This is a genomic window from Mucilaginibacter endophyticus (assembly GCF_003351025.1).
In the GTDB taxonomy this organism is placed as follows: Bacteria; Bacteroidota; Bacteroidia; order Sphingobacteriales; family Sphingobacteriaceae; genus Mucilaginibacter; species Mucilaginibacter endophyticus.
On record NZ_QPCG01000002.1, the window covers coordinates 1038090 to 1153432 of the forward strand.

The 115343-nt window shown below is 42.1% G+C and carries 102 protein-coding genes (2 of these 102 cut by a window edge); 46 read left to right on the forward strand and 56 right to left on the reverse strand.

The features are described 5' to 3' along the window. Positions 1–826, forward strand: the 3' portion of a protein-coding gene (gene accD / locus DUL71_RS11775) for an acetyl-CoA carboxylase, carboxyltransferase subunit beta (RefSeq protein ID WP_112571738.1). Its footprint begins 20 nt before the window's first position; the window shows 826 of its 846 coding nt (coding positions 21–846); its start codon lies off the left edge, out of view; it ends in the stop codon at positions 824–826. Positions 827–1121: 295 nt separating this feature from the next. Next, complete coding sequence (htpG, locus tag DUL71_RS11780; protein WP_114938255.1) at positions 1122–3005, forward strand: molecular chaperone HtpG; 1884 nt, start codon at positions 1122–1124, stop codon at positions 3003–3005. 66 nt (positions 3006–3071) lie between these two features. Here htpG and DUL71_RS11785 read toward each other — a convergent pair whose 3' ends face one another. Beyond that, positions 3072–3719 carry a hypothetical protein gene (locus tag DUL71_RS11785; protein WP_114938256.1) on the reverse strand — a complete coding sequence of 216 codons (648 nt, stop codon included), beginning with the start codon at positions 3717–3719 and terminating at the stop codon, positions 3072–3074. Positions 3720–3851: 132 nt separating this feature from the next. On the opposite strand from DUL71_RS11785, the gene DUL71_RS11790 reads away from it, so the two are divergent. Next, complete coding sequence (locus DUL71_RS11790; protein ID WP_114938257.1) at positions 3852–4370, forward strand: DUF4251 domain-containing protein; 519 nt, start codon at positions 3852–3854, stop codon at positions 4368–4370. 124 nt (positions 4371–4494) lie between these two features. Here the strand turns inward: DUL71_RS11790 and eutC are convergent, their stop codons facing one another. The 15 genes from eutC to DUL71_RS11865 all read right to left on the reverse strand — a co-directional run bounded on the left by eutC (position 4495) and on the right by DUL71_RS11865 (position 22856). Beyond that, positions 4495–5250 carry an ethanolamine ammonia-lyase subunit EutC gene (gene eutC / locus DUL71_RS11795; protein ID WP_114938258.1) on the reverse strand — a complete coding sequence of 252 codons (756 nt, stop codon included), beginning with the start codon at positions 5248–5250 and terminating at the stop codon, positions 4495–4497. Positions 5251–5395: 145 nt separating this feature from the next. Beyond that, complete coding sequence (locus tag DUL71_RS11800) at positions 5396–6763, reverse strand: ethanolamine ammonia-lyase subunit EutB (RefSeq protein WP_114938259.1); 1368 nt, start codon at positions 6761–6763, stop codon at positions 5396–5398. Between the two features lie 108 nt (positions 6764–6871). Next, the gene (eat, locus tag DUL71_RS11805) at positions 6872–8221 is read right to left on the reverse strand and encodes an ethanolamine permease (RefSeq protein ID WP_114938260.1); all 1350 of its coding nucleotides are present in this window, start codon (positions 8219–8221) and stop codon (positions 6872–6874) included. Positions 8222–8502: 281 nt separating this feature from the next. Beyond that, complete coding sequence (locus tag DUL71_RS11810) at positions 8503–9432, reverse strand: sugar phosphate isomerase/epimerase family protein (protein WP_112571752.1); 930 nt, start codon at positions 9430–9432, stop codon at positions 8503–8505. Positions 9433–9908: 476 nt separating this feature from the next. Further along, positions 9909–10511: a Pycsar system effector family protein gene (locus DUL71_RS11815; protein ID WP_114938261.1), complete on the reverse strand. Its 603-nt coding sequence runs from the start codon at positions 10509–10511 to the stop codon at positions 9909–9911. A gap of 73 nt (positions 10512–10584) precedes the next feature. Beyond that, entirely contained in the window at positions 10585–13185 is a 2601-nt protein-coding gene (locus DUL71_RS11820) for an MGH1-like glycoside hydrolase domain-containing protein (RefSeq protein WP_114938262.1), read from the reverse strand. A gap of 248 nt (positions 13186–13433) precedes the next feature. Beyond that, positions 13434–14504, reverse strand: a complete 1071-nt coding sequence (locus tag DUL71_RS11825) for a dipeptidase (RefSeq protein ID WP_114938263.1) — start codon at positions 14502–14504, stop codon at positions 13434–13436. 15 nt (positions 14505–14519) lie between these two features. Next, on the reverse strand, positions 14520–15632 hold the full coding sequence (locus DUL71_RS11830) for a D-TA family PLP-dependent enzyme (protein WP_114938264.1): 1113 nt from the start codon (positions 15630–15632) through the stop codon (positions 14520–14522). 94 nt (positions 15633–15726) lie between these two features. Beyond that, complete coding sequence (locus DUL71_RS11835) at positions 15727–16191, reverse strand: RidA family protein (protein ID WP_112572265.1); 465 nt, start codon at positions 16189–16191, stop codon at positions 15727–15729. A gap of 106 nt (positions 16192–16297) precedes the next feature. Then, a complete protein-coding gene (locus DUL71_RS11840; protein WP_114938265.1) occupies positions 16298–17374 on the reverse strand; it encodes a hypothetical protein in 1077 nt (358 codons plus the stop codon). Positions 17375–17462: 88 nt separating this feature from the next. Beyond that, a complete protein-coding gene (locus DUL71_RS11845) occupies positions 17463–18569 on the reverse strand; it encodes a hypothetical protein (protein ID WP_208645526.1) in 1107 nt (368 codons plus the stop codon). Positions 18570–18676: 107 nt separating this feature from the next. After that, positions 18677–19492 carry a hypothetical protein gene (locus DUL71_RS11850; protein ID WP_114938266.1) on the reverse strand — a complete coding sequence of 272 codons (816 nt, stop codon included), beginning with the start codon at positions 19490–19492 and terminating at the stop codon, positions 18677–18679. Positions 19493–19521: 29 nt separating this feature from the next. After that, a complete protein-coding gene (locus tag DUL71_RS11855; protein ID WP_114938547.1) occupies positions 19522–21078 on the reverse strand; it encodes a vanadium-dependent haloperoxidase in 1557 nt (518 codons plus the stop codon). Between the two features lie 30 nt (positions 21079–21108). Next, entirely contained in the window at positions 21109–22032 is a 924-nt protein-coding gene (locus DUL71_RS11860; RefSeq protein WP_154402366.1) for a hypothetical protein, read from the reverse strand. 269 nt (positions 22033–22301) lie between these two features. After that, positions 22302–22856: a hypothetical protein gene (locus tag DUL71_RS11865; protein WP_114938268.1), complete on the reverse strand. Its 555-nt coding sequence runs from the start codon at positions 22854–22856 to the stop codon at positions 22302–22304. A 165-nt stretch (positions 22857–23021) separates the two neighbouring features. Here DUL71_RS11865 and DUL71_RS11870 point away from each other — a divergent pair, with 165 nt between their 5' ends. From DUL71_RS11870 to DUL71_RS11885, 4 genes are all read left to right on the forward strand, one after another. Then, entirely contained in the window at positions 23022–23582 is a 561-nt protein-coding gene (locus DUL71_RS11870) for a YeeE/YedE family protein (protein WP_244228739.1), read from the forward strand. 1 nt (position 23583) lies between these two features. Further along, positions 23584–23994, forward strand: a complete 411-nt coding sequence (locus DUL71_RS11875; RefSeq protein ID WP_114938270.1) for a DUF6691 family protein — start codon at positions 23584–23586, stop codon at positions 23992–23994. Between the two features lie 36 nt (positions 23995–24030). Continuing rightward, positions 24031–24615 carry a TlpA family protein disulfide reductase gene (locus tag DUL71_RS11880; RefSeq protein ID WP_114938271.1) on the forward strand — a complete coding sequence of 195 codons (585 nt, stop codon included), beginning with the start codon at positions 24031–24033 and terminating at the stop codon, positions 24613–24615. A 322-nt stretch (positions 24616–24937) separates the two neighbouring features. Next, on the forward strand, positions 24938–26488 hold the full coding sequence (locus DUL71_RS11885; protein ID WP_114938272.1) for an alpha-N-arabinofuranosidase: 1551 nt from the start codon (positions 24938–24940) through the stop codon (positions 26486–26488). 77 nt (positions 26489–26565) lie between these two features. Here the strand turns inward: DUL71_RS11885 and DUL71_RS11890 are convergent, their stop codons facing one another. Next, positions 26566–27210 carry a redoxin domain-containing protein gene (locus DUL71_RS11890; RefSeq protein WP_114938273.1) on the reverse strand — a complete coding sequence of 215 codons (645 nt, stop codon included), beginning with the start codon at positions 27208–27210 and terminating at the stop codon, positions 26566–26568. A 482-nt stretch (positions 27211–27692) separates the two neighbouring features. On the opposite strand from DUL71_RS11890, the gene DUL71_RS11895 reads away from it, so the two are divergent. The 7 genes from DUL71_RS11895 (at position 27693) to DUL71_RS11925 (ending at position 42169) form a co-directional block, all read left to right on the forward strand. Next, positions 27693–29351: a L,D-transpeptidase family protein gene (locus DUL71_RS11895; RefSeq protein ID WP_114938274.1), complete on the forward strand. Its 1659-nt coding sequence runs from the start codon at positions 27693–27695 to the stop codon at positions 29349–29351. Positions 29352–29713: 362 nt separating this feature from the next. Continuing rightward, positions 29714–32887, forward strand: coding sequence for a SusC/RagA family TonB-linked outer membrane protein (locus DUL71_RS11900; RefSeq protein ID WP_208645527.1), 3174 nt, complete (start codon positions 29714–29716; stop codon positions 32885–32887). Positions 32888–32892: 5 nt separating this feature from the next. Then, positions 32893–34515 (forward strand): SusD/RagB family nutrient-binding outer membrane lipoprotein, encoded by a 1623-nt coding sequence (locus tag DUL71_RS11905; RefSeq protein WP_114938275.1) that lies wholly within the window; start codon positions 32893–32895, stop codon positions 34513–34515. Positions 34516–34761: 246 nt separating this feature from the next. Beyond that, complete coding sequence (locus tag DUL71_RS11910; RefSeq protein WP_114938276.1) at positions 34762–37989, forward strand: VCBS repeat-containing protein; 3228 nt, start codon at positions 34762–34764, stop codon at positions 37987–37989. 104 nt (positions 37990–38093) lie between these two features. After that, positions 38094–39431 carry a vanadium-dependent haloperoxidase gene (locus DUL71_RS11915; protein WP_208645528.1) on the forward strand — a complete coding sequence of 446 codons (1338 nt, stop codon included), beginning with the start codon at positions 38094–38096 and terminating at the stop codon, positions 39429–39431. Between the two features lie 29 nt (positions 39432–39460). Then, positions 39461–41014, forward strand: coding sequence for an FG-GAP repeat domain-containing protein (locus DUL71_RS11920; protein WP_114938277.1), 1554 nt, complete (start codon positions 39461–39463; stop codon positions 41012–41014). Positions 41015–41149: 135 nt separating this feature from the next. Then, positions 41150–42169 (forward strand): aldo/keto reductase, encoded by a 1020-nt coding sequence (locus DUL71_RS11925; RefSeq protein ID WP_114938278.1) that lies wholly within the window; start codon positions 41150–41152, stop codon positions 42167–42169. 128 nt (positions 42170–42297) lie between these two features. Here the strand turns inward: DUL71_RS11925 and DUL71_RS11930 are convergent, their stop codons facing one another. Beyond that, positions 42298–43308 carry a threonine aldolase family protein gene (locus tag DUL71_RS11930; protein ID WP_114938550.1) on the reverse strand — a complete coding sequence of 337 codons (1011 nt, stop codon included), beginning with the start codon at positions 43306–43308 and terminating at the stop codon, positions 42298–42300. A gap of 82 nt (positions 43309–43390) precedes the next feature. Here DUL71_RS11930 and DUL71_RS11935 point away from each other — a divergent pair, with 82 nt between their 5' ends. Then, positions 43391–44041: a hypothetical protein gene (locus tag DUL71_RS11935; RefSeq protein ID WP_154402367.1), complete on the forward strand. Its 651-nt coding sequence runs from the start codon at positions 43391–43393 to the stop codon at positions 44039–44041. 322 nt (positions 44042–44363) lie between these two features. Next, a complete protein-coding gene (locus DUL71_RS11940) occupies positions 44364–44948 on the forward strand; it encodes a fasciclin domain-containing protein (protein WP_161964421.1) in 585 nt (194 codons plus the stop codon). 66 nt (positions 44949–45014) lie between these two features. Here DUL71_RS11940 and DUL71_RS11945 read toward each other — a convergent pair whose 3' ends face one another. The 7 genes from DUL71_RS11945 to DUL71_RS11975 all read right to left on the reverse strand — a co-directional run bounded on the left by DUL71_RS11945 (position 45015) and on the right by DUL71_RS11975 (position 49177). Then, positions 45015–45563 (reverse strand): GNAT family N-acetyltransferase, encoded by a 549-nt coding sequence (locus DUL71_RS11945; protein ID WP_114938281.1) that lies wholly within the window; start codon positions 45561–45563, stop codon positions 45015–45017. A 2-nt stretch (positions 45564–45565) separates the two neighbouring features. Beyond that, positions 45566–46051, reverse strand: coding sequence for a hypothetical protein (locus DUL71_RS11950; protein WP_114938282.1), 486 nt, complete (start codon positions 46049–46051; stop codon positions 45566–45568). Between the two features lie 102 nt (positions 46052–46153). Next, positions 46154–47062: an alpha/beta hydrolase gene (locus DUL71_RS11955; protein WP_114938283.1), complete on the reverse strand. Its 909-nt coding sequence runs from the start codon at positions 47060–47062 to the stop codon at positions 46154–46156. A 37-nt stretch (positions 47063–47099) separates the two neighbouring features. Then, on the reverse strand, positions 47100–47552 hold the full coding sequence (locus DUL71_RS11960) for a DoxX family protein (protein ID WP_114938284.1): 453 nt from the start codon (positions 47550–47552) through the stop codon (positions 47100–47102). 6 nt (positions 47553–47558) lie between these two features. Next, complete coding sequence (locus DUL71_RS11965) at positions 47559–48080, reverse strand: hypothetical protein (protein ID WP_112571804.1); 522 nt, start codon at positions 48078–48080, stop codon at positions 47559–47561. 4 nt (positions 48081–48084) lie between these two features. Then, the gene (locus tag DUL71_RS11970) at positions 48085–48567 is read right to left on the reverse strand and encodes an NADH-quinone oxidoreductase subunit B (RefSeq protein WP_091167978.1); all 483 of its coding nucleotides are present in this window, start codon (positions 48565–48567) and stop codon (positions 48085–48087) included. Further along, positions 48560–49177, reverse strand: coding sequence for an NADH-quinone oxidoreductase subunit A (locus DUL71_RS11975; RefSeq protein ID WP_114938285.1), 618 nt, complete (start codon positions 49175–49177; stop codon positions 48560–48562). Before DUL71_RS11975 ends, DUL71_RS11970 begins: the two co-directional genes overlap by 8 nt. On the opposite strand from DUL71_RS11975, the gene DUL71_RS11980 reads away from it, so the two are divergent. Next, positions 49176–50390 carry a BaiN/RdsA family NAD(P)/FAD-dependent oxidoreductase gene (locus DUL71_RS11980; protein WP_114938286.1) on the forward strand — a complete coding sequence of 405 codons (1215 nt, stop codon included), beginning with the start codon at positions 49176–49178 and terminating at the stop codon, positions 50388–50390. The genes DUL71_RS11975 and DUL71_RS11980 overlap by 2 nt on opposite strands. A 176-nt stretch (positions 50391–50566) precedes the next feature. On the opposite strand, the gene DUL71_RS11985 is transcribed toward DUL71_RS11980, so the two are convergent. Next, positions 50567–51448 (reverse strand): glycosyltransferase family protein, encoded by an 882-nt coding sequence (locus DUL71_RS11985; RefSeq protein WP_114938287.1) that lies wholly within the window; start codon positions 51446–51448, stop codon positions 50567–50569. 176 nt (positions 51449–51624) lie between these two features. On the opposite strand from DUL71_RS11985, the gene DUL71_RS11990 reads away from it, so the two are divergent. From DUL71_RS11990 to purE, 3 genes are all read left to right on the forward strand, one after another. Further along, complete coding sequence (locus tag DUL71_RS11990; protein ID WP_114938288.1) at positions 51625–52014, forward strand: hypothetical protein; 390 nt, start codon at positions 51625–51627, stop codon at positions 52012–52014. Between the two features lie 66 nt (positions 52015–52080). Beyond that, positions 52081–53220, forward strand: coding sequence for a 5-(carboxyamino)imidazole ribonucleotide synthase (locus tag DUL71_RS11995; protein WP_114938289.1), 1140 nt, complete (start codon positions 52081–52083; stop codon positions 53218–53220). Between the two features lie 110 nt (positions 53221–53330). Next, the gene (gene purE / locus DUL71_RS12000) at positions 53331–53831 is read left to right on the forward strand and encodes a 5-(carboxyamino)imidazole ribonucleotide mutase (RefSeq protein WP_114938290.1); all 501 of its coding nucleotides are present in this window, start codon (positions 53331–53333) and stop codon (positions 53829–53831) included. A 151-nt stretch (positions 53832–53982) separates the two neighbouring features. Here the strand turns inward: purE and DUL71_RS12005 are convergent, their stop codons facing one another. Further along, positions 53983–54546 (reverse strand): YqgE/AlgH family protein, encoded by a 564-nt coding sequence (locus DUL71_RS12005; protein WP_112571819.1) that lies wholly within the window; start codon positions 54544–54546, stop codon positions 53983–53985. Between the two features lie 108 nt (positions 54547–54654). On the opposite strand from DUL71_RS12005, the gene pdxH reads away from it, so the two are divergent. The 4 genes from pdxH (at position 54655) to DUL71_RS12025 (ending at position 58119) form a co-directional block, all read left to right on the forward strand. Then, positions 54655–55302, forward strand: coding sequence for a pyridoxamine 5'-phosphate oxidase (gene pdxH, locus DUL71_RS12010; RefSeq protein ID WP_114938291.1), 648 nt, complete (start codon positions 54655–54657; stop codon positions 55300–55302). Next, entirely contained in the window at positions 55299–55796 is a 498-nt protein-coding gene (locus DUL71_RS12015) for an NADH-quinone oxidoreductase subunit C (protein WP_114938292.1), read from the forward strand. The genes pdxH and DUL71_RS12015 overlap by 4 nt, the downstream gene beginning before the upstream one ends. Positions 55797–55940: 144 nt before the next feature. Continuing rightward, entirely contained in the window at positions 55941–56789 is an 849-nt protein-coding gene (locus tag DUL71_RS12020; protein WP_114938293.1) for a cupin-like domain-containing protein, read from the forward strand. A 133-nt stretch (positions 56790–56922) separates the two neighbouring features. Beyond that, complete coding sequence (locus DUL71_RS12025; protein WP_425270976.1) at positions 56923–58119, forward strand: NADH-quinone oxidoreductase subunit D; 1197 nt, start codon at positions 56923–56925, stop codon at positions 58117–58119. 182 nt (positions 58120–58301) lie between these two features. Here DUL71_RS12025 and DUL71_RS12030 read toward each other — a convergent pair whose 3' ends face one another. Together DUL71_RS12030 and DUL71_RS12035 are read right to left on the reverse strand one after the other, a co-directional pair. Further along, positions 58302–59393, reverse strand: a complete 1092-nt coding sequence (locus tag DUL71_RS12030; protein WP_114938294.1) for a S1C family serine protease — start codon at positions 59391–59393, stop codon at positions 58302–58304. 12 nt (positions 59394–59405) lie between these two features. Continuing rightward, complete coding sequence (locus DUL71_RS12035) at positions 59406–59975, reverse strand: RNA polymerase sigma factor (protein WP_114938295.1); 570 nt, start codon at positions 59973–59975, stop codon at positions 59406–59408. A gap of 333 nt (positions 59976–60308) precedes the next feature. On the opposite strand from DUL71_RS12035, the gene DUL71_RS12040 reads away from it, so the two are divergent. The 3 genes from DUL71_RS12040 to DUL71_RS12050 all read left to right on the forward strand — a co-directional run bounded on the left by DUL71_RS12040 (position 60309) and on the right by DUL71_RS12050 (position 61469). Further along, complete coding sequence (locus tag DUL71_RS12040; RefSeq protein WP_112571831.1) at positions 60309–60518, forward strand: hypothetical protein; 210 nt, start codon at positions 60309–60311, stop codon at positions 60516–60518. 179 nt (positions 60519–60697) lie between these two features. Next, on the forward strand, positions 60698–60904 hold the full coding sequence (locus DUL71_RS12045) for a hypothetical protein (protein ID WP_114938296.1): 207 nt from the start codon (positions 60698–60700) through the stop codon (positions 60902–60904). 112 nt (positions 60905–61016) lie between these two features. Continuing rightward, the gene (locus DUL71_RS12050) at positions 61017–61469 is read left to right on the forward strand and encodes a hypothetical protein (RefSeq protein WP_114938297.1); all 453 of its coding nucleotides are present in this window, start codon (positions 61017–61019) and stop codon (positions 61467–61469) included. A gap of 78 nt (positions 61470–61547) precedes the next feature. Here DUL71_RS12050 and DUL71_RS12055 read toward each other — a convergent pair whose 3' ends face one another. Continuing rightward, positions 61548–62003 carry a PA2169 family four-helix-bundle protein gene (locus DUL71_RS12055; RefSeq protein ID WP_114938298.1) on the reverse strand — a complete coding sequence of 152 codons (456 nt, stop codon included), beginning with the start codon at positions 62001–62003 and terminating at the stop codon, positions 61548–61550. A gap of 941 nt (positions 62004–62944) precedes the next feature. Here DUL71_RS12055 and DUL71_RS12065 point away from each other — a divergent pair. From DUL71_RS12065 to DUL71_RS12085, 5 genes are all read left to right on the forward strand, one after another. Beyond that, positions 62945–64447, forward strand: a complete 1503-nt coding sequence (locus DUL71_RS12065) for an ATP-binding cassette domain-containing protein (protein ID WP_114938299.1) — start codon at positions 62945–62947, stop codon at positions 64445–64447. 224 nt (positions 64448–64671) lie between these two features. Then, positions 64672–65796 carry a cyclic dehypoxanthinyl futalosine synthase gene (gene mqnC / locus DUL71_RS12070; protein WP_114938300.1) on the forward strand — a complete coding sequence of 375 codons (1125 nt, stop codon included), beginning with the start codon at positions 64672–64674 and terminating at the stop codon, positions 65794–65796. An 81-nt stretch (positions 65797–65877) separates the two neighbouring features. Then, positions 65878–66429, forward strand: coding sequence for an SMC-Scp complex subunit ScpB (gene scpB / locus DUL71_RS12075; RefSeq protein WP_114938301.1), 552 nt, complete (start codon positions 65878–65880; stop codon positions 66427–66429). A 143-nt stretch (positions 66430–66572) separates the two neighbouring features. Next, the gene (locus DUL71_RS12080; protein WP_114938302.1) at positions 66573–66767 is read left to right on the forward strand and encodes a hypothetical protein; all 195 of its coding nucleotides are present in this window, start codon (positions 66573–66575) and stop codon (positions 66765–66767) included. 81 nt (positions 66768–66848) lie between these two features. After that, positions 66849–67970, forward strand: coding sequence for a GNAT family N-acetyltransferase (locus DUL71_RS12085; RefSeq protein ID WP_114938303.1), 1122 nt, complete (start codon positions 66849–66851; stop codon positions 67968–67970). 25 nt (positions 67971–67995) lie between these two features. Here DUL71_RS12085 and DUL71_RS12090 read toward each other — a convergent pair whose 3' ends face one another. Continuing rightward, on the reverse strand, positions 67996–68337 hold the full coding sequence (locus tag DUL71_RS12090) for a helix-turn-helix domain-containing protein (RefSeq protein WP_090524822.1): 342 nt from the start codon (positions 68335–68337) through the stop codon (positions 67996–67998). A 309-nt stretch (positions 68338–68646) separates the two neighbouring features. Between DUL71_RS12090 and DUL71_RS12095 the strand changes: the two genes are divergently transcribed. Further along, positions 68647–69054 (forward strand): Rrf2 family transcriptional regulator, encoded by a 408-nt coding sequence (locus DUL71_RS12095; RefSeq protein ID WP_114938304.1) that lies wholly within the window; start codon positions 68647–68649, stop codon positions 69052–69054. Between the two features lie 54 nt (positions 69055–69108). Beyond that, a complete protein-coding gene (locus tag DUL71_RS12100) occupies positions 69109–69750 on the forward strand; it encodes an NAD(P)-dependent oxidoreductase (RefSeq protein ID WP_114938305.1) in 642 nt (213 codons plus the stop codon). A gap of 115 nt (positions 69751–69865) precedes the next feature. Here DUL71_RS12100 and prmA read toward each other — a convergent pair whose 3' ends face one another. The 6 genes from prmA to DUL71_RS12130 form a co-directional block, all read right to left on the reverse strand. After that, a complete protein-coding gene (gene prmA, locus DUL71_RS12105; protein ID WP_114938551.1) occupies positions 69866–70702 on the reverse strand; it encodes a 50S ribosomal protein L11 methyltransferase in 837 nt (278 codons plus the stop codon). Between the two features lie 54 nt (positions 70703–70756). Further along, entirely contained in the window at positions 70757–71233 is a 477-nt protein-coding gene (locus DUL71_RS12110; protein ID WP_154402368.1) for a hypothetical protein, read from the reverse strand. 138 nt (positions 71234–71371) lie between these two features. Further along, positions 71372–72136, reverse strand: a complete 765-nt coding sequence (gene tpiA / locus DUL71_RS12115) for a triose-phosphate isomerase (RefSeq protein ID WP_112571859.1) — start codon at positions 72134–72136, stop codon at positions 71372–71374. Between the two features lie 110 nt (positions 72137–72246). After that, the gene (locus DUL71_RS12120) at positions 72247–73437 is read right to left on the reverse strand and encodes a GlmU family protein (RefSeq protein WP_114938307.1); all 1191 of its coding nucleotides are present in this window, start codon (positions 73435–73437) and stop codon (positions 72247–72249) included. A gap of 64 nt (positions 73438–73501) precedes the next feature. Next, positions 73502–73750 (reverse strand): type B 50S ribosomal protein L31, encoded by a 249-nt coding sequence (locus tag DUL71_RS12125; protein ID WP_090524811.1) that lies wholly within the window; start codon positions 73748–73750, stop codon positions 73502–73504. A 273-nt stretch (positions 73751–74023) separates the two neighbouring features. Then, positions 74024–74434 carry an SMI1/KNR4 family protein gene (locus tag DUL71_RS12130; RefSeq protein ID WP_112571863.1) on the reverse strand — a complete coding sequence of 137 codons (411 nt, stop codon included), beginning with the start codon at positions 74432–74434 and terminating at the stop codon, positions 74024–74026. 216 nt (positions 74435–74650) lie between these two features. On the opposite strand from DUL71_RS12130, the gene DUL71_RS12135 reads away from it, so the two are divergent. The 3 genes from DUL71_RS12135 (at position 74651) to DUL71_RS12145 (ending at position 76800) form a co-directional block, all read left to right on the forward strand. Next, a complete protein-coding gene (locus tag DUL71_RS12135) occupies positions 74651–75862 on the forward strand; it encodes an IscS subfamily cysteine desulfurase (RefSeq protein ID WP_114938308.1) in 1212 nt (403 codons plus the stop codon). 109 nt (positions 75863–75971) lie between these two features. After that, complete coding sequence (gene iscU, locus DUL71_RS12140) at positions 75972–76385, forward strand: Fe-S cluster assembly scaffold IscU (RefSeq protein ID WP_076378185.1); 414 nt, start codon at positions 75972–75974, stop codon at positions 76383–76385. 88 nt (positions 76386–76473) lie between these two features. Further along, a complete protein-coding gene (locus DUL71_RS12145; RefSeq protein ID WP_090526181.1) occupies positions 76474–76800 on the forward strand; it encodes a HesB/IscA family protein in 327 nt (108 codons plus the stop codon). Between the two features lie 140 nt (positions 76801–76940). On the opposite strand, the gene DUL71_RS12150 is transcribed toward DUL71_RS12145, so the two are convergent. Continuing rightward, positions 76941–77771 (reverse strand): nuclear transport factor 2 family protein, encoded by an 831-nt coding sequence (locus DUL71_RS12150; RefSeq protein WP_114938309.1) that lies wholly within the window; start codon positions 77769–77771, stop codon positions 76941–76943. A gap of 211 nt (positions 77772–77982) precedes the next feature. Continuing rightward, positions 77983–78579 (reverse strand): short chain dehydrogenase, encoded by a 597-nt coding sequence (locus DUL71_RS12155; RefSeq protein WP_114938552.1) that lies wholly within the window; start codon positions 78577–78579, stop codon positions 77983–77985. A 187-nt stretch (positions 78580–78766) separates the two neighbouring features. On the opposite strand from DUL71_RS12155, the gene DUL71_RS12160 reads away from it, so the two are divergent. The 3 genes from DUL71_RS12160 to DUL71_RS12170 all read left to right on the forward strand — a co-directional run bounded on the left by DUL71_RS12160 (position 78767) and on the right by DUL71_RS12170 (position 82812). Then, on the forward strand, positions 78767–79435 hold the full coding sequence (locus tag DUL71_RS12160; protein ID WP_114938310.1) for a DUF2625 domain-containing protein: 669 nt from the start codon (positions 78767–78769) through the stop codon (positions 79433–79435). A gap of 59 nt (positions 79436–79494) precedes the next feature. Then, positions 79495–81405, forward strand: a complete 1911-nt coding sequence (locus tag DUL71_RS12165) for an AMP-dependent synthetase/ligase (protein WP_114938311.1) — start codon at positions 79495–79497, stop codon at positions 81403–81405. A 204-nt stretch (positions 81406–81609) separates the two neighbouring features. Next, a complete protein-coding gene (locus tag DUL71_RS12170; RefSeq protein ID WP_114938312.1) occupies positions 81610–82812 on the forward strand; it encodes a DUF763 domain-containing protein in 1203 nt (400 codons plus the stop codon). Here the strand turns inward: DUL71_RS12170 and DUL71_RS12175 are convergent. Next, complete coding sequence (locus DUL71_RS12175; RefSeq protein WP_114938313.1) at positions 82804–83337, reverse strand: DUF4142 domain-containing protein; 534 nt, start codon at positions 83335–83337, stop codon at positions 82804–82806. The genes DUL71_RS12170 and DUL71_RS12175 overlap by 9 nt on opposite strands. A gap of 347 nt (positions 83338–83684) precedes the next feature. On the opposite strand from DUL71_RS12175, the gene DUL71_RS12180 reads away from it, so the two are divergent. The 4 genes from DUL71_RS12180 (at position 83685) to DUL71_RS12195 (ending at position 89814) form a co-directional block, all read left to right on the forward strand. After that, a complete protein-coding gene (locus tag DUL71_RS12180; RefSeq protein WP_112571877.1) occupies positions 83685–84350 on the forward strand; it encodes a response regulator in 666 nt (221 codons plus the stop codon). A gap of 95 nt (positions 84351–84445) precedes the next feature. Continuing rightward, positions 84446–86356 carry an AAA domain-containing protein gene (locus DUL71_RS12185; protein WP_114938553.1) on the forward strand — a complete coding sequence of 637 codons (1911 nt, stop codon included), beginning with the start codon at positions 84446–84448 and terminating at the stop codon, positions 86354–86356. A gap of 89 nt (positions 86357–86445) precedes the next feature. Next, positions 86446–88773, forward strand: a complete 2328-nt coding sequence (locus DUL71_RS12190) for a family 20 glycosylhydrolase (protein ID WP_161964422.1) — start codon at positions 86446–86448, stop codon at positions 88771–88773. A gap of 3 nt (positions 88774–88776) precedes the next feature. Continuing rightward, positions 88777–89814, forward strand: coding sequence for an Atu2307/SP_0267 family LLM class monooxygenase (locus tag DUL71_RS12195; RefSeq protein WP_114938314.1), 1038 nt, complete (start codon positions 88777–88779; stop codon positions 89812–89814). Here DUL71_RS12195 and DUL71_RS12200 read toward each other — a convergent pair. From DUL71_RS12200 to DUL71_RS12210, 3 genes are all read right to left on the reverse strand, one after another. Further along, positions 89811–90596 carry an alpha/beta fold hydrolase gene (locus tag DUL71_RS12200; RefSeq protein WP_114938315.1) on the reverse strand — a complete coding sequence of 262 codons (786 nt, stop codon included), beginning with the start codon at positions 90594–90596 and terminating at the stop codon, positions 89811–89813. The two genes, DUL71_RS12195 and DUL71_RS12200, sit on opposite strands and share 4 nt — an antisense overlap. A 101-nt stretch (positions 90597–90697) precedes the next feature. Beyond that, complete coding sequence (locus DUL71_RS12205; RefSeq protein ID WP_114938316.1) at positions 90698–92467, reverse strand: glycoside hydrolase family 9 protein; 1770 nt, start codon at positions 92465–92467, stop codon at positions 90698–90700. A 161-nt stretch (positions 92468–92628) separates the two neighbouring features. Continuing rightward, entirely contained in the window at positions 92629–94434 is a 1806-nt protein-coding gene (locus DUL71_RS12210) for a beta-N-acetylhexosaminidase (protein ID WP_114938317.1), read from the reverse strand. A gap of 826 nt (positions 94435–95260) precedes the next feature. Between DUL71_RS12210 and DUL71_RS12215 the strand changes: the two genes are divergently transcribed. Further along, the gene (locus DUL71_RS12215; protein ID WP_154402369.1) at positions 95261–96352 is read left to right on the forward strand and encodes a hypothetical protein; all 1092 of its coding nucleotides are present in this window, start codon (positions 95261–95263) and stop codon (positions 96350–96352) included. 89 nt (positions 96353–96441) lie between these two features. Here DUL71_RS12215 and DUL71_RS12220 read toward each other — a convergent pair whose 3' ends face one another. The 7 genes from DUL71_RS12220 to DUL71_RS31940 form a co-directional block, all read right to left on the reverse strand. Then, a complete protein-coding gene (locus DUL71_RS12220) occupies positions 96442–97854 on the reverse strand; it encodes an efflux transporter outer membrane subunit (protein WP_112571896.1) in 1413 nt (470 codons plus the stop codon). A gap of 66 nt (positions 97855–97920) precedes the next feature. Further along, positions 97921–101124, reverse strand: a complete 3204-nt coding sequence (locus tag DUL71_RS12225; RefSeq protein WP_167443293.1) for an efflux RND transporter permease subunit — start codon at positions 101122–101124, stop codon at positions 97921–97923. Between the two features lie 24 nt (positions 101125–101148). Next, positions 101149–102378 carry an efflux RND transporter periplasmic adaptor subunit gene (locus DUL71_RS12230; RefSeq protein ID WP_341867741.1) on the reverse strand — a complete coding sequence of 410 codons (1230 nt, stop codon included), beginning with the start codon at positions 102376–102378 and terminating at the stop codon, positions 101149–101151. Between the two features lie 323 nt (positions 102379–102701). Further along, entirely contained in the window at positions 102702–103316 is a 615-nt protein-coding gene (locus tag DUL71_RS12235) for a TetR/AcrR family transcriptional regulator (RefSeq protein ID WP_112571898.1), read from the reverse strand. 141 nt (positions 103317–103457) lie between these two features. After that, positions 103458–103973: a DinB family protein gene (locus DUL71_RS12240; RefSeq protein WP_114938555.1), complete on the reverse strand. Its 516-nt coding sequence runs from the start codon at positions 103971–103973 to the stop codon at positions 103458–103460. A 94-nt stretch (positions 103974–104067) separates the two neighbouring features. Beyond that, entirely contained in the window at positions 104068–105228 is a 1161-nt protein-coding gene (locus tag DUL71_RS12245; RefSeq protein WP_114938319.1) for an MFS transporter, read from the reverse strand. A gap of 71 nt (positions 105229–105299) precedes the next feature. After that, positions 105300–105461 carry a hypothetical protein gene (locus DUL71_RS31940; RefSeq protein WP_154402370.1) on the reverse strand — a complete coding sequence of 54 codons (162 nt, stop codon included), beginning with the start codon at positions 105459–105461 and terminating at the stop codon, positions 105300–105302. A 238-nt stretch (positions 105462–105699) separates the two neighbouring features. On the opposite strand from DUL71_RS31940, the gene DUL71_RS12250 reads away from it, so the two are divergent. Next, positions 105700–106866: a putative sensor domain DACNV-containing protein gene (locus DUL71_RS12250; protein ID WP_114938320.1), complete on the forward strand. Its 1167-nt coding sequence runs from the start codon at positions 105700–105702 to the stop codon at positions 106864–106866. Between the two features lie 127 nt (positions 106867–106993). On the opposite strand, the gene DUL71_RS12255 is transcribed toward DUL71_RS12250, so the two are convergent. The 6 genes from DUL71_RS12255 to DUL71_RS12280 form a co-directional block, all read right to left on the reverse strand. Then, on the reverse strand, positions 106994–107269 hold the full coding sequence (locus DUL71_RS12255; protein WP_091210495.1) for a hypothetical protein: 276 nt from the start codon (positions 107267–107269) through the stop codon (positions 106994–106996). Between the two features lie 155 nt (positions 107270–107424). After that, a complete protein-coding gene (pnp, locus tag DUL71_RS12260) occupies positions 107425–109557 on the reverse strand; it encodes a polyribonucleotide nucleotidyltransferase (RefSeq protein WP_114938321.1) in 2133 nt (710 codons plus the stop codon). 127 nt (positions 109558–109684) lie between these two features. Next, positions 109685–109963, reverse strand: coding sequence for a 30S ribosomal protein S15 (gene rpsO / locus DUL71_RS12265; protein ID WP_112571906.1), 279 nt, complete (start codon positions 109961–109963; stop codon positions 109685–109687). A 533-nt stretch (positions 109964–110496) separates the two neighbouring features. After that, entirely contained in the window at positions 110497–112299 is a 1803-nt protein-coding gene (locus tag DUL71_RS12270; RefSeq protein WP_114938322.1) for a M61 family metallopeptidase, read from the reverse strand. A gap of 281 nt (positions 112300–112580) precedes the next feature. Beyond that, entirely contained in the window at positions 112581–114725 is a 2145-nt protein-coding gene (locus tag DUL71_RS12275; protein ID WP_114938323.1) for a S9 family peptidase, read from the reverse strand. A gap of 172 nt (positions 114726–114897) precedes the next feature. Beyond that, positions 114898–115343: the final stretch of a phosphoenolpyruvate carboxylase gene (locus tag DUL71_RS12280; protein WP_114938324.1), read on the reverse strand. Its footprint extends 2131 nt past the window's final position; the window shows 446 of its 2577 coding nt (coding positions 2132–2577); its start codon lies beyond the right edge, outside the window — the gene reads right to left on this strand; the stop codon is at positions 114898–114900.

Consider the following 115343-nt stretch of genomic DNA (forward strand, 5'->3'; position numbering starts at 1 on the left):
GTTGAAAGGGATAATTACGACTACTGAGGAAAAGAAAGAAGCCCCCGATGGCATCTGGAATAAATGCCCTAATTGTAAGAAACCTTTACACTATTCAGAACAGGTAGAAAATCAATATGTGTGCCATTACTGTGGCTTCCACCTGCGCATAGGTTCAAAAGAATATTTTTCGGTACTATTTGATAATAACGAGTTTACAGAACTTTTCCCTAATCTTACTTCCGGCGATCCGCTACATTTTGAGGATACCAAAAAGTACACCGACAGGCTTAAAGAAACTCAAAAGAAAACAGGTTTAAACGACGCGATAAGAGCTGCCGCCGGCAAAATAGACGGTCAGGACATTGTTATTGCATGTATGGACTTTAACTTCATTGGCGGTTCAATGGGGTCGGTTGTTGGTGAAAAGATAGCCCGTTCTATCGATTATAGTATCGAACATAAAGTTCCTTTCCTGATGATCTCAAAATCAGGTGGTGCACGTATGATGGAAGCCGCGTTTTCATTAATGCAGATGGCTAAAACATCGGCCAAACTGGCGTTGCTTGCACAGGCAAAAATCCCTTACATATCATTACTTACCGACCCTACTACGGGAGGTGTAACAGCATCATATGCTATGTTAGGTGATATCAATATTGCAGAACCGGGTGCGCTGATTGGTTTTGCCGGTCCGAGGGTAATCAAAGAAACAATCAAAAAAGATCTTCCTAAAGGTTTCCAGACTGCAGAGTTTGTTCAGGAGCATGGTTTCCTTGATTTTATTGTAGACAGAAGAGAAATGAAAGAGAAGTTAGCGTCATTTATCAAGATGATGGCTAATTAACGATATGTATCAACCTTGATGCGGTAAGGGATAAACTTAAATGTTTATCCCTTATTTTTTGCACTTACTTCAATAATCGTCATTGCGAGAAGCAATCGCAAACTGTGCAGTGGCTCTTGTACAGCCGCGCTGTAAAGCTGGGGATTGCTTCGTACCTCGCAATGACGTGGAGAGTTACGCTTCAAAAATCTGTTTGGCTGAGTCCCCTGCCATTTTGACAATACAATAACAATTGGAACACACATTGATGTTGCAATTGCGACAAACATTAAATCAATCCTATTAAAATATAGTTATGCAAGAAAAAGGCAGCATTTCGATCCACACCGAGAACATTTTCCCGATTATCAAAAAGTTCTTATACTCTGATAATGAGATATTTTTGCGCGAGCTGGTATCAAACGCGGTAGATGCTACCCAAAAAATTAAACGTTTAGCTTCATTAGGCCAATACACCGGCGAACTTGGCGACCTGCGTGTTGAAGTTGCTTTTGATGCCGACAAAAAGACCATCACCATTAGCGATAATGGTATCGGTATGACCGCCGAAGAGATCAAAAAGTATATTAACCAAATTGCTTTTTCAGGTGCTACCGAATTCATGGAGAAATTCAAGGAAGCTAAAGATGCCAACGAGATCATCGGCCGCTTTGGTTTAGGTTTTTATTCGGCTTTCATGGTAGCTGATAAAGTAGAGATCCAAACCTTATCCTACCAGGACGGTGCAGAACCTGCTTTCTGGGTATGCGATGGCAGCACTGAGTTTGAAATTGGCGATGGTATTTTAGAAGAACGCGGTACCGAGATCACCTTGTTCATTAACGATGAATCGGCAGAATTTTTAAGCCAGTACAAACTGCAGGAGATCCTTGATAAATACTGCAAGTTTTTACCTGTGCCTATTAAATTCGGTACAAAAACCGAATCTGTTGAAGACGGTGTTGACGAAGAAGGCAAACCAAAATATACTTCAGTTGAAGTTGATAACATCATCAACACTACCAACCCTATCTGGACAAAAGCACCATCTGAATTAAAAGACGAAGATTACCTTGACTTTTACAAACAGCTTTATCCATTTAGCGAAGATCCTTTATTCTGGATCCACCTTAATGTTGATTATCCTTTCAACCTCACCGGTGTGTTATACTTCCCTAAGCTGAAAAATGATTTCGAGTTTCAGAAAAACAAGATCAAATTATTCAGCCGCCAGGTATTTATTACCGACGAGGTAAAAGACATTGTTCCTGAATTTTTAATGCTGCTACACGGTGTTATTGATTCACCGGACATTCCGCTTAACGTGTCAAGGAGCTTTTTACAGGCTGATAGCAATGTTAAAAAGATCAACAGCTATATTACTAAAAAAGTAGCTGATAAATTGGCAGACCTCTTCAAAGCTGATCGTAAAGCTTACGAAGAAAAATGGACTGATATCGGCCTGTTTGTTAAATACGGCATGGTGAGCGAAGACAAGTTTTATGAAAAAGCCAAAGATTTTGTTTTAGTTACCAATACCGATAAACAAAACTTTACCCTGCCGGAGTACAAAGATAAAGTTGAAGCTAATCAAACCGACAAAGATGGTCAACTGATTTATATTTATACTAACGATCCGGCAAAACAGGATTCATTTATCCAGTCGGCCAATAAAAAAGGATACGATGTATTGGTGATGAACTCGCCTATCGATAACCATTTCATTAGTCAGTTAGAGCAGAAGTTAGAAAAAACATCGCTAAAACGTGTTGATGCTGACGTAGCCGACAAGCTGATCAAAAAAGATGACGCGCTTGAAACCGTGCTTACCGAAGAGCAAAGTACCCAGGTAAAAAGCATTTTTGATAAAGCTATCAACAGACCAGCTTACAATGTTCAAATTGAAAGTCTTAACCCGGATGAGTTACCGGTTACCGTAACTATGGATGAGTTCATGCGCCGTATGAAAGACATGGCTGCTATGGGCGGCGGCATGAGTTTCTACGGTAATATGCCAGACAACTACAAAGTTATTGTAAATGGCAACCACAAACTGGTAAGCCGCATCTTACAGGAAGAAGATGAAACCGTTCAAGCCCAGCTTTCAAAACAAGCATTTGACTTAGCGCTGTTATCGCAAGGTTTATTGACCGGTGCCGATTTAACTGAATTTGTTAAACGCAGTGTTAGCTTGATATAATACTTTGTTTTATAAATAGCAATTCCAATATTGTTAAGGCCATCTGAAAAACAGATGGCCTTTCTTTTATCTTGAAAGTATTTCCGCCAAACTTTCTTTTAGCGGAATAATTTCAAAAGGGTCATGTGTTATTTTACAGATCTGACCATTGCTTTCAATTCCTATAAAATCGCCATCTTCCAGGTCACGGACATGATAAAAAGTCCTTTCCTTTAGATTAACCTCGTAAATTTCATCCGGATCTATTAGCTTAATTTCATCCTCATCTAATATTTCCTTAAGATTTTGATAATCTCTTCGATAATCATCAGGATCATGTCGCCTGATGTAAGAAGCTACATCGGCACTGGTTACATCAATAATATTGTCGGCCAATCCTTTTATACTATAACCTGTAATAACCTCTTCGCTAACAAATATGGTATAATCAAACCAGTTGTCCCCATTTATATCCTGTACCTTTATATTTGAGATTTCATAATCTCTTTCGCCCCTACGCCTAAATTCATTGTACTCATCTGAATAAGGAAAAGCAATGAAATCAGGATAAGAATCACTATAGCTAACAAGCGCCGAGGTAAATAGATCTGCCTCTATCTGATCATTAAGTTTCCCAAAGTCTGCGGGTAGTTTTTCAATCGTTTTATACATAAGCACTAATTCCCAATCCTGCACCGGCCGCCTGGTTCGTTTTTTATTGAATAGTCTGAACATGATTTTCCGATATCTCTTTAGTGCTTAAATCTACAGAATTGCCCATGGGCTTTTGTTTAAAAGATTGTTTAAATTTGAGTGTGCTTAAACCTAAATAACGCTTTATCGTCTAACCACTTAAACATTTATATTATGAAAATATTAAACAAAATAGCCCTTTTGGCTGCATTCATATTTATTGGGGTTAACGTATCCCACGCTCAAACAAAGGCCGAAAAAAAAGCAGCCAAACAAGCTGAGATCAAAAAGATGATAGAAGATCAAAATTTTGTATTCAAAGCAAATTATGCTTTGCCAATGCGGGGTGGAACCAGGCCGCTTACCTCTGATTACGATATCACGATAAGCAAAGATACCATTGTATCATTCTTGCCTTATTTTGGCAGGGCTTATGTAGCCCCACCTCCGGGAACAACAGATGGCGGTATTAAAGTAAACACTACAAAGTTTACATACTCGTCGACCCCAAAAGGTAAAGGCTGGAATATCACTATTAAACCCAAAGAAAAAAACATAGCCGACTGGCGCGATGTGCAAACATTTAACCTGAGCATTTCGCAGGATGGCTATGGCTCATTACAAGTGATCAGCAGCAACCGCGACCCAATATCATTTAACGGTTACGTTGAAGCGAGGAGAAATAAGTCGTAAGTACGAAGTTTTAAGTAATAAGTCATGAATTTCAAATTTAAAGCTCGAAAGTATCCAAAAGCCTACTTTCGAGCTTTTTAGCATGTACCTTCTGACCTAAAACTTCTGACTCAGAACTTAAGAATTAAGACTCTATCAACCCGGCATTATCTTTCAATTCCACTCCGGATAGCTTTCGTTTAAACGCTTCATTAATTAAATAGAAGATCTTTTTTGCAGCTTTTTTATAGGTCAAACCTTTATGGCGAATATTGGAAACGCAGTTACGTGATTCATCGGTTAAACCGGGCTTGGGATTGTAGGTAAGATACGCCCCAAGGCTATCAGCAGCGCTCAGGCCGGGGCGTTCACCAATCAGAATCAATGAAAGTTTGGCATTAAGGCCGTAACCGATATCATCGCCAATAGCCACCCTGCCCTGCTCAACCAGGCTTATAGGAGCAAGTTTTAACCCGTTTGCAAGTAACAATGGAATAAGCGCATCCAGCAAGCCCACAGCGTTCTCTTTCACCGCTGTGGCCGAAAGTCCGTCAACAACAATGATAGCCACGTCACTTTCAAGGCGGTAACCGTTCAACTCATTTAATGAAGGCTCATTAAGCCTGCGCCCAAGATCGGGCCGTTGCAGATATTGCCGCCGGTCGGTTACTTTACTTTGCAGATGCAAAACGGGCAGCCCGAAATGTTTAAGGGTATCGGTTAGCATACCTAAATCCAACTCGGAATATACGGCATCCCGCGCGTGGGCATGAGCCAGCTTAAATTCAAGCGACTGCTTTAGCGGGATACTCGTTCCCACCCGACCAATAGCAATTCTCGCCGAAGTAAACTCCTGCAAGGCCTTCAATGGCTCAATTTCCTGTGGGATGTTTCGTTTCATTTATGTTTATTAATCATGTCATTGCGAGCGAAGCGTTGCAACCGCACGTAAGCATAGCGGCCCTGTATAGCAAGCGATTGCTTCGTACCCCGCAATGACATATTTTTTTTCCTTATTCTTTCTGCCTTTTATCTTTCGCCTTTAATCAAAATCCTCCCAACAAGCCATGCTCGCTCACAGGCAGCATATTCCCCCTTTCATCAACAATTCCCTGCTTTATCAACCAATGCTCAAACTCAGGTGCTGGCTTCAAGCTCAAAACTTTGCGCAGGTATAAAGCATCATGAAATGAAGTTGACTGGTAATTAAGCATAATATCATCCGAGCCGGGAATGCCCATAACAAAGTTGCAGCCCGCCACTCCTAACAGGGTAAGCAGATTATCCATATCATCCTGATCAGCTTCAGCATGGTTGGTATAACACACGTCAACGCCCATGGGCAAGCCTAAAAGCTTGCCGCAAAAATGATCTTCAAGTGCAGCACGGATAATCTGTTTGCCATCATATAAATACTCCGGCCCAATAAAGCCTACCACTGTATTTACCAGTAAAGGTTTAAACTTACGGGCAACAGCATAAGCCCGCACCTCGCAAGTTTGCTGATCAACACCAAAATTGGCATTGGCAGATAAGGCGCTGCCCTGCCCTGTTTCAAAATACATAACGTTATTACCCACTGTGCCCCGCTTCAATGACAACGTCGCCTGGTATGCTTCCTCAATCAAACTTAAATTAACTCCAAAGCTGGCGTTAGCTTTCTGGGTACCTGCTATGGACTGAAAGCAAAGATCAACCGGTGCACCTTCATTAACCAGTTGTAATGTGGTGGTAATATGGCTCAGCACACAGGTTTGCGTCGGGATCTCAAACCTATTCCGTAACTCATCCATAAGCGTCAACAGATTGCTTACCGCCGCCGGACTGTCAGTTGCCGGGTTAATGCCGATAACGGCATCACCGCTGCCAAATAACAAACCATCGATAATACTGGCGGCCACTCCCCGTGGATCATCCGTAGGGTGGTTAGGTTGCAAACGGGTACTGAAATGCCCTTTTAAACCTATGGTATTCCGGAAACGGGTAACTACCTGGCACTTATTGGCCATGGCAATCAGATCCTGATTGCGCATCAGTTTGGATACTGCAGCCACCATCTCCGGTGTTAATCCTGGAGCTATGGTTGTTAAAGTAGCACAATCTGTTTCATCACTTAATAACCAATCGCGCAATTCACCAACGGTTAAATGGCTGATATGACTAAAGGCAACTTCGTCATGTTCATCAATAATGAGCCGGGTAATTTCATCATCTTCGTAAGAGACCACCGCCTCGTTCAAAAAGTTTTTGAGCGGCACATCAGCCAGGGTAATTTGAGCGGCCACACGTTCTTCATATCCACCGGCGCAAAGCCCGGCCAACTCATCGCCCGAGCGATAAGGAGAGGCCTTCCCCAGCAATGCTTTAAGATCAGGGAACTTATAAACCCGGTGATGTATATTGTGGCGGTACATTCTCTTGTATCATTATGTCATTTGGTCATTAAGTCATTTTATATAACGACTATTCACATTATATAATTAGTCGTCGGTCATTATTCACAAAGCGGATAAGCAAATGACTTAATGATTAATGACTTCTTCTATTGGTGCACTCATCATATCTTCGGTTAGTGCAACTTTATGTTTGCCCATCGCTATAAAAATCAACAGCACAATTGCCAGCCCACCTGCAAAAATGAGGCTCATATCAGGGTTGAAGTATATGGTTGCTATCAAACAACCCACACAAATTACTAATGCAATTGCCGGAAAAACCGGGTATGCAGGGGCCAAAAATGGCCTGCTTAAACGGGGCTCCTTTTTGCGCAGTATAAACAGGCTCAGCATGCTCATAATGTACATCACTACCGCGCCAAGTACCGACAACATGATGATCTGATCTGTTTTAAATTTATAAATAAAGATAGAGCTTACTAATCCACTCACTACAAGCGCCCAATGCGGGGTTTGGAACCTGTGGTTAATATCTGACAGCATACGCGGCAAATAACCGCTGCGTGCCATCGCGAAAACCTGCCTTGACGACGCAAGGATGATCCCGTGCAGCGAAGCTATCAGGCCAAACAAACCTATGCTGGCAAATATTTTGGTTAAGCCGTTACCCTTTCCCAATACTATGCCGATGGCTTCGGGTAGCGGATAATCTAAATGACTTAGTTTGCGCCAATCGGTAAGTCCGCCGGTAATAATCATTACACCTAAGGCCAATACTACAAGGGTTATTATAGCCGAAATATATCCACGTGGAATGTTCCTTTTAGGGTTTTCAACTTCTTCGGCAACCATGGCAACACCCTCAATGGCCAAATAAAACCAGACAGCAAAGGGCAGCGCAGCAAATACGCCCGCCCAGCCAAAAGGCATAGGGTTAGTAAGGTAATTATCCATTTTAAAATGAGGCGAAACAATGCCCAGGTAAAGTGCCAGCTCCACTACGGCAAGTATGGTGATGAACACAGAAAAGGTCGCCGATTCCTTTACCCCCAGCATATTCAAAAGAATGAAAAACACATTAAACCCCATGGCGGCCTCAGTTATGGGAATGGCCGGGTATAAAAAATGAAGATAGCTTCCTAAAGAAACCGCTACTGCGGGCGTAGCAACCAGGAAATCAACAAGGGTAGCGTAACCGGCAATTAGGCTTCCAAATGGCCCCATTGCCCTGTATGCATACGCAAAAGCACCGCCGGCGTGAGGAATAGAGGCAGTGAGTTCGGTGTAACTAAAAATAAATGTGATGTACATCAATGTGATAACCAGCGTGGCTATCAACAGGCCTATTGTACCCGATACGGCCCATCCTAAATTCCAACCAAAATATTCGCCCGAGATAACCAAACCTACGGCAATGGCCCATAAATGGATAGGTTTTAAAACCCTTTTTAAATGTTCTGTAGAAGTTTCCGCCATACACCGCCGCTATAAACAATAATTTATTGCCTTAAATTACTCATATGGCAGGTTAAATCAAAATTACGGTACGTTATGGAATTGTTAAGCAGTTCTTTTTCATAAAACACAGTAATTTATAACAATATCTCATCACAAATAATTCAAAAATCAAAAACAGCACAAAAACACAAATCATAAACATCCTCACATAATAAAAACAGCCGATAAATCTCGTTTACCGGCTGCCGTTCTAATATAAAAACAATCAATAGTTAGCTAATTCAAATACACCAATTCATTTATACCATCAGCTTATCCTTCAAATAGCCCATACTGGCAGTTATACTGGCAAAAGCATCTTTAGGCATATCATGCTCTACAAAAAAGTGTTTCATCCCTGCTGATTTTGCCGCCGCGAAAATTGGTTTAAAATCAATGGTGCCGCCACCTACAGGTTGTATATTTTGCCTGGCGGCATCCAGATCCTTCACATGCCAAAGTGGGAAACGGCCCGGATGTTGTTTAAACATCTCTACCGGATTCTTACCTGCCTTAACAGCCCAGGCCAAATCAAGCTCCATTTTTACATTATTCGCGTCGGTTTCACTCAAAAGCAGGTCATATGGTACCTTACCATCAACAGCATGAAACTCCATATCATGGTTATGATAGGCAAACTGGATACCAGCTTTTTTAGCCGCTTCTCCTGTTTTGTTCAGTACCTCAATAGTTGATTTTATTTCATCAAGCGTAGCCGTTGGCGAATTGGCGCAAACCAGGTATTTAACGCCACCTTCCGCAACTTCGTCCACTACCTGTTGCATATTATCACGCAGGTTCAACACAGGTGGCAGCACCATCGGTTTGCCGTCGGCACCAACAGGCATTTTTGCTCCCGGAGGCAGCTTAAACGGCGCACCCAACACGTGATGCGAAACCCAATTCATCCCTAAATCGTTCGCCGTAGCTTTAAACTCTTTAGGTTTCATACCGTAATAGCCACCTTTTTTACTAAAGGCCGATTCCAATTCTTTATAGCCTATAGCCGCAATTTTGTTTAGCGTGCCCTTAACATCTTCATCAATAATGCCGAAAAAGGTAAATAGCTGTAATCCTACGGGATGGTGCTCCATATTACTTAACAAACTTGCCGCTTTACCCGATAAGGCCATGCCGCCAAGCACCAACGCACCGGTGCCTTTAATAAAATTTCTTCTGCTGTAATTCATGCTTTGATACTGGTTAATAATTAACTGGTACAGTAAAGCTAATTAATTAAAAATGAGCAAAGAAATTTTATTGTGTCTTTTTTACACAATAATTTATTATAAAAGCTAAAAGCAGAATGACGAAAGCTTAAGGTCGGTAATGAATAAATTCACGTCGTTATATTGCATCCAAACTACAATAGCTGATTTTCGGCACATATGTTATGGTTGGTAAATTAGTAGTTAGCACCAGAGGTGCCAAAGGTTTGTAGCATTAAGATATGACAGATTTTTCGTGTGCCAGAGGTACACAACACAGATAGATTGCTAAGAATATAACCTTTATTACAATTATATACACGGGCGTTGCCTCCGGCCCGGGCTATTCGCTGCAAGTCCTCACTTTACCAGTGCACAAACCCAACGCACGCTGCGGGTTTTACGCTTCTATCCCTAACGCAGAAATGGGTTTAAATAACAGTTTTGCGTATCCTAAATCAAACAATCTCGGGCAGGCTGTTGTGTACCATTGATGATATAATGAAAGTAATAATGGCTATAATAAGCCCGAACATGAAAACATTATAGGCGGCCCTGAGCAAGCGGTATTTACGGCCCAGCACCACACCTTGGGTATGAATATCTTTGATCAGGCTATCGTATAGATATTCTTTATCATGGAGTACATTCTTCATACCGGCTGCAAAGTCATCAAGCTTCATCCGGTAAAAATTGCCAAAAAACAGCAGATTGGCTTTTTTGTCATCAATATCTTTGGTACTGAACTTCCCCCTTGGTATAGATGGCCGGGTAGACAAAATAGCGAGGATCATAGTAGCCAAACTAACCGTAAGCAGCAGATACGACGGCAATACCAGGAAAGAGTTATCTTTCAATTTCCGCAGAACCAAACTGATAATGGCCGAAATAATGATAGAATTAACGGTGATCAGGATCTGGGCCTTGTTGTCGGCCATATCGCTCAGGCGTTGATCGGTACTGGCTGTAACCTTTAGCAGGGTTTCAATGCCTAAATCTATATCTGCTATCTCCGCAGCCTTTTGCGGCAATGTTTCCGGGCCGTCTGCCATCGCTTTCATTTTATCCCCATAAATTTAGGTTATTTCGTATCAATATTTCAAAGTCAATATGACGTATACAAGAGCAATATCTTTACTCCAGGTACAAACAATTAGCAATCAAACCTGTCCAGCCGGTCTGGTGGGCAGCGCCTAAACCCAGACCGGTATCACCGTCAAAAAACTCGTAAAACAGGATATGATCTTTAAAATGCGGATCATTCTGCAGCTTCTGATTTTTACCGTAAACCGGTCGCTCACCGTTTTCGTTTTTCATAAACAGTTTAGAAACGCGGGCATAAAGTTCATTTGCCACTTCTTTCAGGTTCATAAAATTCCCGGATCCTGTTGGACATTCTATTTTAAACTCATCGCCATAAAACATATAGAAACGGTGCAGACTATCAATAATGAGGTAATTAATAGGCATCCAGATAGGTCCACGCCAATTGCTGTTGCCGCCAAAAAGGCCACTATCACTCTCTCCGGGCACATACGATATGCCAAACTCAACCCCATTTACGGAAACATGATAAGGATGTTTCTGGTGATATTTGGACAATGAACGAATGCCGTAATCGCTCAAAAACTCATTCTCATCAAGCATATACCTCAGCAGCGATTTCATCCTGTAACCACGCAACAAACTAATCAGGTGTTTACCATCGGTCCCTTTCTCGTTCCAGCGTGAAACCAGCGACGCGAGATCGGGCCGGTTCTCGGCAAACCATTTCATACGGTCTTTAAATACCGGGCTCTCCATGATATCCTTTTCGTCCAATACTTCGGTAGCAAACAGTGGGATCAAGCCAACTATGCTCCGAACCCGCATTTTTACCGAGCCATCATCCGGAAAACGGATCTGATCGTAAAAAAAGCCATCTTCATCATCCCATAGCCCTTCGTTATTCTCGCCCAGGTTTGACATCGCCCCAACGATATAAATGAAGTGCTCAAAAAACTTGGAAGCGATATCGGCATAAGCGTTATCGTTTTCGGTAAGCTCGGTAGCAATGCGCAGCAAGTTAAGCGAATACATGGCCATCCAGCTGGTGCCATCGGCTTGTTCCAGGTGTTGCCCCGAAGGCAAATGCATATTACGGTCAAAAACACCAATGTTATCCATCCCAAGGAAGCCGCCTTCAAATATATTATTACCTGATTGGTCCTTACGGTTAACCCACCAGGTAAAATTGAGCATCAGTTTATGAAAAACACGTTCCAGGAAATAGGTATCGCCTTTGCCGTTGTTATTTTCTTTATCCGTTTTATAAACATTCCATACAGCCATGGCATGTACGGGAGGGTTCACATCGCCAAAGTCCCATTCATAGGCCGGCAACTGGCCATTAGGGTGCATATACCAATCGCGCGTGAGTAAGATCAACTGATTTTTAGCAAAAGCCATATCAATGGTTGCCAGCGGCAGGCAATGAAAGGCAAGGTCCCAGGCGGCAAACCAAGGGTATTCCCATTTATCGGGCATCGAAACAATATCCCTTGTATTAAGATGGGTCCATTTGCTGTTACGGGCATTTAATCGTTGAGCAGGCGGGCGCGGCATCCCCTTATCACCACTTAGCCAATGGCGTACATCGGTATAAAAAAATTGCTTGTTCCACAACATTCCGGAGAAAGCCTGCCGTTGGATCAGCCTACGATCTGGGTTCATGGTAGCGCCGTGAACATCATTGTAAAATTGATCGGCTTCCGTTTTGCGTACATCAAAAATTTCGTCAAAATCCTCGAAGCTATAATTAGCATCTTCAGACAAACGAAGACGAAGGCTTACACTTTTACCAGCAGGGATATTCAGATCATAGTTTACCGCTGCCTTGGTACCCATGTTTTTGGGATTGACCGTATCGGCACCGTGAACAATATAATCGTTTATACCATCCTTATAATATCTACGGCCATCATCATAATTATAAAGCCTGCGCGAATTGGTTTCATTATCACAAAACAAAAGCCGGCCATCACCTTCGGTGTGTAACCACATCTGGCCAAGGTCTTTATGAAAAACACTGATCACCTTATCAGATGAACCCACAAGATCTGGCTTCCGCGAATCATACCCCCATCCCCAGGTATTGCGAAACCACAAGGTAGGCATCACGTTCAGCGGTGCATCTTGATCACTCCGGTTATAAATGGTTATTTTAATGAGGATATCTTCCTGCGCGTTTTTGGCATATTCGGTAAAAACGTCAAAGTATTCGTTATGGTCAAATATACCGGTGTCCATGATCTCAAACTCCGGGTTCTGACGGCCGCGACGCTTGTTTTCATCCACCAGCCAGCTGTACGGGAACTCATTTTGCGGGTATTTGTACAAGGTTTTCATGTACGAGTGCGTAGGCGTACTATCCAGATAATAATACATTTCCTTTACATCCTCACCATGATTGCCTTCCGGGTTACTTAAACCAAAGTACCGTTCTTTAATGATTGGGTCTTTTTTATTCCAAAGCGCTATAGCGAAGCAAAGGTATTGTTGCCTGTCGCAGATCCCAGCTATTCCCTCCTCGCCCCAGCGGTAAGCTTTACTGCGGGCCATATCATGGGTGATATAGTTCCAGGCATCACCATTGGCGCTATAATCCTCGCGTACGGTTCCCCATTGGCGATCACTTACGTAGGGTCCCCATTTTTTCCAGCCTGTGTCCTTTAGCCTTGATTGTTCTGCATTCATACGGGTAGTGTTAGGCACAACGCCTAATTTAAAGCATGTGTTTTGCAAAGTATGCTTAGTTGGGTAAAAATACAGTAACGCGCGATTTGTTTTACTGTATTATGAAGAATAAGAGGAATAAAGGCTCAGATTGTTACCACGGAAGCAGGATGCTTCCATGGTATTAGGACGAAGTTACGCTAACGCTAAACTTCGACCAGAGTATCGTATATATTACTGCCCACCGCAAACTAAGAACTGCCAACTGATCAAGCCCAGGCTTTTCTTAGGAAACGCAGCCAGTTACCGTGCATCATATTTTGAATATCCTCATCAGTATAACCGCGTTTTTTTAGCAGATCAGGCACTTTTTGCAGATCGGCAATGGTTTCCAGATCATAAGGGCATTGCTCGCGACCAAAGGCTCCGTCAAGGTCGGTACCCATGCCTACGTGCAGGGCGTTGCCGGCTACCTGGCAAATATGATCAATATGATCAACCATCACCTCCATATTGCAGTTCATGCCTTTAGGTGTGGACACTCCCCTCACCCAACCGGGTACCATCATCCATGCATCAAGCGCCGCGCCAATCACGGCTCCGCGATCAATCAACACTTTAATCATTTCGTCGCTAAACTGGCGGTTATGATTTACCAATGCACGACAGTTATTATGACTTGCCCAAACATGACCGTTAAAATGGTCAAGTGCCTCCCAAAAACTGTCGTCACATAAATGGGTGGCATCCAAAATAATATTCAGGCGCTCCATTTCCTTTAATAACTCATGCCCTTTTGGCCCCATGTAGCCGGTAGCATCTGTACCTTGTGCATACCTGCCTGGGCCATAATGCGCCGGACCTACAGCCCTTAGACCGTAGTTATAAGCCCGTTCCAGGTGTTTAACTGTCACAATCGAATCGGCCCCTTCCAAACTTAAAATATAGCCCACAGGTTTCTTTTCAGTTGGTGAGCCATCGCCCCAAAGCGCCAGGTGCTTTTCAAGGGACTCAAGATCGTTCACCTGTACCATTTCCCCGGCATCTTCCATGGCTTTGTACCAGGCTACCTGCCCCTGGGTTTGTGCCCAGGCCTGCTCAGGCGAATGCCAGCCCGGCAAAGGATTATCAGGAGCTACATAACGCCCTATTTGTGTGGCTACTACCAGGCCGATATTGCCTTTGCGTAATTCGGGCAGTGTAACAACAGCTTTGGCACGATCTGGCTTATCGGTTAAGCCTTCTTCGCGTTGATTTACCTCAGCAAGCGGGCGCGTAAGGTCGCGGTTCCACTCCAGGGCGTTCATGCTTAAATCCAAATGGGCATCTATAACAAACATGGTTTCGGGGGAGATTTAAATGGTGATCTTGCGGTCGCGGGCTTTATTCAGCCACTCGCCGCTAATATTTTCGTTCTCAATAGTATAAACGCGCTCATAAAGTGCAACGGTAGGGCAAACATGGTGCGGAATGCCATAAAGTACATCGCCCACCTTGTATTGATGATTGGCGCCGGCTTCAACTACCAAATGCTCTTCGCTTTGACTTACAGGGTAAAGCGCAGGCGCGTTTAAAAAGTAAATGCGTTTGCTCAATTCGTTCTCGGCAGATATCGACTTATGTCCAACATCCAAACAAAGCTTGCCTGGGCTGGGTAACGAAATCACCCTTGTAACAACCAGCGCGGCAGGTAAAAAATCCTGCTCGGGCATTTCCAGTTGGTACCCTTTGTCCCAGTAAACAAATGTGCCAGGGCTGCATTCAACATATTTTCGTTTGGCATGGATAGGAAAAGTAGGTGATCCACCCGCAACTATAACCGGCTCAGGGTAACCCTTGCTTTTTATGGTTTGCTGTAATTTAAGCACAGGATCAAACGCGAAGTTGCACCTATCCGCCCGTTTCTGTAAATCCACATCATGAATATGGCCATCATAAGCATGCAAACCCACAGGGTTAATTCCTGGCAATACTCCGCAATCCATATAAAGCTGTAAGGCTTCAAAGCCAGGAACTATACCGGTGCGGTTCATGCCCACGTTCATGTCCAGGTATACATCGATATTAGTTTTAAACCTAACCGCCGCGTCGGAAATCTCCTTAGCCGATGATGAATTATCAACTAAACAAGAAAAATGAGTTTGTGGGTAAGCGTGAATCAACCGGATAAAACGGTGCAGTTTTGGCCCTTCGGGCTGGTAAGCCAGCAAAACATCAGGAGCATTGCTCATGGCCAATAACTCGGCCTCGGCAATAGTGGCACATTTAAACTTGCGGATACCGGCGTTTAACAGCAACCCGGTAACCTCGGCATTTTTATAGGTTTTAACATGCGGTCGCAAACGGGCAACATCATCAATCATACCCGTCAGTGTGGTTATATTTGTTTTAACCCTATCGGGATAAACAACCAGTGCCGGGGTATCCAGCTTATCAATATCCTGTATAGTATACCAGTTAGGGGTCATGGTTTTAAGTCGGAAGTATTAAGTAGTAAATCGTAAGCCAGACAAATTTTGTAGAGAAGCAAATATGCATCTCTACAAAATCGTATCGAATTATTTATTCCAATTCAAACAGCGCTTCAATCTCAACAGGGATATTATCAGGTAATGATCCCATGCCTACCGCGCTGCGTACGCCGATACCATTCTCTTCGCCCCAGATTTTGGCAAAAAGTTCGCTGGCGCCGTTAATGATAAAAGGATGCTTTTCAAATTCGGGAGTACAGTTAACCATACCCAACACTTTGATAACACGCTTTATTTTATTAAAACTGCCGATGTTGGCTTTGATGGTAGCCAACATGGTTAAACCAACCTGCTGTGCAGCAAGCTTGCCATCTTCCTGGCTCACGGTATCACCAACGCGACCGATAATCAATGAGGCATCGTCCTGCACAGGGCCGTGGCCAGACAGGTAAAGGTATTTGCCATCAACTAAACATGGTTTATAAACGCCAAGTGGCTTTGGTGCAGGCGGCAGGTTTAAACCCAGCGCTGCAAAGTTTTCTTCGGGAGTGTTCATGGGCATAAAACTATTGTTTTTAAATAAAAAAGTATCATAAAAAACAAAAAAGCCGGGGATCTCACTCCCGGCTTTATCCAAAATCAACTAAGTAGAATATATAATCTCAAAATTTAAACGACACACCAAAATTGATAGCATAATCGGCAAATGCCGCGTCGCCGATAACATAAGTACCGGTAGCTATCGAGTTCTCCTTGTCAGTAACGCTCTGTGTGCGGTCGCGTTTTAGCGCGATTGGTACGCTGGCGAAAATATTCACCCTTTTAAACGCGTAGCTCAGTGAAGGCTCGGCAGAAATAATATACCCCGGGCGACGGAAGCCATCACTTTTGCCAATCAAATCATGAACCGGGATACCTTCAATCCGGCCACCTGCCGAAATAGTAAATACATGAGCGATAGTGTAGTTAACACCCACACGTGCCAGGTACTGATCCGGTACGCTTGAAATAGCTTCATTAGCCAGCGTTGCGCTTAATGTTTCGCGGTAAGTGCGTGTGCCATTCATATTGCGCGGGTTGCTCATGTAGTACAAATTACTGTAGCCACTAAATCCGCTGCCAAAACCTAAATAGCCGTTTGCCTCAGCAATGATACCCAAACCACCATCGCCTAACTGGATTGACTGATCAACAGGGCGCTCAGACGGAATAACATTGTAAAAATGTGATTTGTAGTTAAAATCGCCTGTAGGAAGCTTAATACCTAAACCAACCTGGATATTACCGTTGGTTTTACGACTATCGAACAACCAGCGGTTAACAATGATCCTGGAATCGCCAATACCATCAGAATATGATTTATGACGCTCTTTACCGCCATGCTCATATAATGACGAACGGGTGTTTACCAGGTAAGGTATACCTACCGAAACCGACCAGTATTGGTTAAAGTTACGGGTAAGGTTGATATCGATGGTATGCTGATGATTGATTACCTCGTTACCTATAACCTGACGTTGCTTTTGCTCATCGGTACCCTTAAAGTGGCGAAAAGATTTAAAATAACGCCATGAAGCGGTAAGTTCCCAGCCTTTGTATGAGGTATCCTGAGTAGTGTGCTCCATATTGGTAAAGGGACCATCACCTTTTATAGCAACGCAACCCTGGGCATGGGCGCTGGTATAGGTAAACAGGCCACATATAGCTGTGCAAAAAAGAATTTGTAAAGTATGTTTCATAATATATTGTTTATATGTAATTGCAATTTGTAAACGAAGGTTAAATAAAGCCGGAGATCTCACCCCCGGCTTAAACAAAACCAATTCACTATTTAATTCTAAAAGTTACTCCTACGTTAATGGCATAATCCGCAAATGCGGCGTCGCCCTGGGTATAAACACCGGTTAAACTGGTCGAAATTTTATCCGGTACACTTTGCGTACGGTCGCGTTTTAACGCTACAGGTACAAAGGCATAAATTGAAAATGATTTAACACGGTAAGTAACACCGGGCTCGGCCGAAATGATATATCCCGGCCTGCGGAACCCATTGCTCCCGCCCACAAGGTCATGAACCGGCAAACACTCATAACGTACCCCTGCCGAAAAATCAAATTTGCTGATACCATAGCTGGCGCCTCCGCGGATCATTACCTGATCCGGCACGCTCATTACATCGCTTCCGTTAGCAACGGCTTTAGCACTTGGTACACTGCCGCGGGCCGATGATACACCGTTTTGCTCCCTTGGGCTAATCAAATAGTAAAAACCGCCGTATAAGCCAAAACGCTGCGTAAAATTGTAGTATGTATTGATCTCGGTAGTGATACCTGTACCACCATCACCCAACTGGATAGACTGATCAACAGGGCCAAGCGTTTTACCATCGTTGGCCGCTGTGTGGTAAAAATAATCCTGGTAATTGTAGTTTCCGGTTGGCAGCTTTAGCCCTAAACCAACCTGAATGTTACCGCGACGGGCTTTTGCCGGGTTTAACAACCATGCATAAGCAGTTAAACGCACATCGCCCAAACCAAATGAGTGTGTTTGCAGGCGCTCTTTACCACCATGCTCATACAATGATGAGCGGCTGTTGTCCAGTATAGGCAAATCCACCGCAAACGACCAGCGGTTATTAAAAATGCGTGTCAGGGTTAAATCCTGGGTATAAGAATGATTGATAACATTTGTTCCCTGTTCAATACGTTGTTTTTGCTCTTTGGTACCAACAAAATGTTTATATGAGCGGAAGTAGCGGTTATTACTGTTCAATAGCCAGCTGCCGCTGCTGGTAATACTATCCGGATGCTCATCCATGGTACATAAGCCGCCCGTGCTCCGGATAGCAACGCAGCCTTGCGCATTTACTTTTGCAAAGGCTGCAAATATGATGATCGTAGTAACGTAAGTAAGTTTCAGTATAAATTTTTTCATAGAGTTAGAGCAGTATCAGTATGCATTTGCGATTGTTCAGATAATAGATTTACAAGGCAGGGTAATTTTTCACCCTGCGCCTTAAGAATTTGATATGTTTTGTTGACTTAGCTAGCTTTTAAATGTGATGTTTGTTTAAAAGGCCAAAGTATATATCCAGCCGGTGCTTTTTTAACCGCAAACCACAAAGCCAGCAGCACACCATAGCTCCCGCCGCGCTCTATCCACTCAAACATTTCGTATTTGGGATAGAAGAGCTCGCTGGATATTTTCCATATGATAAAAACGAGTAGGATATTTTTAAAAGGACGAATAAGCACCATTGCAGCGGCCAACACCTCAAACAAGCCAACCACCTGTGCCGTTTTAGCCGGATCGGCAAAACCAAGTGCATGGTATTGGTTCAGCAAACCCTGTTTCTGAATCAGGTTAAGCCAGCCATGACCTATCAGCAGCATAAAGGCAAATACCCTTAAACTGGTGATAACTTTTGCTAAAGTATCAGCATTGATGCTTACATGATCATCCATATGGGCAAACCATTGCTTTTTCCCGATTTTGAACCCGCCCTGCAACAACAGCAATACAAATGGTGCTCCGTAGTTGCCGGCGCGTTCAATAAACTCGGCAAAAGGTTCTCCCGATAAAGGACGCATTGACGCTGTGGCCAATCCCCAAACTACCAGCCATGCGGCTATAGCACGGGTAGGATAAACCAGCATAGATATGCCCATCAATATATCAACAGTTCCTACATAGGGCATCAGGGTATAGGCCATCTCTTTACCTATCCCAAATACGCCGAAATAGTTACACCAGATCTGTTTAGTGATTATTCCAAAAGCCCCATGTCCGATAAAGCACATGGCAACCGCCAGGCGAAGTGTGTAATATATTTTTTGATCGTTTGTTAAGCTGCGCATTGTTTATTCGTCCTCAATTCAACATCCTTTTATTTTGCGTCGGCACCATCTGCCTTACCCCTGTTAACCGCGTATTGGCCAACTTTATTTCCGGTTGTTAAACCAACCTCGCAATCACTGCGGTAGTGGATACCACCATATAACCTTGACATAGCAGCCGCGTGTGCCATATCGGTAAACTTGCTACCCCTATCAGGCAATAAATAGGTTAACACAGTTGAAGCCGCACCACTAAAGTTAGAGTGCCCTGATGTATAGGCAGGGAAGTTTGGCACGCCCGTTAAGGTTTTAATATTAGGATTAGCTTGCGACGGGCGCTGGTTAAAATAAAAATATTTAGTATCCCAGCATACGATAGCGGCATCCATCTCGGCCATATTCAACAAGGCAAAGTTACGTGCCCAGCGCACTTCGCTGTAGTTTTGTTTCACAAATTCATCTGCAGCAATGGCATTCCAGTGTCCGGTTGGTGTATAAGTTCCAACACCATCAGCCCAAAAAGCAACCAGTTCTTCATGATCGCGGCTGTGGTCTTTACTAAATGAAAGCACCTCTTCTGTTTCCTTTTTAAACTCAGGTGAGTTTGTTGCATACGGAGCCGGTGGCCTGATAGCAACTACAGTAAGCGTATCAAACAGGAAAGGAAGAACTTTGGAAAACAACGGCAACATCGGCGGCCTTTTGGGGGTTTCCAGGCTCACCCAAAATTGTTCGCCTTTTGCTGCTGTAACTGTTTCAAAGTTCTTCCAGATATCTGGTGTACCAATAGCTTTGCCTGCACGGTCGTTACGTGCACGGGTAGCAAATACTGCTGCCACCTGTCTGCCTAATGATTCGCCAGCGGTAAACTCGCCTCGGGTATTAGCACCTGAAGAGATCCTGTACAGCCTTTCTTCATCAACTTTGCTTTGTATGTAAGCGATCTCGGTTGGGAAAAGCAGTTTCATGATCTCAGATGTAGCACCTGATATAACAGCATCTTCACATGGATATGAAGGCAGTTCAGAAGCCGGAATCAGCGCTTTAACGCCTGAATCATTTTTATAAGGGGCGGTACGTTTGTAAACGTTTTTGAAGTGCCATGCTGCAACCAAAGCATCATACTGCGCTGCGCTTACATAAGCATAAGCACGTGCTGCATAAGGCGGGTTTGAGAATGGAAACTCAGGATAATTAAATGGATTTGCCGAGTTTGGCGCCGGATAAGTACCGTCAGGGTTTTGGTATGGCGGTACGTTATGTTTAGCTACCAATTCGCGCAAAATTTCGTTCCATCTTAATACCGAGCCGGCACTCCAGTATTGTATTTTTGCCTGTTGATCACTGCTCAGGTTTTTCTGCAATGCCTTGATCTCATTCAAATCGGCCACATAAGCAGGCGATGTTAATGCATCCGGCGTAGCCACGGTTAAAGTACTAAAATCTTTTAGTAACACCGGGTTCCAGGTATCGGCGGTAAGATCCAGATTTGAGGGCTTAAGCGCGGGGTATAATGCAGTGCGGTCTAAAATATCCTTTCGGCATGAGCTAAAAGTTACCGCTGCCAGTGCCGTGATTGTAAATATATTAAGTATAGTTTTTTTCATTTCATTGATCATTGATTGTTCAACCTCTTATTACTTCTCCTTTTTTGTACTAAACACGTAATACACACCGGCATAGCCCGAACGGGTTTGCCCTACGTTACGTCCATCCAAAACATAGTTGCCGCCCGCGGTAAATTCAAGTCCGCTTACCGACTGGAGGCTATACTTAAGTATTAACCCAACAGCAGAGCTATTCATGCGGTTACTTGGAAAGGGCATATCGTTTTTACGGATATCAAAGCCACTTGTGCTTGTAATTTTGGTAAATGTAGCCTCGGCATTAAACTTAAGACTGCGGTAGCCGCTGCTAAACATAAAGTTGGTAGCATTTGGTAACTGCACTTCATTGGTGTAATGCATCTCGGTAGTGTAATATGAAGTTCTGTCGATAGTAATATTGTCGCGGCGGATGTACTGTCCGGAACCGGCTACGAAAAACCTGCCTGTTTGATAGTTAAGCAAGGCGCGCAAAGCAACGCTTTTGCTGTGCAAGCCTACAGACAGCGGTAAAAAATCAGCCTGATAATTAGCCAATGGCAAAACGCCTGTAGCAATAGCATGAACACTGAATAAGCCACGGCCTATCTCCTCTTTTACTGCCATCCATTTAAATGAAACCGAAAGGTCTTGAAACGACTTTTCGCCACGTAAAGTACCTGCAGAAGCGTTTGTGGTTATATACGGAACCATAAACAAAAGGTTTATCCGATTTGAAAGACCATAGTTACCGCCCAGGCTGTAAACATTGGTGCTCACGGTGCCTAAGTTTTGATTATCCCTTTTAAATGTGCCTTCCCAGTAATGGTCCCAACTCCCATGGGTGTATACTGCGGCAGCACAAAAATAATTTTTAGGGATCATCAACGCGTCAGCGTCGGTTTGAGCTTTGGCACATTGTGTTACAGCTAATAAAAAACATACTACAATAAAACATCTGTAAAAATACAGCGACATAAATTTCATTACGTTTAAATAATAAGGGTAATAACTAATTGTAAAATGGTTGAACAAGCCGGTTAGGTGCTATCAATCTTGATTACCAAGTAATTGACAATACATCAGCATTAAGGAACATGATCAAAGCCGTAAAAATGGAACTGTTACAACAGCAATCGGCCATGCATGGCGATGCGCCGGTTAAAACAGCTGAATGATAAAAAACGGTTTGTATCCTTAAAACACAGGTACACAAATCAATTTAACTCATAATTTACAGGCAATAATCAGCAGGCAGAGTTAGGCGGTTTGCCGGGTGACTCGATGAAGGGTGAATTTACATGGTAGGCTATAGGGCGTGGTTTTACCTTTAACATCCTTCCATAGGATAAAAATTGATAGTGCATAACCTGGAAGCTGTACTCGCCGCCAGCGTTTATTTTCTTTTGTGATGAATCATGCGCACCTTTTTTGCTCAGGGGCACGTCACTTATTTCTTTGGCAATAATGAGGTTTGCATTAACCAAACGGGTTTTAACGCTGTTGGCTATACAAATAAATGACATAGTATCCTGCGTAACCTTATAACGCAGGTAGTTGTAATAAACACCTTTTAACTGGAGTTGTCCCTGGTCATGCACATAACCATTCCAGCTGTGGATCTTGGGAAGATGTACCGGAATCTTGATCTCAACAAGCTTGGTAGCATCAACCTTGTTTTCATAAATCTCTTTTACAATTTGCACTTCAGATCGATGAATAAAATACTGAAATACCAAATTGTATCCGCCCAAATTGAACAGATGCACATTTAATAACAGTATCGCTATAAGCTTTTTCACCAAAAGAAATTATTGTTCGGGTATATAATCAACAGTAAATATATGTAACAATATTGTTAAAACAAATAAAATGTAAAATTGTATAAATCACAATTACACCGGGACGCAATTAATATTTTGCCAATTTACATCAGCTATATTTGCAGGATAAGTAATCTGTAAATTATGGATCTGATAACCCAACCCTGGCCATGGTACGTGGCCGGACCGCTGATTGGCCTTGTTGTACCTGCCCTGCTCATCATCGGCAATAAAACTTTTGGAATATCCTCTTCATTAAGGCACATCTGTGCGGCCTGCATTCCGGCTAATATTTCTTTTTTTAAGTACGACTGGAAAAAAGAAAGCTGGAACTTGTTTTTTGTTGCCGGTATTGTTTTAGGAGGCTTCATTGCGGCACAATTTCTATCTGCCAATCACCAGGTTAAAATCAATCCGCAAACGCATGCGCTATTGCAGCAACAGGGTGTTAAGGATTTTAACGGTTTACTGCCGAAGGATATTTTCAGTTTCGATGAACTGCTTACTTTAAGAGGTTTTGTTTTTATGGTGATAGGCGGATTTTTGGTTGGCTTCGGTACCCGTTACGCCGGTGGCTGCACGTCGGGTCATGCTATTATGGGTATTTCAAACCTGCAATGGCCATCGCTGGTGGCTACCTGCTGCTTTATGGCGGGTGGTTTTATTATGACCTGGTTTATTTTACCTTACCTTTTACACCTATAATATGCGTAACATCAAATACCTTTTTGCGGGCCTGCTTTTTGGCATAGTACTGGTAAAATCAGAAGTGATTTCCTGGTTCAGGATCCAGGAGATGTTCAGGCTGCAATCATTTCATATGTACGGCATTATAGGTAGCGCTATTATTGTTGGGATAATTTCTGTCATCATTATTAAACGCTTCAATATCAAAACCATTTCCGGCGAGGCCATTGCTATCCCCGACAAGAAATTTAACTGGGGCAACGTGTACGGCGGGCTGATATTTGGTTTAGGCTGGGCAATTACCGGCGCATGCCCCGGTCCGTTGTTTGCGCAAATCGGAAGCGGCTTTTTGGTTACTTTGGTTACATTATTGAGTGCTATCTTAGGAACCTGGATTTATGGGCTGTTAAGGGAAAGGTTGCCGCATTAAATTACTCTTGCCTAAACAACTAAGCTTTTAGATACTATGATCCCATCAAAAAAGATATCGGTTTCAAACATTTTCAGCATCCTGATCATGGCGCTGGCGCTATTGGTGATCTTTAACCCCAATGCCAAAGGTTACCTGATCAGGGGGCTAATGTCGTTAGGACTTTTTCAGCCCGACCCGGAAGGCTATGCAAAACGTGGCGAAACGCCTGCCAATGTCCCCGACATACAGTTTAAGGACGCCAGCGGCAATATTATATCGTTAAGCTCCTTAAAATCTAAAGTGGTATTCATAAATTACTGGGCTACCTGGTGCCCACCCTGCATAGCCGAAATGCCCAGGGTAAATGAGCTCTATAAAAAATTCAAAAACGATCCTAAAGTAGCCTTCCTGTTAGTGGATGTAGATAACGACTTCCCCAAAGCCCAGGCATTTATGCTCAAAAACGGTTACGATATGCCTTTATACAACCAGGTCAGCAATGTACCCGAATCATTGCTCGATGGCACTATCCCTACTACATTGGTTTTTAATAAAGACGGCAAGCTTGTTTATAAACACTCTGGTGCCGCGGATTACAGTAGCGAGAGGTTTGAAGAGTTTATTAAGAACCTTGATTAGCCTGATTAAAGGATTTCCTGATGATACTCATCTTGCGGGATAATCACCTATTCTATTTCCTACAAACTTATAAATTAAAGAAAGTGGTTAGTTCCTTTATTACTGAATGTCTTTAACAAAAAGCAATGATTAGCTTGATTTAAGGATTTCCTGATAACTCGAATCTGACAGATTAGCCACCGGCTTGATTTCCAACATGCTTATAATTCAAGAAATCCTTAAATCAAGCTAATCATGGTTTAGATATTTTTATTGTTATTTTAACACTTATTAACAATTTTTTCTTTTCTTTACTGCACAATCAGTTAAATCCTAAGTTTCAATGAAAAAGAACCCGTTTTTACAACTCGGCGTTATCGCTTTGTCTTTATTGAGCTCGGCATCCTACGGGCAAACAGGTACACTTAATATCAGTACCGATTCAAAAACAACCATCAGCAAACACATTTACGGTCAGTTTGCCGAGCACCTTGGCCACGGCATTTACGGCGGTTTTTGGGTTGATAAAACCCTGCCCGTAAAAAAACAAGACCGCATCAGGCTTGATATTGTTGATGCCCTCAAAAAGATAAAGATCCCTAACCTGCGCTGGCCAGGTGGCTGTTTTGCCGATGAGTATCACTGGCGCGATGGTATTGGCCCTGCGGCCGAACGCCCGCGTATGGTAAATACCAACTGGGGCGGCATTACCGAGGATAACAGCTTTGGTACACACGAGTTCCTTGAATTGTGCGATTTATTGGGTTGTGAGCCTTACATTGCCGGTAACGTAGGCAGTGGCACGGTTGATGAAATGTCGAAATGGATTGAATACTTAAACTCAAACAGTACCAGTACTGTAGTACAGTTACGTAAAAAGAACGGGCACCCTGCTCCTTATAAAGTAACATTTTGGGGCGTAGGTAACGAGAGCTGGGGTTGCGGTGGTAACATGACACCCGAATATTACACCGACTTATTTAAACGCTATGCCTCATTCGCTAAAGATTACCCGGGCGCCAGGCTTAAAAAAATAGCCAGCGGACCAAACTCCGATGATTACCACTGGACAGAAGTATGCATGAAAAACATCCCCAACTGGATGATGTCGGGTTTATCATTACATTATTATACTATACCAACCGGCAACTGGGGCAAAAAAGGTTCGGCGACTGACTTTAACGAGAAAGAATATTTTGGCACCATGGTTAATTGCCTTAAAATGGAAGAGCTGGTTACCAAGCACTCGGCCATTATGGACAAATACGATCCTGAAAAAAAGGTAGCACTTGTTGTTGACGAATGGGGTGTTTGGACAGATCCTGAACCAGGCACCAATCCGGGCTTTCTTTATCAGCAAAACAGCTTACGCGATGCTTTGATAGCCGGTACAACGCTTAATATATTCAATAATCACAGCGATCGTGTTAGAATGGCCGCACTTGCACAAACCATCAACGTATTGCAGGCATTAATATTAACCGATAAAGAAAAAATGGTGCTTACACCCACTTACCATGTGTTTGACATGTATAAGGTGCACCAGGATGCCAAATACCTGCCTATTAAACTAAGTGTACCTGATTATGAAGTTGACGGCAAAAAGATTGAAGCGGTAAACGCGTCTGCTTCGCAGGATGCATCAGGCAAAGTACATATCTCATTAGTAAACCTTGATCCTCACAATACAATCACCATTACAACCGGCCTTAGCGATGTAAAATGGCAAACTGTTAGCGGCCAGGTATTAACTTCGGCTAATTTAACTGATGTGAATACATTTAAAGATGCTAACAAGATTCACCTGAGCACTTTCAGCGGCGCTAAAAAAGACGGCGACAAACTGGTGGTAAGTCTGCCTGCAAAATCTGTAGTAACACTTGAACTAAAATAAACACCCTTTTCCCTAAAAAGCAAACGGCCGGGCAAATTGCCTGGCCGTTTTTATGATAAGATCTTTATACATTTTTCTTATGCCGATCTACGGCTATTGCTGATCAGTGCCGATTCATATACTGCACTAATAATATCCTCAGCAGAAAAAGTTCCCAGGAAATCCCAGTCGATGTGGCTGTAAATAACCTGTTTTGATGGCTCGATAATATAAGTAGCCAATAAGGGCGCGTTTTCATCAATGCCCGAAAAGCGGTCCCATACAGGGTAATCATCAGAATATACCCTAAATTGTTTTGCTATTTCATTATTGGCATCGTGATAAAAATTAAGCGTTAGACTTTGCTCCCAGGCCCATTTTTCAAGCTCTTCGGCCTGACCATCGGTGATGATAAGCAGGTTGCCCCCGCTTGCCTTAACTTCATGCTGAAGAGCATTCAATTGCTTAAGCTGCGCCAGACCTTGCTGCCCCCAATGACGCGAGAAAAAAGAGATAACCAGCGGTTTGCTCAATAAATTCCTTTGAGAGATAGCCCCGTGAGTTTCGGCCCCATTGTAAAATTGCTGCCAGCGGCTGTAATCATTGCTCAGCTTAAATTCCGGCACAAAATTGCCTGCCTTAACAGGGTGTAAAGATTTTATTTTACGAAAGTTAAGATCAGGTTCGGCAACAACTTCAAGCAGATCGAAAAAAGGATATTTATTGTGATTTGTAGTTTGCATTTTAAATAGTTTTATGATGTTATGGATAATGTTTTAAGGTATTTGTAGCTGAGTTTTAATCAATCAACAACAGCGGCATAATCCATAAATTACCCTGTAACGTATCAGCAAGGCCGGCGGAGCACTATTGCTTATTTGTTTGTTGCGGGATGGGTTCATAAAATTCTATTAATTATATAATGAGGTCAGTAATTTTAAAATGAGCTTGAGTAACGCGGAGAGAATCTCAACAACAGCAACACATGGGCATATACACCCCGCCCCTATCTTGAGCCAATATATACTTGTTGCCGATGATTAAATTATTGCCCGTCATGTATTTTTGAATGTTACGCAACAAATATACTATAATATCTATAAACTTAGTAGAATTTATTTAAAATATTATTTACTCCCTTTTTAGCGGGCTGATATTTGCCGCTCTCATGCGTATTAAAAACAAAACCTTGTAATTTGCGTTCCGTATAACCAATAAATTAACTATGCAAAACAGGCTAAAACCACAATATATCATCCTCCTTATTTTAAGCGTTTTAACCCTGTCCAACTGTAAAAACAACAGCAAAAAACATCATACCTCAAAAGCCGACTCCCTTAAAAAGAAAATGGTTAAGGAGTGGACCAAAACCATTCCGGGTAACTTTAGTAATCAAACAGAGTTGGTATTTGACAGTGCACAGATTGTTACCTTTCTGCAAAAACATCCTGATTTGACCCCATATGAGCAGGATCTCCGGAATTTTTACCGCAAGCGTAAATTTGCTTATGCCTGGTACGAAAAAGGGACACTCATTGAGCAGGCAGGTAACCTGAATGACAGGTTAATGAACCTACAAAATGAGGGTATATATAAAGGTATCCCCTACCAAAAAGATTTAGACTCGCTGATATTTGACAGTCACTCCAAAACCAAAATTAAAAAGCCCGATGTTGGAACCGAATTAATGCTCACGGCGCAATACTTCGCGTTTTCAAAAGTGGCTTTCCGGGGTATGAGCGATTCTGTTAGTCGCGCGGTAAACTGGTTTCTGCCACGCAAAAAAATAGCTTATGATGATTACCTGGATACATTACTTAAAAAACCGTCAAAAGAATCAACTAATATAAATGAGCCGGTGTATCGCCAATACGACCTGCTGAAAAACTTTCTGGCCAAATACCGTGCGCTTGATGCTCATGAAAGCTGGGAACCAATCAAGATCAGCAAAAAACTTAAACCCGGTGACTCGTCTGATGTAGTTTCACAAATAAAAACACGCCTGTATAAACTGGAAGATTTTAAGGGCGATACGCTCAGCAATATCTTTGATGATGAACTTAAAACCGCGATAACCCAATTTCAACAAAGGCACGGCCTTAGCGCCGATGGCTTACCAGGGCCCGGGACAGTATCCGAAATGAATGTTCCGCTCAAATCAAGGATCAAACAGATCATTGTAAATATGGAGCGTTGCCGCTGGCTGCCGGTTAATTTAAACAGCGAATATCTTGCGGTTAATATCCCCGAGTTTAAGCTGCACGTTTACCGGGGCGACAGCCTTTTATGGAGTTGTAAGGTAGTTGTTGGCCAAAAGGTACATCAAACAGTGATTTTTTATGGCGAGATGCAATATGTGGTATTCAGCCCTTATTGGAATGTGCCCGAAAGCATTGTACGTAACGAAGTACTTCCGGCTATAAAAAGTAACCGTAATTATCTGAGTGAGCATAATATGGTTATTACCGGTAAAGAAAACGGACTTCCAGCTATCAAACAAAAACCGGGACCTTCCAATTCATTAGGACTGGTTAAATTCCTGTTCCCTAACAGCTATAGCATTTATTTACATGATACGCCTTCACGCTCCTTATTTGGCGAATCATCACGAGCATTCAGTCATGGCTGTATCCGTGTAGGCGAACCGGCCAAACTCGCATCATTTCTCTTAAAATACGATAGTACCTGGACTGCGTCGCGCATTAATAAAGCCATGCATCTCGGTAAAGAACAGCAGGTTACACTCAAACAAAAAATGCCTGTGTTTATAGCGTATTTCACCGCCTTTACCGATAGGAGTAATCTTCTTAATTTCCGTAAAGATATTTATGACCGTGATGACCAGCTTGCATCTATGATTATGTCGGGCACAGGGCAATATTAAAGCTCATTTTCTTCTTATTACTTCTCGCAGCAGTTTAAAATACTGGTAATTAATAATTGTAAAATATTTTTTACGGGTTTGTAGGCAATCGCTAAAATTTAATTGTCCTCACTTTAAATCACCCTTGTGCTCCCTACAAAGGAACTTTTTTTCTTTTGGCACGGTGATCATTAACCAAACTATATGACATTATTAATAAACCCAGGAAAACTGATGCCTATGTAAAAAAAGCTTACTCTCCCCACTAAAGGCAATAATTACCCGGAGGGAATTTACTGCCCCGAAAAAAATTTTGAATGTTTATAACTGCGCAGTGCTTTCCAGGGCGCTTCGCTATTAACTCCCTTTAAATTCAATAAAATATGAAATTTTTCAAACACCCGGTGGGTGTACACAGGCCATGGGTATCACAATCCCTCAACCTGTGTAAGTTTGCCCTTGCAGGTATGGTGCTCTTGAACATGCAGGCTTCGGCTGCAGAAATGCCAAAAGCAAATACCAAATCAAACTATAACTTTAATTTAAACTTCGCTAAGCTTACCGGTAAGGTAGTTGACGAAAAAGGCGAAGCTCTTGTAGGCGTAAGTATCAGGATCAAAGGCACCACTACAGGTACTCAAACCGATGCTAATGGTAACTTTACACTTGACGTACAACCCAATGCCGTTTTAACCGTAAGCTATATTGGCTATGCTACTAAAGATGTAGCAGTGGGAGGTAAATCAACAATAACTATTACATTAAGCTCTAACACAGCCCTTAACGAGGTTGTGGTAACAGCCTTAGGTATTAAAAAAGAAGAAAAAAAATTAGGTTATGCCGTAACAACCGTTAAAGGCGACCTGCTTGATAAAGCAAAAGAAACCAACGTTGCTTATTCATTAGAAGGCCGTGTTGCCGGTGTGAGCATTTCAGGTGTTAGTGGCGGCCCTGGTTCATCTGCCCGTATTTTGTTACGTGGTGTTACCAGCGGTACTGCAAGTTCACCGCTATTTGTAATTAACGGTGTGCCAATGGATAATACCCAGCGTGGTTCATCCGGCGAATGGGGCGGTGCTGATTATGGTGACGGTATCAGCAACATCAACCCTGATGACGTTGAAACAATAACTGTATTGAAAGGCCAATCGGCTTCTGCTCTTTACGGTAGCCGCGCATCAAACGGTGTAATTTTAATCACTACTAAAGGTGGTAAAAAGAATTCAGGCTTTGGCGTTGAGTTCAATACAAACTACCAGGCTGATAAAGTTAACAACACTACTGATTTCCAAACTACTTATGGACAGGGACAACATGGTGTAAAACCAGCTTCTGTAGATGGTGCTCAGCAATCAACCCGTTTAGCCTGGGGTTCAAAATTGGATGGATCTTCAACTATACAGTTTGACGGTAAATCTTATCCATACTCTGCTGCAGGTACCAATAACCTTCAAAACTTTTATCGTACGGGCAATACTTATACCAACACGGTATCATTTGATGGCGGTGGTGAAAACGGTGCTTTCCGTTTATCAGTTTCTGATCTGAATGCAGGTTCAATTGTACGCAACAGTAATTTAGACAGAAAAACCTTCAACTTGAACGTAAACCAAAATGTTACGCCAAAGCTGAACATTGCTGTAGTTGCCAATTATTTGATCGAAAACTCAAAAAACAGACCAAGCTTGAGCGATGGTCCGGGTAACCCTAACAACATCTGGTTCCTGGCTCCAAACATCAATCAATCTATATTAAGCCCAGGCACAGCTGCTAACGGCTATGAGCAAACCTGGACTGATGACCCGTATGTAACCAACCCTTACTTTGCGGCCAACAAGTTCATTAACAATACAGGCCGTAAGCGCTTAATTTCGGCATTAACCGCACGATACAATTTTACCGATTGGATTTATGCACAAGCACGTTTAGGTTATGACAACATTAACGATAGCCGCTTTAAAGTAACCCCTACCGGTACAGCTTATTACACTGGCTTAATGGGTGGTTTGGATGAACAATCAACAGCGCAAAGCTACGAGTTAAATGCCGACGGTTTGATTGGCGTAAAACACGATATCGTTAAAGATCTGTTAGCTTTTGATTTTACTGCTGGTGCCAACATCCGCAAGAATCAATACGAGTACACAAGCCTTAGCGGCGGACCGTTTACACTGCCTTTCTTCTACAGTTTCTCGAACGTTAGCGTTAAAAGCACTCCGAATTATCAGTTCAACAAATCAGAAGTTCATTCAGCATATTATACAGCTGATTTCAACATCAAAAACTTCCTGACTTTGAGCACAACAGGAAGGTACGATGCTTATTCAAAACTGCCTGCAAGCAACATAGGTATCTTTACGCCATCGGTTTCTGCAAGTTTCCTTTTTGCAGATATGCTAAAAATGCCGTCGCTTGATTTTGGTAAACTACGCGTATCGTATGCTAAAACCAGCGGCGAGCCGGATAAAGCCTACAGTACTTCAGCTTACTATAACTTAGGTAACCAGATAAACGGTATTACAATTGGTAACTACTCTGGCGACCTTTACAACCTTAACTTAAAACCATATACGCTTGATGAGTTGGAAATTGGTACTGAGTTAAAGTTCTTTAACGGTCGCTTAAGTGCTGATGTTGACTACTTTAGCCGCAAAACGCACAACGAGTTACTTCGTAGTGCACTTGATAATGCTTCAGGCTTCAACACCCGCCTTATAGGTACACAATCATTCCAAAACCGTGGTGTTGAGGTTGAGATCAAAGGTACACCGGTACAAACCTCAACTTTCCAATGGACCCCGTCAGTTAACTTCACTTATGTTAAAAATAAAGTGTTAAAAACAGATGATTTTGGTACTACACAAACTTTAGGTACTTACAGGCCATTAAACGCCAACCTTGCTTATGTTGTAGGCTTACCTGGTCCGCAAATTATGGCAAACGATTACAAACGTGATGGATCTGGCAACATTATTTTTGATGCCAACGGTTATCCTGAAACTACGGCCCGTATCCCAATGGGTTCAACTGTGCCAAAAATCTATGGTGGTTTAAACAACGATTTCAGCTACAAACACTTTAACCTTTCATTCCTTGTTGACTACCGTTTCGGCAACAAGATACTGTCTGCAACCAATGCCTACAGTGTATTCCGCGGTTTAAATAAATTAACGCTTGTTGGCCGTGAAGGTGGTGTAGTTGGCAAGGGTGTTACTGAGGCGGGTACTCCGAATACTACAAGTGTTGACGCACAAGATTACTACCAAAAAGGTTTATATAACGTTTCGGCGATTAACGTGTTGAACGGCGACTTTATCAAATTACGTCAGGTAACTTTTGGTTATACCTTTACCAGCAGCATACTAAACGGTTCGCCGTTTAACGCTATCAACGTATCGTTGGTTGGTCGTAACCTTTGGACTATCATGAAACATTCTGATAACATCGATCCTGAATCAGGCTTCTCAAACAATATCAACTATGCAGGCATTGAAGGTACCAGCTTACCGGCCACCCGCACATTTGGTATTAATGTTAACTTTAAATTTAGAAAATAAGAGCAATGAAAAAGAGACTTATATATAGTGGTTTTTGCCTGGCAGCAACGTTGTTTACAACAGGTTGTACCAAGGACTTCACTAAGATAAATACCGACCCCAATGCTACTACGGCCGATCAGTTTAATCCAAACTTTTTGCTGGCACAGGCACAATTGAATTATTCACAAACGGGCTACTCACAACTGTTGTTTCAGAGCATGTGGACGCAATCACTGGCTTCAACATTCAGTTATTATGGTAACGGTGATAAGTACCAACAAAGCGGATCATTTAATGATTACATAGGCCGTGTTTATAGCGAAGGTTATGGCGCTGAAACTTATGCACAGGAAATGAAAAACCTTACCGATGGTAAAACCGGATACGAAAACCTGAATAAGATAGCCACTATCATGAAGGTTTTGATCATACAACGCGTAACCGATACCTATGGTGATGTGCCTTATTCAGAAGCAGGTATGGCTAAACAAGGTATTTTCTTCCCTAAGTTTGATAAACAGCAAGCTATTTATACCTCAATGTTAAGCGATCTGGATGCAGCCTTAACCGGTTTAGACGCGTCAAAAGACGTACCATCATCTGATTTATTTTATGGCGGCAATATCGCCCAGTGGAAAAAATTTGGTTACTCGCTAATGGTGCGTTTAGCTATGAGGTTAACCAAAGTTGACGCTGCTACCGCTCAAAAGTACGTTGAAAAGGCTTATGCAGCCGGCACTATGACCAGTGTTGCAGATAACGCCAGGGTGAAAACCAATAATGCTAACGGCTATTCAAATGCAATTGTCAATGCATTATTAACTGTTGACGATTTCCGTGAAGTACGTTGGTCAAATACCCTGATCAGTTTCATGAAATCAACAACCGACCCACGTGTAAGCGCTATTGCCGAAATTGCAAGCGGTAACGGTAAGGCAGCCAATGAAACTGAAACAGTTGCCGGCGACAATACTTACGCAAATCAAATTGGCTTACCTAACGGTTATGATTTAAACGGCGGTGCTACCGACGTATCAAAAGCTCCGGGCTACCCGGGTGCAACACCAGCCAATCCAGCAGTTGATAAAGATGCTGCGGCACCGCTTGGTAAATATTCACGCCCACGTTTACAGGTTTACTATACAGCAACAGCTACTATTAACCCTGTTGATAAAAGCACTATCAATATGCTTTTAACTTATGGCGAAACAGAATTGTTATTAGCCGAAGCAGCAACAAGAGGATGGAACACAGGTGTAGCCGCTACACATTATGCTAGAGCTTTAGCTGCAGATATGGAGTCGATATCACAAATCAATGCAGCGGCTGCCGTTAGCACTGCAGACATTGTTTCTTACGTGGCAGCACACCCGCTTGGCGCATCGGCTTTGCAGCAGATCAATAACGAATACTGGGTTGAAACTTCAACATTGTTCATGTTTAACGAAAACTGGACTAACTGGAGAAGATCAGGTTTCCCTGCTTTAACCGCTGTTAAATATCCTTCTCAGTTTGATACTGAAATTCCACGCCGTGTATTATATCCTATTACACTGCAATCAACCAATCCTTCTGGTTTGGCAAGTGGGGTGGCTTCATTATCAGGTGGCGATAAATTCTCGTCACGCGTATGGTGGGATAAATAATACCCCTATATAAATTCCTTAAAAAAACAAGGCTATGGCTTCATAGCCTTGTTTTTTAGTTTTACAACAAAAAGGATTAATAATCCGGTGGCAATTATCAATACAAATAATTAAATTTAAATCCCCTGCAACCCGGAAAAATAAAATCTGTTGATGATGTGTTGTTCTTCTCCCTTCTTTAATTTTAAACTTAAAAGATTAAAAACTTTTACATTTTGCACCGCTGCCCTGCTTACTTTACAAAGCATGCGCGGCAACGCCCAGCAGTCGCTTTTTAAGCTGCGCTCCCCGGAAGAAACCGGCATCAGGTTTCGTAATGATCTGGTTGAGGACGAAAAGCTCAATGTACTCTCCTATGAATATCTGTACAACGGTGGTGGTGTTGCTGTTGGCGATATCAACAATGATGGCCTCGAAGATTTGTTTTTTACCAGCAATCTTGGTCAAAATAAGCTCTACCTTAACTTAGGCAATCTAAAATTTAAGGACATTACCCAGCAGGCAGGTACAGGCCTTGCAGGCAGGCCCGGCGACTGGAAAACAGGCGTTACCATGGCCGATGTTAATGGCGATGGCCTTCTGGATATTTATGTATGTTACTCCGGCCTTGGCGATAATGCCAAACGCCGCAACCAGCTGTTCATTAATAAAGGCAACAATAAATTTGTTGAAATGGCCAAACAGTACGGCCTTGATGATCCGGGCTACAGTACTCAGGCTGTATTTTTTGATTATAATAACGATGGCAAGCTGGATATGTTCCTGCTTAACCACAACGTAAAAAAGATCAGCAATCTTGAATTTGCCCAGGCTAAAGCAGAAACCGACGAACTGGCCAGCAATAAATTATTTGAAAACCAGGGCGGGCATTTTGTCGATGTATCTAAAAAAGCGGGCATCATTCAAAATCCCCTCACCTTCGGCCTTGGTGTTGCCATTGCCGATATCAATAAAGATGGCTTACAGGATATTTATGTAACTAATGACTACAACGAACCCGACTACCTATACATAAACAACGGAAACGGAACTTTTACCGAGGATAGTAAAAAGTGCTTCAAACACCTGTCGCAATTTTCGATGGGGGTCGATATTGCCGATATCAATAACGACGGCCTGCCTGATATGATGACCCTTGATATGCTTCCGCCTGACAATCGTCGTCAAAAGCTGTTGCAATTGCAGGAAAATTACGAATCATTTGAGCTGATGCTGAACCAGAACCTGTATAAGCAATACATGCGTAATATGCTGCAGGTTAATAACGGAGATGGCACATTCAGCGAAATTGGCCAGCTGGCGGGTGTTTCCAATACCGACTGGAGCTGGTGCCCTCTCATTGCCGATTTTGACAATGATGGCTACAAAGACATTTTTATATCCAACGGTTACTTCCGCGATTATACCAATAAAGACTTTTTACGCTACTGGGGCGATTACAAGCTTAAAAAGGCCATGGACCGCGAGCCATTCCTGCTTATGGATCTGGTTAAAGCAATGCCCTCTACCACCCTGTCAAACTATATTTTTCAAAACAACCATAACCTCACTTTCACCGATAAGAAGCAGGATTGGGGAATCAATCAAGGCGGTATTTCCAGCGGATCGGTTTATGCTGATCTTGACAATGACGGCGACCTTGACCTCATTACCAATAATATCAACAATGAGGCTTCGATACTGCAGAACATGACTATGGAAACCGGTAAAAAGAATTATCTCGCGATAAATCTTAAACAACCGGAAGGTAATACAAATGCTATTGGCTCAAAAGTATTTGTGTATAACAATAAGCAGGTGCAATACCAGGAAGTTAATCCAAACAGAGGCTATCTGTCATGCGTATCAACCGTTTTGAATTTTGGTCTGGGCGATCAACAACAGGTAGATTCCGTGCGGATCATCTGGCCCGATCAAACCTCACAATTGCTAACCGGTGTTAAAGCTAACCAACGTTTAAATATAACTTATAAAACAGGAAACCCGGTATTTAAAACCGATAGCAAAACAAATACTAAATCAATTTTCAGTTTAGCGAAACCTGCTATTGATTATACCAATACAGAAAATACTATAAACGACTTTAAACGCCAGCCTTTGATGCTGTTCATGAGTTCAAAAACAGGACCTGTAATAGCTAAAGCTGATGTAAACAAAGATGGTCTTGAAGATCTTTTCATAGCAGGCGATCAAAATACAGCGAGTAAGTTATTCATTCAGAAAGCAGGCGGCACTTATACGGTTCAGGAAATATCTGATCTTAACAAGGAGAATACTTCTGCTGCCGCATTCTTTGATGCCAATGGCGATGGTTTTCCGGATCTGTACATAGCCAAAGGCGGATATTCATTGTTGGAGCCCGGTGCAAACGAATTGCAGGACAAACTATACCTGAATGATGGTAAAGGCAACTTTAGCTTTTCAAGTACTTCCTTACCTGTATTAACAGGCAGCAGCAAATCATGTGTGCGCCCATGCGACTACAATGGCGATGGCAAGATAGACCTTTTTGTAGGCTCGAACGTTACCCCGGGCTACTATCCATCGGCACCCAAAAGTTATCTGCTTACCAACACGGGCGGTGGTCATTTTGAAATTACAGATGCTCCATTTACCGGCATTGGCATGATTAAAGATGCCCAATGGGTAGATTTGAATGGCGATGGCCGCAAGGACCTGATCATATGTGGCGAGTTTATGCCTATCATGGTATTTACCAATACAAAAACAGGCTTTGTTGACGAAACTGCTAAATACTTTGATCATCCGGTAAGCGGTTTTTGGAATACCCTTACGGTTACCGATGTTGATGGTGACGGCAAACCAGATATTATTGCAGGCAACCTTGGCGAAAACACCCAGATCCATGCCAGCCAAACAGAACCTGCTGAAATGTACTTTGCCGATTTTGATGGCAATGGCTCAATTGATCCGTTCTTTAATTTTTATATACAGGGTGTAAGCTATCCCTTTGTAAGCCGCGATGAACTGAACGACCAGATTTACCCAATGCGTAAACGCTTCACTTCGTACAAAGCTTATTGCGACGCGACGATGAAGGATATTTTCACGCCAGAAGAACTTGCCAAAGCCGCTAAACTTACAGCTAACGAGGTTGAAACATGCATGTTCCTGAACCGGGGTGGTAAGTTTGTAAAATCGGCTTTGCCTTTACAGGTTCAATATTCATCGGTATCGGACATCCTCACCGGCGATTTTAACCATGACGGCAAAATTGATCTGCTCCTACTGGGCAATCATTCAGATAATCGCCTTAAACTGGGCAGTTTTGATGCAAACTACGGCTGCCTGCTTACCGGCGATGGCAAGGGCAACTTCAGCTATCAAAACCAACCCGCAGCGGGATTATCAGTAAATGGTGATGTAAAATCGGCTACTGAAATAAAAATTAATGGCGCAAACTATGTGCTGATTGGCGCATCAGGACAGGCGCTGCAGTTTTATAAATATTAAGTCTTAAGTCCAAAGCCTCAAATCAAATAGCAGAATAGTTTAGTAAAACAACTGACGTCCGACTCAATACATTAGACTTAAGACTTGTAAGCAAGATTAAAAAAATGATCAAACGAATATCCATATTGTTTTTGGCGTTGATAGGCACTACAGCCTATGCCCAAAAGAATAAAAAACCCATCCTTCCATACCTGCATATTGACAAGGCTGTAAATGCGATTTCGGCAGTTATGATCCATGATGTGGTAAATCCTCCCGCCGCTTCGCGTTATTATACTTATGTAACTCTGGGTGCTTATAATTTGGTTAGCCTCAATAATAAAGATGTAGTGCCTGCGGGTAATTTCATCAAAAGTTACACACAGGATAACCAGATCAGTATCACCGCAGATAAATATGATTACCGTATAGCAGCGATGTATTGCATCCTGGAAACAGGCAAACAAATGTTGCCATCGGGCTTTATGCTACAGGATGATGAAGATAAATATGTAGCCTTACTGAAAGAGAATGGCATCAGCGAAGATGTGATCAAACAATCTATAGCCGCCGCTACAGAAATGGCTGCTAAAGTTATCAAATATTCCAAATCAGATAACTATAACAAGTTGAGCGGCAGGCTCAGGTATTCGCCTATAAAAGGTGGTAAAAACTGGTTCCCTACCCCGCCAATGTACATGGAGGCTGTTGAACCCAACTGGAAAACCATTCGTCCTATGTTTATCGACTCCTCCAGCCAGTTTGTACCCGTAAGACCTGCGGCTTTCAGTACCGACAGCACAAGTGAGTTTTATAAGGAGGCCTATGCGGTGTACAAAGTATCTAAAAACATGTCGGCCGAGCAAATTATGATAGCTAATTTTTGGGATTGTAACCCCTTCGCGGTTACCACATCGGGCCACATGATGATAGGTTTTAAAAAGATCAGCCCCGGAGGGCACTGGATGAACATTACCGGTATTGCCGTAAAAAAAGCCGGGCTTAGTTTTGATAAATCCATACAGGTAACAACATTGGTGGCCATGACAGAAATGGACGCTTTTATTAGCTGCTGGGACGAGAAATATCGCAGCAACGGCATCCGCCCCGAAACTTATATCAACAAATACATTGATATTAAATGGGTACCCATGCTGCAAACCCCACCATTCCCGGAATACCCAAGCGGTCATGCGGTATTGTCAAATTCGTCGGCGGGGGTACTGAGTTATTTATTGGGCGATAAGTTTAGTTATACCGATGATTCGGAAATCCCATACGGTGTTGGGCCGCGCGATTTTAAATCATTCAAACAAGCTGCCGAAGAAGCATCATTATCCCGTTTTTACGGAGGAATCCATTTTATGGATGCTATTGTAAACGGCAATCAGCAAGGGCGGGATGTGGCATCAACTGTTATAAAAAAATTAAAAGCAGCGGGAGTAAACTATTTGGGTAATTAGAACGTAGTTAAAAGCAAACAGCTTTTACTATGTGGATCAGGGGGACGGTTTTACTATTATTTTTTGTTATTACCGGGCTCCTGAGCCTTAATTCGTTCACTGTAAAACCAAGCGCCACAATAGTGGATGAAGAAGGCCGTATTTTGTTTTTGCGGCATTGTACAGTTTGTCATTTAGCACCCGATCCGGCGGGACTCACTAAAAATATCTGGGCTACCCATGTGCTACCGGTGATGGCCGCCAGGATGGGGATTATTTATCCAAATTATGATCCGCTCAGGGGATTATCTGATGAAGAGCGCGCCATTGTAAAAAAACATAATATCATCCCGGAAGAGCCCATTTGTACGGAGGCCGATTGGGCTAAGATCAAGGATTACATCATCAGCAATGCCCCCGACAGCATTACTCTTGACGAAAAACGCCTCACCCGAAATAGCCCGCTTACCCGGTTTGTAAGACAGGACGTACAAATAGACGATAAAACTCCATCGCTTATTACCGGGCTTAAATACAATAACACAACCAAAACTCTTTGGATAGGCAATTACTATAACAAGGTATTAAACTGGCAATATGGCAAGGGAGTTATTAAAACAGCTAATACCGCCAGTCCGGTTGTCGATTTTAATTTCTACCAAAACAATATTTATTTAACCGAAATAGGTAAGCTATACCCTACCGAACTAAGCACGGGCATGTACGCGCAACTTAATGATACCACCAGCACACCGATCATCACCTCCTTACATAGGCCTGTAAATACACGAATTGCCGATCTGAATAACGATGGTGTGCCGGAAATTGTGGTATGCAACTTTGGCAATAAAACCGGTGGATTGTCATTGTTTAAAAAGAACAAGGCGGGTAAATATATTGAGGATGTACTACTGCCTATACCCGGCGCTATCAAGTGCTTTATAAAAGACATGGATGGCGACGGGAAAAAAGATATAGTGGCCATGTTTTCGCAGGGCGACGAAAGTGTTTACATTTTTTACCAAAAGGATAACCTTAAGTTTAAAGCCAAACGTGTACTACGGTTCCCGCCCGACTATGGCACAACAGACTTGCTTTTAGTTGATTATAATAATGACGGGCTAACTGATATTGTAACTGTACATGGTGATAATGCGGATTACTCCAATATCCTGAAAGCGTATCATGGCATCAGGATACAAATAAACCAGGGCGCTGATGTTTTTAAGGAGAAGTTTTTTTACCCGATATACGGCGTAACCAGGGTTTTGGCCGAGGATTTTGACAAAGACGGTGATATTGATTTTGTAGCCACTTCATTCTTCCCGGAATTTGGCAAATTGGTTGATGAATCTTTCATCTACCTTGAAAACATTAATAAAGACCAGTTTATATTTAAATCATACATTCAAAAAAGTGATGTACCAATAAAAACCCTCACCCTTGAAAAAGCTGATATTGACGGTGATGGTGATATGGATATCATTACGGGTAATTTTGCCCAAAGCCCCGGCCCTGCCCCCGCGGCGCTTGATGAAAAATGGAAATCGGCTAAGTATGGTTTGAGTATTTTTTACAACCAATTATACCAACCAAAGAAATGACCTGGCAATAATTTCAATCAACTAACACTACCGTAACACCCTTGTTACCAAGATCAACTTTACCTTTTACTGACTTTTCCCGGTTGACATTCGGCAATAGTACGCCTAATTTCACATCACAAAATCCATCTACTTATGAAATACAACTTTTTAGGAGGTACCGGCCTGCTGGTATCTGAAATTTGCTTTGGCACTATGACCTTTGGCGGCGGACAAGGCATTTGGTCGGCCATAGGCCAACTCAAACAAGACGGAGTTAATGAACTTATGAAAACCGTTGTTGACTCGGGCATTAACTTCATTGATACCGCCAACGTTTACTCTCAGGGCGAATCCGAAATTTTACTGGGCCAATCCATTATCGACCTTGGTTTTAACCGCGAGGAACTGGTTATTGCTACCAAAGTACGCGGTAAAATGGGCGATGGCATAAACAGCATAGGTCTTTCACGTTTCCATATTTTCAACTCGGTTGATGCCAGCCTTAAACGTTTGCAACTTAACCATATCGACGTACTTTATGTGCACGGCGTAGATAAACGCACGCCTATTGAGGAAACCATGCGTGCGCTAAACGATATTGTACTAAGCGGAAAAGTACGTTACATAGCCTGCTGTAACTGGCCTGCCTGGATGGTAATGAAAGCCGCGGGCATAGCCGAAAAAAATGGCTGGAATAAGTTCGTAGGCTTACAGTATTACTATTCGCTGGCTGGCCGTGATATTGAACGTGAAGTATTGCCGGTTGCCGAAGATTTAAACCTGGGCGTAATGCCATGGAGCCCTCTGGCCGGAGGATTCTTATCGGGCAAATATACCCGCGATACCGAAAAAGCAGGGGACTCACGTCGTGATACATTTGATTTTCCACCTGTAAATAAAGACAAGGCTTATGACATCATAGATGTAATAAGCGAGATTGGCAAACAACATAATGTATCTGCCGCACAGGTGGCTTTAGCCTGGGTTCGTTTACAGAAAGGTGTAACCAGCACCATCATCGGAGCAAAAAACATCAATCAATTAAACGACAACCTGAAATCTATCGAACTTGAGCTATCGGCAAATGAGCTTCAAAAAATTGATGAGGTAAGCGCCCTCACAAAAGAATATCCCGGCTGGATGGTTGAAAGGCAGGCAGCGGACAGAGGGTAAATATAAAGTCTCAATAAGTTATGTCATTGCGAGCGAAGCGTGGCAATCTCGTAGTCAATGCTTGTCCAACATGCATAGCTACGAGATTGCTTCGTCGTTCCTCCTCGCAATGACATGATTTTGGTGTTTTACAACGACTTCAACACCTCTATCGTGTACTCAACCTGCTCTGCGTGAACATCCAAATGTGTTACAAAACGAATTCGGTGTTTATCCGTTTCACTGGCTCTAATGCCTTTTCCAGCAAGCTTAGCAAGTATGGCAGCGGCCGGTTCAATGGTATCAAACAACACAATGTTGGTTTCAACCGGGATCACATTGCTCACCCATGGCAGGCGGCTCAGTTCCTCACCTAAAATGCGGGCATGGGAGTGATCTATTTTCAGGCGTTCCACATGATGGTCGAGCGCGTAGATACCTGCTGCTGCTAAAAAACCGGCCTGACGCATGCCGCCGCCCAATACTTTACGAATGCGACGGGCATATTTGATCGTCTCCTTATCAGCCAATAAAACCGAACCTACAGGAGCCCCTAAGCCCTTCGATAGGCAAACCGAAATACCGTCAAAGTATTTTCCATAATCAACTGCGGCATCTCCGGTATGGGTTAACGCGTTAAAAATCCTGGCGCCATCAAGGTGAAGCTTCAGGCCTTTCTCCTGGCATAGCTCGGCAATAGGCCTAATCTGCTCAAGTGTGTAACAGCTACCTCCACCTTTGTTAACAGTATTTTCAAGCACAACCAAACTGGTATGCGGGTAATGAATATTCTCCGCGTTGATCTCAGGTTCTATCATTTCAGGAGTAAGAATCCCCCTGTAACCATTCAGTAATCGGGTTGATACCGCCGAATTAAAGGCTATCCCCCCACCCTCATAACGGTAAACGTGTGCGGTTTGGTCGGCAATAAGTTCATCAAGCGGTTGGGTAAAACATTTAATGGCTATCTGGTTGGTCATGGTACCCGACGGGCAAAATATAGCGGCCTCCATGCCAAACATAGCAGCTGCTTTGGCCTCAAGGGCATTTATAGTTTCGTCCTCGCCAAAAACATCATCGCCTACTTTGGCGCTCCACATGGCTTCAAGCATACCGGGAGTTGGTTTGGTTACCGTATCGCTTCGTAAATCAACAGTGATCATATTAAATTTATATTTTTTGCGTTCTTTGTATCAATACTCTGAACTTCTTATGCGCTCAATTTTAATCATTTTATTTTTCATGCTGTGTTTTGTATCAGCAAAATCGCAAAAATGGCAACCAGGTAGCTTTACCGATGTAAAAGGCAACCGCGAAACGGGGCTTATCCGTACTAATCCACCAGGAAAAAGCCCTATCAAAGACGAAGGCTTTATCGAGTTTAGAGAAAACGAAAAAAACAATCCATATAAATTAAGTGCCAGCGACCTCAGGTCATTTGTTGCCGGCCAGGATAGTTTTGTGGTAGCCCACGCCCCAGCCAACGAATCATGGACTAAAGAAGAAACCGACTTTGTTAAAGTAGTACTTGACGAACCGGTAAAGTTGTACATGGCTAAAGGAGGTAAAGGCGGTGGCGGCAGCGGTTTTGGCATTACGCCGGGCGTTTCCGCAGGCTACGGTACAGGCGGCTATGGAGGCGGTGTTGGCGGCGGCATTGGCATTAATCTTGGTGGTGGCGGTGGCCGTGGCAGTTCAAAAACCACTTACTATTACGGCGAATCTACAGCCGGGATGAAACGCCTTACTGACGAAAATTTTGAAGATATCATGAGCGATATTATGGGCGATGAACCCGACCTGGTTGATCAGGTCCATGAGCATAAATTCAATATAAAGAGCATTGATAAACTCATTGCTAAGTTTAACGAGATGCAAAAAGCAAGGCAATAGCCCGTTTAAAAAACAACATAAGCAGAGATGACTACTTGATTTAATTAAGTAGTCATTTCTGTTTATAAAGAGGTATAATTTGCCGTTCCAGAAGGGATTTGTCTCAAATCTCACGTCTCAAATCTCATATCTAATTTCTTTTTTCTCCCCTGAACATCATGTGTTTAACCACAAATGTTAATTAATTAAAAACCATTTGGCCTAATTACAAGTTATTAAACTATAGTAATTAACCAAATAAATAACTTTTAATTAATATTATCGACATAACGGCTACTCATTACATTTTAATTCACCAACAAAAACAGAAAGAAAGATGAACATGAAAAAGTCAGTTTTAATAGCCGTTGCTTCGGTAGCTATCGGATTTTTCTCGACCCAGGCGATGGCTCAGACACAGGATACAACAAAAAAAGATACTGCTAAAACAACTGCTGCTCCTGCAGCCACATCAACAGCCGCCGCATCTGGTGATGTGGTTAGCGTTATGGCAACTTCAACTAATTTCGCGCCAATGGCACTTGCAATAAAATCAGCACAGCTTGAACCAACATTGCAGGCACCGGGTCCGTTCACCATATTTGCACCAAATGATGTAGCTTTCAGCAAATTGCCAAAAGCGCAGTTTGATGCGCTGATGAAAGATCCGGCAAAATTTGCCCCTATCTTAAAATATCACGTAGTTGCAGGTAAATATACCAAGGCTGATATCATTAAAGCTTTAGGGGCAGGTAAGGGCAAGGCCGATCTGAAAACTATCGACGGGCAAACCTTGCATTTATCTGTAAACGATAAAAGTAACCTGCAAATTACCGATGCCAAAGGCAATGCGGTACTGGTTACTGCATTTGACACCGAGGCAAGTAATGGTGTAGTGCACGGCATTAACGGCATTATGATGCCTTAATCACAGATCATTTTGTTTAAATTTTAAATCCACGAAAAACCCGGTTATCACGACCGGGTTTTTCATTTAAGGATGGTTAGCCAGATAATCAGCTTTGGCCAGTCTGAAGTCAAGATATTTACTTCCGGTTTCCTCTTCTGTAAAATCACCGGCGAGGGAAAAACATTTCTTCTGCAGCAACTTTATCGAACTTTGGTTCCCCTCTTGTGGGCACGCGGTGATCAGTTCAAAACCCAGTTTATTAAAACCGACTTCTAATACCGCAGAAACTGCTTCCTGCATGTAACCCAACCCCTGATAAACGGGATTAAGCTCATACCCTATTTCTGCCTTATTATCAGCTGGCTGAAGGTTCCAGTAGCAAACGGTTCCTATAAGCCCCTTCTCCCCCTTTTGCGTTATACCCCAGTAATAGCCGCTGCCACTGTTCACAATACCTTCTATCTTTCTAATAAACGCCAGCGCCTGTTCAATGGTAGTATCGTTAGGGCGGTCAAGATATTTATTAACCTCAGAATTGGAACGGATAGCTAAAATCTGCGGAGCATCTGATTCAAGTAGCCCGCGTAAATTCAGGCGTTTGGTGGCGAGTGTTGACGTTTCCTGTGCATCCATAGCTATGCGATTTTCTTATTGTCCCTGTCGGCAATAAACACTACCGGCAAACCAATACAAATTATCAGCGTAAGCATACCGATAAGAATAGTACTTACCGGAATATGGTAGCCTGGCTTCATGGTTATTTTACTGAGTGGCACCACGCCCAAATTCATGATAAGCCAGGTAGCTATGCCGTAAATAATCGCTACGAAATATTTATTGCGCAAGCCGTTATAAAAGAACGGATAAAGCAGGAAAAACACAGCGCTGAATAAGAAAGCGATGACATAATGAAAAATAACGCCGGCAACAATTATTTCGACCCCACCCGCGAAAGCAGCTGGGCCGAAAGCACCACTGGCAATAAACTTAAAAATAATGCCCGGATTAAGCTTATAATTCAGGATCATGGCCGCGATACCGTCAAGAGTACCAGTTATAAACCCTGCAAAAAGGATATTAACGAGTTTGCTTTTTTTCTTCGGATTTACTTTTCTTAGCATGGGTAGAAGTTACAAGGGGATAAATTTATGGTTTTATGTTTCGATAAATTGTTTGTGAAACATATTTTTTACCTGCAGCGAAACTATAGCAGTTTGCAGTTATTACTTCAGATATTCATCCATAAAGTAAAACACCCTCTTTCTGATATCTTCAGCATCAAACATTACCCCATAATGCGGCGCGTTAGGTACTATGATGATCTCATTTTTAACTCCGGCAAGTTTAAGATAAGAGCTTAGCAATACCGACTGGGTATAATTGACCGATTCGTCCTTTTCACCCTGAACGATGAGGAATGGCGGATCGTTTTTATCAATATATGTAACCGGACTGGCGATATTGGCCAGATCGGGCCGTTCAATCGCATAAGCACCAAGCAGCAAACTAACCGGGCTTTTTGGATCATTAACATCACTGCCTTTTAGCGACAGGAAATTTGATGGTCCGTAAAAGTCGAGCGCCAGTTTTATTTTAAAATGAGGTTTGTTTCCTCCGGGATAAAATTCTTTGACATTGTTATTGTTTGATAAGGCCAACAACGAAGCCAGGTGCCCTCCGGCAGAAAAGCCAATCACCCCAAACTTATCTTTATTGAGCTTATACTTTGAAGCGTTTTGATACAGGAATTCGATAGCCTGGTTACAATCCTGAATTTGCGCCGGGAATGGCGCGGTTGTGCTCCAGCGGTAATCAATAGAAGCAACTGCATATCCATTATCAATAAAACCCTGAACGGTTTTCTGCATGTAGCCCATATCTGCATATTTATCGTTCAGCATCCAGGCGCCACCATGAATCCAGATGATAACAGGATAGCTATCTTTTGCTACCGGCGGCAGGTAAATATCCAGCAAATGTTTTTTCAAAGTATCACCCGCGTAATTTACATCGCCATATAAAACAGTTCCCTTCGGAAAAAATGGCTGTTTAGGGCTTGAAGTTTGCGCGCGGACAGATGCAGACAAAGCGCAGATCAGGACGATCAGCAGGTTTTGGGTTATCTTTTTCATAATTGGTTAATCGCTTAAAGATAAGATATATCCCTAATCAAATTCCTAACGAAAAATATAAAATCCAGGATATGAACAACAATTGCAATGGAATGCGAAACCAAAGGTAACCGGTACCGCTACCGTCATAAGTTGCCTTTTCAAAATTGACATGTTTTATGGCAGCATTGATATTAGCGGGCATCATAACCACAAACATAACAAGTAAAATAATACCTGCGATATGCCTTGTTGCATTAACAACCAATAAAGGCCCAAGGATTATCTCCATAATACCGGTTAAATAAACCAAGGCAACTTTAAACGGGATAAAGGCAGGCATCATCATTACCATACCTTTGGTAAACATAAAATGTCCCAAAGATGCAAACCAGAGCATCAGCATCATGGCTATATTGCCGCTGAGCATGATATTCCAATCATCAATAAACAACCGCGAGATAACGGTGCTGAGAACAAAACTTATGATAAGAACGAGCAGGACTTTCATAGTTAACTAAACTTTAGACATGGCAAATACACTTAAGTAACCAAAACTACCAAAATATATTGCGAAGAAGATAAAATCCCAAACCGTGATATCTCTGTTATCAAATAAATCTTTATATTGTTTAGTTGGCATACCTAACTCTTGCCCTTGAATTTTCCTGCTTGCTATTCTAAGTCCCTGGTATAAAAACAACAATATAGTTGTATTGAGCAAAACGCCCCGTGCCCCGTTGTAAACGGTATTATTTTTCAATAAAAAGAATAAGCAGATATGAACTGCTCCAAACCCACACCAAATTAAAAAGGTTTTTAAATTTCTTAAAGAAACGTAGTTTAGAAAATAATTGAACAGTTGAAGGGGTACCGTGTAAAAAATTAAACTAACAACTTTATTGGGGCCTACATCGCAAAAGTTATAAAATATAAAAATTACTGTTACGACGCCATAGCCCCACACAGTAACTAAATCCCATGTGGATAATGGCTCAAAATAAAATAGTGGCTTTTTTAAACCTTTAGGTCCCGGCATTATTTTACGCCTTTATCAACTGCTCGCCTTCAATCTTCTTCTGCAGTTCTAAAATAGCGCCAATAAGTGCTTCGGGACGGGGTGGGCAGCCTTGTACATATACATCAACGGGAATCACCCTATCTACGCCTTTTACCACGTGATAGCCATGCTGCCAGTACGGGCCACCACAATTAGAACAAGAGCCCATCGAGATGACGTATTTAGGGTCGGGCATTTGCTCGTAAAGGCGTTTGATACGCTCAGCCATTTTAAAGGTAACAGTACCTGCAATGATGATCACATCAGCCTGGCGGGCAGATGGGCGCGGGAAAACACCAAAACGGTCAAGATCATACGTGGAGGCCATTGAGCCCATCATTTCAATAGCACAGCAGGCTATACCAAAGCTAAGCGGCCATAATGATGACAGACGTGCCCAATTGAGCAGATCGTTCATTTTGGTTATCACTACGCCACCATTTTCACTTGTTATATCGTTATTCATTTGCAGGCTTTTTAAAGGCAGGTTTAAACATCGGTTTGCGGGCGGGCTCTGTTTGGGGAGTTGTAGTGGTAGTGGCAGCGGCAGTTGCAGTAGCAGGCACTACGGTATCGGCATTGAAAGCTTTTACTGTAAACGTGCTTTGCTCCCGGTTTAACTGCTCATACAATGATGGCGGGATATGCACATCGGTATGAGGTACAACCGGGGTCGGTTTTATCCAATCCAGGTCGCCTTTGCGCCAAACGTAAATTAAACCTATAATCAGGATGCCTAAAAACACAAACATTTCGGCAAGTGAAAGCCATCCCCAGCGCGTGTCCTGCGCCGCGATTTCATGACTTCCAAATACCGTTGCCCATGGAAAAATAAATACCATCTCTACATCAAACAGCAAAAAAACCAACGCTATAACATAAAAACGCGGATTAAAGGGCAACCACGCATTACCGGTAGGTTCCTCACCACATTCGTACGAGCTTAATTTTTCGGCGTTGGGATTATTAGGTGCTAAAAGTCTGTTGATAAAAAATATCACACACACCATTATTATCCCCGTAATAATAAAGATGAGTATCTTTCCAAATTCTGATATTTGCGAAACATCCGTCATGAGTACAAATTTAGTAAAACAAACAGATTTTGACGCTATAATAATTGGTGGAGGCGCATGCGGCCTCATGTGTGCCGTACAGGCGGGCTTTTTGGGCAAACGTGTACTGGTGCTTGAAAAAAACGACCGTGTTGGCGCCAAGATCCTCATCAGCGGTGGCGGGCGTTGCAACTACACCAACCTTTACGCAACAGATCAGCAGTTTATTTCGCAGAATCCACATTTCTGTAAATCAGCCTTTTCACAATGGACAGTTGATGACACAGTCAGCTTTTTTGAAACATATGGCATCAGCGGTAAAGAAAAAACACTTGGTCAGCTGTTTCCTATTAGCGACAAAGCAAAAGACGTTGTTGAGGTTTTTACCAACCTCTGCGATGATCTTGGACAGGAGATCTGGCTTGCTGCAGAAGTAAAAGCCATTGAAAAAACTGACGATGGCTTTACAGTCCGCGCCGAAGTAAATGGCAAGCAGGAATATATAAGCGCCGCCAGCGTGGTAATGGCGGCGGGCGGTTTGCCTATTCCTAAAATGGGAGCTACCGATTTCGGCCTGCGTACTGCCCGCAACTTTGGTTTAAAAGTTACCGACACCGCTCCCGCCCTGGTGCCGCTTACCATTACCGGTAAAGACCAGCCATGGTATGAACAACTATCCGGCAACAGCATTTTTTGCAGGGTTTGGAACGACAGGGCAAGTTTTGAAGAAAACATCCTGTTTACCCATTGGGGACTTAGCGGGCCGGCTATTTTGCAAATTTCTTCCTACTGGAAACCCGGCGAATCCATCAATATCGACCTGCTCCCCAATCAAAACATTGCCGACCTGATTCAACAGGAAAAGGAAACCAATGGCAAAAAAATGCTGCTGGCCTATATAGCATCATTATACACCCGAAAGTTTGCAGAGGCCTTAAGTGACAAACTGCCCGCTGAGAAAAACATGGCCTCGTTGAACAAAGCCGATATAGAAAACATCAGCGCGCTTATTCATGATTTTAAGGTGAAACCTGCCGGCGATAAAGGTTATGATAAAGCCGAGGTGATGCGCGGCGGTGTGGCTACTGATGAACTATCATCCAAAACACTGGAAGCTAAAAAAGTACCCGGGTTGTTTTTCGGAGGTGAATGTGTGGATGTTACAGGTTGGCTTGGCGGTTATAATTTTCAATGGGCCTGGGCAAGCGGCTTTGTAATCGCGCAGAATATATGACCGCTGATTTTATTGATGCCGCTGATTGCGTTGATGCTATTTCACACGTGCCATCTTTCGATTCAAGCCGTGTACATCTCCACCACGTCATTGCGAGGCACGAAGCAATCCATAATTAGCAGGTTCGCCCTGTATAGTTTGCGATTGCTTCGTACCCCGCAATGACGATAGTTTATCTATCGCTCCACTATCTTGTAGTTTTTATATTCGCTAACCCTCCAACCGGTAATATCTTCTACCTTCTGTAGTAATTTACGGCGAAAATCCATCTGTTTTCTCAGTTTCTTATGGTCGAAATCGATATTCCAATTGGTGGCTGCAATCCGTTTTTGCATTGGCGCGGGGTGTGTCCCGGTAAAGCGGATCAGGCGATCTGCATTGCTGTAGTCAAACTCGTAAGTTTCGGGCAGGTTTTGCGCCATCCAGTTTTCATCATGATAAAACTGGTTAAAATTGCGCACCTTATTGCTTAAGCCTTTAGGTGGCTTGGCCCAACCATAATGATAGATATAAGCATCAATGAGTTTTACATTTATCTTACGATTATCAAGTCTGAAGCCCTGAGCATCCCGGTATGAATGGATGCCTTTGATGTTCTTGAGTAAACGGATTTCGCGGCGGTACCAACGTCTCGAATGCCCGTAATAATCATACGAGCCATAAAAATGCAGGTATTTAAACAGCAGACCTTCGATATTAGGCTTATTCAAAGCTTCCTGCATTTCCTTTTTTATCAGCGGATGATATTTTTCGTGTACGGCTTCGTCACCCTGAATGTAAAAGCACCAGTCGGCATCCGGCGATATAGCAGCAAAAGCTTTATCCGTTTCTGTAGCAAACACCTTCCCCCCTTCTCGCTGGGATTCGTCCCAAACCGAATCGATGATTTTGATAACCGGCGAGTTGATAGCCTCGATCAGTCCGCGGGTACCATCGTCAGAATTACCTACCACAACAATAAATTCATCGCAAAGCGGCAATATCGATGTAATGGCCTCAACAATGGGATAATCGTTACGTACTGCGTTCCTGATAAAGGTAAAACCGGATACTTTCATAGCTGCGAAGATAATTAACAGAATCAAGACTTATAGAAACAAGATTCGAGACAGTACTCAGTGGCTACAATCAATTTGTGACATTGGGATTAACGCATTTTGGCCGCCGATGCGTTAATTTGTAAATTATTAATTTATCGCATTATTAGCGATAACCCATATCAATCAATATCACTATGAAGGCACTCGCCAAACAGCTTTTTAAAACTTTCCTTTTTTCGGTTATCATATCCATCATAGCAAGTTGTGCTTATTACGCGCTTCAACACAAAGGCGTAGGTGAAGATTTAAAAGTAATACTACCCTCACTCTCAGAGAGTTTAGCATTCCTCAATATCATTATTTTTGTAATGACGCTGCCTATGTTGTTTTTAGCAAACCCGGCATATTACAATAACCTTTCAATAAGGCTTGTGCTTTATTATGCCGGTTCTGTTGTGTTTACCATTACAGCGTTCAGGCTGCAGTTAAGTCCCGAAAACAAGGCGTTTTACTTTATTACCGCCATCACCTTCATCATAGTACACAGCGTTTTTTATTACCTGATGACCAAAAAACGTCGTTAAGCCGGTGTTGTTGAAAGCATTTATAGACTTTTTGAAAGATTTAGGCTAAACTTGCAGTTGCAAAACATGAAAGCATTTTACGGAGATTTAAAACTGGGTATTTTAGGCGGCGGACAATTGGGCCGCATGCTGATACAGCAAGCCATAAACTATAATGTGACGGTTAAAATACTCGACCCTGACCGCGAAGCACCATGCCGTAAACTTTGTGATGAGTTTACCGTAGGCTCACTGGCCGATTATGAAACGGTGTATAACTTTGGCAAAACTGTCGACCTGCTTACTATTGAGATAGAGAAGGTTAACGTTGATGCCCTTGAACAACTGGAAAAAGAAGGCGTGTTGGTTTACCCGCAATCGCGCATTATCCGGTTGATACAGGATAAAGGTTTGCAGAAACAGTTTTTTAAAGAAAACGATATCCCTACTGCCAATTTCCAGATCATTTCGTCTCCTCAGCAACTTCAGCAAAGTTTAATTCCTTTCCCATACATTCAGAAATTACGTAAAGACGGCTATGATGGCAAAGGCGTATATAAAGTAATTGACGAAAGTTACCTTGCAGGTGCCTTTAAAGAGCCAAGCCTTATTGAGCAATGGATTGATTTTGAAAAGGAGATAGCCGTAATTGTTGCCCGCAATGAAAACGGAGAGATCAGTACCTTCCCGATGGTTGAAATGGAATTTAATCCTAAAGCCAACCTGGTTGAGTTTTTGATCGCCCCTTCTACCCTGCCATTCGCCATACAGCAAAAAGCCGAACAAATAGCCAAAAAGATTGCCGACAGCCTTAAAATTGTAGGTTTATTAGCCGTAGAAATGTTTTTAGATAAACATGGCCGCATCCTGGTTAATGAACTGGCGCCACGCCCACACAACAGCGGTCACCAAACTATTGAAGGTAATGTTGTATCGCAATTTGAGCAGCATTTAAGGGCGATATTTAACCAACCATTGGGTGATACAGCTTGCCTTAACAACGCCATTATGGTTAACGTTTTAGGTGAAGCCGGATACGAAGGGCCTGCGATTTACCAGGGCATCGAAAAAATATTAAAAGTACCTGGAGTGTATATCCATCTTTATGGCAAAGCCTTAACTAAACCATTCAGGAAGATGGGGCATGTTACTATAGTAGATGCCGATAGAGAAAAAGCTATAGAAAAAGCACGGTTTGTGCAGAAGACACTAAAAGTAATTAGTTAATAAATCACCGCGCGTCATTGCGAGGAACGAAGCAATCCCAAACTATACAGGGCGAACCTGCTAATCGGGGATTGCTTCGTTCCTCGCAATGACGCTTATAAAATACAACCATGAGTACCACTACAAAAGTCGCCATTATAATGGGCAGCAAATCAGACCTGAGCGTAATGCAGGATGCTGCTGATGTTTTAGCCGAATTAGGCGTTGATTATGAAATAACCGTTGTTTCGGCCCACCGCACACCCGACAGAATGTTTAGCTATGCACGTGCCGCTGCTGATCGCGGTATAAAAGTAATTATAGCCGGTGCCGGTGGCGCAGCGCACTTGCCAGGCATGGTTGCTTCATTAACTCACCTGCCGGTAATTGGCGTACCAGTAAAATCAAGCAACTCTATCGACGGCTGGGATTCTATCCTGTCCATATTGCAGATGCCAAACGGTATCCCGGTAGCTACAGTAGCATTAAACGCGGCTAAAAACGCCGGGATCCTTGCAGCGCAGATCCTATCGACAGCAGATGAATACCTGGTAAAAAACCTTATCGACTTTAAAGAAAATCTTAAAAAGAAAGTTGAAGAGTCGGCAAAGGAAATGGAAGACGGGGATTAGTGAGTAGCAGTTTTTAGTAGCAGTGGCAGTTCCAGTAATAATTTGACTAAAAAAGTAAAGGGCAGGTTTTATAAACATGCCCTTTACTTTTTTACTTCCACTGAAAACTGCTACTGCTACTAAAAACTGCAACTGCCGCTAAAGCCTGCCACTAATTCAAAGCCGGATTTTCAGGGAAATTAGCTATATGGGCATAACGCTGGCCGAGGCTGATCACTACCTGTCGCCACAGGTTTTGCTCATCAAGGGTGAACAGCGTTTCTACGTCAAATTTATTGGTCACAATCCAACTGTCTTCTTTTATTTCTTCGTCAAGCTGTTGAGGAGTCCAGCCAGAATAGCCTGCAAAAAACTTAATTTCATCTGTTCCTAACTGATAATTGGATACCAGCTCTTTCACCTGGTCAAAATCACCACCCCAGTAAAGGCCATCGGCAATTTCAATTCCGCCTTCTATTTTATCGGGAGCGCAGTGGATAAAATGCAGTGTATTTTTTGCAACCGGGCCACCTTCGTAAACGGGCATTTCGGAGTATGAAACATCCGGCAGTACATCGCCTAATAAATATTCACTTTGATGGTTAAGGATAAAGCCCATAGCACCATCTGCAGAGTATTCTGTCAAAATTATTACTGCTCTTCTAAAATTCGGATCCATCATAAAGGGCTCCGAAATGAGTAAATGGCCTGCCGCGGCCGCTATAGGACTAAGCATAAAGTTTAGCGTTTAAATACATAACAAGCATAGCAAAAATATGTTCAATTATGAATAATGATTTACATCATTATATACGGTTTAATTAATTTGTAAGTTTGCATTAAAATGAATCAGCAGGAAATACAAAATTTAAGGCAGGATTATAGTGCCTCTACACTGTCAGAAAACAGTACCAAGGGCGATCCTATTAAACAGTTTGAACAATGGTTTAACGAAGCGTTGGAGGCAAAATTGCATGAGCCCAACGCCATGACGCTTTCAACCGCTACTGTAAATGGTAAGCCTTCGGCCCGTATTGTGCTTTTAAAAGGCTTTAATACAGGTGGTTTCATATTCTTTACCAATTACTTAAGCCGCAAAGGCAAAGAGATAGCCAAGAACCCGCAAGGCGCTTTAACATTTTTTTGGGGAGGGTTGGAAAGGCAGGTACGTATTGAAGGTACTATCGAAAAAGTAAGCAAGGAAGATTCTGAAAAGTATTTCCATTCGCGCCCTAAAGGTAGCCAGGTTGGTGCGGTAGTATCCCCACAAAGCCAGGAAATTGAAAGCCGTGATGCATTGGAGCAAAAATGGAGCGAACTGGAAGCTGAATATGCCGACAAGGAGGTGCCTAAACCATCGTACTGGGGGGGGTATATCTTGAAGCCTCAATTGATTGAGTTTTGGCAAGGCCGCCCAAGCCGCATGCACGACCGTATCCTGTATAAAAAAACTGATAAAAAAACCTGGAAAAAAGTACGCCTTGCACCATGAGTTTTGATGATATTAAACAACTGCTCACCGAAAAATTCGGTGATACCGTAATTACTGGCGAAGAAACAACCGGTTTACAACCGGCATTACTCATCAACCCGGATGATATTACTGCCGTATGCCTGGAATTACGCAATAACTCCAAAACTTATTTCGATTTTCTGTCGAGCCTGAGTGGCGTACACTATAATGATGAAACTAACCGCTATGGCGTGGTTTATCATTTGGCATCTATACCGTATAAAACACAGCTAACCCTAAAAATCAGCAAACCTCACCCTAAAGAGAGTTCTGAGTTGCCCGAGTTTAAAAGCATTACATCGGTTTATCGTACGGCCGACTGGCACGAACGTGAGGCTTATGACCTTTTAGGAATATATTTTGAAGGCCATCCTGATCTTCGCCGCATTTTGCTGCCAGATGATTGGGAGGGTTTCCCTTTGCGGAAAGACTATCAAAACGCCGAGTTTTATAAAGGCATCAGGATAGATTAGCTTCGCAAGCTAATCGTAGTTAACATGATGAATATTTTGTGAATATTAAAATTTCAGGCTTAACTATTTAAGCCCTTTCCCGTATAATATCCGTAGTTTAAATAAATCTTTTTTGTAAGATTGTATAACCCTATTTACTAAACCATGGATATTATAAGGAGAGATAACATCACCTACGAGGAATTTATTGAGGAACACTACAAACCCGGCATTCCGCTGGTTTTTACCAAGGCTGCTAAAGTTTGGAAAGCGAATGGCCTCTTTACCCCCGATTGGTTTCGTGAAAATTATCCCGACCGTAAAACCGATGTTCGTGGTACCACTTATACCATGAAACAGATAATGGATATGGTGGAGGCCAGTACCGAAGATAAACCGGCCCCCTATCCTATGATCTTTGATATCCCGTCAACCATTCCGGAATTGATGCCGCTTCTTGATCCGCTTGACTTAAATTATGCCTCACCTAATTGGCTGCGAAATAAAATGTTTAATATCGGTAAATGGGGCGGCGCTATTGAAATGTTTGTTGGCGGCCCTGGTGGCAGGTTCCCTTATATGCATATTGACTACTATCACCTTAATGCCTGGATTACCCAGCTTTATGGCGAGAAACGTTTTACTGTATTCCCACGCGGCCAGGAAGAAATGCTTTATCCGCGACCAGATGATCCATGGCGTTCAGAACTGAATATTTTTGAACCGGACTATGAAAAATATCCAAAGTTTAAAGATGCTACTCCTATCCATTTTGTTGTTGGCCCGGGCGAAACATTGTTTATTCCTTTTGGCACCTGGCACTCAGCATATTCATTAACACCAACTATATCGGTTGCTTTTGATACGCTAAACAATAAAAACCATAAAGAATTTATGAAGGACGTTTGGACCTTCAAAAGCCGTGACAGCAAGGCAAAAGCCGTTGCTATGTATAGCTATGCGTGGCTGGCAACTCAAATAAGCAAAATGACCGACAAATCGTCTGTTAAATAACAGGCCATCGATTTTACTTCATTTTTACCGGAAATTAGCCCGATAAATGAAAAAAAAAACTGATTTTTGGTATCCGGCCGTGCATCTCATGCAATATGGCCGGATACTAATTTAACAGGATATAAAATTGGTCATCACAAACCCGAAATACGAAGAAGCCCTCCTCAGGTATAATAAAAAAATAGCCGACGCCAGCGTTGAGGATATGATCCTGAATGTGGGCCCGCAACACCCCTCAACCCACGGTGTTTTGCGCCTGGAATTGATTACCGATGGTGAGATCGTAAAAGAAGTTATTCCACATATAGGTTACCTTCACCGCTGCTTTGAAAAGCACGCCGAATCGCTAACCTATCAGCAAACCATCCCTTTTACCGACAGGTTGGATTACCTGGCTTCCATGAACAACAGCCATGCCTTTGTGATGGGTGTTGAACGTATGATGGGCATTGATAAAGATATCCCTAAACGTGTTGAATACATCCGCGTACTGGTTTGCGAACTTAACCGTATTGCTTCGCACCTGATAGCTATAGGCACTTACGGTATCGACATTGGCGCCTTTACCCCTTTCCTCTGGTGTTTCAGGGATAGGGAGCATATTATGGGGATGCTGGAATGGGCGTCGGGCTCGCGCATGTTATATAATTACATTTGGGTTGGCGGCTTGTTTTATGATTTACCGGTAGGTTTTGAAGAACGATGCCGCGAATTTGTGGAATACTTTAAGCCCAAAATGGTTGAGCTTAACCAACTGCTTACAGATAACCAGGTATTTATATCACGTACGGCCAATGTGGGCGTTTTACCACTTGATGTGGCAATCAACTATGGCTGCTCTGGCCCAATGCTACGCGCATCCGGCTTAAAATGGGACTTACGCCGTATAGATAATTACTCAGCATATCCGGAAATTGATTTTGAGATCCCGATTGGACAAGGTCTGATGGGTAAAGTTGGAGATTGCTGGGACAGATATAAAGTACGTGTAGATGAAATTGAACAATCATTAAGAATAGTTGAGCAATGCCTTGACCGTTTGCAAAAAGAATTGAAGCGTACTCCTGATTTTGATCCGCGTGCTAAAATGCCGCGTAAAACCATTCCCAAAGCACAGGATTATTATGTACGCTGTGAAGGTGCCAAAGGTGAGCTTGGCTTCTATTTTATGACAGACGGTAAATCGGAGATCCCTACCCGTGTAAAATCCCGCGGGCCAAGCTTCAATAACCTTTCTGTGCTACCTGAACTATCCAAAGGCGTACTTATCGCCGATCTGATAGCCATTGTAGGCTCTATCGACTTTGTTTTGGGCGAAGTGGATAGGTAGCATAAACTAATAAATATGTCATTGTGAAGCGTAACAACCGCACGGAAGAGCGGCCTTGTATAGCATGCGATTGCTTCGTCGTTCCTCCTCGCAATGACATAAAAATATCACCACAAGAAAAGAGACACCTCACGGCGTCTCTTCGCATTTAATATATTAATTTTTATTGAGTGGGCTATCGATTATTGGTTGTATACTTTAACCATGAAAACATAGTTTTTAAGTTTTTTACTCAATTGAGTACTGCTTAAACCGCTTAATTTATTCTTGGTGTTCATATTAAGGGTTTTAGACAAAGAATCTGTTGGGATATTCTGTATGGTTTTCAATAGGTAAGTTGACTTTTTAGCAAAATATGCGCCGGCAACCTGAGTTTGTCTGGCGGTGATCACACCTATCACGTTTCCCTTTTCGTCAAGCAGCGGGCCGCCTGAGTTACCTGGATTTACCGGAACAGAAATTATATACTCGGTACTATCATTTGAATAGTTAGCGGCCGAAGCTAAATATCCTGCGCCATAAACCACATGATCTGTAGGGTAACCCAGTGTATAAACATTCTCACCAAGATCACCTTCCGAGCGTTTCAAATTATATGGTATAGGCCCTAAATTTTTGAATGAAGGATCATTTATTTGTAGTATGGCCAGATCATATTGAGGTTCAGTATAAATAACTTTAGCATGAAACGACTCGCCTGCCGCATTCTGAACGTAAACAGAATCGGCATTTTTGATCACATGATAATCTGTAGCCAAGTAGCCGTTTGATGTAAGTGCAAAACCGGTGCCCCTGAAATTTGCGGGTGGCCTAACCGGTTTAGGCTTTTCCGGAGTACGTCCATGACCTATTTGAGTCACGGTCTTCTCCATCTTATCAATTTTTTCACTCAATTGCTGATATTTTGACCTGTCATTATTCAACTTACCTGTTAAGATCAGGATAGTTAAAACACCGAAGATAGCAACCGAAGCAGCTACAGATATCTTTGAATGATGGTTACGCCACATGCGCACAATCCACACAGGGTGAATTGTTACTTCTTCCTTCAGCGCGTGAACGTCAATCTCACTGTGGATAGCGTTTAAACGGCTTTCCAATTCAATACGCTCGCCATACTGCTTCAGTAAGCCGATAAATTGAATGTGCTCGGTAACTTTACTTTCTACAGCCGCGTTATTTTTACGGAGCAGTTCAAACTGAACCCGTTCTTCGGCGGTCATGCTCCCGTCGAAGTAGCGCTCGATAAATTCCGTAAGTTGGTTGTCACTCATCTCTTGATCTCCTTATTTTTGCTGAAAAAACAATTTCTTCAGCCTTTGCAAGCATTTGTACTTCTGGGTTTTGGCATTATCAGCATTGGTATAGCCAAAACGTTCGCAGATCTCCTGCATCGATCTGTTTTTAATATAAAAATCCTCCATAATGGTTTTACAGGGTTCGCCCAATTGTTGGAGCGCACTCTCCATTTTACCAAACTGGATATCCCTGTCACTATGGCTTTCTATTTCTTCTTCAACGGGTAGGTGCTCTTCAAAATCCCTGATATCGCCACCGTACCGGTTCATCTGGCTTAGCCTTTTAAGCCAAAGCCGTCTGCAAACCGAATATATGTAGGTTTTAAGCTTGCTGTTAAGCTCAAAATCCCCGCCTTTAATCTTATTGTAAAGAACTATAATGGCTTCCTGGTAAATATCCTTGGCATCGTCCTCATCGCCGTTGTTATTGATGATCAACTGTAATATCATCGGAAAGTAGGTTGTATAGAGCCTTTTCAGCACTACTTCCGAGTTATTCAGTATCCCAAGAACTATTTCACTATCTGTTGGAGCCGAAGCTTTTAAGTCTTTATTCACTCTTAATACTATTTAGGTCAAATTGTAACCCACTATTATCAAAAAAAATCAAACTAAAATAAATTAATAACATTCGCATTACATTTCACTGCCTGTAACGATTATATGTTGCGTTAAAGGTACTGTTTAATACCTGCAGACAAACAAGGTAACCCAATGTTGAAAAAACTATGCAAGCAAATCTGCAATAAAAAGTTCGCTTGCAAAACAAGTTATATTTAAACTAATAATCCTTAGAATTTACAATTAGTTAATTTTTATGGGTTACCTTTTTCACTAAAGCGTATTAATCTTCAAACGATCACAAAACATTAACATTTTAAAACTTCAAAAATGAAAAATTCATTCAAATTAGGTTTCGTAGCTTTAGTTCTTGCAGCTTCTTTCTCAGCTTGTAACGGTGACTCTAAAAAAGGTGGCGAAGATACTACTAAAACTACAGTAGTTGATTCAACTAAAGTTGTTACTGATTCAACTAAAACTGCAACTGATACTACTAAAGTTGCTGCTGATACTACTAAAAAAGATACCACTAAGAAATAATTATTTCTGATAAAATAGAAAGCAGTTAAATATCATTTTTAATTTTTTTCTATTGATTTTTTAGTTATCCATCAATAAAAAAGGTGACTTGTAATTTTTTTTAAAAATTATGGGTTACCTTTTTTTGTTTCTGGTATTAAGGTGTAAACTATTAAATCACTTATTAAAAAATTTAAAAAATGAAAAACTTCAAATTAGGCTTTTTAGCTTTAGCTATCGCTGCTTCTTTCGCTGCTTGTAAAGGTTCATCTTCAGCTTCTTCTGCTGATTCAACTAAAGCTGATTCATCTAAAATGGCTGCTGATACTACTAAAGCTGACACTTCTAAAGCTGACACTTCTAAAATGGCTGCTGACACTACTAAAAAAGACACTACTAAAAAGTAATTTGACTTTTTTTGTTAAAAAAATGCCCCGATTTTTCGGGGCATTTTTTTTTGCCTTGATAATTTCCAAACAATTTGTTCCGGTATTGCTTAAATGTGATAAGCAATAAAATATGAAATATTCTGAATGGAAAACCCTTGATGCCGATGAGCGTAAAAACATTAGCTGGCATCGTCACCCTCACATACGCACCGCAACGCTTTTTGCTATAGTTTTTGCTATCACGCTTATTGTTGTGATAATGGGCATAAGCAAAAACAGCACAGTGCATCTTAACCGCAAGCCCACCTCAAAAGAAGCTTTTGCCATGGCAAAAGAATTTGTAAAAGAAAAACTAAAGCAACCGGAAAAAGCAGTTTTCCCTAATAACGCGGGTTTTAAATTTATCATTGATACTACAGCCAATATCTACTTGCTGCAATCAACAATAAAAATAGAAAACAACAGCGGTAAACTGGAGCAATCCAACTGGGAAGTTAAAATGCTATATACAGATGGCGACTGGGCCGAAAAAAACAGCTGGCAAGTAAAATATCTCAACATCGACCCTCAACCCAAAAACTAAGATTCGCTTAATAACAAAAAAGGGGCAGTTTTAAAACTGCCCCTTTTTTGTTAACCCAATAATAAATTACCTGTTAACTTAATGAACACTGTCACGCAGAGCTTTGATCTCGTCATGCGCATCAAGAAGTTCGCTTTCCTGCTGGCTGATGGTTTCGCGCAGATAGGCCGGTAAATTTTCATCTTCCAGTGCTGTACGATATGCTTTTAAAATAGCATCTTCGCCAAACTCACATTCCTCCAGCACATCATGTGTGTCGTGCCCTGTAAACGCGGCTTTCACATCAAGCCAAACCCGGTGAATTTTACCGCTGGTACTTGTGCCGGTTTCGATATCCTTTCCAAAAGCACTTACCTCGGTACCTAACGCAAGTTTGTAACCCTGGCTTTGGCCTATAAGTCTTGTAAAAAGTGATTTTAGTTCGGTATCACCATCCTTCAAATCTTTTGAAGCGCGTTGATAACCCTCAATCCTGTCATTGTTGATCTGGATCAGATCATTTAAAATCTGTACGGTTGCTTGTGTATTTTCCATGATTAGATGTTTTTATACCATATTCAACCAATCAACAGTCAATTTGTTTAATTAATTATTTAATAATTAACCTTGAAAGAAAATTAACTTTTACCCCGAAACAAGGAAATGATCCAGATAATAACGGCAATAACTACAATAACAGCAATGATTCCCGTAATTGCTCCCGCTTTAAATATGCCGGTTATAACCGAACAACTGCTCAAAGTAAATAACACAAATGCAAATAGTAAAAAATGTAAGTTTTTCATGGTTGTTTTTTAAATAAATTTCAACAACAGAACGCAATAATCAGGCCTTTTTAACAATTGGCGCCTCAGGGCGCATCTGTTTGTAACACATGAACTTTGGTGAGTGTTGGTGTATACAAATACATACAATAACAGTAGTCGCGTCTCCTAACAAACCATAACGCAATCGCAATCCATTATAAATACTTTACAAATAACCGTTGACTGAAAAAACAAATGCCGGCAACATATGTTAATATAGCGACTTTGTAAACCGATAGTAAAATCAAATTTTTATTGAAAGTTCAAAGTCAAGCGTTGCTGCCCCGCGGTTACGTAATGCGTTCTTATTATAAATCATTAATCAACAATCTATTTTTCACCAGCTATGACGATACAGATACAACCCAACATTCAATGTGAAAACTGCATTAAATGCGGCAGAAGACCTCATATTGAACAAAATAAAAAATACTGGGCAATAACCTGCCCTAACAGCAGCTGCAAAAATTCGGTGAAAGCACTTATTGTTGATTTTGACGCCTGGAACCGGCTTAATAAAAAGACTAATGAAATACCGGCCACAACCGAGCCACTAAAACGCATCGCTTAAATTTGCTGTAAGAAAGGAAGTTACCATTTTAAATTTATAAAAATTTCACGGCCTTGGCACAGATGAGTACATTTACGCGCTACTCTACTTGTTAAGCTATGACAAATGCACTTCTATCAATAAATAAAGCAACAGTACGTTTCCTAAATACAACATTATTTACCGGCTTAAGCTTCAATATAAATAAAGGTGAAAGCTGGGCCCTCATCGGCGAAAGCGGATCGGGAAAAAGCGCCTTGCTACAAACTATAGCAGGGCGTTTTAACGTTACCGGGGGCGAAATAAATTACCATTTCTGGAACGATTACGCCGAACTTTTCAACGCCAATGAGGTTGCAACGCCGCATAAACTTATAGCTCTGGTTGAACCCAAACATCATTTTCGTAACTTATCAAACACTACCGATTTTTATTATCAGCAACGATATAACTCGTCTGACTCGGAAGATGCCCTCACTGTTGCAGATTATCTTGATAATATACCAAAACTTCAGGGAACACATGCCTTTTGGACACTTGAAAAAGTAGTTTCATTATTACGCCTCGAGTTATTGCTTAATAAGCAGATCATTAAACTATCTAACGGCGAAACCAAACGTTTGATGCTGGCCGCCGCATTACTGAAGAACCCAGTGTTATTAATGCTTGATAGCCCTTTAACCGGCCTGGATGTAAAAACACGCGAAGAATTTAACGGCATTATTGAGCAGATTACTGCTTCGGGTATTAACCTGATCATGGCTACCTCAATTCATGAAATCCCTGAGACCATCACACATGTTGCAGTATTAAGTAAAGGAGCTATTATTCACGAAAGCCCTAAACAGGATTTTAAACCCGAATTATTCCAGATAGATCTTACAGATAGCATTGATACCGGTGAGCTAAGTGCCTTACTCAATATTGATAAAAACCCGGCTGTGTACAACCTCATTGTAAAGATGGAGAATGTACATATTAAGTATGGGGATAAAGTAATATTGGATAATGTAAACTGGCAAATAAATCCCGGAGAGCATTGGGCTTTGCTTGGCCCCAACGGAGCCGGCAAATCAACTTTACTAAGCCTGATCAACGGAGACAATCCACAAGCTTATGCCAACAATATTATTTTATTTGATAAAAAACGTGGCACAGGCGAAAGTATCTGGGATATTAAAAAGAAAATAGGTTTTGTTTCGCCCGAATTGCATCAGTACTTCCCTACAGATAATAGTTGCTTACAGGTAATTGAATCGGGGTATTATGATACCCTTGGCCTGTTCAGGCCAGGCAATAAAGAGCGCGCTGAAATAGCTTTACGATGGATGAAGGCATTGGAAATTGAAAAGTATGCCCGCGTGCTGCTCAAAAATGTACCCGCAAGCGCGCAACGTTTGTGCCTCCTGGCCCGTGCCCTCATCAAAAACCCGGCATTATTAATTTTTGATGAGCCCTGCCAGGGGATGGATGATCACCAACAACTCCATTTTAAAAACCTGGTTGACAGCATTTGCAGCCTGGGAAATGTTACGCTTATTTACGTAACCCACTATCAGCATGAAATACCTAATAGCGTAGATAAGGTTTTAAGACTGGATAAAGGAAAGGTGGTGAGTTAGAGGTTAGAGGTTAGAGGTTAGAGGTTAGAGGTTAGAGGTTAGAGGTTAGAGGTTAGAGGTTAGAGGTTAGAGGTTAGAGGTTAGAGGGCAATGTTTCTTGAATTACTTTGTTTTAAGTTTTCATTTTTATCCATGCCTAACACGGCAAAAAATGATCACATTTATTTGTCAATTATTTAACAGCGGGCAAAATCAAATTATCAACTTGCGTATATTTGCCTGATATGAATACAGCCGATCTGTTGCAACGCGCGTTGCGGTTTGATTTTTTAACGCTTGAAGAAGGCGTTTACCTGTATAACAACGCCTCAACTGCCGAGTTGATGTATACCGCCAACGAACTTCGTAAAATACAGGTTCCGCATGGTAAGGTTACCTGGCAAATTGACCGTAATGTTAATACCACCAATGTTTGTATAGCTAATTGTAAGTTCTGTAACTTTTTCCGTCGCCCCGGCCACGAAGAAAGTTATATAACCGACATTGAAACTTATAAAAAGAAAATCGAGGAAACTTTCCGTTACGGCGGCGACCAGTTGTTGTTGCAAGGCGGTCACCACCCTGACCTGGGATTGAAGTTTTATACCGATCTGTTCCGCGAATTAAAACAGCTTTACCCTAAGTTGAAATTACATTCGTTAGGTCCGCCCGAAATTGCGCACGTTGCCAAATTAGAGGGCATGCCGCACATCGAAGTACTCAGGGCCATGAAGGAAGCCGGTTTAGATTCGTTACCTGGTGCCGGTGCCGAGATCCTGAATGACCGGGTGCGTCGCCTGATATCAAAAGGCAAATGCGGTGGTAAAGAATGGCTCGACGTAATGCGTGCCGCTCATCAGCTTAACCTGCCTTCATCCGCAACTATGATGTTTGGTCATATCGAAACTATCGAGGAGCGTTTTGAGCATTTGGTTTGGATCCGCGAGGTACAAGCCGAAAAGCCGGAAGGTCATTATGGTTTTATCGCGTTCATTCCGTGGCCTTTTCAAGACGATGGAACGCTTTTGCGTAAAGTACGCGGTATCACTAACAATGTTACCGGCGACGAATATATCCGCATGATTGCCCTGAGCCGTATCATGTTGCCTAACGTTAAAAACATTCAGGCATCATGGTTAACCGTAGGCAAGCAAGTAGCCCAACTATGTTTACATGCAGGTGCTAACGATTTTGGATCGATCATGATTGAGGAAAACGTAGTATCTGCTGCCGGTGCTCCGCACAGATTTACAGCCCGCGGCATTCAGGAATCCATAAAAGAAGCCGGCTTTGAGCCTCAGCTGCGTACCCAGCGATACGAATGGCGCGATATCCCCGTTGAAATTGAAGAACAGGTTATAAACTATTAAGTTACCAGTGTGCGGTTGGCAGTTTGCAGTTGAAACAAAACTAACTGCCAATTGCAAACCATCAACTGCCAACTGAACAAAATGGAACAATACATAGAAGCACTAATTTTTGCGTCAGAGCAGGCTATCCGATTGGAAGAGATAATGTATTGCCTCCAGGCTGCTTTTGAGCGCGATTTTACCAACGAAGAAGTAACCGACGCGATAAGCAGGATTCACGAAAAATACCAGCATCATAGCTTAGCTATCGAACTCGTGAAAATTGGCAATGGGTATCAATTTTTGACCAAGAAAGAATATCACGCCGTTATAAACCTGCTTCAATTACAACGTTCAAAGAAAAAGTTAAGCCAGGCTGCTTTAGAAACCCTTGCCATCATCGCATACAAGCAACCGGTAACCAAACCGGATATTGAACAGATCAGAGGTGTGAATTGCGACTATTCGATCCAAAAATTGCTCGAAAAAGAGCTAATAGCTATAGTCGGCAAATCGGAAGGGCTCGGAAAACCCATCCTTTATGGCACCAGCAACTTGTTCATGGATTATTTTGGCATAAACAGCATTGAGGAATTACCTCAACTTAAGGACTTTACAAACAATACTGCCACTATTGGCGAGCAATCAGAATAATTTTAATTTCTGTTTTAAAAAAAATCAATTTTAGTTATTTTTACTATTGAATCGATAGAGATAAAGGACTTGAAAAAACGCTTTTCTTAATCTGATTTAAATTATTATTATTGACCGAAGTTTAATTTATAAAATCCATTACAATGGGAGCGCCAAAGAAACCGAACACTAAAAAGATCCAAGACTCTGATAACGATGCGGAGGATGATGATCTGGAGTCAACAAAAGCAACGAAGAAGTATGATGATGATGATGATGACTTTGACGGCCCTTTAGACGATGATCTGGGCAGAGGTGGTTATGAGTCGTTTGATGACGAAGACGAAGACGATTATTAATAATTAAAAATATAGTATTTTGTAAAGCATTCAGACTATGCCTCTGGATGCTTTTTTTATTATCTACCGGTAACAGCGCTAATGAAAGTAACTGAAGTACAGGACAAAGCATCAAAAAAAGCATTTTTGGATGTAGCCCGCATCATTTATAAAAACGATCCGAACTGGGTTTGCCCGCTTGATAACGATATCGAAGCCGTGTTCAATCCGGCAAAGAATAATTTTCACCAGCATGGAAAATGTACCCGCTGGATCCTGACAGATAATAATGGCAAACTGATTGGCCGGGTAGCTGCATTCATTAACGAAAAAAAGGCATACAACTATGAGCAGCCAACCGGCGGAATGGGCTTTTTTGAATGTGTTAATAATAAAGAAGCGGCCTTCCTGCTATTTGATACCGCCAAAAACTGGCTCAAAGAAAACGGCATGAAGGCCATGGATGGCCCCATCAATTTCGGTGAAAACGATAATTTCTGGGGTTTACTGGTTGAGGGCTTTACACCTCCCTCCTACGGAATGAACTATAACCATCCGTATTACCAGGCATTTTTTGATGATTACGGATTTAAAACCCAGTATGCGCAGATCACTAACCATGTTGACGCGCACAAACCATTTCCTGAGCGGTTTACTAAAATTGCTAACTGGGTAGCCAAAAAGCCAGGTTATGATTTCAGGCATTTCGAAATAAAAAAAATAGAAAAGTTCGCCGCCGATTTCATTGAGGTTTATAACGACGGATGGAAGGATTTTGAAAATTTCGTCCCCATAAACTACAATACAATTATGGAAAGCTTTGAAAAAATGAAGCCCCTGATGGATGAAAATTTGATTTGGTTTGCCTATGTTGATGATGAACCTGCTTCATTCATGATCATATTGCCAGATGCCAACCAAATGCTAAAGCCGCTTAACGGTAAGCTCAACCTGATTGGTAAACTTAAGTTTTTATACTACCGGTGGAAGGGCGTATCCCGTATGCGTGCCATTGTGATGGGCACAAAACAAAAGTATCAAAAGCACGGTCTTGAATCGGCCATGTTTATAAAACTAAAGGAATATGTACTGCCATTAAAGCGTTATGATGAGCTTGAACTATCATGGGTAGGCGATTTTAACGACAAAATGATTGCTATTCATGAAGCGGTGGGCGCTACGTTTGGCAAGCGGCATTTAACAATGCGTTACATTTTTGAATAGCCCGGCACAAACCGGGCTTTTCAAATTATGCGGTTACTTTTGAATGTCGAAGTTCTTCAAATAGTTCAATTACTTTTTTCTGCAAATCAATTACTTCAGTTTCGCGGTCCATTAAGCGTTTGTTAACAGTTTCCAATTCGTTAACAAATTTTTGATCCTGCTCGGTGTCATTAAATGTAAGCAACTGAACTACAGACATTTCAAACAGATTTGCTATCTGCTCAAGCCTTGATAAATTTATATCTGTTATCCCTGTTTCAATTTTTGAGAAAGCGGGGATTGAAATATCCAATCTCTTTGCAACATCCTCCTGGCTCCACCCCTTTTGATGACGTAATAATCTGATTTTTTTTCCGAGAGTTTTCATTTGGTTAAATTAATAGTGTAGGTTTCGCAAAAGTTAATTACTTTACAATAATATTTATTATCACGCTAATTATCAACTAATTTGCGTAAAATTTTATTTAACAGTGTAGTTAATTGTTGCGGTTGGCAAATCCTTTAAATTAAAGCATAATAATCGTCCAAAAACATACCTACAACATGGTATTTTCCGAATAATTTAGGCCAGGGATTTTCATCCCATTGTAATTTAGTGCGCAAAAAAGCGTAAAAAATTCTTCTTTTTAAAATTTAAATTTCATTTTTGTACTGTAATATTTTTTATTACAGATAAATGAACGGACAATTTCAAATAGCAACCCACGTATTAACCCTGCTTTGCAAGCAGCCGGGCGAATTGCTGTCGTCCGACTATGTAGCCGGAAGCATGAATGTAAATCCGGTTCTGGTGCGTAAAGAGATGCGCAAGCTACGCGCATGCGGTCTTATTGAAAGTAAGGAAGGTAAAACCGGCGGTTATAGCCTGGCCCTCCCACCGCAAAAAATCACCCTTGCCGATGTTTATAAAGCTGTAAAGTTGCCACCTGCTTTAGGTCAGGCTAAAAACAAGCCTAATCCGGATTGTCCTGTTGGCAAACAAATCGGTACCCACCTTGATCATTTAGCCGATGATGTTGAAGCTGCCATTGTCAAAAAACTGAGCACCATAACCATTTTTGATTTTGTAAATCAATTCGATTAAAAAAATTTAAAACAAACTGTAACAAATTTAATTACAATATAAAACCAGAAAACAATGAAAATCGCATTAATTGGAGCCACAGGCTTTGTAGGTAAAGCCGTTTTAAACGAAGCATTACAACGCGAATATGAAGTAACCGCCATAGCACGTAACCCAAAAACTGATATTGAAAACCCCAAATTAACACTCAAAACCGCCGACGTATATAATGTTGATGAGCTAACAGAAGTTTTAAAAGGGCATGATGCCGTCGTAAACTCATTCAACGCCGGTTGGACAAACCCTGATCTGTATAATGATTTCATCAAAGGTTCTGAAGCCATACAACAAGCTACTAAACAAGCCGGTGTAAAACGTTTATTGGTTGTGGGCGGAGCAGGCAGTCTTTACATTGCCCCTGGCGTACAGCTGGTTGACAGCCCTCAATTCCCTGCCGAATGGAAAGCCGGTGCTACCGCCGCCCGTGACTATCTTAATATCATTAAAAAAGAAAATGATTTAGACTGGACTTTTCTGAGCCCTGCTATTCATCTACATCCTGGCACCCGTACAGGCGTATACCGCACAGGTACCGACGAGCCGGTATTTAACGACAAGCACGAACACGAAATTTCTGTTGAAGATTTAGCAGTTGCTATTTTGGATGAACTGGAAAACAACCAGTTTGTAAAAAGAAGGTTTACTGTGGGGTATTAACAATTATATGTCATTGCGAGCGAAGCGTGGCAATCGCATACTATGCAGAGCGACTCTGTATAGCATGCGATTGCTTCGTCGTTCCTCCTCGCAATGACATAAATTTTGTGGCTTCCTACTTTATAAACTTAGTAGCAACCCAGTCTTTATCCTTTTTGTGGGTAATATATTTCAGGCCGTACTTCCGGGCTTCGTCGGTAATGATATCCAAATCCGGCGATTCGTAAAAACCGCTGAAATAGATCTCACCGTCCGCTTTTAATACTTCGGCATAGCGCTGCATCTGATCAATCAGGATATTGCGGTTAATGTTTGCCAGGATGGTATCGTATTGTTCGTCGGGAATAACTTCTTTTGAACCACAAAGCGGCTTAATATCAGGTACATTATTCAGGGCCGAATTTTCGATAGTACTTTCGTAACAAACAGGGTCATAATCGATAGCAGTGATATCATCAGCACCTAATTTGGCGGCCATAATAGCGAGGATACCCGTACCACATCCCATATCAAGTACTTTTTTACCGGCAAATTCATTTTCCAGCATCAGGCTCAGCATCATGGCCGTGGTTTGGTGATGCCCGGTACCAAAAGCCATCTTCGGGTCGATAACTATTTCATATGCAAACTGAGGTTTAGGCTCATGAAAGGTTGCCCTAACGTAGATCTTATCCCCTATTTCAATCGGCTCAAAATTACTTTCCCATACCTCGTTCCAGTTTTTTTGCGGAATAAGCGTTATCTCGTAGCTAAAGGTGAACAGGTCTTTGTAAGGCAATAACTGCTCATCAAGCGCCTGCTGATCAAAAACATCTTCAGGAATATAAGCCTTAAAACCAAGCTCAAGCTCTTCAAAAGTATCGAAACCAATCTCGCCCAAAGCATTAATCAGCAAATCTTGCTGGTAATCTTCGGTGGTGATGGTTGTAAAAAATAATTCGTAATAATTCATTTTGATTTTTTTGTCATTAACCCTCAACAGAACCCCCGTCGACCGACAGAGAATTTAAGTGACAGGTTCAGCTTCGGGTTCAACCGGTTCGCTATCAGTGCTTGTCCTCCTTCTGTCGAGCAAATACAGTACAACAAAGTTAACCATCCAGTAAACAGCTTGTATTTCTGTCATATACCACCAAAAACTTAACAGCGGACTGTATCCATCTTCGGGTAACCATATAACGTAACTGAGGCCCCCGGCAAATAATATACAAACCAGGGCAATGCAAGCACCGGCAATAAAGCGGGCCGATGCACCTTTATGCTTAACCCAGTTCCAAAGTGGTATAATGATCAGGTATTGCGTGAGAATGCCATCGACAAGCAGCAAGCCCCAAAAAAGGCTGAAATAAGCCATGAGACTGTACAGGTTCCCGTTACCAATTTCGCCAATACGCATGGAGTGATGAGGCATATTGAAATACACAACTGCCCAAAACACGCCAAAATCGACCAAAACCGGTAAAAGAACTTTTAAAAGCTTCATGCTTTTTTAGATTTGAGACGTGAGATTTGAGATATGAGATTTTTATTTTTCAATAAACATCTCATACGCTCATTATGTTTGGAATTAAGCCCGAGATTGTCTCAATACTCAAATCTCACATCTCATATCCAAATAATATTAATTAAACGTTTTAACGATATCCGTAAAATCGCGTGATTTCAAAGAAGCACCACCGATAAGGCCACCATCAATATCAGGCTGAGCAAATAGCTCGGCAGCATTGGTTGGGTTACAGCTTCCGCCATATAAAATGGTAGTAGCATCAGCAACTTCCTGGCCGTATTTAGCGGCAATTTCCTTACGGATAAACTCGTGAATTTCCTGTGCCTGTGCAGATGTAGCGGTTACACCTGTACCAATAGCCCAAACCGGTTCGTAAGCAATAACCAATTTTGCAAACTGATCAGCATCAAGGTGGAAGATACCTTCAACCAGTTGAGTTTTGATCACGTCAAAATGCGTATTGGCTTCACGCTCCTGCAAAGTTTCACCAATACAGAAGATAGGGCGAAGATCATTTTTTAAAGCAGTATCTGTTTTTTTTGCAAGCAAGGCATTGGTTTCGCCAAAATATTGACGACGCTCCGAGTGACCCAGGATCACATAAGCGGCGCCGGTTGATTTGATCATTTTAGCAGAGATTTCACCTGTGTAAGCACCTTTTTCTTCCTGGTGGGCATTTTGCGCGCCAACAGCAACTTTATTATATCCTTTAGCCAATTGTACCAGGCTATGGATGTGAATAAACGGACTGCAGATCACTGCTTCCTGCGTGCCGGTAGCCTCATCTTTAACCATGTTGATGATTTCTGAAAATAAAGCTAAACCTTCATTGTAATCAAGGTTCATTTTCCAGTTTCCGGCAACGATTTTCTTTCTCATGATTTTATTTTTAGTTGTTTCTATTAGTGTGGAAGGTTATTAAGCTGATTAAGTAAGTGGTTATTTGGGTTATTATAAGCGGAAAGCTACTCGCCTAATCAACCCAATAACTACTCACCAAACTTTCTGTACTCTTCTGTTAGTTCAAATATGGCTGTTAATATATTCTGTTCTGTTTCGTCAAAATCGCGGTGCTCACGGCGGTCAAACACTTTCTGTACGGTTTCAAACATTTTATTGATCAGATAAACTTCAAAGCCCTGCGCCCCGCCCCATGAAAAATCAGGAACGAAGTGACTTGGAAAGCCTGCCCCAAAAACATTGGCCCCCACGCCCACTACGGTACCGGTATTAAACATGGTATTGATGCCGGATTTAGCATGATCGCCCATGATCAGGCCACAAAACTGCAGACCGGTTTTACGTAAGCGCTGGGTACTATAATCCCAAAGCTTTACTTCGGCGTAGTTATTTTTCAGGTTGGAGTTGTTGGTATCCGCACCAATATTACACCATTCGCCTAAAACCGAGTTGCCCAGGTAACCTTCGTGCCCTTTTGACGAATATCCCCAGATCACCGAGTTATTTATCTCCCCCCCAACCCGGCAGTACGGGCCAATTGTTGTTGCGCCATAAATTTTAGTACCCATTTTAACCTGCGAGTGTTCGCAAATGGCAAACGGTCCGCGGATATGTGTGCCCTCCCAAACCTCGGTATTAGCCGACAGGTAGATGGGCCCGTTAGTGGTGTTAAAAGTTGAGCACTCGGCAACAGCCCCTTCTTCGGCAAAAAAATCATTGCCAATAACAACGTTTGTGGCGCTAATGGCTGCACTTGTGCGGCCTCTGGTAAGCAATTGAAAATCTTTACGAAGTTCGATGTCATTTTTCCTGAAAATATCTTCAGGATATTTTATCGATACAAAAAGATTAGGATAGTTTATAATATCGCTAAATTCAGCATCGGCATTAAAGCTTTCCGCTTCCGAGGCATTAAGGTTGACTGCTATTAACAGATCGTTATACTTAAGCGCCTGCCCGCTTTGCAGCTTGCTGATTGCTTCAATCAGGTTTTCATCCGGACATATGGCACCATTGATAAAAACGTTATCAGCTTCAATATTTACCGGAAACTTTACCTTAAGATAGTCAAGCGTTTTAAAAGAATATGCGCTTTTTAAATGCTTAGCCCATTTTTCGGCAATGGTAAGTATGCCAATACGAAGATCGGCTACAGGCCTGGTAAAGGTAAGGGGCAGCAGCGACTGATGTGCGTTATCGTCAAAAAGGATAATTGCCATGGCGCAAAAATAAAAAAAGTCCCGACTGCAAAGCCGGGACTTACAAATATTGTTTGAACAAAAATTACTTTTTGTTGTAACGTGAGCGGAATTTATCGATACGACCTGCAGTATCAACCAGTTTCATTTTACCGGTGTAGAACGGGTGCGAAGTATGAGAAATCTCTAATTTAACCAATGGGTATTCGTTACCATCTTCCCATTTAACGGTTTCGCGGGTATCGATGCAAGATTTAGTGATAAAAGAGTAGTCGTTAGACATATCTTTAAATACAACTAATCTGTAGTTTGATGGATGCAGATCTTTTTTCATTATATTATATAAACTTACCTTCTGTACTTTACTTAAAAGAGGTGCAAATGTAATAATAAAAGTGAAAACTGGAAAAGCAAATTAAAAATAGTTAATGACTTATGGTTTAAGGTTCATTGCAAAGCAAAGAATCGGATTAAAAAAATTGATTATGAACAATTTATAAAACTCGCCTATCAGAAACTTATTATATATTTCCGGACTAAAATCCGTAGCATTTAAGAATTTATAGAAAATATTGCTCTTATTTCTTTCGATTCCTAATTCCATAAACTAAATAAACACATTACCTATATCTTCTCTATAACGCGCAATGAACTCATCAAACGAATTTGCTACAACTTCATAAGCGCAGCCACAAATTGCATACACTTCATTTTTGTTACTATCATGTGCATACAACCTGATTGCAAATACCATAACATATATCGAATACTCTGCAAATACAAAGCAGTTTTCATGTAACGGTAAAGTATTAACTATATTTCTGTAATCCGGGATTCCACCATAATCACCCACCACTTCCTTTACACTTTTAAATTCAGGAAATTTAAAAAACGCAAACATATCCTCATTGTAGGCATCAATCTCTTCATCAGTGAGTTTTAAATAAGATCGTAAATCACCAGGAATCAACAATTGATTCCTGGATTGAAACAAATCAAGTTCTTCATCCAAAGTCATTTCGCCGGGTATATTTTTTTATTAGGATATACATGTTTTTTAAACGGGGCCCACTGACTTACTTAACACTGTTAAGCACCATATCTGTGTGTACCACTTTGCCCATGTCCAAATATTGTAAATTATTGGTCAGCTTTGATTATTTGCGAAGGTTTTTAGCTGAATTTAGATAAAAACTTGCGTATCTTTGTTTTGTTAATATATTTCAAAAGGACTATGAATATCCCAATTTATTTAGATAACAACGCAACTACACCAATGGACCCACGGGTACTGGAGGCTATGTTACCATATTTTAACGAAAAATTTGGTAATGCGGCAAGCCGTAACCATGCGTTTGGCTGGGTTGCTGAGGAGGCAGTTGATTACGCACGCGAACAGGTAGCCAAATTAATCGGCGCATCTGAAAAAGAGATCATCTTTACCTCTGGTGCTACAGAATCAGATAACCTTGCTATTAAAGGGGTGTTTGAAATGTACAAAGACAAAGGTAACCACATCATAACCGCGGTTACTGAGCACAAAGCAGTGCTTGACGCCTGCAAACACGTTGAAAAACTGGGTGGTAAGGTAACTTACCTTGCTGTTAAAGAAGACGGCCTTGTTGACTTAGCCGAGCTTGAAGCGGCTATGACCCCGGAAACCATTCTGGTATCTATCATGTATGGTAACAACGAAATTGGTGTGATTCAGCCGGTTAAAGAAATTTCTGCTATTGCCCACAAACACGGTGCTTTGTTCATGACAGATGCAACACAAGCAGTTGGTAAGATCCCTGTTGATGTAAACGCTGACGGTATCGACTTATTAGCGTTATCAGCTCACAAAATATATGGCCCTAAAGGTGTTGGCGCATTATACGTACGCCGTAAAGGACCAAGGGTTAAAGTTACTGCTCAGATGGACGGTGGCGGTCACGAACGCGGTATGCGTTCAGGTACCCTTAACGTACCGGGCATTGTTGGTTTAGGTAAAGCCTGTGAACTTTGTGGCCTGGAAATGGAAAGCGAAGCAAAACGCCTTTCGGCTTTACGTGATAAATTACAATCAGCTTTAACTGTATTGGAAGAAAGTTATGTGAACGGTAATGTTGAACACCGCTTACCACATGTAGCTAACATTTCTTTCAAATATGTTGAGGGTGAAGGTTTGATGATGGCCATGAAAGATCTGGCTGTATCATCAGGTTCGGCTTGTACATCTGCTTCATTGGAGCCATCATATGTATTGAAAAGCTTAGGCCTTTCTGATGATCTGGCTCACTCTTCTATCCGTTTCGGCTTAGGTCGTTTCACTACCGAAGAAGAAGTTGATTACGCTGTAGAAGTAACCAAAAACGCGGTTAACCACCTGCGCGAACTTTCACCACTATGGGAAATGTTTAAAGAAGGTATCGACCTTAACTCAATTGAGTGGGCAGAACATTAATTTGATTTCGGATTTGGGATGTCCGGTTTCGGATTTTCCATTTACGATTTGATATATAAGGGTTTCAAAGACTCAGAACTTATAACTTACGACTTAGAACTTTAAAAAAATGGCATATTCAGATAAAGTAATCGATCACTACACTAACCCCCGCAATGTGGGCACTTTGGATAAAAGCAGCCACAAAGTAGGTACCGGTTTAGTTGGTGCACCTGAGTGCGGCGACGTAATGCGTTTGCAAATTCAGGTTGATGATAACAATGTTATCACCGATGCAAAATTTAAAACTTTCGGTTGCGGTTCTGCAATCGCTTCTTCATCATTGGCTACTGAGTGGCTTAAAGGCAAAAGCATTGACGATGCTATGAAAATAGACAACATGGATATTGTTGAAGAGCTTGCCCTTCCACCGGTAAAAATTCACTGCTCTGTATTAGCTGAAGACGCTATCAAAGCAGCGATCAATGACTTCCGCGTAAAAAACGGCTTAGCGCCAATTGAAAGCGAAAAAGTACATCATTAATTATTAAGTGAGTGGTGAGTTGTGGAAGGTGAGTGGTTAACTCCCAATACAACTATTCACTACTCACCTTTCACTATTCACCAACAACATGGTAACTGTAACTGATAAAGCAAAAAGCAAAATAGAACACCTGATGCAGGATGCAGGACTTGATGCCTCTTATTTCCTGCGTGTGTCTGTTCAGGGCGGTGGTTGCTCTGGTTTATCATACAATCTTGATTTTGATAACGAAGAGAAAAAAGGCGATCAGTTTTTTGAAGACCAGGGCGTACGTATGGCGCTTGACATGAAATCATTCCTGTACCTTGCCGGTACAGAACTCGATTTTTCAGACGGCCTTAACGGCAAGGGCTTCAATTTCCACAACCCTAACGCCAGCCGTACATGCGGTTGCGGCGAAAGTTTTTCGGTATAAATTCAACCTTAAAATAATTGAAAAGAGGCGCCTAAAGCGCCTCTTTTTTGTTTGTCGGTTTACTGCCGCGAGTCTCCATCTTAACTGCCGCGAGCTTCCAGCCCGTGGTTGATTACAGGTTCAGCTTTCAGCTGAACTGCCTAAAACATATCTTCGGCTGTTACACCATCAGGTATAGCCTGCTCCACACTCCAATGTTCAGCAATTTTATTGTTTGCTACCCTGAAGATCTCATAAAACATAAAGGCCTTGTCATCCTTGTTCAACTGAGACTGAACCACAACAAAATCGCCCTCGGCTATAATTCGATGGATTTTGACAGACATTTCAGAATTGGCAAGGTAGCCAGCTAATCTCTTCCCGGATGCAATCAACGATGCATCATGCTCAACATATGCTTTATCAACAAACTGATCAGTTGGTTTCCTATCTACTACTGCTTTGTAAAATCGCTCAACAATAAGTTTGCTACTTTCTGCAGAAACACTGTGATCAATATCAATTGTGCCATTGGTAGCGGTGACTAACTTCCCGCTTTCATCAGGTAGTGACTGTATAGCATCCCAGTGCTCGATAAGCATGCCATCTTTTAACTTAAACAGATCAATCACAGCCATCCGTTTTCCCATAAATTGAACATCAAGATGGGTAACTACAAAGTCACCTTCCTGTATTGCCCTTACAATGGGTGATTTTGCATCCTCAGGTGGCGGCGGCAGTTTTTTTAGATAGTTGATCATTTCGGTTACACCCTCCCTACCCTGCTTAACAGTAGGATTATGTTGTTTATAATTTTCAATGATAAATTCGGGGATCAGCTCTATTTTGCGCTGCCCAACTATTTGTTTATAAAACGATAGTACTTTTTCTTTATTAGTTATGGTATCCATATAAGTATGCGATTTTGCGGATTGAGCAGCGCACATCAAAATGCAGCACATGCCCAATGCCAATATTGGAGTAATTTTCATTACAGGTTAAATAAAAATAGATCGGAAATTTTAAGACAATACTAAACACTGCCGCGAAAGCAGCGTGTCACCAAACCTGTATCAACAGGCCGGGCCTTTAGGCGACCCTTGTTTTATATGTGGATATAGTAATTATGAAGTGAAGATAAGGAAAGTTTTCAGCACCAGACTTACGAAGTTTTAAAAACTTCGTAAGTCTGCGTTGGCTTTATCAAAACACCTTGATCACTTGCCCTGTAATCGCGCCAAGCACGCTTTTCAAATAAGCATTGGCCACCTTATCCATAGCGACCGGCTCATGTCCCGGGAAATATTCAAAAAAGCCAGGGGAATCTTCAACAACACCCGGACTCACCACATTAATCCTTACACCATTTTGCAGTTCGATAGCAGCACCAATAACAAAAGAATTTAATCCTCCGTTTATAGCGCCCAGGTTCACACCGTTTACAACCGGATCCTCAGAAAGAATGCCCGAGGTAAGGGTAAACGAGCCTTTGGCATTAATATAATGCTGACCTATCAATACCAGGTTGATTTGCCCAAGCAACTTACTTTCAATACCTTTTTTAAAATCGGCAGGACTCGTACTTGCCAGCGGACCAAAATGGCCAGAGCCGGTAGTGCTTATCAAGGCGTCAAACGGGCCAACCTTTTCAAAAAATGCCTCAATGGACTCCGGAGAGGTAATATCTAACTGAAAAGCGCCTGTTTTTGAACCCGCGGTGATAATGATGTGTTTTCCTTCCAGCGCCTCCGTAACTTTTCTGCCTATTGTGCCTGAGGCACCAATGATAATTATTTTCATGGTTGTTGTTTTTGTACAAGTTAACAAGTGTGGGCATAAATGGTTATGCGCAAAATCATCACAGCAATATTATTACAAATTGATGTCGAGGTCTTTGATATATTTGTCATCATAACCTTTCATGAAGCATATCGTCATCTTTATTTGTATAGTCATTTTATCCCCAAGCCTATTCGGTCAAACTAAAATGCGTACTGTAGAAGAGTTAACCAGTGATACATCAGCATGGACTCTGCTACAGCAGGAAATTGCTGGCGCAAAAAATAAAGTAGAATTACTGCCCGTAAACGTAGGCCAAAATAAAGTGGCTATTTATCAAACACAGGTAACTACCCATTCATATATGGGCGCAGTAGTTTATTTTACCGGGGGAATATTAATAGACCACGGATGGATTAGAATATTAGGGTCGGGAAATCAAAAGTTAAACCGTAGCCTGCCTGGATGGAATAAAGGCAAAACGTTTAAAGAGGTTGGAGAAAAGCCAAACTTTTTATTAATAGCTGATGATGCTGTTGGAGGATTCTTCGCGATTAACGGAGGTGAATTTGGCCAGGATCTCGGACAAATCTATTATTTAGCTCCGGATCAGCTGAAATGGGAAGCGCTAAATATCGGTTATTCGCAGTTCCTCAGCTTTTGCTTTGCCGGAAATATAAACCAATTTTACAGCAACCTGAGATGGAAAAGCTGGCAGCAAGACCTCAAAAAACTATCACCTGATCAGGTTTTCAGCTTCTATCCATTTCTTTGGACAGTGGAAGGAAAAAGCATCGAAAAGGCTTCAAGAAAAATTGTTCCTGTGTATGAACAATATGATTTTTTAACAAATAGCATGAAACAACTTAAACAATAATCGGCATTGGTTTTTGTTGCTAAATACTATAAGTTTGTTTCCAATATCCAATTATATAAATGACTAACAATACCGAGCTTTCAACTGTTCCGAGTTTCATTCGCAATACCGTTGCCAATATCCATCCCTTAGATCATACTTTCCTGTTGCATAAAGTTAAAGATACCTGGGTTGAGATCAGCTATGGTGAGGTTTTAGAAAAGGTTGACGCTATTTCGGCCTGGTTCCTGCATATCGGAATAAAAAAAGGCGACAGGCTTTCGCTTATCATCGAAAACGGTCCGAATTATGTTTATTATGATCAGGCCCTTCAACAGATAGGCGCAGTTAATACTTCGATATATCCAACCCTTACCGAAAATGAGATCGAGTATATTCTGAACGATTCGGGAGCACGTACCATCATTTGCGGTAATCCGTTCCTGTTCAGGAAAGTATTAAAAGTAGCAAACAATTGCCCCGAGCTGATCCGCCTGATCCCTGCGTTTGATGATTTTGAAAAATTCAGCGATAAAGTAAACCTCAATGCCGGTGTTATTAGCTTTGATGAAGTTATAACCGAAGGCCGCAAATTGGTTGAGCAATACCGTTCTGCTATAAATGCAGCCCGTGAAGCCATTTTAACAACAGATACTTCTTGCCTTATTTATACCTCGGGCACCACAGGCGTACCTAAAGGTGTGGTGCTAACGCATCATAACCTTACCCAAAACGCAATCAACAGCCTGATCCAGATCCCGTTTGTTGAAAAAACAGACAGGTTCCTGTCGTTCCTGCCTTTATCGCACGTATTTGAGCGTACCATTTACCATATAGCCATTTACCAGGGTTCACAAATAGCCTTCGCGCAAAGCCTGGAGTTATTGGCCAAAAACATGACCGAGGTTAAACCTACCATACTTTGCTGTGTACCAAGGCTATTGGAGCGCATTCATGACCGGGCCATCAAAAGCGGTACATCTGCCGGTGGCCTTAAAACCAAGATCTTCCTGTGGGCATTTGAGGTTGGCAAAAAAGTACGCCTGGCACAGGAAGCAGGTAAATCGCCTAATGTTATACTGAAAGCGCAGCATGGTATTGCCGAAAAACTGGTATTTAGCAAGATCAAGGAAAAAACCGGCGGGCAATTAAAGTTCATGGTATCTGGTGGTGGTGCATTGCCTAAAAACATCGGAGAATTTTTTGGCGACCTCGGTATCGTGATATTGGAAGGTTTTGGATTAACAGAAACATCGCCGGTAATGGCAGTTACCGAACGCCATAGGGTGATTTACGGTACCGTTGGCCGTATTATTCCGGGTATTGAAGTTGCTATTCAAAATGTAGATACCAAACAGATCTACTCTGTTCAAACACACGATAATTTTAAAGAAGATACCCTTACCGAGGAAGGTGAGATCATTGTACGCGGACATTGCGTAATGAAAGGTTACTGGAACAAACCTGAAGAAACCGCCACCGTAATTGATAGCCATGGCTGGTTTCACACCGGCGATATCGGTCGCTTTTTCCGTGGCAACCTTCAAATTACTGATCGGCTAAAGAACATGCTGGTTAACGCGTACGGTAAAAATATCTATCCAACCCCAGTAGAGAACACTTACCTCAAAAGCCCTAAAATTGAGCAGGTATTTTTAGTTGGAGATAAACGCGAATATATCGCCGCCATCATTGTTCCTGCCCGTGAAACCTTGCAGGAAAACTTCAACCTCCAAAACGAGTTTTTTGAACGTACTGAGGTATTTGTTGACGACAAAGAAATTGTGGACTGGATTGGTGCCGACATCCGCAAGTACAGCAATGAACTTGCAAAGTTTGAACGCATTAAATCATTCAAGGTAAAACGCAACCCATTCAGCATGGAAGAAGGCGAGATCACCCCTACCATGAAGGCCAAACGCAAAGTCATCGAGAAAAAATACGCAGCCGATATTGATGGGCTTTATGTCGGCGAGGCTGAGGAAGATTAACCGTTGATTTTATTGATTACGCTGATTTCGCTGAAACCTTAACCAGGATTACGTGGGTTTATCCGTAAGACAAGATTTTGATTGCGTAGACCGAAGCAGTCGGAACCCTGTAAATCATTAAATCTGCTTAATGAAGGTTCAAAAAATCAACGAAATTAGCGTAATCAATAAAATCAACGGTCAAAATTTACTAACTTTGTTAGCATGAAGCGATCGGGCAGTGCTGACTTACCTTTACATTATGGCTATGTACCGCAATGGCTTGCTGAGCGGATGGCTAAGCTTGGCCTTGCCGTGGTGGAAACCATAGTGATGGATTATGGTAAGGATGAAGTGCTTCGGCGCTTGAGCGATCCGTTTTGGTTTCAGAGTTTAGGTGCCGTTATGGGTATGGACTGGCATTCATCGGGCATAACCACTTCGGTAATGGGTGCTTTGAAAAAATCTATCAATCCACATAGCCGCGAACTGGGCATTTATATTTGCGGGGGTAAAGGCAAACACTCTACCCAAACACCGGCCGAGCTTTTAAAAGTAGGCGAAACAACCGGGCTCGACGGTAATTACCTGGTAAAATGCAGTAAGCTTAGTGCTAAGGTTGATAATACCGCTATTCAGGATGGCTTCCAGCTTTATACCCATAATTTTATTTTAAGCGATACCGGCAAATGGGCCGTAGTGCAACAAGGCATGAGCGATGCCGGTGGCACGGCACGCCGTTATCATTGGCATTCGGAACAGTTAAGCTCATTTGTTGATGACCCGCACACTTTTATCTACGGAAAAAACAACGGCTATATCTTGAACATGACAGATAAGGAAGCCGACAGCTCCCGCAATGGTGTTATGCAGATCGCGGCTGAAAATCCCGGTACCATGATCAATGAGATTAGTAAACTGGTGATGCCCGGTCATCATGAAGTACATGCCAAAGATGTTGATCTTAAGCGTTTAGGTGCAGTACTTTGGCTCGCTCACGAAAAGCAACCCAAAGATTTTGAAGATCTGCTATTGCTGCAAGGCTTAGGGCCACGCACACTACAATCGCTGGCGTTGGTGAGTGAAGTGATTCATGGTACGCCTTCACGGTTTAAAGACCCGGCCAGGTTTTCCTTTGCGCATGGAGGCAAGGATGGCGCCCCTTTCCCCGTGCCTACCAAAGTTTATGATGAAACCTTAAACACCCTGCAAACGGCTATTCACAAAGCTAAAATGGGCAATAATGATAAAAATGAGGCTATTAAACGCCTCTCACAAATAGCCGAAAAAGCTGAAAAGGATTTTACTCCCAATGCAAACTTTGATAAAGTGGTTGAAAAAGAGCGTAACGATTCATGGAAATATGGCGGTCGTACGGTTTTTGGAAAAGCTAAACCACCGGTTGAGCAGCAATTAAAGTTATTTTAAAGTAGTGCTGATAAACTTCGCGGTATCCAAATGAGCTTGTAAGCCGGGCAAGGTTTTGTTGGCAAAATCGGCAAGAGAAGCATTCTTTTTATCTTTCCCTATGGTTTTATATAAAGCGATCTGATCTATATGATCATTAATAACCATTTGTATATATGCCTTATCAAACGCTGCCGCTTTCTTGACATCGAGATCATTGATCATTTGCTGGTGAATAGGATTTATTGCAACCGAATCGGTAATCAGGTTATCTGTTTTTAGTTTCTTGAAATCATCAGCCAGCATAGTATGGTCATCAATCATCAGTTTAGCAAACTGAATAACACGTTGATTTTTTGAATTGGCTATGGCCAGGCCCGATGCTTTGACTGATGCAAGGGTTGATTCTTCGCCGCTTTTGAGAAACAGCAAGCCATTATCGTCTACTTGTGCTTTATTGTAATTATTAGCTTGCCGGTTACTCTGGCAGGCCTGTAATATCAATAAAAGAAACATGCAAAATAAAACGCTGACTGACCGGCTCATGTTAATAGTTTATTGTCCTAATATAACAAAAAAAAGCAGCCGTGGTTTTATCCTCATTCATATTGCATTTCCGGGAAAAAACTGAGGTAATTGTTATTTTAAGTATACAGACGGGGTATAAAAAGACACACTTGCACCTATTGCACATCTTATTTATATTTAAAATACAGCCAATGGCAGGTGTTTCTTATCAAAGTACAAGAAAATAACGATTCTATTTTGTCGATTTAAATAATTAATTACCAATAACTTACAAAATTTAAAAGCAATAACTCTTGTGAAAAACAGAGAAATTTTGTAATTATTTTCTTACAAACAAACAAAAGGGCATCAATGTTGAGGCATAAATGAACGAAATAAATAAAACCTTCACTATGACCAACGCCGAAAAGATCACATGTTACTGCTTTAATAAAGAATGTGCTGCCTCTATATATAACGATACTACATGTTTATCAATCCAGGTTCCACTTGAAGTTGCGCTATCGCGTACACTCAATTGTATTGAATGTGGTGCCGAGCTTTTATCACCATTGCTTATCGAGATAAAAAAGGACATTCTTAATCTTATTAAAGACGATCAACATCGTTCGGTAGCAATTGTTGATGATGATATTATTTTTCACGAAACAGTTAAGAGTATCCTGAAAGAAAACTGGCTTAACGCGAGCTTTTATATGGATCCCGAGCCTGTTTACAAAAACATTTACAGTAACCGTAACAGGCACGCTGAAATACCCAATATCATTTTCCTTGATCTGGATATGCCGGTAATGGATGGCTGGGAATTTTTAGATTTGTTTAACGACATTTACCGTTCGCTGGCTAAACCAGTTTCGATATATATTATTTCAAACTCCGTTGACCCTTCCGACCAAAAACGGATCAAAGCCTACCCTTTCGTTAAAAGCTTTATTTCAAAACCATTAACAAGGCACTTTTTGGGCAAAATAAACGAAGAGCTTTCCAGGAATACAGCCGGCGTTGATTTAAAACCAGCATCTAACTGGTAAAGTAATTACAAGATTTATAAAAGGAGCCCCTAAAGGCTCCTTTTTGCGTTTTATTGCATCAGATAAATGCCGACGCCAAACTTTACCTTTGCAAAATGGACTATTTTAAAAAACTGCTTAACCTATTACAAATTGAGCAGGACGAAGACCGCCAGGCTTACCTCAAATTAACGGAGACGTCTTCGGCCACTGAGCGAAGGGCGGCAGGGCTTACGTGGTACCCCATAGCCATTAAAGGCACCGAAATAGGCAGAGGTGATTACCTCACTGTCGAAGTTGAGCGGCCATCGCACCAGGATCTTAGTCACCAGTTCCGGTTTGGCGCTTCGGCAGCCTTGTTTTCAAATCACGATGCCAAAACAGATCGTATAAACGGAACTGTATCATACCAGGGCGGTAACCGACTAAAACTAACCCTCAATACCGACGAACTACCGGACTGGAGCCGTAATGGCAAACTGGGTATCGATTTGCTGTTTGATGACAACAGCTATGATGAAATGCAGAAAGCGCTTAAACTATCTGCAAAACTCATTGATGATAACAAAGAAGGTCACCTTACCCGCGTACTAACCGGCCAAAGTGCACCGTCTTTTGTTTCCGAAATCATTCATTATCCGCTTATTGGCTTAAATGCATCGCAGCAACAAGCGGTTCAAAAAATAGTTGACGCGCAGGAGCTGGCCATAGTTCATGGCCCTCCGGGTACCGGTAAAACAACCACACTCGTGCAGGCCATTAAAGCACTTATAAAACATAACAAGCAACAGATTTTGGTGGTAGCTCCGAGCAATACCGCGGTTGATCTCCTGAGCGAAAAGCTAAGTAACGAAGGCTTAAACGTGCTCCGTATTGGCAACCCGGCAAGGGTATCTGAAAAGCTAATGTCCCTGACTTTAGATAGCCGGATAAGCACTCATGCCGATATGAAGGAGATCAAAAAGCTTAAAAAGCAGGCTTCTGAATACAAAAACATGGCGCATAAGTACAAGCGCAATTTTGGTAAGGCAGAACGCGATCAGCGTAAGGCGCTTTTTGACGCGGCACATCAAATCATCAAAGAAGTAGATAAAACCGAACAATTTATTGCCGAAGACCTGATCAGTAAAGCACAGATCATTACAGCCACACTTGTAGGCGCCAATCACTATACCATCCGCGATTTAAAATTCAACACAATAGTTATTGACGAAGCCGGGCAGGCGCTTGAACCCGCCTGCTGGATCCCGATATCAAAGGCAAAAAAAGTGATCCTTGCCGGCGATCATTTGCAACTCCCTCCTACCATCAAATCGCAGCAGGCGGCAAAGGAAGGACTGAGCACCACCCTGCTTGAGAAATGTGCCGCCTTATATCCCGAAGCGGTTGTGTTACTTGAAGAACAATACCGGATGAACGAGGCTATCATGGGCTTTTCATCAAAGGAGTTTTATGATAGCAGGTTAAAAGCACACGAATCGGTAGCAAACCGGTTGTTGTTTAAGGGAGATATTCCGCTTAGTTTTGTGGATACCGCCGGATGTGGTTTTGATGAAAAGCAGGAAGGTACAAGCACAGCAAACCCTGAAGAAGCCGCGTTTTTGTTCAAACATCTTCATAAATTGGTTGGGGACCTTCGGGAACATTACTCGCCGGAAAACTTCCCGACCATTGCTGTTATCTCCCCTTATAAAGAACAGATTCGGGTGTTGAACCAATTACTATTGGACTCATCGGATTTGTTGATTTACGCCGATAAAATAGCTGTCAACACTATTGATAGTTTCCAGGGTCAGGAGCGTGATGTGGTTTATATCAGCCTCACCCGTAGCAATACCAACGGCGAGATAGGCTTCCTGAGCGATATTCGCAGGATGAACGTGGCCATGACCCGCGCACGAAAGAAACTGGTGATGATAGGTGATAGTTCAACGCTGGCGTATGCTCCTTTTTATGCGGATATGATCAGCTATGCCGAACAACTAAACGGCTATCAAAGCGCCTGGGATTACGCAGGTTACGATTAAACGTCAATTGTTTGTTACAATGACTTTAAACCGTCTACAGCTTAGGATAATGGTTAATTTTATCTTTTAGCCTTATAACCATCGCTCGTATGAATTTTAAACCGAACTACCTGGCAAAGCTTATCGCTGTAATAAGCCTTTGTATTTTTTTATCGCAAGCTAACAAAGTATCGGCCCAGGTTAATACTGATGATCCGCATTTAGGGATCATTCCTGCTCCTGCCTCAATTACCAAAGGCAGCGGCACATTTACTTTTAATCAACTTACCCCAATCAAAGCGGATAATCCAAAAGATAAAGCTGTTTTATGGCTGAAAGATTATCTGCAGCAAAACCGCAACCTCAATTTCAAAATAGCCAAATACAATTCAAAGCTTAAGGCGGCTAAAAGCAAGGGGCTTATCTTGACGGCTAAAGGAGCAGATAAACTGCCTAAAGAGGGCTATAAGCTAACCATCACCCCGCATAACATTGTTATAGTAGGTAAAGACGCAGGCTTATTCTATGGTATACAAACGCTGCTACAACTTTTCCCGGTTGAAAACGCGACCGCCTACAAATTACCTTGTGCCGCAATTGAAGATTCACCACGCTTTGGGTATAGGGGCATGATGTTGGATGTATCTCGTCATTTCTTTACCATTCCGCAGGTCAAGAAAGTTATAGAGCTTATTGCCTCCTATAAACTAAATACCTTCCACTGGCATTTGGTTGATGGGCAGGGATGGCGTATCGAGATAAAAAAATATCCGAAGCTTACTCAGGTAGGCGCTTTCCGTCAGCAAACCATGTTTGGCAGCAACCGCGACTGGCCCGACTCGATTAGCTATGGCGGTTTTTACACTCAGGAGCAGATTAAAGATGTAGTAAAATTCGCGGCCGACAGGTATATCAACGTCATCCCAGAGATAGAAATGCCGGCGCACTCGGAAGCTGCCCTGCGTGCCTATCCCGAATTCAGATGCGATACGGTAGCCGGACAGAAAGCCCCGCGCGATATCAATAACCTATACTGCCCTACCGAGCAAACTTTTACCTTTTTGCAGGATGTGCTTACCGAGGTAATGGCGCTTTTCCCAAGCAAATACATTCATATAGGTGGCGACGAAGCAGGCAAGGAACCATGGAAACAATCGGCGTTTTGCCAGGCTTTGATGAAGGAGAAAGGATTGAAAGATGAAAAAGAGTTGCAAAGCTATTTCATTCAAAGGATAGAGCAATTCATCAACTCAAAAGGCCGCAGCATTATTGGTTGGGACGAAATATTGGAAGGCGGCCTTGCCCCTAACGCTACCGTAATGAGCTGGCAGGGCGAAGAGGGCGGCATTAACGCCGCCCGCCAAAAGCACAATGTGATCATGACGCCGCAAACTACCGGTAATTACTTTGATCATTATCAAAGCAGTTCGCCGCAAGAGCCGGTGTCATTTGGCCGCTACGCCACTTTAGAGGAAACTTACAACTACGATCCTGTTTCAAAGCAATTGACGCCCGACGAGCAGAAATATGTTATCGGCACACAAGGCAACCTATGGACAGAATATGTACCCACAGTGGCAAAACTGCAATACCAGATTATGCCAAGAGTATTTGCCCTTTCAGAAGTAGCCTGGACTCAGCCTGCCAATAAGGATTATACTAATTTTTCTGAAGTACGTCTCGCTAAACACTTCGCGAGGTTGGATGCCATGAACTACAATTACCGTGTACCAACCGCGCTTACTACAATTGATACCATGGTGGTGGGCCCTCATTTTGTTTACACGCTAAAATCGGTTGTACCGGGTGCCAGGATCTATTATACCCTTAACGGTCGCGATCCGCTGGATACCGATCTGCAATATGACGGGCCTATCACCTTCTCTATCCCGCAAAACGAAAAACGGGAATTGCGTACAAGGGTAATTACTCCCTCCGGCCGCAGAAGTATTGCTACCCGTACTTTAATGTATAATAAAGCGCCAATGCCCGCGATAAACTATACAGCCAATAAACAGGGCCTTAAATATAAATGGGCTAAAAATACATTTACCTCACCCGATCAGCTTAACTATACTGCGCCTCAGGATTCAGCAACTATCAATAAATTGGATGCCGAAACGCTGAAAAAAGACAATCCCAATTTTGGCGTAGTTTATGACGGTTACGTGAATGTTTTGGCCGATGGTACTTATAACTTTACCCTTGCAAATTATGCCGCCAGCCAGTTATTTATTGATGGCGTACAGTTAACAGAAGCAGAATACGCGCTGCCACTGGCAAAAGGCTTTCATCAGATAAGGGTAAAGTACATATACAACGCGCCACCGCCGCCAACAGGCAGGTACAGGACACGGGTGGCACCGCTTAAAGTATATGTTACCGCACCCGGAAGTTTTGATAAGAAAGAGCTTGCCGCGGCCGATCTTTATTATTAATACATGGAATTAGGTATAAGCACCTTTGGCGAGGTACATCCTGACGGTAAAAGCGGCAATGCTGTAAATGCCCATAAACGGGTTCAGGAATTATTGGAAGAAGTAAAATTGGCCGATGAGGTTGGCCTGGATGTTTTTGCCTTCGGCGAGCATCACCGGCCCGATTTTGTGATCTCGGCACCTGAAATATTGATATCCGCCGCAGCGGCTATTACTAAAAACATCCGTTTATCCAGTTCGGTTACCGTACTAAGCTCTGCAGATCCCGTGCGGACGTTCCAAAACTTCGCCACTGCCGATCTTGTTTCGGGTGGCCGGGTTGAAATGATAGCGGGTCGAGGCTCATTCATCGAGTCGTTCCCGCTTTTTGGCTTCGATCTGAATGATTACGATGCCCTGTTCACCGAAAAGCTCGAAATGTTTTTGCAGATCAACAAACAGGAAATTGTTTCATGGCAAGGCAACTTCCGGGCACCGATAAGGAACCAGGGAGTATATCCCCGTCCGCTCCAACAGGAAATTCCGGTTTGGATCGGTGTTGGCGGCACTCCTGCTTCTGCAAAAAGGGCGGGTGCGCTAAACCTGCCTCTGATCATCGCGATATTGGGTAGCGCGCCAAAACATTTTATTCCATTTGTAGAGTTGTACCGCGAATCAGCAGCTAAAGCCGGGCATGATGTGAGTAAACTACAACTGGCTATCAGTTCGCAATTTTACGTGGCCGAAAACTCACAGCAGGCAGCTGATGAATTTTACCCGAGCTATGAAGCCCTAATGACGCGAGTTGGTCGAGATCGGGGTTGGTCGCCCATGACAAGGGAACAATTTGAATATCTCCGTGATTTTGGGCCATTGGTTGTAGGCGATCCGCAACAGGCTATCGACAAGATCATGCAGCAATACGAGCTTTTTGGCAATACCCGTTTTGTAGCCCAACTGGTTACTGGTGTCACCAGGCACACAGATATTTTAAAAGCGATTGAAATTTACGGCACAAAGGTAGCCCCTGTTGTACGCAAAGAAACCAAAGGAAAAGCTTAAGCTTTTCCTTTGGTTAAAAATGCTTCAATAATGGCCACTGCTGGATAGTCACCATCTTCACTTACATCCTCAATTTCGCCTATATAGTCGCCGTGGCCTCCGGGCAGGATACAAAGCTCCGCATCAGGCAGCGTGCGATATAACTGCAGCGTATGCTCAGGCCTAATCACATCTTTATCCCCAGCTATCACCAATGCAGGCATGGTTATCGAACGGATGCTATCCTCGCTCCAGTCTTGAAAAGCCACCATACGGTCACGATCACGGTTATGCATGGTTTCCAAAGCAGCATGGTCATTGTTAATTTTAAGAAACGCCTCCTGTAGCGGTTTAGGCATATTCTCTAAAGAGGCGTTAGGCATAAAATCCCAAAACCAGGAATCGAAACCATCGCGCTTATAAAACGAAGAAGCGATCACAATTTTATGAACCAATTGCGGATGCCTGATGGCCAATTGCATAGCCGTATTACCGCCATTACTAAACCCCATAACATCGGCCTGCTTAATATCCAAATGCTTGAGCAAAGCCGCGATATCATCGGCATCCTGTTCAAATGAAGTTGGTACACCCCTGTCCGGTGTGCGTCCGTGCGCCTGCATATCTACCCCTATCACCTGGTGGCTTTTAGCAAAGGCAGACAGCACCCGGCCAAAGGTAACATAGATATCCGAACCACCGCCATGGATCAGTACCAAGGGAAAACCTTCACCATGAATTTCATAATACATGTTAAGGCCGTTAACAACGGCATAGTTACCGGCAACATTTGTTTGTGTCATATCGATAGGTTCTTAATTCAATACAAACTTAATTGCATGAAGATAAGGAGTTGGGTAGCAAATATGACAAATTGAGGTATAAAAAATGACAGCTTCTATTGCTACTGTGCCGCCATTGCAGTTACAGCTTGCAGATACCAAGCGGCATGGGGTAACCATTGCTCCGTCCAGCGCCATTCATTGCCATAGTCTTTCATTTTAAAGTCGATGCCACTGCCATCGGGGTTTTCCTTTTTGCCGGTAATGCCGTTGGAGATTCCTCCCTTACCAGATCCGTGCCCGAAGTTTGAGCTCATGTAAGGCACATTGTTTTTGCCGAATTGGTACATGAAACACATCTGGTAAGGGTTACAACCCAAAATCCAGGCTATCTGATGCGAGGCATATTCGGCCAGTTCTTTTTCAACACCCCAACCGCCCTTTTCTGGATAAACTAACCTTCCTCCTACCAAAGCCGCCGTAGCCAACGAGCCTAAACGGGCATTTTCGCCTTGCCACCACCAGCCGGTTTCGTTTTCATGAGGAATAAAAAAGCCATCTTTTACAGCGCCTCTAAACTTAAATGATTGACGGGCATAGCCAAAGGGATTATCTACATTCCCGGTCACTTTTAAATTATAGTCCAACGCTTTTTTTATGGTCGATAAGGCAGCCGCCCTTTCGCTACCGTCCTTTTCTATATCGAGATAGCGGCATAAAGCTACTACCGGTAACCCCGCATCCGCCGCATGCCAGAACGGTCTCTCGCCATCATCAGCAATAAAATAACCTGCCGGGCTCATTCGTTTGTTCAGGTTACCGGCACGTTTACGGGCTTCGTCCCGGTAGAGTGCGCTATCTGTCGCAATCCATAATTCGGTAGCTGCCATCAGGGCGCAATAATCGTCAATGATATTTTCTTTGCCGTCATCATCATATTTGGTGTTGTTAACCAGCAGATGAGCAAAAGCACGTTTAGCTGCAGCAAGATATTCGGCCGACTTAAAATCGCCGTCTTTTTTCAATTGCGAGATCCGCGCCAGTGATGCTATCGCCATCCCTCCACCCTCGCGAAAAGCGGCCTGGTATTCATCGGTAGTAACGCTGTTAGCTTTTAATCCTACAACCCGCCTCGCTTTAGGATCCTTATTAAAATAACTGAACACGATCATATAAAAATAATCGTCTTTTGATAATGCGCGCATCATGTAGTCGGCCCCCCAGAGCGCCTCGTTCACCATACCATCGTAAATATTGAGTTTATTTAGTAAGCCCGGCGTTGTTTGTACCGAGTTAATCATTGACCAGGTTACCAGGGGAATTTGCTGTGGCGAAACAAAATTAGCATAAGCCAGGTGCGAAAAGTATTTGCTTACATCACCAGAGGCATCGCACCAGCCACCACGCATGTCAACGGTTTTATCGCTTCCGTATAATTGTACCGCCGCGTCGGCTTGCCATTCGGTTGGTGTATTGGCCCGCTGCCTGTTGTAATAACTCAACACCGAGGGAATGGTAGTTACCGCCAGTGCGTTCTCCTTAATCTCGAACCAATCGGATGCCGGTCCATTATTTTTACCGATCACAACCCGGTATTTCCCTTCTGCTTTAACAGCTGAAAAATCGGCTTGATAAAAGTATGCGCCACTTGCCCATTCATCTACCTGTAAGGCTCTGCTCAATTTTCCGGTAAATGTTATTTTTCCTGCTGCGCTTTGTAATTGAAAAGTTGTACCTGCGGCAAATTTGGCATCATTGCGCACAATGATAGTCTTGGCACCACGCGCGTCAAAAGCCACCTGGTTCATATAAAAAATCGGGTCGGCTTTGCATAAATAACAAAGCAGGGTAAAGAAAATTGAAAGGATAATTTGGCGGTTAAACAGGTTCATGTAAATGCAGATTAATTGGCGAAATGGAACGCCTGCAATTTACAGCATTTATGCAGGGGACATCTCGCACACAACAAAAACCAGCCCCTAATTTACCACTACAAAAACAAAGCCCTGCTTATTTGACATATGCAGGGCTTTATAATTAATGCTATTCGCCATTACTTCTTCTTTTTGTGCGATGACTTATGGCTGCTGCCAGACGACGACGTTTTTTTAGAAGATGACGATTTCTTCGAAGATGAATGTTTAGACGAAGATGATGAATGCTTGGACGAATGTTTCGACGATGACGAGTGTTTTGACGAGTGTCCGTGCCTGTGTCTGCGTGTAGGTCGGTCCTCATCACCATAATCTACATTTTCAGGCTTAGGCATCCTCCTGATCTTCGGACCAAAATCAATGGCTTCATCATGGAAAAACTTATCAAATGGATTAAAATAATAGATATTGGCGGCATCATAAATCTTAATACTTGCCTTTAAACGATTATTAAAAGCCTCTTCATCCTTAAGCTCGGGCGCTGTCCAGCCGGCTTCTGCTAAACCGGCAATACGCGGGAACAGCATAAAGTCAAGGCGTTTTTCAGAACCGATCATTTCTGTCCAGATATTGGCCTGTACACCTATGATCTGTTTCGATTGCAGGTCCTCGTTGTTTTGTAATTGCCTTTCAGGAAAGCCGTAAACACTGCCCACTGTGTTATAAACACCTTTCCACCTGCGGCCCGAAATATGATCGGCATCCTGCACAAAATCAAAATACATTGGCAGGCGCGGGCACAGTACTACCTGGTAACCTTTTTGTACCGCTAAATGAAGCTGACCGGGCAAATTCTGTCTCCACCAAAAAATAATGGTTTTATCTGCCGGCAGATTTGTACCGGTAGCTTCGTCCCAGGCCAAAACTTTATTGCCAGCGTTTAAAGCCGTATCTGCTACTCTTTTAAAGAAATAACGCTCCAGCTCGCCAACATCAGCAAAATTGTTCTTCTGCATAAAACCGGCAATTGATGGGTTAAGCGACCAGGCTTTCACGCCCAAGGCCACCTCGTCGCCTCCCAAATGAATCATCTTAGCAGGGAAAAGTGTACTGGTTTCTTTTATAATGTTACCTAAAAACTGGTAAGTACTATCGATTGCAGGGTTAAAAGTAAAATTAGGGTACCCTTCAACGCTGCCACCACTAAATTGTGGATAGGCTTTATTAGCAGCCGTAGCATGTCCCGGCATATCAATTTCGGGGATAACGGTAATAAACCTTTCGGCAGCGAAAGCAATGATCTCTTTGATTTGAGCTTGCGTATAATATTGCGGATCGGCAGATGAATCACTGTAGTTCCCTACTCCGCCAATTAATGTTAGTTTGGGATATTTTTTTATCTCCAAACGCCAGCCCTGCGCATCGGTTAAATGCCAGTGAAACTTGTTAAGCTTGTAATAAGCCATCCAATCCAGAATCTGCTTCACCTTTTCCATTCCAAAAAAGTGGCGCGATTCATCAAGCATTAATCCTCTCCACTGATAACGTGGGGTATCAGTAATGGTTAATGTTGATAAATTAATGCTCTCTCCGCGGGGTTGATCTTTGATCATTTGCAGCAGGGAGATCACTCCATAAAATACACCGTCCCGATTTGTTGAAGAAATGGTGATTTCATTTGCCACAATTTTCAAAGAATATGCTCCGGCAGTTGGATCGCCATTGGTTAAAAGTAGGTGGATTACACTTCCGGCATCTTTGTTATCAACGGCAAGCGTAAAACCGTTTGACTGGCTTACCTGCTTTTGAAAATAACGGGCAATAGGCAGCAATGAAGCATCATTTACGCCAACTGTGCTATGATTATTAAAAGTGAACTGCCCGGTACCGTTAATTACAGACTTGGGCTGAGGGATTATATTGACATTTTGCGCCCGGACGGAACCGCAAAACAAAATAAATACAAGTACGATCTTAAGCTTCATTTAAAAACAACTCAAATAGTTTGGGGCTGCTATGATATGAATTTTCTTTGAAAAACCGGGTAATTTGTTTGTAACAAAGTGTTTAAACCTAACAACTGGCTCGGCTTGAGCTTTGTCATTGGCAAATCGATAGTGGATGACTTTGTACCATAAACGCTCCCGCTTCACAAGAAAATCACTGGTCAAATCTACCCAATCAGGTGTGCATATTGCTTTACAATTTTCGAGGTACAATTGTGAAATTTAGCTATGCAGATGTGTGAAGCAAGAGGAAAATCAACGAAATTAACATAACCCGAAGAGACAAAGCGCCAAAGCAAGGGCGTCATGATATTACAAATCAGTAAATTACATCAATTTACTACCAACGAAATCAACATATTCTATGAACGAGGCTCATAGCAGAGATAAGGGAAGGAATATTTCAGGCCTGCTATCCAGCAATAAATACCTGATCATTACTTCCGTTTTACTTTTTGTTTTAGCGGCCTCCGCTTATTTGCTTTTTTCACCAACTAAATACAATGTAAGAATGGAATTAAGCATTTCCGACGATCAGGAATCGCCGGGAATGGCCATTAACGAGGTCCGTTCTAACCTTGCGATAGGGAAAGTGGTTAATTCGTTAGGGTTTGAGGTTAGTTACTATCGGAAAGGAACATTTACCACAACAGAAATTTATGGCGATTCCTTACCTCTTAAATTTATGCTTGGCAAGGGCAGTGCCTACGACTCCCCTACCGACATCACGATCAATTTAATTAACGGCAACGTATGCCGGATCGATCAAAATAATGTACTCACAGATGTGCCTTTATACCACCCTGTGAAATATGCTTTTTTAGATTATACCATAGTAAAAGGTCCTGCTTTTAAACCCATACAACCACCGCTGACCGTAAAACTCACTTCCTCTGCCGACTTAACTAAACAATTCAGTGAAAGTTTAAGTGCGAAAATCCTGGGGGGCAACAGTTTTGAATTGAGCTTAAAAACAAATAATCCTCAAAAGGGGGAGGATTTTTTAAACAAGCTTATAGCAGTTATAAATTCTCAATATGCTAAAAAAAAATCACCCCAAAAACCTGTGGTTGTTGATACCTCGTTGCTTACAAAAATAAACGACAGCATATACTACTATAAAGCGATGGCCGATAAATTCCGCGAACAGCAAGCTATACTGAATAATATCAAAAAGCCAAGACCATTGCCGAAGCCCAAGCCGAAACCTATGGTGGTGCAGGTGCAAACTGCATTGACCGAAAAAGAAAAAAGCAGCTTAAATGCCATCAGCGCGATAAAATCATACACATCGAAACCTAATGATCCTTTTGTTTTAATACCTGAAGATTATAGCCTTAACGACGGCCGCATTGAAGCGCTTATAAAAGATTTCAATAAAGCACAGCTTAATAAACAACGTGTACAACAAGATTCGGACAATGCCGACGCAAGTGTTTATGCTTTCAAACTCGAAATCAATTCGATAAAGGAAGCGCTTGTTAACAGTGTAACACAAAAGGAGCAAAAAATAAGGGCTGCTCATCAGACTAAAGAAGTTCGCCAACCTGAAGAGGTTGAACAACCAAAAGATATTGAACCGCCGAAAGATACTGCACAGCCAAAAGATTCAAAATCTATAGCGTCATTCATATCAGTACAACTAAATGATTCGCTGGCTCAAATAAATGCAATAATTAAGCGTAAGCAACAACAGTACAACAGACTCCTGCATGGATCAGACGCACAATCCTCACATCCGAGGTTTACTATAGATGAAATGTCGACCACGCGGGAATCAATGAGTTCTAAATCGCTATATGTATATCTTTTTGCTTTACTGGCTGGTTTGCTGCTCTCTGCTTTATTGCTGACTATAAAAGAAGTAATATCTGCTAAAAAAACGACAGCGATGTAAATACGATCAAGAATACTACCCATTACATGCAAAACGGCGGATCATGATTAATGATCCGCCGTTTCCGTTTTCATAGGGGTAGATAAAGATTATTTCCAGCCGCCGCCTAATGAGCGATAAAGCTCGGCATTGGCGCTTAGTTGAGCCATTTTAATTGAGGCTAAATCCAACTCGCTTTGCAGTACGTTGCCTTGAGCAGTAATTACTTCAAGATAGGTAGCAAGACCGTTTTTAAACAACATGCTGGCGTTAGAAGTAGCCTGTTGCAATGTTTTAACACGGTTTGCGGCAATAGCCTGTTGTTCTTTTAGTTTTTGAAGCCTTACCAAAGCATCAGACACCTCACCTACTGCATTCAATACAGACTGACGGAATTGGATCACGGTTTTCTCGCGATCAACTTTAGCAACCTCATATTGGGTACGCAATTGTTTGTGCTGTAACAAAGGCTGAGCAATGCCACCGGCAACAGTACCGAATAGTGAAGCAGGAATATTAAACCAATTACTTGATTTAAATGAGTTTAAACCACCCTGACCTGTAATAGTTAATGAAGGATAAAGCTGTGCTTTGGCTATACCTACCCTTGCATTAGCAATGTTCAAAGCCAGTTCAGAACTTCTTACATCGGGCCTGCGGCTCACCATAGCTGATGGGATACCTGTTGAAAGGGTTTCAGGGAAAGTAATATCGTTAAGGGTTACATTACGCTCTATAGCGTTAGGCAACCTGCCTGCCAATATGCTCAAACCATTTTCCTGAACGGTTATATCACGCTCAAACTGAGGAACCAACTGTGCAGCGGCTTCTAATTGAGCTTGTGCCTGTTGTACACCTAAAAGGGTAACCTGGCCAGCGTCATATTGTAATTTGATGATGCGTAAGGTGCTGTCATTCAGTTTTACGTTCTTTTTAGCAATCTCCAACTGCTCATCCAGCATCAACAGGTTGTAATAACCTTGAGATACGCTTGATACGATATTGGTTTGTACAGCCCTTTTTGCTTCATTGGTTTGCAGGTATTGAGCTAAAGCTTCGCGGTTTTGGCTACGAATTTTACCCCAGATATCAGCTTCCCATGAAAGCGACAGGTTAGCGTTATAATCTTCAATATGTTTGGTGCCGATGTTATACTGTTTAATACTTAAACCGGTAACGCTGTTATCAGACGGGCGATTAGTGTTTGCAGTAACGTTTAAACCAAGTGTAGGTACATAGTTCCATTTAACCTGTTTAAACTGTAAGTCCGCAGCTTCGATATTTTTAACAGCTACCTGCATATCGTAATTCCTTTCGATGGCGCTGTCAATTAATTTTTGAAGAGCTGCATCGGTAAAGAAGTTTTTCCACTGCAAATCGGCAATGCTGCTGGTATCACCTGTGGTAACCGCGTTCCTGAAGTTTTCAGGCAGCCCATCTTTTGGCGTAGCAACATCTTTTGAAACTTTACAGCCAGCCAGCACTACCAGTGCAATAGCCAAGCTGCCTATTATATTTTTCATTGTTGTATCTTTTTTAAACTATCACAGGTTTTAAAACCCGTGATAGTTTTGTTGATGTTTAATTGATTAAGCTGAATATTCGTTTTCTAACACGGCCACATCTTTTCCATGGTCGCCTGCGTTAGCGGCAAGCGGTTTTGGTTTACCACTGATGCGCTCCTGCAAGCCCTGGAATATCACGTACAATACCGGTATGATAAACAAACCTAATAGTACACCCGAAACCATCCCGCCGGCAGCACCGATACTGATAGAGTGGTTACCCTGTGCAGACGGACCGGTAGCGATACTCATCGGGAACAGACCGAATACGAACGCCATTGAGGTCATGATGATTGGACGGATACGGAGCTGAGCAGCTTCAATAGCTGATTGCACCAGCCCATGTCCTGCCCTTCGCCGCTGTACCGCGAACTCTACGATCAGGATGGCGTTCTTCGCTAACAAACCGATGAGCATGATGAGCGCAACTTGTACATAGATGTTGTTTTCGATACCGGTTAAGCCTAACACAATAAACACACCGAATAAGCCGGTAGGTATTGAAAGTATTACCGCCAATGGCAGGATATAACTTTCATACTGTGCTGATAACAGGAAGTACACGAACACCAAACATAACAGGAATATCACAGTTGACTGGCCACCTGAAGCAATTTCCTCACGGGTTTGGCCGGTGAACTCATAAGCAAAACCTTGTGGCAATTGCTCCTTAGCTGTTTCTTCTATCGCTTTGATGGCATCACCAGAACTGTAGCCAGGTTTAGGGATGGCATTGATCTCGATGGAGTTGAACAGGTTATAACGTGAAGCTGTTTCTGAACCATAAACACGGGTTAATTTAACCAGGGTGTTAATTGGCACGTTTTGACCCTGTTTGTTTTTAACAAACACACGATCGATAGCCGAAGGATCGGTCCTGTCGGCAATATCAGCCTGAACAACCACACGGTAGTATTTACCAAAGCGGTTAAAGTCTGATGCCTGGGCAGTACCAAAGTAAGCCTGCATAGTTGACAGGATGTCTTTAACGCTTACGCCTAATTGGTCGGCTTTTTCATCATCAACCTCTAATTGTAACTGAGGGTAGTCAGCTTTGTATGAAGTAAAGGCAAAAGCAACCGCTGGTTTCTGCATCAGCTTCATGATAAAGTTATTGGCCACGCCGCTAAATTTATCCAGCCTGCCATTGGTTTTATCCTGCAGCATTACGTCAAGCGCCTCAACGTTACTGAAACCAGGAACTGTTGGGAAACTAAACACGAAGAAAGTACCACCCGGTATACCACCTAATTTACCTCTTACTATGTTTTGAATAGCATCGATATTTTTAACCTCGCCCCTTTCATCTGTAGGTTTTAACAACAGGAATATAACACCTGCTGATGGACTGCTTGACTGGGTTAAGAAGTTGAAACCAGACAACGCTGTAACGAACCTTGCTGACGGTAATGTTTTCAGCTGATCTTCGGCTTGTTTAAACACTTTGTTAGTACCGCTTAATGAAGTACCTGATGGCGTATTAACAGCTATGGCCACAAAGCCCTGATCTTCTGTTGGGATAAAACCTGTTTTGGTTTTGTTTACCATGTAAACAGTAGCAACAACTATTAAGGCAAGGCCCGCCATGCTGATCCATTTATTACGGATCAAAACTTTCAAGCCGCCAACGTACCTGTTGGTCATGTAATTGAAACCGCCATTAAAGCCTGCATAAAACTTCTCAACAAAGCTTTTCTTAGGTGCGCCATGACCGTTTTCACTATGTTTATTCTTTAAAAATAAAGCAGCCAATGCTGGGCTTAAGGTTAAAGCGTTAACAGCCGATATGATAATAGATATAGCCATGGTTAACGCAAACTGGCGATAGAAGATACCTGTTGAACCGGTCATGAAACTCACCGGTAAAAATACCGCCGCCATAACCAGCGTAATAGATATAATTGCACCTGTAATCTCGTGCATGGCCTCGGTAGTTGCAGCTTTAGGAGTAAGACTTGGGTCTTGTTCCATTTTGGCATGCACCGCCTCCACCACCACAATCGCGTCATCCACCACAATACCGATGGCGAGTACCAGTGCGAACAGCGTTAACAGGTTAACCGAGAAACCGAACAGGTTCATGAAGAAGAACGTACCGATAATAGCAACCGGAACTGCTATAGCCGGGATTAACGTTGATCTGAAATCCTGAAGGAATACGAATACCACAATAAACACGAGGATAAACGCTTCTACCAATGTATGTTCAACCTGGTTAATAGACTCATCAAGGTCAGTTTTGGTACGATAGAACTGATTGTATTTGATACCAACCGGGAAATCTTTAGATAATTTCACCATCAGATTATCGATGGCTATCTGGATTTCGTTGGCGTTTGAACCTGATAATTGTATAATACCAACGATAATACCATCGTGGCCGTTCAGGTTACTTACACTATTATATGAATAAGCACCCAGCTCAACACGAGCCACGTCTTTCAAGCGCAACACAGAACCATCAGCATTAGCGCGGATAGCTATATTCTGATATTCCTCTGGTTTGGTAAGTTTACCTTTATATTTAATTACATATTCAAATGCTTCGTTGCTGCGCTCACCAAATTTACCTGGAGCTGCTTCAAGGTTTTTGTCTTGTATAGCTGCGGTTACTTCGGCAGGTGTAACATTGTAAGTTGCCATTTGGGTAGGATTTAACCAAACACGCATCGAATAATCCTTGATACCACCAAAAATACTGGCAGAACCTACACCCGGAATACGTTTAATTTCCGGAACGATATTGATCTGCGCGTAGTTGGCTACAAAGGTTTGATCGTATTTTTTTGGATCCTCTGAGTAGATTGCCATAGCACCAATAAAGCTGTTTTGCTGCTTGGTGGTTGTAATACCGTACTGCAAAACCTCGGCTGGTAACTGGCTTGAAGCCTGAGAAACACGGTTTTGAACGTTTACCGCAGCCTGATCGGGGTTAGTGCCTTGTTTAAAGTAAACGGTGATGCCCAATGTACCGTCATTACTGGCGGTAGAGGTCATATAGGTCATATTTTCCACACCGTTGATTGCTTCTTCTAACGAAGGCGTAACGGAACGTAAAATAGTTTCGGCATTGGCGCCCGGATATACCGCAGATACTAATACCGACGGAGGGGCTATATTAGGAAACCGCTCTAAGGGCAGTTTTGTTAAACCAAGTACACCCACTATCACCAACAAAATGGAGATAACAGTTGAGAGTACCGGTCTTTCTATAAATTTCTGAAACATGACTTTAAAGTTTAAGTGTATGTATTAGTGTTTAACTACAGCGGCTACTTTATCAGCCTGTTTTTGAGGCTGGATAACCATGCCTTCCTGTAGTTTATCGATGCCTTCTAACACAATCTGGTCGCCGGCTTTAATAGCCTCTTTATCTTTAACCAGGTAGTGATCGCCCGATTTACCAACAATATCAATAGGTTGTTTTTTAACTTTGCTGCTATCGCCAACAATAAATACAAATACTTTATCCTGCATTTCAATAGTTGACGCTTCAGGTACGATCAAAGCATCTTTGTGGCTCAGGCTTAAACGGATCTTACCGGTATTACCAGAGCGCAACAAACCGTCGGGGTTAGCAAAGTTTGCCCTTAGAGTAATAGCACCTGTAGTTTTATCAAACTGACCATCTACAATGTCAATTTTACCTTGTTTAGCGTATTCTGTATTGTCAGCCAACAACAATGATACTGATGGTACATTTTTCAATTTATCTTTCAGGTTAGCGCCAGGATATTGTTCTTTAAAGGCAACAAAATCTTTTTCGCCGAGTGAAAAGTAAACGTGTACGTCATGAACATCTGATAATTGAGTTAGTGGAGCAACATCTGCGGGAGCAACAAGGCTACCTTGTTTTTTAGCAAGCAGACCAATATAACCGCTCACAGGAGCTTTGATCAAGGTATAACCTACATTGATCTGCGCTGTAGCTACGTTAGCTTTAGCCGATTCGATGTTGGCTTTTGCTACGTCTAAAGCTGCTTTTGCAGTTTTTAACTGATAATCTGATACTACTTTATTTGCAACAAGCGGTGTTAATTTGTCAACTTCAAGTTGAGCGTTAACATGTGCTGCTTCAGCCGCGTGTAAACTTGCCAATGCATTATTTAAAGCTGCGCGATATGGCTGCTCGTTAATTTTAAAAATTGGCTGACCTGCAGATACAAAAGCGCCTTCGTCAACAAATACTTTATCTAAAGTACCGCTTACCTGTGGCCTGATCTCTACGTTAACAGTACCTTCAATTGAAGCTGGATATTCCTGGAAAGTAGTTTCAGAACCAGAAGTAATTGTTGCTACCGGTAATGCCGGTGGCGGCGGTGCTGTTGGAGCCTGCGGTGCAGATGAACATCCATATAATGTTAAAGCCGCAACTGCCGCTAAAATGAGTGTTTTCATGAGTGATGATTTTAAGAGTGGTGAATGGATAGGGTTAGAATAAGCCGTTGGGCTTGTGATATATGATGATTTGATTGTTTTCATTGTTTTATTATTGCCGATCATTTTTCAATTGAAATGCCAGTTTCACAACAAGCTTATTATCAATATTTTATATATTTTTTATTTTTACTTTGAATGCCTTATATCGTGATATTCATGTTTTTTCATTACGATATATCAAGACGGTGTGCGCTAATTGCAGTTATTACATAAATTAGATGTTACAACACCGTTAAATCGTTTAACACCGTTAAATGGATTGCGTGGGTTGTGAGTGAGCTTTTTCATTGTATTAAGAGTTTGTTTTAAAAGTGCTTTAACATTTACTTAACACTGTAAGGAAATTTAACAGTGTTATTTTACGGTCACGAAAAAACCTGATCTTTCATCGACCTGATAATACCGCTGATGGTATCTTTCAAAACCTGGCGGTTAACTTCGTCAGAGAAACCTCTGCTTAGTAAATTGATGGATACCAACCCGTGTACAACCGACCAAAAGGTGTAATATTTTGTACAAATCATCTCGTCGTTGATATCCTTTATATTCATTAGCTGCATAATTGCTTCGCTAACCATGGTGGTGAAACGCTGGGCTTCCGGCATCGCTCTTACTACCTCGCAGCAGCAATTCATCTGTACGCCAAACATAACCTGGTAAAGCTCCTTATTTTCAAAAGCGAAATTCCAGTATGCAAGCCACATAGCTTCAAGCTGATCTTCGGGCATCGGATAGTGCTCTTTTGCTTTCTCCATGTCCTTAGCCAGTATTACATAACCTTTGCGGGTAAGTTCCATTAATATGGCATCCTTGTTTGCGAAGTACTCATATATAATGGGCGCGGTGTATTCAATTACATCGGCAATCTTACGCATGCTTAAAGCCTGCCAGCCTTCATGCTTAACTATGTGGAGCGCGGCGTCCAGGATGTTCACCCTGGTTTCTTCTTTTAAGCGCTGTATTCGTTCTTTACTTGCCATTTTGATTACACCATTAAATCATTTAACAGTGTTAAGCAAAAGTATAACGGTTTTAAAGATTATTTACCATCCCTTTGTCATAAAGGTTTCATCCAATTGTCATGGATTAAACCTTTTGCGCAAAATCCGGTCAGCAAGCGCTTATTTTTTTACCAGGTAAACCAATTGCCCAATATGATAGCCCTGGTGTATAGTACGATTAATCAGGATATTCAGTCTGTTACGATGTGGCTCTTTTTCAAAATCCTCTGCAGAAATTGCACTATGCGGTTTAAACCAATCTTCAGGTTGCATGGCATTCATTTTCTCAGTCAGCACCTCATTAACTTTTGCCCAATATTGCTTGAGTTCAGCTAACGATGGCTTTTCAAGACCAGAGTTTTCAGGGTTTTTAATAAAAGCAGCGTCAAGCTCAGGATACAGCCTTTCGCCTAAACCTAAGTAGGTAAACATTCCGTCGCTCACAGCTGTAAGATGGCCAAGCAGGTAAACACCGGTGTTACGACCAGGAGCTGTTTCAGTTGCAAGGGCTTCGTCGGTAAGTTTGTCAAGCAAACCGTTAAGGCGGCTATTTTGCAGTTCCCAGTTAGAAACTACCATCTTGATAAATAACTCAGTTGACGGCTGTACGTTGGTTTCGGTAATGTTTGTGCTCATTTTTTGCAGATGTAATATCAAACCGGCTGATTTGATATTACAATTATAAGCCAAAACCGAATCGAAGTTATGCCGATCTGCTTATTTGACAAAACTATGATACCGCGGGCTCGTCTTCAATTTTTCGTACTAACCATATCATCATGGCAGCAAAGGCGGCGACAACAAAGAAAGCTATTTGCAAATTGGCCGCCTGGGCTATAAAACCTACTATAGGCGGCACTATAACAAAGCCGAGATAGCCAACAGTTGATATAGCTGCCAATGCCTGGCTGCTGTTCATTGTTTTGGACTTACCTGCCATGCTAAATATCAGCGGTACTATACAGGATACCCCCATGCCTATCATGGCGTACCCCAGGTAAATAGTTAATGTAAACGGCAAAAAAACCGAAACCAGCAACCCGGCGAATACCAGCACACTGCTATAAGTTAAAACCTTTTTAATACCAATGGCAGAAACTACCCTATCGCCTGCAAAACGGCCAATCGTCATGGTTACCATGTAAACTACAAAACCGGCTTCGGCAAACGATTTAGTGGCATGTACCACCTTTTCAAAATAAACGCCGCTCCAGTCATACAAGGTATTTTCGCAGGCCATAGAAGCGAAGCAGATCAAAGAGAATTTAAGCAGGTGCTTATCAGGCATGGAGAATACAGATCTGTCCGGAGTTTCTGCCGGCTGATAATCGTAAGTTGAGGGATAGAATATCATTGAAAGGATAAACATTGCAATCCCCACAAATAATAAATGATATGAAGGCGCTACATTAAATAACACCATCAAGTAACCCACGGCAGCACCACCAAAACCAGCCAGGCTCCAGATGCCATGAAATGTTACCATAATTGATTTATCGTACAAAGCCTGGATCCCCACGGCTTGCGAATTCATGGATAAGCCCAATATATTACGTGTAGAACCAATAAAGAATAATACAACGATCAGCTGCCACATATAAGCAGCAAACCCCGGCAAGCATAACACCAAACTAAAAGCCAGCGCCCCTATCAACATCATTACACGACTGCTGAAATGTTTGATCATTTTGGCCGTAAGCGGCATCGTAAGCATCAGGCCAACAGGCATGGCAAACAATACAACCCCTAATTGGGCTTCATTTAAATTAAGCTGATGTTTTATGGATGGAATACGCGAGGCCCATGAAGAGTAACCGAAGCCCGAAATGAAGAAGAATACACTGTTGGCAATCCGCATTTTTGATTTGCCCGCAGCCGTTAACTGATCCATACTATATAATGAAGCCCAAATTTAGCTATATTTTATCAGTATGCACCCGCTATTAGTAATTATCCCGTGGCTTACATACAAGGCTCGGCACAAGGGCCATGATCTTCCGCTTTATGGAAAATTTTATTGAAGCCTTGCTGTACATAAGTTAAGCCTAAATTTAATAAAGCCGATACCTGCAGCGGCGTGGTATCCGGCAGGGTGAGTGATATCAGGTGTGATATGAGTTTCATGATTACATTATCGTTTCCGGCTGCGAAATTGATACAATAAATCCGAAAAAAATCTTACCCGGATCAACAACTGACTTTGGATAGATAATTGATATTAAGTATGATAAAGATTTGACAGTGCAACAATCAGATGATTATTCAACTTCCAGGCCCGGGGCTGATTATCCGCCAATTGCAATATTGAGGCGTTAGTTTGTATGCGCGTTTTTTTAGCTTTACTTTTGAGATAAGTATTTAAATGAAAGAGACCACCAAAACTTTGAGTTCAGGACCTACATATAAAGCAGCCGGCAAAGTGGCAACCATTATCGAAAGGCATTTCAGGCATTTTCATACCAAAGCGCTTGCCGATAATAACGAGATAGACCTTGCGCCTACTCCCAGCTGCACCACCATCGAATCACTTATCGATATCTCATTTTGGGCAAGTTTGCGCCGGGAAGAGGGCTTTTCACCAAAATTCACCCTGGCTTTTTTACCGCCCGAAGCAGCCGGTCAGCCATTGCTGTTTGGTGGCAAAATTAAACTTGCGCCTAATATCCTGACCAAATTTGCTTCAGCAGTACAACAACCGGGCATCCATTTAGGCATCTGGATAGAAGATGATGAACTATACATCTGGGGAACCACCCTGGCTATTCCGGCTTACTGTTTTGTGCTGGAAGTAATTGAGCCAGGACTACTGGTGATCAAACATCGCCGTATTGAAGGCTTTGGTAAATTTGTAAACATAGCCATATTAAAAGGCGACGATATTAAAGTAGTAGACGAGCATGGCTCCAGCATTTCTGATTGTCCTAATGTCCTTTCGGCTATGCTTGATTTTACTTTGCCATCCCTGTGGAATGATCCGGTAAACGTATTAGTTCAACTGGCTACTTCTATGCAAGCCCATAAACGTGGCGGCATATTGTTAGTTGTCCCCTCCGAAAGTGATGAATGGCGCAAATCCATTATTACACCGATCTCCTACCCTGTTGATCCTCCGTTTTCGGGGCTTACAGATCTGATGATTCACGAAGGCATTGACCGTTACCATACCTCATGGCAGGAAAAAATGCGCCGTGCGGTTGATACCATAGGCGGATTAACTTCGATAGACGGCGCTACGCTCATAAATGATAAACACGAACTGCTGGCTTTCGGCGCCAAAATAGGCCGCTCGGAAGAAAGTTCACCTATCGAAGAGATTGTAGTTACCGAACCAATAGTAGGCTGCTCAACCCGGGTAATTCATCCGGCTCAAAATGGCGGTACAAGGCATTTAGCCGCGGCACAGTTTGTTTTTGATCAAAAGGATGCCATAGCTTTAGTAGCCTCACAGGATGGCCGGTTTACAGTATTTGCATGGTCGCCGGTTGTGGGTATGGTGCATGCACATCAGATTGATATATTGTTGCTGTAGATTGTCAGAACTCGAATTAAATGAATTATTCGAATCAACAGAATAGAAGAAGGACAGCGAAGACAAAATTCGATAAATTCACAAAATTCGTTTAATTCGAGTTCAGACAAAAATATCGATTGCAGCCTCAATCACAATTCAACAGCAAATCGTAATATTTCCGCATGAGTACGGTGTCGTAATTAACCAGCGACTGATAAGCTTCTGAAACAAGCTCATTGAGAATGGATGAACCTAACTGTCCGCCTCCGTTTGGGATGGAGTCGTAGTAAACAATAATTTCTTTAACCCTGATTATTTCATACAGTAACTGCTGAACCAAATCAGTCTGAGTACCCGCCTGCATTCCAGCCGAATTTTTATTCAGGAAATCTAAAGGATCATTATTAGTAGCAGGGGTCATTTTTTATCAAACAGGATCGGAATTATGGTTTTAGCAACTATGTATTAACAGTTAATAAGTTTAAACATCCGGTTTTTGTTTTAAAAAAGTTGAAAAAATTTCAAACAAAATAACAAAACCCTCATAAAGAGGGTTTTGTTGCTATAAAAAATTGCTTAGTTACTTTGTTTTGGTTCCGGTTTAGGCAATAATACCTTACGCGATAGCTTCAGTTTACCTTGCTTATCTACGTCAAGCAGTTTTACCCTTACCTCATCCCCTATCTGGAAGATACCATCCATAGTTTCAATACGGCGGTGATCAATTTCAGAAATGTGAAGCAAACCATCTTTACCAGGCATGATCTCAACAAACGCGCCGAAAGGCATGATTGATTTTACTTTACCTTCGTAAATTTCGCCAACCTCAGGTTTTGAAGCGATGGCGCGGATACGACCCAAAGCAGCGTCGATAGATGCTTTGTTATCGGCAAAGATCTGAACAATACCCTGGTTGTCTTTTTCTTCGATAGAAATGGTAGCGCCTGTTTCACGCTGCATTTCCTGGATGATTTTACCACCGGGCCCGATAACTGCACCAATAAATTCCTTATCGATTTTAATGGTAACAATGCGTGGAGCGTGTGGTTTGTAGTCGGCACGTGCCTCGGTAATGGTTTTAGCCATTTCGCCAAGGATGTGTAAACGACCGTCTTTGGCCTGGTTTAACGCGTTGGCTAAAACTTCGTATGAAAGACCGTTAATTTTCAAGTCCATCTGAACAGCAACGATACCATTTTTAGTACCGGTTACTTTGAAATCCATGTCACCTAAGTGATCTTCGTCACCAAGAATGTCAGAAAGGATAGCATATTTGGTACCCATTTCGTTAGTGATCAAGCCCATCGCGATACCCGATACCGGTTCTTTAATTTTAACACCTGCATCCATCAGCGCTAATGTACCGGCACAAACTGTAGCCATTGATGACGAGCCGTTTGATTCCAAAATATCAGAAACTATACGGATAGTGTACGGATTTTCATCTTCAGAAGGCAATACTTGTTTCAATGAACGTTGAGCCAGGTTACCGTGACCAATTTCACGACGACCAGCACCCCTGTTAGGCCTAACCTCACCAGTTGAAAAACCCGGGAAGTTGTAGTGCAGCATGAATTTCTGGTAGCCGTTAATGAAAGCACCATCAATCATTTGCTCGTCATCCTTAGCACCTAAGGTAACAGAAGTTAATGATTGGGTTTCGCCACGGGTAAATACGGCCGAACCGTGAGCAGATGGTAAATAACCAACTTCGCTCCATATCGGGCGGATCTGGGTAGTAGTACGACCATCTAAACGTTTACCTTCATCTAATACAAGGTTACGTATAGCATCATACTCTACATCGTGGTAATATTTTTTAGCAAGACCTTTAGTGATATCATCAATCTCACCTAAAGTTTCGATGTAAGCATCACGTACTTCTTTAAATTTAGCGCCACGCTCTTCTTTTGCCGAAGCTGCAGAAGCAATAGCGTAAACCTGGTCATAAGTAGCAGCATAGATAGCTTTTTTCAAGTCCTCGTTGCTGTGCTCATGGCTGTAAACACGTTTTTCGGTTTTACCAACTTCGATAGTTAGTTCTTTTTGAGCTAAACACTGAACTTTAATTGCAGCATGTGCAAATTTGATGGCCTCAACCAATTCAGCTTCCTGAATTTCTTTTGATTCGCCTTCAACCATGTTGATATCGTGCTCGCTACCCGCAACAATAAATTCTAAAGTAGCATGCTCAAGCTGGCTTAAAGTTGGGTTAATTACTAACTGTCCGTCAATTTTAGCGACACGTACTTCAGAGATAGGACCGTTAAAAGGGATGTTAGATACAGATAAAGCTGCAGAAGCTGCCAAACCGGCTAAAGCATCAGGCATAATATCTTTATCGGCAGATATTAATGAAATCATCACTTGTGTATCAGCGTGATAATCTTCAGGGAATAATGGACGCAAAGCACGGTCAACCAAACGGGAGATTAAAACCTCATAGTCTGATAAACGGGCCTCGCGGCGTAAAAAACCACCCGGGATACGGCCTGTTGCAGCGTATTTTTCCTGGTAGTCAACAGATAATGGCAAGAAGTCAACACCTTCTTTAGCTTCAGGCGATGATACTACAGTAGCCAGTAACATGGTATCACCCATTTTTACTACTACCGAACCATCCGCTTGTTTGGCCAGCTTACCTGTCTCGATCTCAATGGTGCGTCCGTCGCCCAGATCAATAACTTTTTTAATTACGTTTAAACTCATCTTTTTTTGTTTGTGATGCACTTTTCATCTTCGGGAGCGCATCGGATTTTATGTTTGTAAATATATGTTTCAAAAGTAAAAAAGCCATCCTAAAATGGGGATGGCTTTTAAATAAAAAAGGAGAGAATTACTTAATGATATCCCTAAGCTGTAAAGCTTTGATGATAGCACGATATCTTTCAATGTCTTTTTTGTATAAATAAGCAAGTAACGCACGACGCTTACCTACTAATTTTTGCAGTGATAACTGGGTTGAAAAATCATGTTTGTTTTTTTTCAGGTGGCCAGTTAAATGTGCGATACGAGTGGTGAATAAAGCTACCTGTCCTTCTGCAGAACCTGTGTCTGTAGCTGATTTACCGTGTTTTGCAAAGATCTCTGCCTTTGCTTCTTTACCTAAATACATTACTTGAATAATATTAAAGCGTTAACTATTTTATTAATTGTGGGTGCAAAGATAGTGATTAATTATGCAAAAGCAAGGGGTGGGCAGATTTGTTTTTACGCTTAGTGAGTGGTTGGTTTTATGGGGTTAATGGTTGCTGGCTGATTAAGTAAGCGGTCGTTTTATAGGTGATTGATTGGGGAGAGGATAGTTGATTAGCCGGATTGGGTAAGTATTTATTACTGCCAGAACTCGATTTTCTGGAATTAAAAAATTTGCAGAGTTTCCGGCGCATTCGACAAAGTCTTTAATTCATTTAATTCCGGTTCAGACATAATGTAAATCCGAAATCAAAAATCCCAACTCAGAAATCAATAATGGCGTTACCTCCGGCCCGCGCTATACGCTCATACGCCTGCAGGCCTTACACACAGGCCGGTATCCGCTCCTATCGCTAACGCAGAAAAGTTTGAAAGTCCGATGTCCGTAAGTCTTAAAAGATTAATCCGTACTCGCTTTCAGACTTACGGACTCAAAACCGCTTACCAAACGTATTACTTCCCTTCCGTCCAACTTTTAAAGATGGCCGCCTGTAATTTATCGGGGTTTGGCAACGGGGTAATCCTGAATGACTTTTCACGCTTTTTGCCGGGCGTTACGTTTATATCTTTTGTTTCGCCGTTTTTCAGAATGGTAAACTTCACCACATCGCCTTCTTTACGGTTATCGAGTGCCTTGCCTAAAGCTTCCGGATTGGCAGCCTCTCCATCAATTTTTAAAACAACGCTGCGGCCGCGAATACCGGCATTCCAGGCGGGTGATTGGTAAGCCACTGTGGTGATACGCATGGTATCCCTAACCTGGCGCATGTTTAATCCGGCCCAGGCGTTGGAAACTGTGGTTGTAGCGGTATCTACAGCCAATCCACCATAAGCAAAATATTTTGGATAATCCGGAGGTTTAACCGTCGATGCATATTCAAATACCTCCGTTAAAGGTATAGCTGCCATTTTTTCGCATTCGTTCCGGAACTCCTGTTCTGTAAAGCCGCGGTTCAGCTTTTTGTAATATTTGTAGTAAAGCAGGCGCATTACATCATCCAGCGTTTTCTTGTTTTGTGTAGCATAGCGAATGTTAAAATCAAGCATCAGCCCCAAAATTGGCCCTTTATCATAGTACGAAATGGTTTTGTTAAAATCATCGCCCTGCCTGCCGTTAGGTCCGTCATCCCAGGTATTGTAACTGGCTTGTGTTGCAGATTGATATAAATGCCCCGGCTCGTTTTCATAGTTACGCAGGTTGTTCTGAAAATCGCCAAACATATCGTCATTGGTCATTAAACCGGCATGCCTCGTGATCATGTACTCATAATAAACGGTAAAGCCTTCTGATACCCAAAGCATATTGGTATGGTTCTCTTTCGAGTAATCAAAGGGCCCAAGCTCAACCGGCCTTATGCGCTTAACATTGTAATGGTGAAAATATTCGTGCGCTATAAAGTTGTAAAGCTTTTTACGGGCATCGGGGGTATTAAAACCTTCGCCTCCGCTGAAGCTTAACGAGGTTGAGTTTAAATGCTCAATACCGCCACCGCCTGCCCCTATCGACAGAAAAGTGTAATGCGTATAAGGTATTTCGCCAATGATATTACTACCGGTAACTACGATCTTTTTCAGATCGTCCATAAATGCCTGCCTGTCAAAAGCGGGTAACTTATAACCAATAAAGTTGTGTGGTTTGTTTTGTACTGTAAAAGGCGGCAAAACTTCCAGCTCACCCATTAAAAACGGACTGTCATAAAGTACATCGAAATCAGCAGCTTTATAAACGTGGTACTGCCCTTTCAATGTATCCAGTCCGGTAGCTACCAGATCCTTCCACTTACTGTAAGGTTTCATCTTGATGGTAACCGGGTGACGCAATTCCTGGTCGAGATACATGAACAGGCCACCGGGAGTAATATAACCACGCGTTTCATCCAAGTAAACGTTGCCTACAAAGGGCACCACAGCTTTTACATCGTACGAGATCTTGACATCGCCTGCCGAAGGGTTATTAACTTTCCAGGTATCTTTAGTCGGCTTATCAAATTTTAGCGAATTGCCTTTTGCGTCGGTCACAGCAAAATTTTGCACAGCGCCCGCAAAATCTATCAGCTGATAATAACCTGGTGTCCAAACGCACATTTTAAAGTCGAGCGTTTTGAGGTGGGTTTTGTTACTGAGCTCAACATGACACAAATGTTCGGCTGCCTTTTCCATAGATACCGAATACTGCATATTAACAGGTTGCTGAGCTAATGCGGCAGTGCAAAAAAACAGGCAAAATGACAGGGTTAGTTTGGATGCTAATTTCATTACCAAAGTGGGTTTTGCCGAATATAATAAACCACAATTTATTTATCCGGCCACTTACTGGAAATTAGCCTGAAAGATATAAGGTTTTATTTAGGGGAGATAAAATTGATGGATTCTAATATAAAAATCGTCATTGCGAGGTACGAAGCAATCCCCTACTTACAGAGTAACCGTGTAAGTTCTCCTTGTACAGTTCGCAATTGCTTCGTATCTCGCAATGACGTGTTGTTTTGTAATTTGTGTACCCAACCACTCACCAATCAACCCGATCAACCACTCACCTACTTCTCTATCCCCTCCAGCGCAAACAAAAACGCGTAGTTTAACGCTTCTTCTTTTAAATAATCAAACCTTCCCGATGCTCCGCCATGGCCGTAATCCATATTGGTATGCAGCATTAGCACGTTGTTGTCTGTTTTATTGGCGCGTAACTTGGCTACCCATTTGGATGGTTCAAAATATTGCACCTGGCTATCATGCAACCCGGTTACAACCAACATGTTCGGATAAGCTTTCTTCTCCACGTTTTCATAAGGCGAATAGCTTTTCATGTATTTGTAGGCATCCTCATTTTTAGGATTCCCCCATTCATCAAACTCATTTGTAGTTAAAGGGATACTTTCGTCAAGCATAGTGTTTACCACGTCAACAAAAGGAACTTCGGCAATAATGCCATGCCAAAGGTCGGGAGCCATATTGGCTACAGCGCCCATCAGCAAGCCACCGGCACTACCGCCTTCGGCGTACAAATGCTCTTTACTGGTATATTTTTGATCAACAAGGTATTTACCACAGTCAATAAAATCAGTAAAGGTGTTTTTCTTTTTCATCAACTTGCCATCCAGGTACCACTGACGGCCCATTTCCTGTCCGCCCCGGATGCCAGCCATTGCGAAAACAAAACCTCTGTCGAGTAAACTTAACCGCGCGCTCGAAAAATAAACATCATTGGTATAACCGTAAGAACCATAGCCATAAAGCAGTAAAGGCGCTTTGCCATTTTTGTCGAATCCCTTTTTATAAACTAATGATATGGGCACTTTAGTCCCATCTGTCGCGGTGGCGTAAATACGTTCGGTTACATAATCATCGGCCTTATACCTACCCAACACCTCTTGTTGCTTCATCAGTTTGGAGGCCTTTGTCTCCATGTTATAATCAAAGGTTGATGACGGCGTGGTAAGCGAAGTATACCCGTACCTTAATACCTTACTGTTATAATCGGGATTAGCGCCCACATAAATAGCATAAGCGGCTTCTTTAAAATCAACATAATGCTCGGCACCTGATGCAAGGTTACGCACCCTGAATTGGTTTAGCCCATTCTTGCGCTCGGTGATCACGATAAAATCCTTATACTCTTCAACCCCTTCCAGCAACACATCTTTGCGATGTGGCAAAACTTCTTTCCAGTTGCTGCTTTCAGTTTTATCAAGCGGGCATTCCATCAGTTTAAAGTTGATAGCATCCTGATTGGTTACTATCAAAAACTTATCGGCAAGGGCAGTAACACTGTACAATACATCTTTGATACGAGGCTGAAAAACTTTAAAAACTTCGTTAGGTTTGCCAGCATCCAGGTACCTGAACTCAGACGATAAAGTCGCCCGCGACTCGATAAAAATATAATCGCCCGATTTTGATTTATCTACACCGATATAATTTGATTTATCTTTTTCCTCATAAACAACCACATCAGCATCTTTAGAACCTAAAGCGTGGCGTTTAATTTTTTCGGTAAGCAGCGTTTCGGGGTTTTTGGCTGTATAGAATAATGTTTTATTATCCTTTGCCCAAACAGATCCGCCGGTGGTATTCACTATCGCATCTGTATAAATTTCACCCGTTTCCAGGTTTTTAACATGAATAGTATACTGCCTCCTCGAAACCATATCAATGCCATAAGCCAGCAGCTTATTATCCGGACTAACATTAAATCCATTGGCAGAATAATAGCTATGTCCTTTTGCCATTTCATCTACGTCAAGCAACACTTCCTCCTTAGCATCAAGACTGCCTTTTTTACGGCAATATTTGTAATACTCTTTTCCCTCGTCGGTACGTGAATAATAGTAGTAACCGTTTTTAAATACTGGTACCGATTCATCCTTCTCCTTGATCCTGGCTTTCATTTCATCAAACAGTACCTTCTGAAAGTTTTTGGTACCGCTCATCATAGTGTCCTGGTAAGCGTTCTCCGCTTTCAGGTAATCTACAGCTTTGGTACTATCGGGACCTTTCTTAAAATAATCAATCATCCAGTAATAATTATCAGTAACAGTATCATTATGGATGGTACGGATATGTGGCTTAACTTCTGCAACGGGGGGTTTTACATCGGGCCATTTATACATAGTAACTGGAGTATTTTGTTTACATGAAGATGCAATAATCAACAAACTTACCGGAATAATTACTTTTTTCATAGGTGATGGCTTAAGGGATTTGTATAAAGTTAGGCGTATAAAAACAAAAACCCAATAATACAGAGCACTTTATACAGTCATTTCTTTTAACAAAAGCGTATAATACAGGCAAAAAAAATCCACCTGCTATTGCTAACAGGTGGACGGGGATATAAATTAAAACAATAAACTGCTAAGCCAAATTGCGCCCTGCATTTACAATACCATAAACCGTACGGATCACCAGCTTATTATAAACATCATTAAGCTCGGTATCTTTTTCATAGTTTATGCATTGCAGCGCATAATGTTGGATGATCACCAACGGCAACACAATTTTTTCGCGGATAGCGATAGAACGGCGTTCAACCGGGTATTCTTCCATCAGTACGGTACTTCCGGTTAGTTCTAACAGCATTTCGCGGGTAAGTACAAACTCGTCTTTCAGCATTTTCCAGAAAGCGCCAAATTTTTTGTCTTGTTCAAGATACGCGGTAACCCGGAAATCTGATTTCGACATCGACATCATACAGTTATCCAACATGGTTTTGAAGAAACCTGATGTTTGATAAAGTTCTTTGATCTCGTCCCAGCCACCGGTTTCTTTAACCTGTTTAAGCGCAGTGCCTACACCATAAA

Bases quoted from the DNA above. Each gene is read 5' to 3' on its own strand.
- htpG (WP_114938255.1), top strand. From the start codon at position 1,122: ATGCAAGAAAAAGGCAGCATTTCGATCCACACCGAGAACATTTTCCCG.
- DUL71_RS11785 (WP_114938256.1), bottom strand. From the start codon at position 3,719: ATGTTCAGACTATTCAATAAAAAACGAACCAGGCGGCCGGTGCAGGAT.
- DUL71_RS11790 (WP_114938257.1), top strand. From the start codon at position 3,852: ATGAAAATATTAAACAAAATAGCCCTTTTGGCTGCATTCATATTTATT.
- eutC (WP_114938258.1), bottom strand. From the start codon at position 5,250: ATGAAACGAAACATCCCACAGGAAATTGAGCCATTGAAGGCCTTGCAG.
- DUL71_RS11800 (WP_114938259.1), bottom strand. From the start codon at position 6,763: ATGTACCGCCACAATATACATCACCGGGTTTATAAGTTCCCTGATCTT.
- eat (WP_114938260.1), bottom strand. From the start codon at position 8,221: ATGGCGGAAACTTCTACAGAACATTTAAAAAGGGTTTTAAAACCTATC.
- DUL71_RS11810 (WP_112571752.1), bottom strand. From the start codon at position 9,432: ATGAATTACAGCAGAAGAAATTTTATTAAAGGCACCGGTGCGTTGGTG.
- DUL71_RS11815 (WP_114938261.1), bottom strand. From the start codon at position 10,511: ATGAAAGCGATGGCAGACGGCCCGGAAACATTGCCGCAAAAGGCTGCG.
- DUL71_RS11820 (WP_114938262.1), bottom strand. From the start codon at position 13,185: ATGAATGCAGAACAATCAAGGCTAAAGGACACAGGCTGGAAAAAATGG.
- DUL71_RS11825 (WP_114938263.1), bottom strand. From the start codon at position 14,504: ATGTTTGTTATAGATGCCCATTTGGATTTAAGCATGAACGCCCTGGAG.
- DUL71_RS11830 (WP_114938264.1), bottom strand. From the start codon at position 15,632: ATGACCCCTAACTGGTATACTATACAGGATATTGATAAGCTGGATACC.
- DUL71_RS11835 (WP_112572265.1), bottom strand. From the start codon at position 16,191: ATGAACACTCCCGAAGAAAACTTTGCAGCGCTGGGTTTAAACCTGCCG.
- DUL71_RS11840 (WP_114938265.1), bottom strand. From the start codon at position 17,374: ATGAAACATACTTTACAAATTCTTTTTTGCACAGCTATATGTGGCCTG.
- DUL71_RS11845 (WP_208645526.1), bottom strand. From the start codon at position 18,569: ATGAAAAAATTTATACTGAAACTTACTTACGTTACTACGATCATCATA.
- DUL71_RS11850 (WP_114938266.1), bottom strand. From the start codon at position 19,492: ATGCGCAGCTTAACAAACGATCAAAAAATATATTACACACTTCGCCTG.
- DUL71_RS11855 (WP_114938547.1), bottom strand. From the start codon at position 21,078: ATGAAAAAAACTATACTTAATATATTTACAATCACGGCACTGGCAGCG.
- DUL71_RS11860 (WP_154402366.1), bottom strand. From the start codon at position 22,032: ATGTCGCTGTATTTTTACAGATGTTTTATTGTAGTATGTTTTTTATTA.
- DUL71_RS11870 (WP_244228739.1), top strand. From the start codon at position 23,022: ATGGATCTGATAACCCAACCCTGGCCATGGTACGTGGCCGGACCGCTG.
- DUL71_RS11875 (WP_114938270.1), top strand. From the start codon at position 23,584: ATGCGTAACATCAAATACCTTTTTGCGGGCCTGCTTTTTGGCATAGTA.
- DUL71_RS11880 (WP_114938271.1), top strand. From the start codon at position 24,031: ATGATCCCATCAAAAAAGATATCGGTTTCAAACATTTTCAGCATCCTG.
- DUL71_RS11885 (WP_114938272.1), top strand. From the start codon at position 24,938: ATGAAAAAGAACCCGTTTTTACAACTCGGCGTTATCGCTTTGTCTTTA.
- DUL71_RS11890 (WP_114938273.1), bottom strand. From the start codon at position 27,210: ATGCAAACTACAAATCACAATAAATATCCTTTTTTCGATCTGCTTGAA.
- DUL71_RS11895 (WP_114938274.1), top strand. From the start codon at position 27,693: ATGCAAAACAGGCTAAAACCACAATATATCATCCTCCTTATTTTAAGC.
- DUL71_RS11900 (WP_208645527.1), top strand. From the start codon at position 29,714: ATGAAATTTTTCAAACACCCGGTGGGTGTACACAGGCCATGGGTATCA.
- DUL71_RS11905 (WP_114938275.1), top strand. From the start codon at position 32,893: ATGAAAAAGAGACTTATATATAGTGGTTTTTGCCTGGCAGCAACGTTG.
- DUL71_RS11910 (WP_114938276.1), top strand. From the start codon at position 34,762: ATGCGCGGCAACGCCCAGCAGTCGCTTTTTAAGCTGCGCTCCCCGGAA.
- DUL71_RS11915 (WP_208645528.1), top strand. From the start codon at position 38,094: ATGATCAAACGAATATCCATATTGTTTTTGGCGTTGATAGGCACTACA.
- DUL71_RS11920 (WP_114938277.1), top strand. From the start codon at position 39,461: ATGTGGATCAGGGGGACGGTTTTACTATTATTTTTTGTTATTACCGGG.
- DUL71_RS11925 (WP_114938278.1), top strand. From the start codon at position 41,150: ATGAAATACAACTTTTTAGGAGGTACCGGCCTGCTGGTATCTGAAATT.
- DUL71_RS11935 (WP_154402367.1), top strand. From the start codon at position 43,391: ATGCTGTGTTTTGTATCAGCAAAATCGCAAAAATGGCAACCAGGTAGC.
- DUL71_RS11940 (WP_161964421.1), top strand. From the start codon at position 44,364: ATGAAAAAGTCAGTTTTAATAGCCGTTGCTTCGGTAGCTATCGGATTT.
- DUL71_RS11945 (WP_114938281.1), bottom strand. From the start codon at position 45,563: ATGGATGCACAGGAAACGTCAACACTCGCCACCAAACGCCTGAATTTA.
- DUL71_RS11950 (WP_114938282.1), bottom strand. From the start codon at position 46,051: ATGCTAAGAAAAGTAAATCCGAAGAAAAAAAGCAAACTCGTTAATATC.
- DUL71_RS11955 (WP_114938283.1), bottom strand. From the start codon at position 47,062: ATGAAAAAGATAACCCAAAACCTGCTGATCGTCCTGATCTGCGCTTTG.
- DUL71_RS11960 (WP_114938284.1), bottom strand. From the start codon at position 47,552: ATGAAAGTCCTGCTCGTTCTTATCATAAGTTTTGTTCTCAGCACCGTT.
- DUL71_RS11965 (WP_112571804.1), bottom strand. From the start codon at position 48,080: ATGCCGGGACCTAAAGGTTTAAAAAAGCCACTATTTTATTTTGAGCCA.
- DUL71_RS11970 (WP_091167978.1), bottom strand. From the start codon at position 48,567: ATGAATAACGATATAACAAGTGAAAATGGTGGCGTAGTGATAACCAAA.
- DUL71_RS11980 (WP_114938286.1), top strand. From the start codon at position 49,176: ATGAGTACAAATTTAGTAAAACAAACAGATTTTGACGCTATAATAATT.
- DUL71_RS11975 (WP_114938285.1), bottom strand. From the start codon at position 49,177: ATGACGGATGTTTCGCAAATATCAGAATTTGGAAAGATACTCATCTTT.
- DUL71_RS11985 (WP_114938287.1), bottom strand. From the start codon at position 51,448: ATGAAAGTATCCGGTTTTACCTTTATCAGGAACGCAGTACGTAACGAT.
- DUL71_RS11990 (WP_114938288.1), top strand. From the start codon at position 51,625: ATGAAGGCACTCGCCAAACAGCTTTTTAAAACTTTCCTTTTTTCGGTT.
- DUL71_RS11995 (WP_114938289.1), top strand. From the start codon at position 52,081: ATGAAAGCATTTTACGGAGATTTAAAACTGGGTATTTTAGGCGGCGGA.
- purE (WP_114938290.1), top strand. From the start codon at position 53,331: ATGAGTACCACTACAAAAGTCGCCATTATAATGGGCAGCAAATCAGAC.
- DUL71_RS12005 (WP_112571819.1), bottom strand. From the start codon at position 54,546: ATGCTTAGTCCTATAGCGGCCGCGGCAGGCCATTTACTCATTTCGGAG.
- pdxH (WP_114938291.1), top strand. From the start codon at position 54,655: ATGAATCAGCAGGAAATACAAAATTTAAGGCAGGATTATAGTGCCTCT.
- DUL71_RS12015 (WP_114938292.1), top strand. From the start codon at position 55,299: ATGAGTTTTGATGATATTAAACAACTGCTCACCGAAAAATTCGGTGAT.
- DUL71_RS12020 (WP_114938293.1), top strand. From the start codon at position 55,941: ATGGATATTATAAGGAGAGATAACATCACCTACGAGGAATTTATTGAG.
- DUL71_RS12030 (WP_114938294.1), bottom strand. From the start codon at position 59,393: ATGAGTGACAACCAACTTACGGAATTTATCGAGCGCTACTTCGACGGG.
- DUL71_RS12040 (WP_112571831.1), top strand. From the start codon at position 60,309: ATGAAAAATTCATTCAAATTAGGTTTCGTAGCTTTAGTTCTTGCAGCT.
- DUL71_RS12045 (WP_114938296.1), top strand. From the start codon at position 60,698: ATGAAAAACTTCAAATTAGGCTTTTTAGCTTTAGCTATCGCTGCTTCT.
- DUL71_RS12050 (WP_114938297.1), top strand. From the start codon at position 61,017: ATGAAATATTCTGAATGGAAAACCCTTGATGCCGATGAGCGTAAAAAC.
- DUL71_RS12055 (WP_114938298.1), bottom strand. From the start codon at position 62,003: ATGGAAAATACACAAGCAACCGTACAGATTTTAAATGATCTGATCCAG.
- DUL71_RS12065 (WP_114938299.1), top strand. From the start codon at position 62,945: ATGACAAATGCACTTCTATCAATAAATAAAGCAACAGTACGTTTCCTA.
- mqnC (WP_114938300.1), top strand. From the start codon at position 64,672: ATGAATACAGCCGATCTGTTGCAACGCGCGTTGCGGTTTGATTTTTTA.
- scpB (WP_114938301.1), top strand. From the start codon at position 65,878: ATGGAACAATACATAGAAGCACTAATTTTTGCGTCAGAGCAGGCTATC.
- DUL71_RS12080 (WP_114938302.1), top strand. From the start codon at position 66,573: ATGGGAGCGCCAAAGAAACCGAACACTAAAAAGATCCAAGACTCTGAT.
- DUL71_RS12085 (WP_114938303.1), top strand. From the start codon at position 66,849: ATGAAAGTAACTGAAGTACAGGACAAAGCATCAAAAAAAGCATTTTTG.
- DUL71_RS12090 (WP_090524822.1), bottom strand. From the start codon at position 68,337: ATGAAAACTCTCGGAAAAAAAATCAGATTATTACGTCATCAAAAGGGG.
- DUL71_RS12095 (WP_114938304.1), top strand. From the start codon at position 68,647: ATGAACGGACAATTTCAAATAGCAACCCACGTATTAACCCTGCTTTGC.
- DUL71_RS12100 (WP_114938305.1), top strand. From the start codon at position 69,109: ATGAAAATCGCATTAATTGGAGCCACAGGCTTTGTAGGTAAAGCCGTT.
- prmA (WP_114938551.1), bottom strand. From the start codon at position 70,702: ATGAATTATTACGAATTATTTTTTACAACCATCACCACCGAAGATTAC.
- DUL71_RS12110 (WP_154402368.1), bottom strand. From the start codon at position 71,233: ATGAAGCTTTTAAAAGTTCTTTTACCGGTTTTGGTCGATTTTGGCGTG.
- tpiA (WP_112571859.1), bottom strand. From the start codon at position 72,136: ATGAGAAAGAAAATCGTTGCCGGAAACTGGAAAATGAACCTTGATTAC.
- DUL71_RS12120 (WP_114938307.1), bottom strand. From the start codon at position 73,437: ATGGCAATTATCCTTTTTGACGATAACGCACATCAGTCGCTGCTGCCC.
- DUL71_RS12125 (WP_090524811.1), bottom strand. From the start codon at position 73,750: ATGAAAAAAGATCTGCATCCATCAAACTACAGATTAGTTGTATTTAAA.
- DUL71_RS12130 (WP_112571863.1), bottom strand. From the start codon at position 74,434: ATGACTTTGGATGAAGAACTTGATTTGTTTCAATCCAGGAATCAATTG.
- DUL71_RS12135 (WP_114938308.1), top strand. From the start codon at position 74,651: ATGAATATCCCAATTTATTTAGATAACAACGCAACTACACCAATGGAC.
- iscU (WP_076378185.1), top strand. From the start codon at position 75,972: ATGGCATATTCAGATAAAGTAATCGATCACTACACTAACCCCCGCAAT.
- DUL71_RS12145 (WP_090526181.1), top strand. From the start codon at position 76,474: ATGGTAACTGTAACTGATAAAGCAAAAAGCAAAATAGAACACCTGATG.
- DUL71_RS12150 (WP_114938309.1), bottom strand. From the start codon at position 77,771: ATGAAAATTACTCCAATATTGGCATTGGGCATGTGCTGCATTTTGATG.
- DUL71_RS12155 (WP_114938552.1), bottom strand. From the start codon at position 78,579: ATGAAAATAATTATCATTGGTGCCTCAGGCACAATAGGCAGAAAAGTT.
- DUL71_RS12160 (WP_114938310.1), top strand. From the start codon at position 78,767: ATGCGTACTGTAGAAGAGTTAACCAGTGATACATCAGCATGGACTCTG.
- DUL71_RS12165 (WP_114938311.1), top strand. From the start codon at position 79,495: ATGACTAACAATACCGAGCTTTCAACTGTTCCGAGTTTCATTCGCAAT.
- DUL71_RS12170 (WP_114938312.1), top strand. From the start codon at position 81,610: ATGAAGCGATCGGGCAGTGCTGACTTACCTTTACATTATGGCTATGTA.
- DUL71_RS12175 (WP_114938313.1), bottom strand. From the start codon at position 83,337: ATGAGCCGGTCAGTCAGCGTTTTATTTTGCATGTTTCTTTTATTGATA.
- DUL71_RS12180 (WP_112571877.1), top strand. From the start codon at position 83,685: ATGAACGAAATAAATAAAACCTTCACTATGACCAACGCCGAAAAGATC.
- DUL71_RS12185 (WP_114938553.1), top strand. From the start codon at position 84,446: ATGGACTATTTTAAAAAACTGCTTAACCTATTACAAATTGAGCAGGAC.
- DUL71_RS12190 (WP_161964422.1), top strand. From the start codon at position 86,446: ATGAATTTTAAACCGAACTACCTGGCAAAGCTTATCGCTGTAATAAGC.
- DUL71_RS12195 (WP_114938314.1), top strand. From the start codon at position 88,777: ATGGAATTAGGTATAAGCACCTTTGGCGAGGTACATCCTGACGGTAAA.
- DUL71_RS12200 (WP_114938315.1), bottom strand. From the start codon at position 90,596: ATGACACAAACAAATGTTGCCGGTAACTATGCCGTTGTTAACGGCCTT.
- DUL71_RS12205 (WP_114938316.1), bottom strand. From the start codon at position 92,467: ATGAACCTGTTTAACCGCCAAATTATCCTTTCAATTTTCTTTACCCTG.
- DUL71_RS12210 (WP_114938317.1), bottom strand. From the start codon at position 94,434: ATGAAGCTTAAGATCGTACTTGTATTTATTTTGTTTTGCGGTTCCGTC.
- DUL71_RS12220 (WP_112571896.1), bottom strand. From the start codon at position 97,854: ATGAAAAATATAATAGGCAGCTTGGCTATTGCACTGGTAGTGCTGGCT.
- DUL71_RS12225 (WP_167443293.1), bottom strand. From the start codon at position 101,124: ATGTTTCAGAAATTTATAGAAAGACCGGTACTCTCAACTGTTATCTCC.
- DUL71_RS12230 (WP_341867741.1), bottom strand. From the start codon at position 102,378: ATGAAAACAATCAAATCATCATATATCACAAGCCCAACGGCTTATTCT.
- DUL71_RS12235 (WP_112571898.1), bottom strand. From the start codon at position 103,316: ATGGCAAGTAAAGAACGAATACAGCGCTTAAAAGAAGAAACCAGGGTG.
- DUL71_RS12240 (WP_114938555.1), bottom strand. From the start codon at position 103,973: ATGAGCACAAACATTACCGAAACCAACGTACAGCCGTCAACTGAGTTA.
- DUL71_RS12245 (WP_114938319.1), bottom strand. From the start codon at position 105,228: ATGGATCAGTTAACGGCTGCGGGCAAATCAAAAATGCGGATTGCCAAC.
- DUL71_RS31940 (WP_154402370.1), bottom strand. From the start codon at position 105,461: ATGAAACTCATATCACACCTGATATCACTCACCCTGCCGGATACCACG.
- DUL71_RS12250 (WP_114938320.1), top strand. From the start codon at position 105,700: ATGAAAGAGACCACCAAAACTTTGAGTTCAGGACCTACATATAAAGCA.
- DUL71_RS12255 (WP_091210495.1), bottom strand. From the start codon at position 107,269: ATGACCCCTGCTACTAATAATGATCCTTTAGATTTCCTGAATAAAAAT.
- pnp (WP_114938321.1), bottom strand. From the start codon at position 109,557: ATGAGTTTAAACGTAATTAAAAAAGTTATTGATCTGGGCGACGGACGC.
- rpsO (WP_112571906.1), bottom strand. From the start codon at position 109,963: ATGTATTTAGGTAAAGAAGCAAAGGCAGAGATCTTTGCAAAACACGGT.
- DUL71_RS12270 (WP_114938322.1), bottom strand. From the start codon at position 112,299: ATGAAATTAGCATCCAAACTAACCCTGTCATTTTGCCTGTTTTTTTGC.
- DUL71_RS12275 (WP_114938323.1), bottom strand. From the start codon at position 114,725: ATGAAAAAAGTAATTATTCCGGTAAGTTTGTTGATTATTGCATCTTCA.